The following is a 92,246-nucleotide window of genomic DNA, read 5'->3' as shown; positions in this document are numbered from 1 at the left end:
GGAGAAGCTCTTTTTCTATATCCGCTTTTTCCAATTCCTACACCCACAGAGATTTTACACTATCATAGACGATTGCCTGCTTCGGAGACAGGAGTAAATAAAAAAATTTCAAAAAAATGGATTGACATCTGTTATGGGCAATGGTAACATGCAAATATAATTCCAAGTAAATACATGGGAATAATAATTTACGGTAATCGATGAAAGTCGACCGGATCACCGGAGACACAAACCACACCTGATAAGGGGGGATTGTGTCTTTTTTTAATATAAGAAGGTATAAGTTTTCATCTATACCTGTTCTTATATTTCATCGGTAAACGCGCACGTCCTAGGGACGGCGATAGCCGTTTATCCTTGGTGCTTGTTTGTTAGAACGGGCAGAGATAGATGAACAAAACTACGGAAGAGGAGAGAACCCAAAATTGAAACTGCAAAGCAAAGGGCTGCTGATTGCAATCATGGCCATACTGCTGGCCCTGACCGCCGCATGCTCAAGCGGCCGGTCGGATTCTTCTGTGTCGGCTTCGGGAAAGGGGCCTGCGAATTCCTCCGGGAACAAGCCGGCGGTTGAGCTGCTGAATGTATCCTATGATCCAACCCGGGAGCTGTATGAACAGTTCAACCGGTCTTTCCAGGAGCTTTGGCTGGAGCAAACCGGTCAGACGGTGACCATCAAGCAATCCCATGGGGGCTCCGGAAAGCAGGGGAGATCCGTCATTGACGGCCTTAAAGCCGATGTCGTCACGCTTGCGCTGGCCTACGATATCGAAGAGATTCAGGCTGCGGGATTGATTTCGGAAGGCTGGCAGCAGCGGCTGGAAGCCAACAGCTCGCCTTATACGTCAACTATCGTTTTCCTGGTGCGCAGCGGCAATCCGAAGGACATTAAGGATTGGGACGATTTGATCAAGCCGGGGATTTCCGTCATTACACCGAATCCGAAAACGTCGGGGGGCGCCAGATGGAACTATTTGGCCGCTTGGGGCTATGCCGTCAAAAAATTCAACGGTGAGGAAGACAAGGTGAAAGAGTTTATCGGTGCCCTGTTCAAAAATGTTCCTGTCCTCGACTCCGGAGCGCGCGGCGCAACGACGACCTTCGTGGAGCGGGAAATCGGGGATGTGCTGATCGCCTGGGAGAATGAAGCTTTCCTGGCCATTCATGAACTCGGCAAGGATAAATTCGAAATCGTCATTCCCTCCATCAGTATTTTGGCGGAACCGCCGGTGGCCGTCGTAGACAAGGTGGTGGATCAAAAAGGTACCCGGGAGGTCGCCGAAGCCTATTTGAAATACCTGTATTCCGAAGAGGGGCAAAGAATAGCGGCGGAGAATTACTATCGTCCGCGTTCGGAGGAAGTCGCCAAACAATTTGAGGAGCAGTTTCCGAAGCTGGAGCTGTTAACCGTGGATGAAGATTTTGGCGGGTGGCAGAACGCGCAGCAGGTACATTTTGCGGATAACGGCACTTTCGATCAAATTTATGGTCCTTGACCTTGACGAGGAAAGAGACGCATCCGCCGATCGGTGCGATCGGAACTATATAAAGAGAAGGCTTAAGGGATGGTCTACAGCCATCCAAAGCATATTGGAGTGACTCCGGGTGAGAAGAAAAGAAAATCGTTTGCCGGGCTTCGGTTTATCGATGGGCTTCACTTTGTTTTATTTGGGTATTGTCGTGCTGCTGCCTTTATCGGCGATCTTTCTGCAAACATTCGAAATCAGTTGGGAACGGTTCTGGGAAATCGTGCTCGCCCCCCGCGTGCTCGCTTCCTTTCGGGTCACCTTCGTGACGGCTTTGCTCGCGGCACTGGTTAATGCCGTATTCGGGCTGCTGGTGGCCTGGGTTCTGGTCCGTTACTCCTTCCCGGGCAAAAAGCTGATCGACGGCATGGTGGATTTGCCGTTTGCCCTTCCGACCGCCGTTGCCGGGATCTCGCTAACCGCGATCTATGCGGAGAACGGATGGGGGGGAAGCCTGCTCAAGCATGTCGGAATTCAGGCCGCATTCACTCCGCTTGGCATTACGATTGCGCTAGTTTTTATCGGATTGCCCTTCGTCGTCCGGACGGTTCAGCCGGTGCTGCAGGAGCTGGAGAAGGAAGTGGAGGAAGCTGCCGTATCTCTGGGTGCCTTCCGTTGGAGGACCTTCCGCAGTGTCCTTCTTCCTCCGCTGCTGCCCGCGTTACTGACCGGTTTCGCCCTGGCCTTCGCCCGGGGAATCGGTGAATACGGCTCGGTCGTGTTTATTTCCGGCAATATGCCGATGAAGACGGAGATCGCTCCGCTATTGATCATGACGAAGCTGGAGCAGTACGACTACGCGGGAGCAACGGCTGTAGCGCTGGTCATGCTGGTAATCTCCTTCGTGCTGCTGCTGCTGATCAACTTCATGCAGTGGAGGCTAAGCCGGCGAATGCTTCGGAGTTAAGACATCGGCGTCATTTTAAATTAGTGGGAGGGGGGAGAGAAGTAATGGGGTGACGACAGCTTCAGCCCGGACACCTGCGGCCGCCCGGCCGCAGCATATTACGGAAGCACGCAGCGTACAGTGGCTGCTCATCGGCTTGGCGCTATTCTTTCTTGGGGTCGTGCTGGTGCTTCCCCTGATTTCTGTATTTACACAGGCTCTGAAAAAAGGGATCGAGGCCTATCTGGCCGCCGTGATCGATCCGGATGCGCTGGCGGCCATTCGCCTGACATTGATAACCGCCCTGATCGCCGTGCCTTTAAATACGCTCTTCGGTATCGCGGCTGCCTGGGCGGTGACGAAATACCGCTTTCGCGGCAAGCAAGCGCTGGTTACCCTGATCGATCTGCCGTTTGCCATATCACCGGTCATCTCGGGGCTGATCTTCGTCCTGTTATTCGGCTCCAGGGGGCTCTTCAGTCCTTATCTGGAGGGAATGAATCTGCAAATCATTTATGCTCTGCCGGGAATTGTGCTGGCCACGCTATTCGTTACATTTCCGTTCGTTGCCCGGGAGCTGATTCCTCTGATGCAGGCCCAGGGTACGCTCGAGGAAGAGGCGGCGATGACGCTGGGAGCCAGAGGCTGGCAAATTTTCAAACGGGTAACCTTGCCGAATATCAAATGGGGGCTGCTGTATGGAATGATTCTGTGCAACGCTCGCGCCATGGGGGAGTTCGGCGCCGTTTCCGTCGTATCCGGGCATATCCGTGGACAGACCAATACGCTGCCGCTTCATGTAGAAATATTGTACAACGAATACCAATTTTCCGCTTCATTCGCCGCCGCTTCTCTGCTTATGCTGCTGGCGCTGCTTACTTTGGCCGCCAAAAGCTGGGTGGAATGGAAGCACGGCCGCGAGCGGGAAGCACAGGGAAAGGAGGATAGCGTACATGCAGATTGAAGTCGAGGGGCTTAGAAAGCATTACGGCGATTTCGCGGCCTGCACGGAGGTAAGCTTCCGCATCGGCCAAGGCAATCTGATCGGATTGTTGGGGCCGAGCGGAGGAGGCAAGACGACGATTTTGCGTCTGCTCGCTGGCCTGGAGGTGCCCGATGCGGGGGAGATCCGTTTCGACGGCCGGCGGATTAACGAGGTCCCCCCGCAGAAGCGCGGGATCGGATTCGTTTTTCAAAATTATGCGTTGTTCAGGCATATGACCGTTTACGATAATATCGCCTTCGGCCTGAGCATTCGGAAGGCTGGAAAGGCCGATATTCGCCGCCGGGTAGAACAATTGCTGGCGTTAACCGGCCTGCAGGGGCTGGAGCGCCGTTATCCGCACGAGCTGTCCGGCGGACAGCGGCAGCGGGTCGCCTTCGCCCGAGCCCTGGCACCCGAGCCCCGGCTGCTGCTGCTGGATGAGCCATTCGCCGCCATTGACGCCAAGGTGCGCAAGGAGCTTCGCTCGTGGCTGAAGGAAATGATAAGCCGGGTCGGGGTGACGACGATTTTCGTCACCCACGATCAGGACGAAGCGGTGGAGGTGGCCGACGAAATCATTATTATCCATCAAGGAAGGCTGGAGCAGATCGGCACACCGATGGAGATTTACAACCGTCCGGCAAGCCCGTTCGTAGCGAAGTTTATCGGGGAATCCAGCCTGATCGGAAATCCGTCGGCCTTCCGAAGCTTCGCCGGCATAGCGGAGGGGGCGCAGGCGATCGTTCGCCCCGAATTTATCGAAGTCGGAAGCGAACGGGAGCTGTCTACCCCATCAGCCGCTGAACCGGGTGTCGTCAAGCAGTTATTTTTCCGCGGCAGCAGCTGGCTCGTGGAAGTAGAGGCGGGGGGCCAGACGCTGTTCGCCTACCGTTCCCTGGAATCCGCTCCTCTAACCGCGGGACAGGAGGTGCTGGTGCTGATACACCGGCTGTATCTGTATGCCGGCGGGCAGATGCAGACGATTGAGAACCAGGGCAAATACGATCCGATGCCTGTGCATATTTAGGAATCCGCGAGGTGATGGTGACGGGAAACTTCGTATATCTGGAACGGACACTGCCATAAGGGGGGATAGCAATTTCCTTAAAAGCTGGAGGACTACTTACCATGCACGATGCAACGCCTGCCGGGAAAGATGCGCGATGGGAAACCCTCTATAATGCTAACGTTGAGAGGATGTAAGGTGAACTGACAAATCACGCGCAAAAGTACATGTCTTTGAGACCACTTTAGTTAAAATGAGCCAAAGACATGCGAAAGTGCAGTTAAATTCGGCCATTTCGCTGATTTTCGGATTTTTCCGGCGATTGACCTACAGTTTTGCTCGTATTCTGCTATATTTGGCAGATACTACCAAATTGACATGCACTTTTGCTTGTCTTTGGGCGATGCTTTCCGGTTGGGACGGCACCAGAATGATGGATTCAAGGGGGGGACGCAATGAGAAGCTATCCAATGTTCGCTGACCTTCGGGGAAAGCAATGCGTCGTTGTCGGCGGCGGGCGGGTCGCAGAGCGGAAAGTCGCTTCACTGCTGGCTAGCGGCGCCCGCGTCAGGGTGATCAGCCCCTCGTGTACGGAGCGGCTGCGCGAGCTGGGGGCTCATGGGGAGATCGAGCTTACAGCAAGAAGCTTCGAGCCCGCGGATATTAATGACGCACTGCTGGTCCTGGCGGCTACGGACGATGCCGCGACGAACTTGCTCGTCAGCCGGTCGGCCGGTCCGCATCAATGGGTCAACGTGGCCGACCGCCCGGACCTCTGCAGCTTTACCGTTCCGGCGGTGGTGGAACGCGGGGCGCTCCGGATAGCCGTCGGAACGGAGGGCCGGTGTCCCGGGTTCGCCAGGAAGATGAGGGAATGGCTGCAGGGCATCATCGGCCCCGAATATGGGGAGCATCTGAATTTTGTGGCCGCATGGAGAACCCGGGCCCGGACCCTGATGCTCTCCCCGGATTCCCGGCGGGAGCTGATGGATCGTCTGCTGGACGACGCTTTGCTCGAGCTGACCCGCAGGGGGGACCTGGCGGCCAGAGATCGGGAGGCTGAGCGGTTCGCCGCCGGACTTCTCGGCAGGAAGGAGGGATGATTTGAAGAAAACAGCGGTGCTGGTCGTTGCCCACGGTTCCCCTGATCCGGGTTGGGTGGAGCTTGTCGATGAGACGGTTCGTCAGGCCGGGCTTCGGCTTCCGGTACATATTGGGTATTTGGGCGGAGTGCCGGAGCGGGGCATTGCCGCACAATTGATTCGTCTGGAACGAATCGGGATGCGTCATGTGCTGGTCGTTCCGTTATTCGTATCGGAGGGAAGCACACACCTGAACGAAATCCGATACAGCCTCGGACTGATTCCTGCTCCTGCTGTGGCCACGGATCTGCAGCGGCTGATCGTAAAGGTCCGCTTGCACTGGTGTCCTCCGCTAGAGGACGATGTCCGGATCATGCGAATCTTGGAGGAGCGGCTGCGGGAGCTGTCATCTGTCCCGGCTGGGGAGGCGCTGCTGACCGTAGGTCACGGCAGCGCGGTTCCGGGCTTTCAGGAGGCGTGGGAAAATTTGCTGCTGCGGGTGACGGAGCGGTTGAGACGGCAATTCGGTTTCAGCGCCGCCGCCTACGCGACATTAAGGCCGGATACGGTGGCCGCGCAGGCGAAAGCTCTGCTGACCTGCGGCCGTTTGCTTGTGCTTCCGCTGTTTTTGAGCGAAGGCTATTTTACAAATCGGGCCATTCCCGACAGATTAGAAGGCATTCATTATTCATATACCGGGAAGGCATATTTGCCGCACCCGCTAATAGCTGACTGGATTAGGCAAACGGTGGAGCAGGCTATGGAAACGCTATGGGGCGGGGCCGCTGTGAAAGCTCATTAAGGTGAGAATCACGACTATACTGCTAAAATGACAAATTCCCCTCGTCGGCTCCATGACTATACAAGATGAGGAAGGAAGCAAGGAACGGCAGTATAGGGAAGGTTGGGAGCGGCGAAGGGAAGCCGGCTGAATTCATATGAGACGGAGAGTGAAATAACCGTGACGGAAAAGCGGAATTGGAAGTGGGCAGACGATCCGAATTTAAACAAGATGGAGCTTACCAAGCTGGAGAAGGACGGTCTGGATGTTATCGAAACGATAATCGACAAGTACTCGAAGGAGGGCTGGCAATCGATCGAGCCGTCGGATCTGGACCGGTTCAAATGGGCGGGTATCTACCAGCAGCGGCCCAAGGACGGCCACTTCATGATGCGGGTTCGCATTCCGGGAGGAGTGCTGTCGCATGAGCAGGCGGATGCCTTGGCGGGCATTGCCGAGGACTACGGACGGGATTTGATCGATGTGACGACCCGCCAGGCTATTCAGTATCACTGGCTGACTGTAGAGAGCCTCCCGGACATCTTCGAACGGCTGGCTTCTGTCGGGTTGTCCTCTTTCGAAGCTTGCGGGGATTGTCCCCGGACCATTGTAGGCAATCCGCTGGCAGGGATCGATCCGCATGAGGTATTGGATACGAGGCCGATTGTGGCCGAGTTGGAGAAGTTTTTTCTGGGCAATCGGGATTTCTCCAACCTGCCGCGCAAATATAAAATGTCCATCTCGGCCAACGTGTACAACACGGGCCATGCGCAAATCAATGACCTGGCTTTTACCCCGGCCCGCAAGACGATTAACGGCAAGGAAGAGATCGGTTTTCACGTGTGGGTCGGAGGCGGATTGTCGACCAAGCCGCATATGGCCCGGCAGCTCGACGTCTTCTGCCTCCCGGAGGATGTTGTTCGGGTAGCCGCCGGAGTCACTACCATCTTCCGTGACTTCGGCTACCGGCATAAGCGGACTCACGCCCGCCTGAAGTATCTCGTCGCCGATTGGGGGCCGGAGAAGTTCTGCGAGGAATTGGTACGGGTCACCGGCGAGCTGCAGAGCCGTGGGGAGGATTTAATCCGGGGCTGGAATGCCGGATATTTCTACGGGATTCATGAGCAGAAGCAGAAGGGGCTGTATTACGCCGGACTGTCCGTTCCCGTCGGAAGAATGAATGCGGCGGAGATGCGTGAGCTGGCCCGTCTGGCTCGCGAATACGGGGACGGGACCATCGGAACGTGCAATTCGCAGAACGTCCTGATCCGCCAGATTCCGGCCGACAAGGTGGAAGCCTTCAAGGAGGAGTCTCTCATTGTCAACCGTTTCCGGTTAACGCCCAATACGTTCGTCGGCTATGCGGTCTCTTGCACAGGGATCGAGTACTGCAATCTCGCCGTCGTCGAGACGAAGGAAAGAATGAGAGCGCTCGCTGAGTATTTGGACGAAACGGTGGAATTGGATACGCCGCTCCGCATCCATATGGTCGGCTGCCCTAATTCCTGCGGGCAGCATCAGATTGCCGATATCGGACTGCAAGGGGCGCTGGTGAGAACACCGGATGGCATGGTGGACGCCTTTGATGTCCATGTTGGCGGTACGTTGGAAGGGGAAGCGCGGTTTAACCGCAAGCTCAAGATCAGGGTGGATGTGAACCGGTTGGGCCCTTTCCTGGCACAGTTGATAGGCGCCTATAAGGAAGAACGGCTCGAAGGGGAGACCTATTGGCAGTATGTGGAGCGAGTCGGGATCGAGACGATTCAGAGCCAGGCCGACAGTATTTTGACACCTGCTTGACGGAGCTTCGGAAAGTTTCTTGGACGATTACGATTCGTTGGAAAACTGCATCATCATATTTACGATACCTAAAAAGGAGGCATGGCTGATGCCGGAACAGCACACCGAGCCCTATTTGTATAAACTGGAAGCCATCTTGTCCCGGGAAAGGTTAATGACCGTCGTCGTCGTCTCATCCTCGGACGAGAAGGCTTTCACCTATGCGGAAAATCAACTGCTGCGGCACACGGTCGAACCGCCGGAAATCCGGTCGCTCGGAATTGTCGAGAAGAAGCCTCTCGGCCGAGACGGGGTCGGCTACTCGATTGAAACGCTGCAGTTCGATTAATCAAACTACCAGAGACATGGGGCGCTTGCTGCTTAAATCCACTCGGGAGCCTGAGGCGGCTAAGCGGTGCAAAGTGAAGAAGCCATGGGAAAGGAGCCGGAGCATGAAGGCCGGGAAAGTATACTTTATCGGAGCGGGACCGGGGGATCCCGGCTTGATTCCGTTAAAAGGGATCAAAGCGTTGGAGGAAGCCCAGGTGGTCGTCTATGACCGGTTGGCGTCCCCCCAATTGTTGGCCTATGTGAAGCAGGGCGCCCGCTTCGTGTTTTGCGGCAAGGAAGCGGGAAAGCATTCGATGGCACAAGAGGAAATTAACGAAATCCTCGTCCGTGAAGCTCTGCGCGGGAAAAAGGTAGCCAGGTTGAAGGGCGGGGATCCGAGCATCTACGGCCGGGTGGGAGAAGAGGCGGAGGCTTGCGCCAGACATGGGATTCCGTTCGAAATTGTCCCCGGCGTCACTTCCGGCATCGCAGCGGCTTCTTATGCCGGTATTCCGCTCACCCACCGCGAATGGAGCTCGAATACGGCCTTCGTCACCGGGCATCGCTGCGCGGGCAATGAGGGGAAGGAGACGAATTGGCAGGCAGCCTCCGGCTTCGACACCCTCGTGGTCTATATGGGGGTGAAGAATTTGCCGTATATTCGGCAGCGGCTGATTGAATGCGGCAAGCCCCCGGCCACCCCGGCAGCGCTGGTCCGGTGGGGAACGACCGGCGATCAGCGTACGCTCGCCGGCACCCTTGATAATATCGCCTCCAAGGCGCAGGAGGCGAACTTCGAGGCGCCGGCGATCCTGATCATCGGTGAGGTGGTCCGGCTTAGGGAAACTCTTGGCTGGTACGAACAAAAGCCGTTATTCGGCCGCAAAGTGCTGTTGTTTCAATCCGAACCTGCTACTCGGGGGGACGGCCGGCTTCTCGAGCAATGGGGCGCCGAGACGGCGGAGGTTCCGGTCCTTCCGGAACCCGCATTGGAAGCGGAACGAGTACTCCAGGCTGCGGAGTCCAGCGATTGGATCGTGTTTGCGGATGTATGGGAGGTGCAGTTTTTCTTCCAAGCCTTGCATGCGGCGGGAAGGGATATCCGCAACATAAATACCCGTATGGCGGCACTCAACGAAGGAGCGGCGGCGGAGCTCGCCCGAAGAGCGATAACGGTTGAATATGACTTTTCTGCGGATTACGCAGCCGGATCGGGAGTGCGGCCCGGGGTGCTTGGGAGCCGGATCGGCCTGCAGGAAGGAGCCCGCATGCTGCTGTTATCGCCCGATTACACCGGAATTAACGCCCCCTATTCGGAAGATGGGGTTTGCTGGCTATTGGCCGGCATGTCCCGGCAGAAGATTCGGGCTACCGCTTATCTGGCGGAGCTGTTCCGGGAGCGCGGCTTCGATACGCTCTGGATTGGCGATGTCCGTGCTATGTACGCTCTTCAGGAATTGGCAAACCGAGAGCCGGAGCTGGCTTCCAGGCTGCTGTGCATTCCCGAATTCATATGTGTAGGCGAGGGAACGGCGGCCGTAGCCGGAGCTTATGGCTGGAAGGTGACCCGGACTATTCGTGAAGGGGAATCGTTTGTCATAGATGCCGTGGAATGGCTGAATGAGAGCCGCATGGAAGGAAGCGCACTGCATCAGGAATTCGCCGGTTAAGGCGGAACGACGCGAGGAGGGAAACTTATGCCCGGTAACCAGTGGTTGTACGAAACACTGACAGAGGAACAGTATCGCGGTATCAATTCAGAACTGGAAAAATTAGATTCGCTGGAGGTCATCAAATGGGCTTACGGCCATTATGCCGACGAGCTCGTCTATGCCTGCAGCTTCGGTGCGGAAGCGATCGTGCTGATTGATCTCATCAGCAAAGTGCGCAAGGATGCCAAGGTGATTTTTATCGATACCCATGTCCATTTCAAGGAGACCTACGAGCTCATCGTCCGTGTTCAGGAGCGGTATCCGGCTTTGCGAATCGAATTCATCGAGCCGGATCTGACGTTGAGCGGGCAGGCGGCCGTCTATGGGGATAAATTGTGGGAGAGCGACCCTAACCTGTGCTGCCGGATGCGTAAAGTGGAGCCGTTGGCACGGGCGCTGAGTGGGCAGGCGGCCTGGATGTCCGGGCTGCGCAGGGAACAATCTCCGACAAGGGCCCATGTTCAATATGTGAATCGGGACGATAAGTTTCGCTCGATCAAAATCTGCCCGTTGATCCACTGGACGTGGGACGATATATGGGAGTACATCCATACTTACGATTTGACCTATAACGAGCTGCATGATCGCGGTTACCCGAGCATCGGATGCGAAACCTGCACGCTTCCGGTGTCCGGAATCGGCAGCTCCAGAGCCGGAAGATGGGCGGGCAGCGGGAAGACCGAATGCGGTCTTCATCAATGACGAACTCTTCAAACGGCCGATTCTGCGATGACTACAATCTTTTGGAATACGAAGGGGATGGAGCCAAATGAGTATCAATACCCCCCATGGCGGGGAACTGATCCACCGGATAGATGCCGACGCGCAATATGTATCACTGACGCAGGAAATAGAGCTGGATAATATCGCTTTATCGGATCTGGAACTAATCGCCATCGGGGCGTACAGCCCGCTGACCGGTTTCATGGGAAGAGAAGATTACTTGTCCGTCGTGCAGAATATGCGGCTGGCCGGCGGCCAAGTCTGGAGCCTGCCGATCACGCTGCCCGTAACGGTGGAGACAGCCCGGCAGCTAAAGCAGGGCGAGCGGGTGAAATTAGTTCAGAACGGGATTGTCTATGGAGTAATGGAGGTAGAGGAAATCTTCGTTCCGGACAAAAGGCTGGAGGCAGAGCAGGTCTACCGGACCTCCGATCAGGCCCATCCGGGGGTCAGAAATTTGTTCTCCCGTCCCGATGTGTATATCGGCGGGCCGGTGACACTGGTTAGAAGGCCGAAGAAGGGTGCCTTCGCCGATTATTATCTTGATCCCTCGGCAACGAGAAGCTTGTTTGAAGAGCGGGGGTGGAAGACGGTCGTCGGTTTTCAGACCCGCAATCCGGTTCACCGGGCGCATGAATATATTCAAAAATCGGCGCTGGAAATCGTAGACGGCCTGTTTCTGAATCCGCTGGTCGGCGAGACGAAGGCAGACGATATTCCTGCGGATGTCCGAATGGAGAGCTATCGGGTGCTGCTGGAAGCCTATTACCCGAAGGATCGCGTGTTTCTGGCTGTATTCCCGGCCGCCATGCGTTACGCGGGGCCGCGGGAGGCTGTTTTTCATGCGCTGGTCCGCAAAAATTACGGCTGCACCCACTTTATCGTCGGCCGTGATCATGCCGGTGTCGGAAATTATTATGGAACCTATGAGGCGCAGCAAATCTTCAGGCGGTTTTCCGGGGAGGAATTGGGAATCACGTTGTTGTTCTTCGAAAACAGCTTCTTCTGTACAAAATGCGGAAATATGGCCTCGACCAAAACTTGCCCGCATCCGTCCGAGGATCGGGTTGCACTGTCCGGAACAAAGGTAAGAGAAATGCTGAGCCGAGGGGAGGCGCCGCCGCCGGAGTTCAGCCGCAAGGAAGTGGTAGAGGTATTGATTCGCGGAATGCGGACGGAAGCTGCCGTCAAGAAGTAGAGAGATGTGAAGAGGTTGCAAGGGCTGACTGATTCTAGAGCTTGACGCAGAAATAGAAAAGGATGGAGGAATGGAGCATGTCGAATTCATCGGCCGCGGAAAATATTGTCTGGCATGCGGCATCTGTTACCAAACCCGATCGGCATCGCTTGAACCGGCACAAAAGCTGCGTGTTATGGTTTACCGGCTTGTCCGGTTCAGGCAAATCTACGCTGGCCAATGCGGTGCAAACCAAGCTGCATGAATTGGAAAAGCGCTCCTACGTGCTGGACGGGGACAACATCCGCCATGGCTTAAGCAAAGGTCTCGGCTTCAGCGCCGAAGACCGCAGGGAGAACATTCGCAGAATTGGCGAAGTCGCCAAACTGTTCGTCGATGCCGGAATCATTACGCTGACGGCCTTCATTTCTCCTTATCGCGAGGACCGGAATCTGGCGCGCGGGCTGCTTGAGCCGGGAGAATTTATCGAGATCTACGTCAAGTGCCCGTTGGAGGAATGTGAACGGCGCGATCCCAAAGGGCTGTATCAAAAAGCAAGAAACGGGGAAATTTCCGAATTTACCGGAATCTCCTCCCCCTACGAGGAGCCTTTGGCACCGGACATCGTCATTGACAGCTCCCGGAAATCGGTGGAAGAATCGGTTGAATTGGTGATTTCCTACTTATATGATTCATCCTTGATTTAGCTAAACGCCACTCCTACATCAAGCTGAAAAAATACAATTCGGACCTGATTATCCCATTGGTCGGCCGGGGCTTCTATATTTTTCCTCGAAGGAATATGCGGCCCATTGTGTCGAATTTGTCTGTAAAACTGCGTCAAGTCTTGGGGTTGTCTCATAAATCGAATTACGATTTTCCAAATCCCGCCTAGAGAGTTAATTTGGGCTGCAAAAAAAAGGACCCGTTCCCACTCCATAGTGGGATTTGAGGTCCTTTTTACTTCATTGTTGGGATGTTCCCGTCTTATGCAAACAATTCCGGGGCAGCACCGTCTATTGCTGCCCGGTCTCCGTCACGTAATCCTCAACGATATCTTCGGCCCGGATCGTTCCGATAAAGAACCAATCCATGTACAGATCACCGAATTTTTCATAAAACCAGTCGCTGCTGTATCGGCTGAAGCTTCCGAACAGGTCATAGAGGTCGCCAACGGTATTGTACCTCTTGTTTCCGGAATCATCGACCCATTCCACGACCTGGTTCAGGTCAACCTCTCTGATTTCATGCATTTGCGTATAGAGAATAGTGCCGTTAATTCTGTAGTAGATTTCTACAAGGTCCTCATATTCATGGCCCTTTAGCAATTGCCAGCCTTCCATCTCGCCGGTAGCCGGTTCGTGGGACAGGGGACGCTTCGCATCCGGATACCACTCCTTATAGGTCTCGAACGGAACTTCGCCTTGGGGTACAGTGCCGATATACGCAGTAGAGGTTGGCCCGTAAAAATGAACGTCCATCTCCATAATTTCGGCCACAGCTCTGATGGGGGCATAGGTCGTCCCATTGTACAGAATGTTGCTCGTTTCTACCGGAATTCCATGAACCTGGATGGCAATATCATTGAATACGGCTTCGATCGTGTCAAATCTCTTGTCCTCCAGCACGACCTCTTCTTCGGAGGCGGCGGCCGCCTGCGCTTCTGCGGCATCAATGACTTCATCCGGTACTTCTCCGGCCGGAAGCATTCCAATATAAGCGGTTCTAGTTTTGTCATAATAGATGACGTCCCAGCCCAGCATCTCGGCCAGATTTCGAACCGGAACATAAGTCGTGCCCTCATACAGCAAGTTGTTGCTGACAGAGGTGACCCCGTTCACCTTGACCTGGATTTGGTTGAATCCAACCTCAATTTTCTCGGGCTCCGCGGCCGAAGCATAGCCGGGCAGGAGCAGCAGGAAAGCCATCATTAGTGCGATCAAACTCTTTCTCATGGGCGGTCTTCTCTCCTTGATAGTAAGTAGTTTACCAGATTATGGCATCTTTTTAGTTCCGAAGCATCAATAAAATGAGACTTAAGGTGCAGAAATTTGTCCGACACATCGATTAAGATTGCAGCTCGCCAAACTTATTTCTGCAAATGAAGGCCGCAGGCTGGCAGATCATGGTACAATAGATAACGCGATATATTAGGATAAGGGAAAAGAGTAGGTCGGAAAGGACCGGATGAATTGTGGGGATAGGAGCTGAATCTATGAGCATTCGTAAAATAGGGGAACCGATCCAAGGCGTACATATTTGGACGGCCGCTTACGGACAAGAGGGCGGGGAAGACCGGATCTATGCCGTTTCCTCAGGGGAGCCCTGCGTATTATTTGTCATCGATCCTCATACGGCGGAATGCTTGGGCCGTTATTTGCTGGAAGGGGCGAAGCATTGCTGGGGCGTCGTAGCGGTCGATTCCGGTGTATATATCGGAGGGGACGGCAATTTGTACCGGTATACGCCGGAGCAAGGGGCGGTCAATCTGGGCAATGCGATTCCAGGGGAGCATTATACATGGCGTCTCGCCGCAGACAGTCAAGGCAGGGTGTACGGCGGATGCTATCCCGGAGGAAAGGTGTACCAATACGATCCGGCGGTAGGCGGCTTCCGGGATTATGGGCAGATCGTCGAAGGAGAGCAGTATACGCGCTGCATGAAGGCGTTGAATGACAAGCTGTATATTGGAGTCGGTACGAAGAAGCCGCATTTGATAGAATTGGATACGCAGACGGGGGTTACGAGGGAGATTACACTTCCGGCCAAGTGGCAGGAGGAACAGCTGGTTTATGATCTCGACATTGCCTATCCGAAGCTATTGATCCGCATCACTCCTTCCAATGTGCTTCTCAGTTATGATCTGGAAACCGGAGAATGGGGCGATGAAGTGGAAGGGGTATCGGGCTTGTCTGTCTCGCCGCCCAGCGAGGAAGGGCTGGTGTACTTTGTTAAAGACGACGTTCTGCACTCCTATGATCCGCAGACGTCGGCATTGGCCCCGACATCCCTGGCCATGCCGCAGCCGGCTTCCGACTATGGATGGCTGGAATGGAAGAGCCCGGAATTCCCGGGGAAGAGCCTGGTCAGCGTCAACCGCGACGGAAGCTACTGGATTTATCATCCGGCTACGGACCGATACATAACGATGCGGCCGGAATTAACCGGACGCCCGATTACCCTGCAATCGTTGACCTGCGGACCGGATGGCCGAATTTGCATCGGAGGATATTTCGCCGGCGGATTTGCAAGCTATGATCCGGCAGCCGATAAGCTGGCGTCGTTCCAAGGAATCGGTCAGATTGAGAACATGCTCGCATTCGACGGCAAGCTGTACATGGGGGTCTATCCGAAGGCGATTCTGTTCTGCTATGATCCTGAAGAGCCCTGGGATTATGGGGTTAATCCGAAGCCTCTGTTCTCGCTGCAGGGGGATGAGCAGGACCGGCCCTTTGCTTTCGCCGCTGCAGGGGAGGAATTGGCGATCGGAACCGTATCCAGTTACGGGAGGCTGGGCGGAGCATTAACCTTATATCGCCCGCAGGAGGACCGCCACGAGGTCTACCGCAATATTATCGATAAGCAAAGCATCATTTCACTGGCTTACCATGATGGAACCATCTTCGCCGGGGGTACCGTATGGGGGGGACTGGGGGTTGTACCGGAGAAATCGGAGGCCGTCCTTCTCATGTGGGATACGGCAACGAGGACGAAGGTCTGGGAAGGCGTACCGGTTCCCGGAGAGAAGGCGATATCCGCTCTGGCGTTCGACAGTGACGGTTTCTTATGGGGATTAACGGCCGGTACTTTGTTCCGGTTTGACCCTGAGCGCAAGGAGGTGCTCGAGACGGTCCCGCTATTTCCTTTCGACTGGAAAGAGGTGCCCCATTACTGGAGGGGGGGCTATCTGCAATATCATTCCGACCACTCCTTGTACGGCACTACTTTGGGAAGGCTGTTCCAATATGAATTGAGCTCAGGCAAACTTAACATTCTGGACGACGAGGCCTTCTTGTTCGCCGGTGATCAGAACGGGAATTTGTATTTCGCACGCAATACGGAGCTTTATCAGTATTTACGGCAGGCTTGAGGCCGCCGGATCATAATTGCGCAAGCTAACGATACGGCCCATTGAAAGGATTCAAGTTCAGTGGGCCGTTGATTTGATTTTAAACTTTCCCTATGGCAAATATGTTAATGATGGGAAAAATAGAATACTCCTTTCATAGGTTGGGTTAGTGTTTTTTCGTCACGGTTTGACTTTGTAAAGCTAGATTCGATAGAATAAAATGTAAATTTTCATAGATTCGGGGAGAATTTATTTTACAAGAGAGAGGCTATCAGGTGATTGGCTTCACGAACTTCTCTCCCGGTGACTGTCAGACACTTTTGCAGTGCTATCGGTGGTAGAAAGTTAGAATAATGAAGCGAACCCATTAAATGAATGAGAGGAAAACATCATGGCTAAGAAAATCAAGTGGATCATCGTATCCCTCTTTGTTCCGATCCTGCTGATTGCCGGTTATTACGGTTACTCTATTATTACCTTCGGCATGCAAATTCAAAAAGGAGCAAAGGAAATGGGGTACTCCGAAGTTAAACAAGACAACGGAGGGAAAGAGCAGGTAGACAAGGAAGTCATCCCGGAATGGGAGGGGAAAGAGAGGGTCAACATTTTGCTGCTTGGAGCAGATGGCAGAGAAGAAGGCGATCATGGGCGGTCGGACACGATTATGGTCCTGTCTATCGATCCGGTTTCCAAGAAAGCTCATTTGTTTTCCATCTTACGGGATACCTATGTAGAAATTCCCGGGCACGGCCATAGCAGAATTAATTCCGCATTTGCCTATGGAGGCCCCGAACTGACTATGAAGGTGGTCGGAAATCTGATGGGACTTCCGATTCATTACTATTTTTATGTTGAACTGGACAGCTTTATAGCCTTGGTCGATGCGATCGGGGGAGTGGATCTTTATGTCGAGAAGGATATGAAATATACCGATACGGCGGATAAGCAGGAGTATCAGATCGATCTAAAAGAGGGAATGCAGCACCTGGACGGAAATAAAGCTCTGCAGTACGTCAGATTCCGTAAGGATGCATTGTCGGATTATGCACGGACCGAGCGCCAGCGCAAGTTTCTGAAGGCCGTTGCGGATAAAATGCAGTCCACCTCGACCTTGGTAAATGTCCCGAACATCTTGAATAAAATCGCCCCTTATATTGAAACCAATATGGATTTAAGCAGTATGATCAAGCTGGCGGTTCTGGGGTATAAAATCAAGGCCAACTCCATGGTGACGGAGCAAATTCCGCCTATGGACCTGCTCAGGGAAGAAACGATTAACGGGGCCGCGGTCCTTACGGTCGATCAGAAACGGCTGAGGGCCTTTATAGAGGGGCTGTTCCAAGCGGATGAAGTGGGCCCGGGCCATACTGAGGAGCCATTGGCTCCAAATCCACGATAGAGGCTGAGCGCTTGCAAGGGGAGCCGTCAACGTTACAGTGCCGTTGGCGCCCGCTTCCAGACTAAAGTGCATCTTTTTCGCGCCGGAAGCGCCGGATGCGGTGAAATAGAAGTAGAAATGCATCTAAGCGAAAGCGGTAAGCTTTCGAAATATAAAGCGTCTCCCGATGATCGGGAGACGCTTATTTTTAGGGAAGCGGTTCTGTACACTGCAAGCCTCGACAGGTCAGTCGCCTACGGTTCGATGCGGTTTTAGGCCTGAGCGGATGATCGCCGTCCGCTTGCCGTGCGGCGGTTCCAGGCCACCGACAGCACCAGGCTGAGCAGCAGTATGACGGCGCCGAAAGAGTACGGGATATCTGTATGCTTATCGAATAATATCCCGGCCAGAGACGGGCCGATAATATTGCCAAGACTCATATAAGCATTGTTCATCCCGGCAACGAAGCCCTGCTCATTGCCGGCCATCTTCGACAGCAGCGTATTGATGGCGGGTCTAAGAATCGACGTAAACGTGAAGAACAGAATCGTAATGAGCAGAACGTACCAGAAGTTGCCTGATAACAGCATAAGCAGCAGGGCGACCGCCGAAATCAGGAAGCTCATATTGATCAGCTTTCTTTCCCCATAACGGGTAATCAGCCGGTCTATGAAAATCGCCTGGATAATGACCCCGACCAAAGCTCCGATCGTAATGAGGATGGAAATATCTTTGGGAGTAAACCCGTACTTGATATCAACATATAGCCCGAAGATCGCCTCAAAGTTGGCCAAGCCGAAGGTCAGGGCGAAGACCAGGATCAGAAGCACCAGGTAGGGCGCTTTAAAAGACATGGCGAATTGCTTGAGGATGTTCTCTCTCTTGGTCTTGGTGCTGCGGGCTTCGAGCTGCTTATCGCGGGATAGCGTTTCGGGAAGCATTATGATGGAAATCAGCATCGCCACTCCGGCAACAGCCGCCGAGACGTAGAACGGTACCCGGACTCCATATTCTGCCAGGAATCCTCCGATGCCGGGACCGATGACAAAGCCGAGAGACATCGCGGCACCCAGCATGCCCAGTCCCTTGCCCCTCTTCTCCTCCGTTGTAATATCCGCTACATATGCCATCATCGGAGGGATCATGGCAGCGGCGCTCAAGCCGCCCAGCAACCTCGACACGTAAAGCATCCACATCTCCGTGCCCATGGCAAAAATAAGCTGGGACAGGGTAAAGGCAGTCAGCCCGCCGACTATCATTATCTTACGGCCGTATTTATCGGACCATTCTCCGGCTATGGGAGAGAACAGAAATTGCGTCAATCCGAAGGCTGCGACCAGGAAGCCCAGCGCTTTACCGCTGGCGCCGAATTCAAGCATGAATTTCGGCAATATAGGAATAACAAGCCCGATCCCAAGCATGGCAATGAACATGTTGATCATCAGAATAATTAATGCGGTTGTATTCTTTTTTGAAGAACTCACGTAAGGTCTCTCCTCTATAATTATCTATCCGTATATTATCTTTCTGTGTATCTTCTATCTTCTATAAATTTAACTTTCAGCAACTTGGGCTCGACGTTCGGATGGCGAAGAACCTGTCTGGCATGGAAAAGGGCGACCCTGGACCAATGAATTGCGGCTAGGCTCTCCGGTTCATAGGAAGAAATTCGACGGGAATAAGGTTCCTGGATGAATTCTCCGTAATCCGATGGGAGGATGATCGGGTGACGATGGTTTCCACAGCTTTCGTTATTGGACATCGATGGACAATAATTCATTATACCAGCATACAGGCCCCCTTTCGATGGAAAAAATCATTATAAATAGATTTAACCAATGCTGATCTTGTCATGATCAGAGCTATATTATAATGGATAGGCGTGCCTTAAAACAACCGAAAAAATGAGGCGGAGCGGGCCGCCTCTTGTCTATCGCTTATACGGGGGTGTCTTTACGTTAGGTTGCTTTGGGGAATGCTTTCCAGTCATCATTCAATCCGAGTCCGCGTAAATCGGCAATCGTTCCGTTCTGCTCGGCTTCGTATAAGCGCCAGATTACGCGCAATCCCTGAAGACTGGAGGTGCCGTCGGTAAGGGGCTGACGGCTGTTATGGATACAGTCCAGAAAATGAATTATTTCGTACTGGGTCAATTTCCCCGTATCTTTCTGCTCGTATAATACTTGGGAGTGTGAGGAGGTATCCAGATTCGCCTTTTCCGGATGGATTTGTGAGTGCAGAATTAGCTTTCTTGTCGCCGAATCGTATTCGAGCATTCCTTCGGTGCAATGGATGTGAATGCTATAGCCAAGCCTGGTGCCTCGTGCCCCCCAGGTGCCAAAGTGATAGCCCAGTGTGCCGCTTTCAAATTCCAGGACGACATTGCTCGTCCCTTCTCCTTCGAGCCAGGGGGTGCCTTTGCGAGTTCCGATATGCGCCCCTCTGATCGGCTGGCCGAGAAACCACAGCAGAAGGTCGATGTAGTGGCACCCGTGGCTGAAAAATTGCCCGCCGCCCAGCCTGACTTTGGAGTGAGCCCAGTGTCCGGGGGAATATCGGGTATACTGTTCTGTCCAAATGGACATTTGGAATACATCGCCGTAGGTTTTATTATCGACGTACTGCTTCATTAGGCCGATCACCGGCCAGAACCGGACCGGATAAGCCGTCATCAGCGTAAGCTTATTTCGCTCGGCGGTCTCGATCAGCGTCAGACATTCCCGCTCGGTATTGCACATTGGTTTCTCCATAAGCACATGCTTGCCCGCCTCCAGACAGGCCATTCCTACCTCATAATGCAGGTCGTGAGGCAGTGCAATCAATACTGCATCTACGAAGGGCAGTATTTCCCGATAATCGGTGACGGCCACCCCGGCTCCGGTAAGGTCTGCTGCGAGACGGACTTTCTCCGGATCGATATCGCAAACCGAGGTGATCGTCATCCGATCGCCGATCATAGCTAGTCCCTGTAAGTGGGAGCCCGTCATTCCCCCGCATCCGATGATGCCCATACGGATATGGCTCATTTTTTTACCTCCATGAGATCCTATTTTTTTCTCTTGCGTTCATTCATATAATAGGCTTAAGTAAGAGGGTTTGGCTTTAGCGGCAAGGACGACTATTTTATCATTTTGTACGGAGGGGCAGGGGAAATGGGATACCCGAAATATGATTTAAGAGAGGAACTGACCGTTCGTCAGCTGGTGACCTTTGTCTACAAGGAATTTCCCGTCCATTTCAGATCGCGTGGGGAGAGTCACGACTTCTGGGAGTTTGTCTATGTGGATAAAGGGAAGGTGGAGATCGAAGTCGGGACCGGCCGGGAAATTTTGCAGCAAGGGGATATGATTTTTTATACCCCCAATGAGTTCCATGTGGGTCATGCCCTTGACGGTACGGCTCCCAATTTGCTTATAGTGTCCTTTGTATGCGATTCCCCGGCCATGCGTTTTTTTGAAGGAAAGACATTCCGGTTGAAGGAAGGGGAGAGACAGCTGTTATCCTGTTTGCTGCAAGAAGGAAGGGAGGCGTTCGATCCTCCGGTCGATTCTCCGCTGATGTCGCTGCCTCGGAGGAACAGGTTCGCTTCTTTTGGCAGCGAGCAGGTTATCCGCAACTATCTGGAGATTTTGCTCATTCAATTGATTCGCACAGGGGAGAGAGGCGGATCAGCTCGTAAACCTTTCAAGACTGTGTTATCGAACGAAAACAAGGCTTTGGCGGAGCAAATCATCGCCTACATGAGGGAACATCTCTCTGAGGAGCTGTCCATTGATAAGCTATGCAGTCAGTTCCAAATCGGCAGAACCCGCTTAATTACGTTATTCAAGGAAGAGACTGGGGGTGGGGCTATGGCTTGTTTCGGCAAGCAGAAGATCGAGCAAGCCAAGAGCTGGATTCGCGAGGAAAAGCTGAATATGACGGAGATCGGCGAACGGCTCGGTTATAGCAGCATACACTCCTTTTCCCGATCATTCAAACAGGCCGTAGGTATGACTCCGACGGAATATGCCCGTTCCGTCCATGCCCGTTCGGTCCGAGGAACGAAGACGGCCAGGCCGGCCGATCAAGCTGCCGTGGAGGGATAGCCTGGCTGCAGCATATAACACGGTTGCCTATTCAGACGGATCGGGAAGCCTCTTGTTGGGGGGAGCATGGCGAATAAGCAGGTGCTGCAGGAAGGATTGATAAATAGGTGGATGCTCCTTAAGGAATTGAACCAGACTGGCGATACGGCAGGAGGTCTGCTGGCCGATATAATGCTCGATCTGTTCGATTTCTAGGCAGGCAACCTCATCGTCTACGCGAAGGATGCGGAAAAACTCTTCCAGGATTTCGTGTTTCCTGACAGTGGACTGACCAATCTTTTTCCCTTTGGCCGTTAAAATAACGTCGCGGTATTTCTCGTAACGGACGAATCCGGATTCGTGAAGGCGCTGAATCATCTTGGTGACCGTAGGCGAAGTGACTTTAAGGCGCGCCGCAATATCGACCGGCCGGGCGTATCCTTTGGTTTCGATCAGCCGATAAATCTGTTCCAAATAATCTTCCATTGCGGGAGTGGGCAAGGATGGTTCACCTCCTTGGACATCATCAACCTATTTGGTAAGAAAAGGGAGCGGCCGCAAAGGCCGACTCCCTATGAATTGCTTATCGTCCAACGGTGACCAAGGATAGCCGCGGCTGATTTATACTGCGGGACTGCTCGCCGCATGGTCGCGGGTCATCCGTCTCTGCTTAAGCTTGCGGAACACTACGCCGTGGGTCGGAGAGAAGAGCAGTGCGATGACGAACAAAACTCCCGCGACGCTGATCATGCATCCGGCAATCGAGGCATCCAGCAGATGTGCGGTGTAATAGCCGGCAATGGAACAGAAGCAGCCGATCAACAGGCTGTATGTGATCATCCGGCCCAGTTTATCCGTCAGCAGATAAGCGGTAGCCGGCGGCACCACCAGCATACCTACGACAAGAATCGCGCCGACGCTTTCGAACGAGGCGACCGTCGTCACGGATACGAGTCCCATGAGTAAATAGTGAAAGAAGGCGACGGGGATACCGACAGCGGCGGCCATGGCCGGATCGAAGGAGCAGAGCTTGAACTGCTTGTAAAAAGCGGTAATCAATATGGCGCTGAGCAGAAGGGCGAGTCCCACACCCCAGACGGCCTTCGGCCCGATGTCGATTCCGGCAATCTCAATGGTATTCCAAGGAACGTAGGCAATTTCCCCATAAAGCACACAATCCAAATCCAAATCAATATTTCTTGTATATAGGCTGACCAGAACGATGCCCACTGCGAAGAGGGCCGTAAACACCACTCCTATGGATGCGTCTGATTGAACGCCGCTCTGATGAAACATTTGTATGAGAAAAACGGTAACCAGCCCGAGTACCGCGGCCCCAAGCAGCATGGCCAGTGAGTCTCTGGTGCCGCTAATGAGGAAGGCGATCACGATGCCTGGAAGCACCGAATGACTGATCGCGTCTCCGATCATGGCCATCTTCCTCAGAACGAGGAAGCACCCGACGAGGCTGCAGGCCCCGGCGACCAGCGCACCGGTGAAAATGATCCAGAATGTACTCATACGGCTCTCTCCTTTCGCTCCAGCTTGAGGGAGGCTTCCTCCCGTCTAACCTTGCTGCGGACCGAATGGCGCAGCAGCCACTTGGAAAGGATGCCCCGGCGGGGGGCAAAGATGACCGAGATGACAAAGAGCAGAGTCGCGGACAGCACGCTGAGCGGGCCGGTCGGCAGGTTATTGCCGCTGGCGCTGATGAATGTACCCACCAGACCGCTCAAGGCTCCGAACAATCCGGACAGCGTCACCATTACGCCAAGCCTCTCGGTCCAGTACCGGGCGGAAACCGCCGGAGTAATCAAGAGCGCGGCCATAAGTACGACTCCAACGGCCTGAATGCCGACGACAACGGCCACCACGATAAGGAACATGATGAGCTGCTCCAGGAAAGTAACGGGGTATCCCATCCCCCGCGCAAAACCGGGATCAAAGCTCAGCAGCTTGAATTCCTTAAACAGCAGGGCGCAGGCACCGACAAGCAGGACGGAAATGATGGCCATAATGACTACATCCGTATGAATCATCGAAGCGGCTTGCCCGAATAGAAATTTATCCAGACCGCTTTGATTGCCGTTGCCGCTATGCTGTATTTGCGTCAGCAGGACGATGCCGAAGCCGAAGAAGACGGTCAGTGTAATCGCCAAAGCCGAATCCTGCTTAATTCTTGTGTTTCGGGTGATATATCCAATGCCGAAGGTAGCAATGATCCCGGCAATTGCAGCTCCCAGAAGGAAGAGCAGGATCGATTTCGAGCCCGTCAGCATAAAGGCAATGCATACCCCGGGAAGTGCGGCGTGGGATAAGGCATCGCCCATCAGCGACTGTTTGCGCAAGTAAGCGAAGCTGCCGATGACTCCGCTGCTTAATCCAAGCGACATGCAGCCGAATAAAATCCATTGTGTATTAGGATCGAGGAAAATTTCCAGCCATCCGAACATCCTTCATCACCTCGCGTTCAAGATCCATGCCGAGCGGTTTTCCTGATCGAGCATGGTCAGTCTGCCTCCGTACGTCTGCTGTAATTTATCGGCTGTAAATACTTGGTCCGCGGGGCCGAAGTCGATTAAATTGACGTTTAAAAGCAGAACCCAATCGAAATATTCCTGGACCGTGGCCAGATCGTGATGGACGACCAGGACGGTCTTGCCCTGCATCTTCAACTCGTTCAGCAGAGTAATAATCGCTTTCTCCGTAGCGGCGTCTACGCCGACAAAAGGCTCATCCATAAAGTACAGCTTGGCATCCTGGGCGAGGGCCCGCGCAAGAAAGATACGCTGCTGCTGTCCGCCGGAAAGCTGGCTGATCTGCCGGTCGGAATAATCCGTCATTCCGACCTTGGCCAGACAATCCATCGCTATTTTCTTCTCTGTTGAGCCGGGACGTTTAAACCAACCCAAATGCCCATACCGTCCCATCATGACGACATCGAGGGCGTTCGTCGGAAAATCCCAGTCGACCGATTCCCGCTGAGGAACATATCCGATCATGCTCCGCTGTTCGGCATAGGGGCGGCCGTAGATGGACACTTCGCCGGATAGGCGGGGTATAAGTCCAAGGGCCGCTTTAATCAGCGTCGATTTTCCGGCACCGTTCGGACCGATAATTCCGATCAGCTTGCCTTCCGGCACTTCGAAAGAGACGTTCCGGAGCACCGGCTTCTTCTGATAGGCGACTGATAAATTGTCTATTTTCAATGGCACCTTATTCATATGTTTTTCATCCCCTTAGATTATTGATAGCTTGCAAGCAGGGCGAATGCAGCCGGATGGCGGAAGCCGCATCCCGGGCATTCCCGCCGTTTGCGGAATCTGCCGCTATTTCAAAGCATTAACGATGGTATCCACGTTATGGCGCACCATTCCGATATAAGTTCCTTCCGGTGTTCCGTCTTTGCCCATCGCGTCGGAGAACAGCTCGCCGCCGATTTTTAGTTCGTGACCTTTTTCCTTGGCGCCTTGAATGACCGCTTTAATTGCTTTATCGGGGACACTGGTTTCGATAAAAACGGCTTTGATTTTATTCTCAATCAAATAATCACGCAGATCGGTCACGTCTTTCGTCCCGGCCTCCGATGCGGTGCTGAGCCCCTGGAGTCCCATCACTTTAATTCCGTAGGCATCGCCGAAATAGCCGAAGGCGTCATGGGCGGTAACGAGAACCCTGCTGGATTCCGGGATCGTGTTGATTTTGTCGGTGACTTCCTTGTGCAGCTGTTCCAACTGCTTCAAATAGGCGTCTGCATTCTTCTGATAATCGGCCGCATGAGCGGAATCGAACTCAATTAGAGCGTCCCGGATCGTTTCGGTCGCTGTCATCCACAGCCTCACATCGAACCAAATATGCGGATCGAATTCTCCCATCTCTTCGTCTCCTGCACGCAGTTGAGAGGTATCGATCTTGCTCGCGACGGCGACGGTCGGCTTCTTCTTCTCCATCCGTTCGAAAATTTCGACCATCTTGCCTTCCAGATGCAAGCCGTTGTAGAACACGATATCCGCCTGATCCAGCTTGGCGATGTCACCCTGGGACGCTTTATACAGGTGAGGGTCGACCCCCGATCCCATCAGGCCTATAACCTCTACATGCTCGCCGCCGATTTCCTTGACCACATCGGTTATCATTCCGATTGTCGCCGTTATCTTAATTTTCCCTTCGCTGCCGCTGAAGGCGTCCTTCGTTCCGCAAGCCGTCAGCATAACGGCCAGAGTCAAGCAGGCCAAGACCGCCATCAGCTTTTTCAGCGAGCCTCTTTTTGTGACTTGCAAGTTTGCTTCTTTGGTTTTCCATCCACTCATGTTCATTCATTCCTCCGAAAAATAGTATTTTTAATAAAAAAGCGACCCTCTTTCCTTAAGCGAAAATAGTTAGGAAGGCAAAATAAAGTTGAACAAGGTAAACTTTTCTTCAATTCTATTCCAGTTAAATTTGTTTTGTCAATCCTTTTTTTGCTTAAGTTCAATTAAATTTGGATTAATTAAAAGTGTTGCGTAGAGACAAGATGTTCTGCTGCATGGAACAAAGGAGCCCGGGGGATTTTTAGTCCATTATGTTATTGGCATAAAAAGCGACCTCTAAAACCGGGTTATTCATCTTCGAGCGGGCTCCGTTTAGAAGCTTTTTTTACCAAATCATTACATGGTTTTAACAGCGCGTTGAAGATTGCCCGTTACAATGGATGAGACAACTCATTATAAGGCGAAGGAAGTGCTCTAGGATGTCTCAAAGAAATTGGTTGGCCGTTCTCGTGTTCATGCTAATGTCTGTCGTATCGATTCCGGCGTACGCCGAACAAAATCCGGTATTTTCAGACATTGAACACTCCCCCTTTAAGGAAGCGATTCTGGATTTGCACCGGGACGGTATCATAAACGGCTTCGAAAATCATTTTTACTATCCCAAGCAGCCTCTGACAAGGGCACAAGCGGCGTCGCTATTGGTCCGAGGCTTTCATCTGACGCCGATCGAACCGATCATTCCAAGCGATCCGACGATGAACAAATCGTTCCGATACTCCGATCCTCTCGGGGTCATCGATGAATCATTCTCGATTCCGTCTGCTTCGGATATCGTAAATCATTGGGGCTTGCAGGATATCGAGGGCTTGATCAAGGTTCGGGCCGCGGAAGTGGAGGGGGGAATTTTCTCACCGGAGCGGTTCGTCACCAAGAAGGAATGGCGGGAGATGCTGGCCAAGATCGTTTTAGGCGTGGATTCCGATGCTAACGGTCCGGAAGAGCTGGTCAAGCTTGGTCTTCTGAGGGAGGAAATCGACCTAGAAGAGCCGATTACACGAGAGGAAGCCGCCGGAAGTTTGCACCATATTTTGCGGCATCCCGATTTCAAGATCATTACCGTCTTTGCCACATCGGACATTCATTCCCATCTGGAGCCGTACAGGCCGGCAGGAGAGGAATATGTGATTGGCGGTCTCGCCAAAATGAGCCGGATCGTTAAGGATACCCGCAAGCGGCAGCCCAATACTTTGCTGGTGGATGCCGGAGACGCTCCGTATAACACCAATATCGGAAATTTGTTCGAGGGAGCTTCGACGATCGAGGTTATGAACGAGATGAAATACGATGCCATGGTGCTCGGAAATCATGATTTCGATTTTCCGATCCAGGTGATGCAGCGCAATGCGGAAAGCGCACAGTTTCCGTTTCTGTCGGCCAACACCTTCTATCGTGAAGCAAAGCCTTCCTTCCTGCATTCTTCTATTATTAAGGAAATAGACGGAGTGAAGATCGGTATTGTCGGCGTCACCGATGACGAGAGCCATTATTACACACATCCTCAAAATGTCGAAGGAATCAGCTTCACCGATCATTTCGAGGCGGCTCAGAAAGAGGTCGACGAATTGCGGGGCCGAACCGATATCATTATTGCCTTGGCCCATCTGCATGGAGACAATCCGCTGCTTCCGGCTCGGGTAAGCGGCATTGACGTGGAAATCGGAGGAGGGCAGGATGTGGTGGACTTCCCCAAGCAAATTGAGGGAACCTGGCTCATCTCTCCGGGAAAGCACGCAGAAGTTCTTAATCAGATCAACATTCAGACGATGGGCGGAAAGATGATCGGTCTGAACTTCGCTCACCTGTTCATGACGGACAATCTTCCGTCAGATCCGAAAGTGAACGAAATCATCGATCGCTACAGCAGCCAATTGGATCAGAAGATGAAGCAGGTCATCGGCACGGCGGAAGTTCCATTGGACGGCGAGAGACAGACAGTAAGACTGAAGGAATCCAATTTCGGGAACGCATTGGCTGACAGTCTGAGAGACTTGACCGGAGCGGATATTGCTCTGCAAAATGGGGGCGGCATCCGGGCAAGCATTCCCGCCGGGGACATCACGCTGGAGCAAATTTACGCCGCGCTTCCTTTCGACAATACGGTTGTCATGGTAGAGGCAAGCGGGCAGACGGTTTGGGATGCGCTCGAGCACAGCCTGGCAAGCTATCCGGCCGCTGCCGGAGGCTTCCTGCAGGTATCCGGGATTCAGTACACGTTCGACGCCTCGAAGGAGCCTGGCGCAAGACTGGTGGAAGTGACGATGGACGGTCAACCATTGGACAAAAACAAAACCTACAAGGTGGTTGCCAATGACTTCCTGACGGGCGGCGGGGACAAATTTACGATGCTGAAGGAAAACACGGTCTTAAAGCAGAAGACCAAGCATTACTTAAGAGATGCATTTACCGAATACGTGCGGAAGAATGGGACGATCTCCCCTCAGTTGGAGGGTAGAATCCGCATTCTGAATTCAGGTGAATAGAGCGGAAAGGAAGGACTGTCCCTCCAAAGGGGAAATGAAGAAGAGGCCATTGACCTCGCTCCGCAAAAAAATGCAGCCGACCCTGTCCAAGGGCGGCTGCATTTTATTATTTCGAATATCTGACTGTCCACAGAAAGTTACAGGCGTACTTCCGTTTGAGTTTCGGCCGATTCGTAGATTGCGGATAAAATCTCAATCATGTCAACGCCGTACTCGGGAGTGATGATCGGCTCGGTTCGTCCGAATACGCAGTCAATGAAATGGCGAATGTTGAGATGATGCGCCTGATCACCGGTCTTGGGAAACCGGGGAGTGATGTCGCACAGCACCTGCTCGATCTCGGTAAACAGCTTCAAATCGTCATTCTGCATGCTGCAGCCGGCGAGCGTTCCTCGAAGCTCGAGAAATTTCGATTCGTGCTCAATGTTGGAGGCCCAGCTAAACTCGATTTGCAGCGTAGCCCCGTTCTGGAACCGGATGAACCCGGAGGCCAAATCCTCGACATCGAAAGTCCCTCCGACCGGCCGGCCGGTTACTTGCTTGAGATTCGGGTCCGATATCGTTGTGCCTGCGAATTTCGTATAGGTAGAGGCGGATACGGACATCGGCTTCGGATTCCCCATTAACCAAATGGCGAGATCGATCATATGAACCCCGAGATCAATTAGAGGGCCTCCGCCGGACAGAGCTTTTGTCGTAAACCAGCCTCCCCGACCGGGGATGCCGCGGCGGCGGATCCAACCTGTCCGTCCGGTATAGATATCACCCATCGCTCCGGAGTCGATATATCTTTTCAGAAATTGCGACGCCTGGGTAAACCGGTTGTTCCGCATCACCATCAGCACTTTGCCGGATTGCCGGGCCGCTTCGGCCATCTTGCGCGCTTCGGCGGGATTGATGGCGTCCGGTTTTTCGCAAAATACATGGATTCCCCGGTTCAATGCGAAGATCGATATTTCCGAATGGAACAGGTTAGGGGTGCTGATTCCAACCGCGTCCAGCTCCTCGCGCTCCAGCATCTCCCGATAATCGGTATAGATGCGCGGAATTCCGAAATCCTTGGCCGCAGCCTCCGCCAGCTCCCGATTCGAATCACACGCGGCTACAAGCTCCACCTCCGGAAGAGACAGCCAACCGGGAGCATGGATATGGCGGAAAATATTGCCGGTTCCGATAACACCAATCTTAAGCCTGCTCATTCGTTAAACGCTCCCCTTATCTTTAATCGGCTCCAGGGATGGAATGTAACGCCCGTACTTCGGCTTGCTGTCGCCCGTCGGTGCGGCCCAGCGTACGCTGTTGGCGATGATGCGGCGCACTCCTTCATTATAGTAGGTCGGATGCGTCTCATGACCCGGACGGAAATAGAAGATGCGTCCCAGCCCTCTCTTGAAGCAGCAGCCGCTGCGGAAGACTTCCCCGCCTTCGAACCAGCTTACCAGGACGAGCTCGTCCGGTTCCGGAATATCGAAATGCTCTCCATACATTTCTTCCTGCTCCAGCTCGATGTATTCGCCGATTCCCTGCACGATAGGGTGTCCGGGAGAGACGACCCAGAGCCGCTCCTTATCCCCGGCTTCGCGCCATTTGAGATCGCAGGAGGTACCCATTAATTTCTTGAATATTTTGGAGAAATGTCCCGAGTGGAGAACGATCAGTCCCATTCCGGCAAGCACCCGCTGATAGACCCGCTCGACGATCTCATCCTGAACTTCCTTATGGGCCATATGCCCCCACCAGACAAGGACGTCGGTCTCGTTCAGCACTTCTTCCGTCAATCCGTGCTCAGGCTCATCCAACGTTGCGGTGCGGACTGCAAATTCCGTGCCCAAGGCTTCCGCCAGGACGGCATGTATTCCTTGCGGATAAATGTTCCGGACCGCCTCATCTTTTAGTTCATGGCGGTATTCATTCCATATGGTGACTCTCACATTGCCGCTCATTTCATTGCCTCCTTATTTATGCATTGCACTAATGGTTTGTTCTTGTCCCCTCTATCATAAGTAAACAGAACGGCCGAGAAAAGGAGCGATCCTGACCATTTTGTATCCAATTGTGCTCACAAGCGATCAAGCATGGTATAATTAATCGATGGAATAGCGATTCTTAAGTTTATCAGCCGTTCGGCTGTTTGACAATGTGGGACAAGCAAACGATTAAACCGACCCGGCGGGGGGAAAACAATGAAGATCAGCCATGAGGAAGTCCATTATCAGAATCCTTTTTTGTGTCTCAAAATTTGGGAAATCGTTCACGACAGCGGCGGAGAAATGACGCCTCAACCGGCCGATACTCCGCCGGATCGCTGGCATTATCATAGAGAAGCGGAATTCCTGCTCATTCTGCAGGGAGAGATGGAGGTGGGGGTTCCCGAAGAGAAATGGACGATTGGAAGCGGGGATGTGCTGCTGATCGGCTCCTCTCAGCCGCATTGGACGCGTCCGCTCGGCAAGCCGCTGAAGTACATTGTGTTCCAGCTTGATCTTGCATCCCATTTTGATCAATCCGTAGTGGTTCACCTGAAATATTTTCAAGAGCAGATCCGGCCGTTAAGCGCGTTAAACTATATCTTTAAAGAAAATCCGGAGGCAAAGAAGAAGGTGGCCGAGGCCATTCTGGGCATTTACGAGGAAATCGGGGGCCAGGCCAAGGGCTATGAAATTGCGATTTCGATGCTGGTCAAGCAGATTATTCTGGTGCTTGTCCGGAGTGACCGCAGCGACAGACTGCAGTACGATCGCGGAGAGCAGCTGCAAATGCTGGCGCCTGTTCTACTTTATATCGATAAGAACCTGAAGGAGAAAGTGACGGTTGCAGAGGCAAGCCGGCGGATGAATTTAAGCTATCATCATTTCTTGCGGACGTTCAAACGGGCAATCGGCATGTCTTTCACAGAGTACGTTAATTTTAAACGGATCCGGAAGGCGGAGCAGCTGTTATTGACCGAGGACCTGACCGTCGAGCAGATTGCGAACGAGGTGGGGATACCGAACCGGGCGCATTTTCATGAGCTGTTCAAACGGCAGCACGGCTGTTCTCCGGCACAGTTCAAGAGAAGAATGCATAAGCAGTTTCCGACCGGCGAGTCCCGGAAGATCTCGGGGCCGGAAGAAGCTGCAGCGGGCACAGATGGCTAAAACCTGTGCACACGGCCTGGCATTACAATACGTATTTTTATATACTAAAATTGATTTATTTTGTAAATTTCTATATATCAGTTGCATGGTTTCAATACTAGTCTTATACTCGTGTTTAAGAGGAACTCTGTCTTGAATTTTCTAAGCGGGATGCGGCCATATAACGATGATTGGGCCTGTCGTCCTTGTATGCCAAGACGACATATTAACGGGATAGGGAGGTTGCCTGTGCTGCGAAAGAGGAAGACCGCCATGAGAAATAAAATTGGCTCTTTATTAATCCTTATAGGTGTCATTTTCATATTCGTTAGTGTATATCAGTATTTCAGCCATAAGATAGGAATGCAAAGAGCGTTGGAGGAGGCGGAAAGCAAGATTTCCTTGGAACAGGAATTCAAGCCCAAGCCGATAGTTCAGCCGGAGGTGGATTCTAAGGAAGCTCTGCAGGCTGCCCAGTTAGCAGCAAGACAGCAATTTGATCCCCAGGATAACGATGTCATCGGTGTTCTGAAGATTCCGAAGATTGAAGCCAAGCTGCCGATTATCGAAGGAACGGATGAGGAAATGCTCGCCAAAGGAGTAGGACACTACCGCACAACGGCATTTCCTATGGATAATGAACAAATCCTGCTGTCGGGACACCGTGATACCGTCTTCCGAAATTTCGGCGAATTGGAGATTGGAGACCGTCTGATCGTTGAAATGCCTTACGGAACATTCGAGTACAGCATTGAGGAAACCGAAATTGTCTCCAGCGATAATACAACGGTTATAGGCCCCAAGGGAGAGGAAGTCTTAACCTTGTCGACCTGTTACCCGTTCAGATATGTTGGGGATGCCCCCGACCGGTTTATAGTTTACGCTTATCCGGTAGAGGATGAATAGAAACCATGTTGTATCAGCAAGGAGTCAGATGGCTTGAGCCTTAATCATGAGGTTTGGGCCATTTTCTTTTATCACCTTCGTTTCTACTTCCAGATCGCGAATTCAACAAAAAATGGTCAGAAATTGTATAGGAGCCTGTGAGATTATAAATATAATATCGTCCAAGCTCGAGGTGGTCTCTTTGCATCACATACATGGCACTTATAACTTTCCGCTTGTCATTCTTTCCGTCTTCATTTCCATTTTTGCATCTTATGCTTCATTAAATATTATAGACAGGGTAGTTTTGAAGCAAGGAAGATCCCGGTTCCTTTGGATTTTATTCGGGTCCTGTGTAGAGGGGTTGGGCATTTGGTCGATGCATTTTGTCGGGATGCTGGCGTTTCATCTGACTTTCGAAGTAACCTATGATCCTTGGCTGCTGGTGCTTTCGATGATCCTTCCCGTCTGTGCGGCTTTTATCGCCATGCAGTTTGTCAGCAGAGAGAATGTCACCCATTTCCAAACGGTATTGGGCGGCTTGTTCATGGGCATTATACCGGGATGTTCGCAATGATCGTTCCTGCGGAAATTCACTACGATCCCTACTTGGTTACCCTGTCTCTGCTCATTGCGGTTACGGTTTCCATAGCGGCGCTCTATTTGATGTATCAATATAAAAAGGGCTCGCGGAAATCACCATATCTCTTAAGAATTGCCGGAAGCTGCATGATTGGCGGCGCCATTACCAGCATGCATTACACGGGGATGGCTGCGGCCAGCTTTACCGTATCTGAAGAGATGCTGCAGCGCTCTATGGAGTATCCGGTTGTAAACAATATTGACCTTGCCGCTTGGATCGGTTTGACCGCGGTATTCATCCTGCTCCTGATCATCTCTCTGCAGTCGATCGAACACAAGATAGAAATGCGATTGGCTACATTGAATGAACGAAGATATCATTACATGTTTGAGCACAATCCGGATATCGTGTGCCTCTTTGATGTGCACGGAAAATTGCTGCAGGCCAACTCCTCAATGGAGAAGCTTACAGGCTACACTGTGGAAGAGGTAAGAGAGAGGACGATTCCCGGCATGCTGGATCTCCGGAATCGTTATAAAGTGATTTCCAAATTCAAGAAAGTATCGGAAGGACGTTCCCAATCGGTCGAAATTACCTTATGGCATAAGAACGGCTCGCTTCTTCATCTGAATACTACGATCGTTCCCATCTTTATGCACGGAGAAATAGTTAACATTTACGCGATTTCCAAGGATGTAACAGCCCATAGAAGAGCTGAGGCTGGATTAAGAAGGGAGAAGGATACCGCCCAGAAATATTTGGATGTCGTTGGCGTTATGCTGTTAGTTCTGCAGGCGGACGGGACGGTTTCCTTGATCAATAGAACGGGGTGCCAAATTCTCGGCTATCCGGCTGAACAAATCATCGGTGTCCATTGGTTTGAGCATTTCGCAGCGGATCCTTCCCGAGATCAATTCAGGCTGTTGCTCCAGAGGCTTATAGATGGAGCCCAAGAGATGGAAGAAAGCTTCGAAAGCACGATCAGGACCAGAACAGGAGAAAGAACGATCCTATGGCATCATACGATTCTTCTGGATGACGATGAGAACAAGCGAATCCTTGTTTCCGGAGCGGATATTACGGAACGTAAGCAAGCCGAGATCGCGCTGCAGAAGAGCGAAGCCAGTTTATCGGAATCCCAACAAATTGCCAAGCTGGGAAGCTGGGAGTGGGATTTGAAGAGAAATGAATGGAACTGGTCCATCGGCATGTACAAGATTATCGGATTGGACAAGGACAAGCTAACGTTGGCCCATATTGTTTCCCTGGTCCATCCGGAAGACCGCTTGCAATTCCAGCAGAAAGTGGAAGAAGCGTTAAAAAATAAAAGCGAATGTACTCTGGAATATAAAATGCTGATGCCGGATCAGACCATTCGCTATCACTACGGGGAAATCCACATGGAGGTGGATGATCGGGGGACTCCCGCCAGAATGTACGGCTTTGTTCAGGATATTACGGAGCGCAAACAGCTGGAAATGAAGCTGCGGGAAGTCACGCAGGCCAAGAGCAGCTTCCTCGCCAGCATGAGTCATGAAATACGGACGCCGCTGAATGCTATTCTGGGGCTGGGCCATCTCATTCAGATGACCGATTTGTCCGACAAGCAGAAGGACTATATTCATAAGATTCAATCGGCCTCGCAATCTCTTCTGGGCATTATTAATAACATTCTGGATTTCTCCAAAATCGAGGCGGGGAAAATAGAACTCGAGTCCATTCCTTTTCAGCTAAGCCGGGTGCTGAAGGAGGTGACCGATGTTATTTCCGTCAGTGCCGCTGAGAAAGGGCTGCATATTTTCTTTAGTTCAGAATGGGATGTACCCGATGAGCTGATCGGCGATCCTTTGCGGCTTGGACAAGTCATCATCAATCTGGCCAATAACGCCATTAAGTTTACGGATAGCGGAGAAATTGTAATTCGAACGAAATTAGTCTCACTAAAGCATGATAGTGTAAAGCTGCAGATTTCTGTCAAGGATACGGGAATCGGTCTCACACCCGAACAAAAATTGGTCATTTTTCAGTCGTTCGCTCAAGCGAATGAAGCGACAACGCGCAAATATGGAGGAACCGGCCTGGGTCTGTCGATTAGCCAACAATTGGTTGAGATGATGAACGGGAGCATCCATGTGGAGAGTCGCATCGGGAAGGGGAGTACGTTCTCATTCACGGCGGAATTCGGGCTTCAGGAACAGCGGGAAAGAGTATTAATTCCCGACAAGCCGTATAAATTAATAGTTATCGATCAAAGCAAAACCTCCCAGGATTGTATTAGGGAATCGCTATGCCCTTATACTTTTGAAGTGACCTGCTTGGATGACGCTTCTTCATTGGATACGGGGCGGATCCCTTTACGGCAGGACGTGAGAACCGGATATGATCTAGTCTTGTTGGACTGGAATACAGACAAAAGTAATTGTTTCGCGGCAGCGAAAGTCCTAGGGAATAGTTCTAAAGTAAGTGGTATCCCTTCCATTACCATGGTAAACTGGTTTCAACGGACTGATATGGATGGAAATAGCAATTTGCCCCGTCCGGATTATATTTTGGAAAAGCCTTTTAACAGGGAGGAATTACTTGCTGCCGTCTGGAAAGCCATAGTGCCAGCTAAACGGGGTGATGTCGGCGAAGTCCAAGCACTTTCTCTTACCGGACTTATGGAAGAAGGGCCGAATCAGACGAGGATTTTGATCGCGGAGGATAATCAAATCAATCGTTTGGTTTACCAGGAGATTTTAGCTCCGTATTTTAATAATGTAGTTTTAGTCGGCAGCGGGAAAGAAGCGGCGGATTTATTTACTCGTTCACCCCGCCTACAATTTGATATCATACTGATGGATCTGCAAATGCCGGAAATGGACGGCTTCGAAGCGGTCCGGCTTATTCGCAGTCAGGATGCGGAAGTTCCGATTATTGCCATCACGGCTCATGCTCTGTTATCGGTTAAGCAGCAATGTTTAGAACAAGGAATGAATGATTTTATTTCCAAGCCGATCGTTCCGTCGCAGCTTATTTCTACCATTATTAAATGGACTAACGGCAGATTGGAAGAAGGTTATATTAAATATGGAGAAACGGCTGTAAGCAGGTATAGTCCTCCGAATATTCCATCCTTGGATTCAGACCTGCTCGATTTGGGCACGCTATCAGGCCGTCTAAACGGGAATCAGGCTAAACTATATGATCTATTGATGACGTTCCTTAAAGAGCATTCCGAATTTATTCCGCAAATCCGTCGATATTTAGCCGAGGAGGACTATGTATCCGCAGGCCGCCTTGCTCATAATTTGAAAGGAGTGGCCGGCAATCTGTCCATGGATTCCCTGGCGCACTCCGTTCATAAGTTGGAGAAAGCTCTTAATCGGCGGGAAGGAAGTAAGATCAGGGTTCAGATAGAAGAGTTGAGACTTCTTATAGATGCGTTAACCAAGAAAATTGAAGCCTGGCTCCAGCAAGTCGATGATGCCATGGAGATGGAGCCCCTGGTCCAGAAACCGGGCAAAGTATATATAACTTCATTATTTAGAGAGCTTGATCTTCTGTTAAGCAAGAACAGCATGGCGGCGTTCGAAGTTTCGGAACGTATATATAAGGTTCTGCGCGGAGATCCCGGGATCGGGAAAGAGGCAAGAAGCCTTGTGCATTCAATAAAACAGTTGGATTATAGCCGGGCAAGACAAATATTGCTGGAAATCGAAGCCGGTTTGCTTTATCAAATACCCGAAGACAGGGTGGGATTTGAAATTGAACGATAAACATACGATACTAATTGTCGATGACTCACCTTCCAATATTTTGCTGCTGCAAGCGATTCTGGGAGAGGAATATGAAGTCTTGTATTCAACAAGAGGGGAAAAAGGATTGGAAATGGCGCAGGAGCTACAACCCGATTTGATCCTTCTGGATGTTATGATGCCGGATATGGATGGGTATGCCGTGTGCAAGCAATTAAAAGAGAACCCTCTGACCGTTGCCATTCCTGTTATTTTCATTACCGTACTGGATCATGAGGAAGATGAAGGAAACGGGCTTCAGGCAGGGGCCATTGACTACATAACCAAGCCATTCAATACAACGAATATTATGATGAAGATTAGGAATCATTTGACGTTTAAGGACTTGATTCGCCACAGAAGGATCAACTGATTGATGCCTACAGAACCAAACCATTCAACGGACGGCAGGTCTTCGAAGTACGGACATATGCCTTAGTTGAACGAGGGTTAATACATAATTTTAAAGCGAATAAGCCGCACATACAAAATTAATTGAAAGACTGCAGTTATTGCTTAAATTTCAACCCGGCTAATATAAAATCGGCCGTATGACGGATCTCAAGGCTCGAATCCTTCTCCAAAGCCTGGCTGGACTCGATAAGGAAGGAGTCATATGCCGGATATACCAGTATGGAAGCAATGAACATCAGGACCAAATCCAACGATTCATAATGAAACACACCATTTTCTCTACCATTAATAAGTATCTTCTTGAGATAAGAGAAATAGGGTGAGATGATTCTGCTAATCACTTGCTTCCGGGGACTATCGGTTGATAGTTCGTGTCTTAAAATCATGTTAAACTGCTTGTCCTGCTTCCGCAAGTTTATAAAAATGTCAACGAAGGAGCGCAGGGCCTCTTCAGGGTCCGCGATATCCTCATGCTTATCAAGTTTATGTCCATTATTCAGATATAAGGATTCAATGACCGTGTAATAGAGATTTTCTTTGGAGCCGAAATAATAGGAAACAAGAGCCAGATTGGCATCAGCCGCCTCACAGATTTGCCGGACGGAAGTCCCGTCGTAGCCATTGTTGGCAAAACAGACTTTGGCTGCTTCCAGAATTCTTTTTTTCGATTCGTCCTGTTTATGATTCATTCCTATCCTCCGCGAAAATTCATTTATCACGATTATAGTAAATTTAGACTAAAACTACAAACCGTAAGGATTAAGGATGTGCCAAAAGGTTTCTTGTTTTCGCATCCGACCCGATTACCGGACCGGCAAAAACGGGCCGACACCTTTCCGTTAAGGAAGGTGTCAGCCCGTTTTTCAGTGTACGGCAGGGGGTGAATTAATATCTGCCTATTCCTTTTGACTTGGAAGGATAGTTAGCGGTGCCGGCGACCTCGTCTCTTTCGGAATAAGTGTAATAATGGCAAGGTACGGGGACACAATGATGGCGGTTAACTACTTCTATCGGATGAATGACCGGGACAACCTGCGGATGATAATAGTCTCTTACTACCCGAGAGGTCGGAGCAATCACCGGTTTTGCTGGAGGACATGGATTATGATGACAATGCATTCTGATCAACTCCTTCTTGACCAAGTATACTAACACTATACGCCGGCAAGGCGAATGGAGACTGTTCATTAGTCTAGATAATTGCTCTTTTTAGGCAAAATGGGGGATAGCCTACAGCTCTTTGGGCCCTTGCGGACATTGGGATGCTGGGAGCCATATGATTGACTGATGCTAATTCCATGGAGCCTTGCGGCGAACCATAATAGAGAACCTGAACGAATATGGTAAACTAAATGAAGAAGGCTTGGTTTGCTAATTCACTCCATGATACGGACGCGAAAGTGGCCGAGCTCCATTGGATGACAAGAGGAGGAAGTTCTTATGAAGCCTAAAGTGTTCATAACCAAACCGATACCGAAGGATGTGCTGGATTATATTTCCCGTCATGCCTCTGTCGATGTATGGGAGTCGGAAGGTCCTGTTCCGGAGCAGGTATTACGGGGAAAACTGCCTGATGCGGAGGGGCTTCTAACCTCCGGATTGCGGGTCGACGGCCGACTGCTGGATCTGGCTCCCCGGTTAAGGGTGGTGAGCAGCATTTCGGTCGGGTACAATCATCTGGACGTAGCGGAGCTGGCCCGGCGGAGGATTATGGCGACGCATACTCCGGGTGTGCTGGATGAAACGGTGGCTGATCTGATCTTTGGGCTTATTCTGGCCGCGGCCCGCCGTATACCGGAATTGGACCATTACGTCCGTGCGGGACGGTGGAAGGCGGGAAGCCAGGAGCATCTGTTCGGAATAGACGTACATCATGGGGTGCTGGGCATCGTTGGAATGGGCCGGATTGGCGAGGCAGTAGCAAGAAGGGCCAAATTCGGCTTCGGAATGGAGATTTTGTATGCGAACCGGACCAGGAAGCCGGAGGCCGAAGCGGAGCTGGGGGCACGGCATTGCGATTTGAACGAACTGTTGGAGCAGGCCGATTATGTGGTGCTGATGGTTCCGCTAACCGAACAGACCAGGCAAATGATCGGGGCCGAGCAGTTTGCGCGGATGAAGCCGACAGCCGTCTTCGTGAACGCTTCCCGCGGGCAAACGGTGGATGAACAGGCGCTGGTGGAAGCGCTGCGGAACGGCACGATTCGCTCGGCCGGATTGGATGTCTTCGCGGAGGAGCCGATTAGCGGCGACCATCCGCTCGCCTCTCTGCCGAATACGGTGCTGGTTCCCCATATCGGCTCGGCAACCGCGAAGACACGGTATGATATGGCCAAGCTTGCTGCCCAAGACTTGGTGGCCGCTCTGCAGGGCAGACGCCCCGCTCATCCGCTTCCCGAGCTTCGCTCCTTGCTGGAGGATAACTTGCCGGGGTGATTGCCGTAATCACCGACGATGTCAATGGATTGCCGCTCAGTCTGTCAGATGGTCAAAATTGATTCTCTTGCCATATGGCTCTTTAATAAGTTTTATTATTTGTCAAATTTGCCTGGACGGGTGTCATTGACACCCCCATCTTCTTATACTACTATTTGTAGTGTGATGTACAGCCGTTGGCCTGCGGCTATATACAGATAAGAAGGTGATTGTGCTGAATGCTGCCGATTTAAGCCTCTGGATCGTTTTCGGAGCAGGCATCCTCTCGTTCGTCTCGCCCTGCTGTCTTCCTTTGTACCCGTCCTATCTGTCTTATATTACGGGAGTGTCGGTTAAAGATCTTCAGGAAGGCAAAGGATTATTGGAGAGACGAGCGATGCTCCACACCGTTTTCTTCATACTGGGATTTTCCATTATTTTCGTTGCCCTTGGATTCTCTTTAAGCTTTATCGGGTCCTTCTTCGCGGAATATCAAAACCTGATCCGCAAGCTGGGCGGTATCTTCATTGCCGTCATGGGGCTGATTATGTTGGGGATATTTACGCCCAAAGCATTGATGAAGGACCGCCGGTTTACTTTCCGGAGCAAGCCGCTCGGGTACTTCGGGTCTGTCCTCGTAGGTGTGACCTATGCAGCCGGCTGGACACCCTGTGTCGGCCCTATCTTGGCCGCTGTTATCACTCTTGGAGTAAGCAATCCGGATCAGGCCTTCTTCTATACGCTAGCCTATACGATCGGATTTGCCATTCCATTCTTCATCATGGCTTTCTTCATTGGCAGGATGAAATGGATCATGCGGCGTTCCGGGTTGATTATGAAAATAGGCGGGGGCCTGATGGTCCTTACAGGGATTTTGCTATACACCGACCAAATGACGAAAATCACCATTTATTTTATCGAACTATATGGGGGCTTTACCGGATTCTAGTCTCGCTATAACTCTTCTCTATAATTACATTAATAGGAAAATGAAAGATGAATTGACAATGTCTTCCTTCTGTAGTATAGTTATGCTTATATAAGGCATTTCGCTCGTTGGAGCGGGATGCCTTCGTTTCTCTATAGGAATGTGGCAACTTGCCGGTTTAAAGGGTGGTGATGACGCCATGCATGTTCTTGTTCTCGGAACATAACACCTATCAGCCGTTCGCAGCTTGGATTTGAGGCTGCAGGAGCAAGTCCAACAGGATTATAATAGAACAGGTGAAGGATGGATATGAAAAATTTTCCTAACAAAAGCAAATCGGAGAAGGAACCTCCTGTCATTGAGGCGAAAGTATGGATATGTACGGGAGGTCAGTGTCCGGGCTGGATGCGGGCGGAGTTTACTTTCGCGGAACAGCCGGAATGCCCGCTGTGTCACTCGGAGATGAGCCTTGGGGTTAAAGTGGTGCCTAAAATATCGTAAACAATATCTCCACGAAAGGGGAACTTCTATGATTCAAGTGAAGGAATTTTTAGATACTCATAATTCATCCGCCGAGAAGAAAACGAACGATTTTCTAGCGACTCTACGTGACGATCAACTGATTGATATTAAATATTCTACCGGGATGAAAACATTCGGCACGACAACGGAGCAAAGAAGCTATATTCTAGTTATTTATAAAGCCGACCCACCTTCCAAATAGTAGAACCGGATCTGTGGCAGGCCTTCCGGGGAACTCTGTCTATCCTGAGTGAAGTCCGAATAGTCGATCAGACAGTCCCTCGCTCGTTTCAGCGCGCCTGAACCGTCCTTGACGGCAGGGCGCTGTTTAATTTTATGCAAAATAAATTGCTGAATAAAGCAGATTTCATTATGCTTGTAGTATTAGATGCGGGAAATTAGGAGAGCTTGCCATGAAAAGACAGATCAGGAGCTTATTTTCGGGTAAAAATATGCTGATATATTTTTTTGTCGTGATTATACCTGTGCTCGCGTCTAGTTATCAATACTATAGCGTAATAACCGGCAAGATAGAGGGCAGACTGTCCGATAAGGTCATGAAAGAAGCGGTTCAGAACAGTCTGTATATAGAAAATTTTATGGTAGAGACCGTGGGCAGGATCGAAACGCTGGCTCTGACCATATCGGCCAAGGATAATCCGGCATGGATTCAAGAGATGCTGTCCAAGATGCATCAACTGGATCCCCGTTTCTCAGGTTTTATCTGGGCATCTGACACCGGTCAGATTCGGCTCAGCTCCATTCCATTCGACGGAAAGCTAAATTTGAGCGACCGCTCTTATTTTACCGAAGCCATCCGTACAGGCCGTTCTCAAATATTCGGAAGCTTATTTCGGACGAATAAACGGAAATTACATTGTATCGGTGGCTACGCCTGTTATCGATTCCGAGGAACAAATTATCGGGGTATTGATCGGAAGCGTCAATCTTCAGGTCATGAGCGAGTATGTTAATCAACTGTCCAACTCGGAAGTCCGGCTTTATGATCATTATGGGAATTTACTGTTTCTGTCCAACTCTTCCGGCAAAATTCGTCATCCGGTTTCTGCGCAATACGAACTGAATAATGTTCCCTGGAAGCTGGAGGTCGTCATTGACCGCTTTCACCCGGATTTCTCCGGCAGGCTTCTTCTGTTTGTCGTCTTTGCGTTTATTCTGGCGAATGGGTGCTTTATGATATTCCAGCTGTGGAGGATGAGGAGAAACCTGCAGAAGGAAAGGGAGCAGAATGAGGCGCAGAAGCTGAAATTGATCGGTACGATTGCAGCCAGTACGGCCCATGAAATTCGAAATCCTTTGACAGGAATTAAAGGCTTTATCAGTCTGCTCAGCGAGAAATACACGGATGAGAAGGATCAATACTTCTTCAGCCTCATTAAAAAGGAAATTGACCGGATCAATTCCATCGTCAGCGAATTGCTGATCATCGGCAAGCCCGCGGAGACGGAGGCGACCCAGGAAGTGAGTCCGCTTGAAGAGATCTTGACGGATATTCTGCCTCTGATAGAATCGGAAGCCCATCTGTATAATGTGAGTCTGCATGTTGATATTCCGGACAGACCTCTTCCCGTCCGCTGCTCCAAGGTCCATATCAAGCAGGTTCTTCTGAACCTTGTCAAGAATGCATTGGAGGCGATGGTTTCCGGAGGAGAGCTGACGATTAGAATACTGGCGGAGAAGCAGCAGCTGACGATTATCGTATCCGATACCGGAATCGGGATGTCCAGGCAGGTCGTTAAGGAAATCTTTACTCCTTTCTTTACATTAAAACCGAATGGCACCGGATTAGGGTTAGTCGTCTGCCAGAATATTATTGAAAGCTGCGGTGGGGTTATCCACATCGAAAGCGAGCCCGGCAAAGGAACGGATGTGTTCATCCGTCTGCCTTTGGTTCAGACGTAGGAATCTGTCCGGCGAAGCATAACAAGTTCCCAATTCCAATTCAAGCCATACTTTGCGTTCGAGCATCCCTACTTCATTATAGGGGGATGCTTTTTATTATTGGACTGCTTTCGTAAATTAGGATAAGAAATTGGGCTTTGCTTGCATTTTTTGCTAAAATAATAACCAGAGTTCTCGAAGTCGGGTGAAAACATGGAACTAAGCAGAAAATAATCCATAAATCACTTTACTTCCTGGCAAACGGAATTGGGAATCAAACCATCGAGTTCAAGATGCATAAGTTGAAGGAGTTTACGATTATGATCCAAAATGAGCGGAGCGATGAATCGATCCAGGTGGTTAAGGTGCTGGCCGTTCATCGGCACAAAATTGTGATCGTCAGACAATTCAGACGGTCTATGAACGAATATACGTATGAGCTTCCCGGAGGACGGCTGGAGAACGGGGAGCACCCCAAAGCGGCTGCGCTTAGAGAAATGCAGGAAGAAACCGGATTGAAATGCAATCGTCTGACCGAATTGGGGACTTTCATCGATTCGGAGCGAAGAGTGGCCGCCGGTCTATATTTCACTAATGATATCATAGCGGAAGGACCCCAGAATCTCGAGCCGGACGAACGAATTGAGGTTCGTCTGGTTGGAATTGAAGAGGCGCTCTCCAATGTCCTTCATCGCAGATGGAGAGACCCGAGACTCGGGGTCGCCCTTATTCTTGCCCGATCCAAAGGATATTTGGACAAGAGAGGATAAGTCTGCCTCCGGTAATAACGGGGCAGTCGGATTCATTTCGTACCGGCACCGGCATATCCCCCTCCCTCTGCCGCAGAAACGGTTACAGTCCAAGTTTCCGATTCGGCTATGACCGTTTCCTTATCGTCCAGAATTTTGACCTGCAGTTCCCATTGGCCTGGCTTATATATATCGGATTGCGGGTGAACAACGATCTGCTGCTCGCTAATCCATTCGGTCGGCTGAGGCTTCCCGTTTATATAAACAACGCTAAGCGGGGCGAAGGCCCGGCCCTTAATCGGGACAGAAGCCTCCTTAGCTGTCAGGGGCAGACTCTGGCCGATCACCAGCGGTTCGGAGGGGAAGGGCCCCAGTATCATTGGATCATATCCTAATGTAAAGCCGGGCTGCACAATGCTGTCCTTCCATCCGGAGTAGCCATGCTGCTCCCCGAAGAGAATATCATATTGCAGCGCTTCATATTCCTTAAGATCTTCGTCGCGTATTCCCATTCTTTCATAGTAATCTTTGGGCGGAATGACCGGGATACGGCCGCCCAAATCAAGCAGGTAATCGGTATAATAGCTTCCTCCGACCTTAGCCAGTTCCAGAATATAGGGGCCCAGGAAAGAAGGGCTGAGGTTAATGGTCTCTTGCTTGTTCGGCAAATAGTTGTTCCATACGATAACGGGTACACGGTACATTTTGTCAAGAAAGTCGGGGTCCTTCTCCTGCAAATACCCTACATCTTTGTAAACCTTGTAGTCATCCCCGAGGAAAGGGAGATGATCTCCGAAGAAAGCGAGTATAGTCGGTTCCTCCGAGGCGCTGAAATATTCCACCAGCTGCTTCAGCATATCATCCGCCCCTTTGGTCCCTTGAGCATAAGTCTCCAGCATCCCTCTGGATTCCTCGGACATTCTGCCCTCCACCCGAATCGTATTTTGCTTGAATTTCCCCGGATAATAATGAAAGTGGTTTTGCATCGTATTGGCGAAAATAAATGCCGGGCCCTCCGTTCTTTCGGTTTCGGAAATAATGACGTTGGCGACCTCTTTGTCCGCGATATAAGGGCCTTCATATACCGGCTTGAGAAATTCCATACTAATATATTGGGAGAAGCCGAAGTATTCATAAACCTTGTCGCTGTTGAAATACCAATGGTGGAAAGGACTGATGGCTTTCGCCGTGTAGCCCTGTCTGGTTAGTATGCTTGCGAGGGAATCGACCGGACGGTTGATATATTGATTATAGGCGATGGAGCCTTGCGGCAGGAAACGCATGGAAAGGCCTGTCAGCACTTCAAATTCGACATTGGCCGTACCGCCTCCGAATTGGGGGGATAACAGCGTGCCGCTCGGATAGTCGTGCTGCAGAGAGTGATAGAACTCCAGAGGGTCCCGGCTGAATTTAACGTCTTTAAGAACGGTCGGATCCCACAGAGATTCGCTCAGGACTACAATGACGTTCGGTGGCCGGGACTCTCCGGCCGGGGTCGGCGGCTGATACTGACTAACGATGGCTTCTACCGTATCCGTATCCATCCTGTCTTGGGAATTTTGGAACAGAAGCTTCACATTCATCAGCGATGCGAGGGCGAATCCGTTCTCCTTGACATTATCCGCCTGGTTATAATCGATCGTTTCGAAGCCTAACGTCTTCTGCAGGGGAGGGAAATCCGTATATAGAAAGGTCAGAAGCAATAAGGAAGAAGAGGCGAGAACCCATCTTTCCTTGCCATATATGCGGACGGGAGAAGGGGGAAGTCTGTATTGTAACCCATAGCTTCCCGCCAGGAAAACAATAAGCGCGGCCAGAATGGGAAAGGTAAATAAATTTGTGATATACGGTATCATATCCCTGGTTTCGCCGGCGAGCAGGAAATCCCAGGGAAGCAGCGGGACATGGAGGATCTTCAGCTTGATCCCGCTAACCCATGAGAAAATAAGAATAACGGGCCCAATGCTCCAATAGGCGGCCCGGGGTCTTCCCGTAAGGGCGGAAATAAGCAGCAGGAAGCCAAGAACGGTCAGCACATTGAAGCCAAAGTGGGCGAAGCTCCGCCATGTCCACTCCAATGCCTGGAGTGCATTTCCACGGCTAAGCACCTCAGAAATCCATACTATCCAAACGGAAGACAGAACAATTACATATCTGGACTTCGCATATCCGGCCACTGGTTTTACCCATCGGTCCATGCTATCGCTCTCCCGGAACAGTTTAAGATTTTGTAAATATATGATTACGCTTACACATTATATCAGGGAATTTCTTGTTGTTAAAGAAGGAATTTTATTACATAAATGATGAAAAATATTCGGTAGTATAGCGGTTCACTAAAAATTGGGACTGATTTTTGTTTTCGTATTAGGTCATTTTATTTTGAAAACTACAAAAATTATTTGTATTTTCTGTTGATTTTGTGGAAAATATTGAGCATTATTATTATGATAACGTTATCATCGAAAATAAGGAGGAGAATCATGAAGTTTCGAGTCATTATTTTTTTGTTGATTTTTTGCTTGGCGGTAGGGATAGGTGGGCAGGTTGGTTATTCTTCACCATCGGATATTCAAGAGACAGCTCAGGACAGAATTACCCAGGAGGAAATAGGCCCGGTACATCGGGTTCAATCTTCCAATTACCGGGATCTGGATTCGGTAAGCGAACAGGGGCCGGTCATTCCCGGCTTGATGCAGGGCCTGATCCCCCAAGGAATTGCTTATTACGAAGCGATGGATTGGCTGCTTGTGTCTTATTATCGTGATAATGGTCAACCGAGTGTGGTAAGTGTTATCGATGGAGCAACCGGACAGTTCATCAAGGCGCTGGACCTGTACAAAGACGAATCCACGCCGTATACGGGTCATGCAGGCGGGTTGACGGTAAGCGAGAAGCATATGTGGGTAACCTCGGAGAAGAGCGCCTACGCGGTTAAGCTGGAAGATCTGATTCAATCCGCAGACGGTGGCCGGCTTGTATTCTCGAGTATTACCCGCACGGAGACGAATGCTTCTTTCGTCACTTATGATTCCGGTATTTTGTGGGTGGGCGAGTTTGCCAGATTTAATTTTAATACAGAGCCGTCGCATCATATGAGAAACCGGGAAAACATCGAGCATTCTGCCTGGGTTGCCGGATACCGGCTTACAGACGAGGATTTGATCGATACTTCTCGGACGGTTGAGAAGACCAATGCGGCCATTCCGGATCTTCTTCTTTCCATTACAGACGAAATTCAAGGGATGGCGTTCGTGGACGGGCATATCCAGCTCAGCCAGTCTTACGGCCGGACGGTAGAGAGCTCGCTGCTGACTTACCGGCTTTCCCTGGATGAATCACCGCATGCCTATACCGACCGTTTTGGCAATGATCCGGTTCCTATCTGGTTTCTGGACGGATTGAATAAGGTTCATACTGTTGTTATGCCCCCGATGTCGGAAGGGATTGTCGAGCATAACGGCCGTTTGTATATTTTGTTTGAATCCGGGGCGGAAACTTATCGGGACAGCTTCTATCCCGTTGACCGCGTTTACGTTGCCGATTCCGGCCGACTGCTAGCGATGACCCCTACGGTTCCCGGAGCATCGGGAGAAGCTTCGCTCTTGATCACCGAAATGGTTGTGGCTTCACCGGGTGAGGGAGAGCCGTACGAATATATAGAGCTCTATAATAACAGTAATCGGGCAATTGATCTGGCAGGTTACAAAATGTATTACTATTACGACCCGGCTCATCCGGAGCTCTGGAATACGAAAGTGACCAAATGGCTGATAATGACGGCGAAAGATGTGGATCCCGGCGTGAAAGAGGAGACGAATACGGTGATTAGACCGCATCAAACCAAGATTGTTTGGCTCAAGAAGCCCGGTCATTACGACAAGACCGTCGCGGATTTCAATGCCGCTTACGGGACGAAGCTGAAAGCTGGCGATTTCGTATATATCAAGCTTGCGCAAGGTCAAGGGCTCTCCAATACGACCCAGAGATTTCTGGCTGTGGTGGCGCCTAGAGGGAATCAAGTTTTTGATCGGATCAGTCATGTAACTTATAATGGCAGCTCGGAGAATCCTTCTTCGGAAAGCTGTGGAAGCGCCGATCGCCCCTGCGATTTTGCCGTCGGCGAAAGCATTATTTATTATTATCCGGAGGAGAGTCCGGCAGGAGTGTTGGGAATGGTGAGGAAGGTTCCGCAATCTCTTCATCAGACCCCGACTCCGGGCAAGCTTCTGCCCGAGCAGATCCGGTCTATCGCCAAGGGAAGATAAATTCAATAAGGTTGCTCCTATTCTTCATAGCTCCACAATGGTTAAGCTCCTCAAGTGCAAGTGAGAGTTAATCCGGACGGCTATTCTTCGAAAGATGTAAGTCCGAGAAAAAAACAAAAAAGAGCGGGCGTTGGAGGGAACTTGCCCCCGGCCTCGCTCTTTTTGTCTTAATTTTAAATTCGGATCCGGATAAACTTGATTGCGGCTGGGATCACTAAGAGAAGAAGATCGTGCGAATGTTGTTAACAGCCAATACTATCAAGACCAGAATGCCAAGAATGGCCACGATATTTTTGAACCATGTATTCTTCAGGTCGCCCATAACTTTCGAATCGTTGGCAACCCTGTACATGGCAACACCGATAATAGGCACGATAATGACGGTGATGGCTTGGGCGAAGATGATCATATTCAGAGGCACCGCCCCAAACAGCAGGGCTACGATTCCTCCTACGGCCATTACGGCAAGAATGCAGATTCTCACGCCGCGTTCGCTTAACTTGCTTCCAAGTCCGAGAGATTCGGCCAGCATAACCCCTCCGATGGTAGCGTTCCCGGTAAGAGAAGAGAAGGAAGCGCCGAACAAGCCGATTATAAACACGACGTTCGCCCAACTGCCGAAGACAGGCTCCAGAGCTTTGCCGATATCGCCGGCGGTATTGACTTGAATGCCCTGGGGCAGAAGAATGGCGGCTGAGCTTATCATAATCATGGAGGAAATCAGTCCAAGAATGATGATCCCCGTAAAGCTCTCTTTCACGCCGTCTCTAAGCCGGTCCTTAGTCAGTCCCTTCTCCTGCACCAAGTAGGATTGGTAGAAGGCACCGACGATACTGAAGGTAGTGGCTACCAGCCCGATGATAAGCAGCAGGGAGCCTTCGGGCACCCTCGGGACTAATCCGCTCAAGATGCCGCCGATACTGGGCTTGACCATGATTAGGGTCAACAGGAAAGAAATAATCATTAGAGCGACCATAACCAGCATCATTTTTTCCAACACTTTGTAGAAATTTTTGGTAAAGAGCAGAGACATGCCAAGCAAAGTCGTAATGATCACCCATACCGGCGTTGAAGTCTGGGTCAGATCGGCAATGGCCAGCCCCGAACCGATGGAATTTCCCGCCTGAAAGGAAGAGGTGACCAGGCAAGCACCGATCCCGATGACGACTGTAACGGCTTTACCCCATTTCTCACGAATAACCGACAATAGGGAACGGTTCGCAGCCATCCCGATTCTGGCGCTCATTTCGGTAAAGGCTAACATAAAACAAACCGATATTACCATGACCCACAGCAGATCGTAGCCATAAATGCTGCCCAGCTTGGAGGTAAGCGTGATGCTCCCAGGCCCGAGGACCAGTGCCGCTGTAATCAGGGAAGGGCCTAATGTGCCCAGCCACCGGGCTAAGGACGAGGAAGATGTTCTGCGATCTGGCAGTTGCGACGGGTTGTTCATTCAGAATACCCCCTTGACTTAATGATGAAGCGCTTACGTAATTGTATTTTAGTGAGCGTATGTTTAAATGACAAGTCTTTAATTTGTCTTTAAATTGAGAGAGGAGGTAAGCTCCTTAAGAATTCGATTTGTGATTTTATCCGAAGCGCCGCCGCAGCCCGCAAATCGGTCATAGGTGAAATTGAAGCGGTCCGAATCGGAAGCATTCCACAACGCTTTCATATGTTCGTCTAAGCTTTCTCCGGTTAACATTTTCATCTTGGCTTCCATTCTTTCCCGTTCAGATCGGTCTAAGGAAGTCATCATTCCGATCTGCTTGACTAACTCGCGGGGACAGCGGGCAATCGCTGCTACGCCTTGACTCTGGAGGTACAGGGCGTTATCCGCTTCCTGCCCCGGCAGGGGGCGATAAACAATAATGGGAAGGCGGGAGGCGAGAGCTTCCGTTAATGTGATTCCTCCGGCTTTGGTCACTATGCATGCGGAAGAGGCCATCAATTCCGCCATTTGTTCAACGAAGCCGTAAATCTCCACATTCGGGTCATTCCCGAAATTTTTTGCGATGGAGTTAAACAGGGCCCGGTTTCTTCCGCATACGACAGCTATACGGGCATCCTTCAGTTCTCTGCGAATGAGGGAAATCACCTCGGATAAATTGCGAAGAATACCGTTGGCGCCGGCCATTACCAGGACCCGGAGGAAAGTGCGGGCAGCTGCCGGATCCCGGTCGGACACGGTTTGTTCCCTGAGATGTACGGATGGAAAGGAGGAACGGATCGGTATGCCGCTTACGGCAACGCGTCCGGGATCGATTCCCTGCTCGAGAATGGATTTCTTCAAGTCGGGGGTGGCTACGAACAACAGGTCATATTCCGAGTATATCCAACGGTTGTGCAGAGCGAAGTCCGTCAAGATCGTAAACGTAGGAATGTTAGCTCCGCTTCTTCCGCGAATGGCAGGCATCGGAAAAGTACAGATGAGAACATCCGGCTTCTCCCGGGAGATCAGCTGCATCAGCTTCTTGGCCCCCCATGCTTTCAACCCTTTGTTCAGCATCCGCTGAGGCTTCATATTTTGGGTACATCTATATATCCAGCCATAGATGTACGGGAAATATTGGGAAGACATCTTGTAGAACTGTTGAACAGCCCGGTCCAAAAATGGATACGACTCCCCATATAAGTCCACGAGCTTCACTGCCTTGAACCCCCTCCGGGATAAAGTCTCCTGAAGAGCCCGTGCCGCCTGGAGATGGCCGTCCCCGTAGCTTGCATACAGAATAAGTGCTTTTAATCCATACATATAAGCATCCGTCCTGCCCTTGAAATGGAAGAGAAGTATTATTGCCGGTTCGCCACATAAGATGATCTTTTACGATTGAGGTATATGTATTTAATGTGTTCTCATATGCGGAAAATCATGTACCGTATCAGGGCAATTGTATGAATTACCAAACATTGTAGAATGAAAGGGCTAATCTAGCATGTTACAATCTAGTAGAAATTCGGCCGAAGCACAATCTAGTGCGCGGGGGAACCAATAGTGGGGGTGAAGCGGCTTTGCAAGCCGTAGGGCGATTACTCTTTGACCCGAACCCGTCAGCTAACTTCGCAGGCCAAACAAAGAGGAGGAAACTGAACACCATGAAGAAACACATTAAGAAAGTTGCTCTTTCCGGAGTTTTGCTCGTGGGGACTATGTTGTCTGCCAATGCAGCATTCGCTGCTCCGCAAACATTTCATTCTGGTGATGCAGTAAACCATATCACCAAGAAGTACGGGATTGACCTTGAATCCTTGTTCAAGAATCATCCCAAGTTCAGCAAATTTATCATTATAGGACAAGACGGATTTAAGTTTGATTTCTCTTGCAATCCTATACCTGACAAAGGAAACGGAAGCAAGCCTGCACCATCCAAGCCGGATAAAGGCGATCAGGGAAGCAAGCCCGCGCCATCCAAGCCGGATAAAGGCGATCAGGGAAGCAAGCCCGCGCCATCCAAGCCGGATCAAGGCAATCAGGGAAGCAAGCCTGCACCATCCAAGCCGGATCAAGGCAATCAGGGAAGCAAGCCTGCACCGACCCAGCCAAACCAAGGCGATCAGGGCAACAAACCTGCCCCGACTCAACCTGACCAAGGTCAATCCGATATTTCTCAATATGCTAAAGAAGTAGCAGAATTGGTGAATCAGGAACGGGCGAAGGCCGGACTGAAGCCTCTGCAGCTGGATTCCGCACTTTCCGCTATGGCGTTGGATAAAGCCAAAGATATGTATCATAACAATTACTTTGACCATAATTCGCCAACCTACGGCTCTCCGTTCGATATGATGGACACTTACGGCATCAAATATTCATATGCCGGAGAGAACATTGCCAAAGGCCAACGCACACCCGAGGAAGTTATGAATGCATGGATGAACAGCCCGGGCCACAAAAAGAACATCATGAGTCCTAATTTCACCAAAATAGGCGTAGCTTATTACCAAGGGGAATGGGTACAAGAATTTATCGGTTAATAAAATAACCAAAACGAAAGAGACCGACGCTTATGCGTCCGGTCTCTTTTTTTTCATCATGAGTCCAGGTCTTTCCAGCCTCCATAAGAGAAGAAGCTGATTCCGGCAGCCCCCGCTTCTTGAGCGACAAGCTTATATTTTTCCCAAAGAGGTTGATCGATCGGGAATTCGTCTGACCGCAGCAGCCCTGCATATAGAGGCACTTTATTTTCGGAACGGGCTATTTGCTCCCGGATGATCTGTCCGAAGCTTTCGGGGGTGAGCCAATAGTTCATGGGGCACACAAAATCCATCAGCCCTTCCTTGATCCACTCCCACCATTTCTGGCCGAACTGCTCATATTCACTGCCGGGATGGAAAGGCTCATTTCTCAGTTCGTTTCCGTAAGGCGAATTGTACCAGATTGCCGCAGACAGCTGCGCTTCCTTGCGTTGAGCCGTGATCTCCCGCCGGATATTTCGAACAACTCCGGTAATCAATGAGGAGCGGAACGCATACCAATCCTCCGCATGATGCTTCAGAATCCAATCCGCCCGCTGCCGGGTCTCTTCCAACTCGTCAGGGATCGAGAGATTAAACTCCCGTGCCAACCTTTCCAGGCAGCGCTCGCAGAAGCAATAATGGTAAGAACGTCTGAGATGCAAATGACGGCCAATTGGAGGATCATTATAATGATTGAGGGCTTGTTCCACAAAGAAGGTAGTTGTCGTCCCGTTCGCCGTCGTCAGCTTCAGAGGCTCCCCGGCACGGGGAATAACCGTCCAATGCCCCGCCTGATTCGTATCGATAGACAAGCGGCTCTCATAATGATAGAAACGGATGAAATCCAGATGAATCCCTGCCAATCCGGGATGCTTGACCAGCATATCTTTGCAGCGGCCGGCAATGAACGAGACAACATCCGGATTCGAGGGATCCAGAACATAGCGGCGGCCTGCCAAAGGCTCGTCCCAATTGGAAATTCCTTCATAATCGACGCAGTACGCCTCCCTGGATTGGAAAGGAAGACTTGCTCTATCTTCAGCCCGAAGCTGGAGGGTACCGATCATCCCGTGTATTTCAATGCCTGCCTTTGAGCACGCCTCCACGACCGAATCCATCTGTTCAGCGAATTCCGCCGCCGGATTCGTCCAATCGTGCAGATGAAGCAGAAGCTTGCCCACCCTATGCCGTGCGCACCACTCCACTAACTTCTCTGTATCCCCTAACGTCCAATTCTTATTTCCGATATACAGCCATGCCGTGTTTTGCCTAACTGTTGTCATTAAACTAACACCTCTCCGTTCTTTTTCCGGCCTCTCAAGCTAATTTGAAAGCCGCCTTGCCTTGCAGGTAAGTCCATTATAGCCCATCCTTCGTCGAGCTCAAGACGGAAAGGGACAAGCTTGGGCAAATAGTAATGAAAGTACTAAAAAAAGTAATCACTGTCCGCTATTCATCGGCCCCCATTACGGGTAAACTTGGAAGCATAGAAAAAAGCATTCCTTTTTTAGGTTTTATGTAGGAGATTTTCTCCAATAGCTACACACTCAGAAAGAAATTTACGGATTTAGGGGGAATTCAATGAAACCGACAACAAGAACGCCGCCAGTCATTCCAGCCTCCCGCAGAGGATATTGGGGTCAATTAGGGGCAGATATCAGGAAGGATTGGGATTTATATGTCGCTTTGATCCCGGGAATTCTGTTTTTGCTTCTGTTTAAGTATACACCCATGTATGGAATCATTATTGCTTTTAAAGATTTTAATATTTTCACAGGATTTGCGGACAGCCCCTGGGTGGGGATGGACAATTTTAAAAGGCTGTTTACCTCGCCTGATTTCGTCAACGTATTCAAAAACACGCTGATAATCTCCTTATATAAAATTGTATTTCTGTTTCCTCTTCCGATCATCGTTGCCATTTTAATGAACGAATTAAAGAACATGATCTTTAAGAGGACAATTCAGACTATTGTCTATTTGCCGCATTTTTTATCCTGGGTTATTGTAAGCGGTTTATTTATCGACCTTCTTTCCACCAACGGCGGCTTAATCAACCGGATGATTGTAGCGCTGGGCGGAGAACCGATAGCATTCTTCCTGGACCACACGATATTTCGCTCCGTGCTGATCACCTCAGCCGGATGGAAGGAACTTGGCTGGAGCACTATTGTTTACTTGGCGGCCTTGAGCGGAATTGACCCGCAATTATATGAAGCGGCCAGAATTGACGGGGCCAACAAGTTTAAGCAAATTTTATATATTACTTTGCCGGGTCTGACGCCGATTATTCTGCTGATGTTTATCCTCCGCCTGGGTAGTATTCTTGAAGCGGGGACTGAGCAAATTCTCGTTATGTACAATCCGAACGTTTACAATGTCGCTGATGTTATAGGTACCTATGTCTACCGGGTGGGGCTGGGTGAGCAAGACTACAGCTTCTCGACGGCCGTTGGCTTGTTCGATTCGGTTATCGGCTTCATTCTGATCATTACAGGCAACTACTTATCCCGTAAATATTTGCAGAGAGGCATATGGTAAGCGATTTTGCGTAACGAGAGGGGAGATCATGACATGGATATGCCAGAAACAGCTTCTGTAAAGAAGAAAAATAGAAACGCCATTAAAGAATCGATAGGAGAAAAAATATTTTATTTCTTCAATTACATTTTTTTCATCCTATTTGGAGTAGTTACTCTGTTTCCGTTCCTGAATCTCATAGCCAAATCATTAAGCAGTGAGGCGGCGGTTATTTCCGGAATGGTCACAATATTCCCGGTGGATCTTCAATTCGGAACCTATAAATATGTACTTCAGGATTCCATGTTTCTTAATTCCTTTAAAGTTTCGGTATTTATTACGGTCGTAGGTACGGCGCTCAGTCTGTTCATGACCGCATTGGCCGCATACCCGCTATCCAAGCCGAGACTCCGTGGACGGAAATATTTCATTCTGATGTACGTGTTTACGATGCTGTTCAGCGGCGGATTGATTCCGACCTACCTGCTGATGCATAATCTGGGGCTGATCAATCAGCTTCCGGTACTGTTCCTGCCCTCGATGATCAGTGTTTTCAACATGCTGATTATCAAGAACTATTTTGAAAGCCTGCCGGAAAGTTTGGAGGAATCGGCCAAGATTGATGGGGCCAGCAATCTGAAGATTTTATATAAAATCACATTGCCCTTATCCATGCCGGTTTTTGCCACAATCGCCTTGTTCTATGCCGTAAGCTTCTGGAATGATTTCTTTGCTTCCATGATTTATATCAACAGCCCGGAGAAAAAGCCGATGCAGCTTTATTTGAAAGAACTGCTCGTATCCGCTAGCGATGCTTTTATATCCGGAGGAAATGTCGTCAATATCGATGCGGCCATGAACATAACTCCACAAGCGATCCAGGCGGCATCCATACTGTTGGCCACGATCCCCATCTTGCTTGTGTACCCGTTTTTGCAGAAATATTTTGTGAAAGGCGTACTGATCGGTTCGGTCAAAGGATGATGGGATTCATTGTTACCGTGCCAAAAAGAAAGCATGGAAAGGCGGTGATCATTTCTCCTAATCGGATAAGAACTGAAGGAATTTCATAATGAAATCTTTGAAAAGAAGAAAGGGAGGTTCATCCATGCAATTTCAATCCAACGTAACTAAAAAGATGCTGTCTTCCGTTTCCATCGCCGCATTAGCCGTGACAGTGGCGGCTTGTGGAGGAGGCGGGAACGATAATAAAGGAGCTGCCCCGACCAATTCTCCGGCCGCTTCCGAAGCCCCGAAGAATGAAGGGGGCGATAAGGCGGAAAAGCCTCAACTGCGCCAATTGCTGCCTTTTGAACGCTTCGATCCGAATAAGGATCCCGTGGCCGCCTACTTGAAGGAGAAGACGGGATATGATGTCAAATACGATCAGCTTCCCGCCGAGAATGCCGATGAGAAGCTGAACCTGCTGATGGCTAACCAAGAGGCGTACGACTTCATGAAGCTCGGTAAGTCCCAATTCGCCAGGCTGGCGGCTTCCGGCGCGCTAGAGCCGCTGGACGACCTGATTGATAAATATGGTACAAATATGAAACAAGTGATTCATGAAGAGACCTGGAACAGCGTCATTGTTGACGGCAAAAAGTACGGAATCCCGGAAGGAACGGCTGGAACACAGGTAGGTACCGAGCTGGTTGTCCGCCAGGACTGGATGGATGAGCTCGGACTGGAAATACCGACGACCACTGATGAATTGTACAATGTGTTGAAGACGATTAAAGAAAAGAAGAACGTCATTCCTTTAACCGGAGGCAAGGATCCGATGGTTGGGGATATCGCTTCGACCTTCGGAATAACGACGGATTGGGTGGAGCGTGACGGCAAGCTGGTGCATGCCGTAGAGCTCCCAGAGATGAAGGAGTATTTGGCCTTCATGAACAAGCTGTATGAGGAAGGCTTGATGGATCCGGAATGGGGAATTAATACTTCGGCTAAGGCCATCGAGAAATTCTCCAGCGGCAAAGCGGCCATGTACCGGTTAGCTTGGTGGGATGCGGGGAATATCAACAATGCCCTGGCCAAGAACTTCCCGGATGCCAAAATCTCCATCATACCTTTCCTTAAGGATAAAGACGGCAAAACACAGGTTGTCGGTTCGGCCGGAGTTACCTACGTCGTTGCCATCCCTAAATGGGCCAAGAACAAAGAAGATGCGATGAAGCTAATCGATATGAAGCTGGAGAAAGATATTCACAAAGGGCTGGCGATCGGCGAAGAGGGAGTTCACCACGAAATGAAGGACGGCAAATATTACCCGATTCATCCCAAATTCGCGGATGAGTGGAACAACGCAAGTTACTTCCTGACGGGAACGGATCAGGACAATTATCCGATTTACTGGCAGGCACGTGTGCGTAAGGATGAAAATGTGCAGAAGTATTTCGAAACCTATCAGGAGAACGCTAAAGAACATATGGTGATTGATCCGTTAACCTACGCACCTCCGATTGAGGCCATCTCCAAAAACACCCAAAAGCTTGCCAAGCTTAGGGAAGACAGCTTCATCAAATTTATTGGCGGAGTAGAGCCTGTCGACAATTACGATAAATTCCTGGCGCAATGGAAATCCCAAGGCGGAGAGGAAATGATTAAAGCCGCCAATGAGTGGTATCAGTCCAATAAATAAAGCGCGAAAGAGGCGGTTTCTAAAGCAGTTTACAAACGACTGCGAAATGGCCTAAACCGAGAAAACAGTAAAATCTATCTGAGAAAAGAGCGGGGCAAGTGGTCAATTTTTTCCACTTACACTCGCTCTTTCTCTTGCATCGTTGTACAGGGAAGCCGTGCGCCTGCTCCAGATGCCCGTTGAGCTGAATGGGGCTGAAAATCGCAAACCGGCTGTCGGGAGAGCTCTATTTTCCGGCTAAATTCGGCTGTTCAACGGCGAGAAAGCCGCCGAAAGAACCGAAATCGCTGCTTAAGAGCATGGACCGGATTTCCTGTTTATGGTACTATCGTGTTGAGAATTTAATAATACATGCCGCCGCGCATGGGATGGAAAAGAGGATGAAGGATGAAATATTCTGTATTCACGGTCATGCTCCCCGAGCTATCGCCCCAGGAAGCAATACATGAGCTTAAGAAGGCAGGCTATGACGGAGTGGAATGGAGAGTAACGGCAATCGACCCGGCCAAGCAGGAGGAGCCCCCGTCTTTCTGGGGAAACAATCGGTGTACCGTCGATACTCAATCGTCCGAAGAAGATATTCTGAGCTTGAAGGCGGAGACAGAGCTTGCAGGCTTGGAAATTCCCGCTCTAGCATGCTATTTGCAATGCGGCGATGTGGAAGGAACGGCACGGGGGATGCAAATAGCTCAATGGTTTGGGGCCTCTGCGATTCGGGTTGGTGTGCCGATGTACAATCGAAGTAAGCGCTATCAGGAGTTGTTGGAGGAAGGCCGTTCTTATCTGGAGGAAGTACAGAAACTGAGCCGCCAATATGGCGTCCAGGGATGGATCGAGATCCATATGAACAATATTGCCTCCAGTGCCAGTCTGGCACACAGGCTGGTAGAAGGCTTCGATCCGGAACATATCGGGGTCATCTATGATCCCGGCAACATGGTCTATGAAGGATACGAGCAGTACCGTATGGGCTTGGAGCTGCTGGGGCCTTATCTGGCTCATGTTCACGTGAAGAATGCTCATTGGGTGCGGACTAACGACCCGAACCGTCATATCTGGCAGGCGGATTCCTGTCCGGTCAGTGAAGGAGTGGCGAATTGGAAACAAATCGTGGACGACTTGAAGACGGTCGGGTACGATCGTTGGCTCAGCTTCGAAGATTTCAGCCGCTCAGGAACAGGTGAAGAGCTGCTGGCTCGTAACCTGCAGTATATGAAATCGTTGGTTTAGAGCCGGGCCAGGGGAAGGTCGTTCAAGGCTTGTCTTGACTTTCAAAGGACCATCCGCTCGTATGGGAAATGTAAGGATAGAATGTATATAATTAAAATTTCCCGGCACCATGCCGTGATAACCATGCTAGAATGAAGGTTGGCTTACTTGCTGTCAATGACTGCTCATGAACAACAGCTGCAAGGAACCCGTATTCGTAAGGGGGTTGAAGAAATGAGCGTTCTTGAGAAGGAAAAGATTAATGTAAGCGGAAACAGTCAGCCGACCGACGAATTGGTTTGGGAAGTCGAAGCGAATGTAGACGAGAACGGTACACCGGGGAGAAGCCGGCTTCTGATCACCAGGAGCCGGCTTGAGGTCGTTTCCGAAGAGGGGGAGCTTGTCAGGGAATATCCCTTGTCGTCTGTTAAAGAAGCCCGGATGCTGTCGGCGGTCGGGGGCGGAACGCTTGTTATAGACACAGAGGACGGGGCTGTTGTTCTTGCCCGTTTTACAGCGGAACTGAACAGACAGATGAGCTTCGCAACGAAAACGATCCAAGCACTCATCCAAGGAGAGGAGCTCCCGGTTCCCACCTCCAAAGACATGCCCAGACTATGTCCTACCTGTCAGGAACGGCTGCCGGAAGGAAGCAATCTGTGCCCGACCTGCTCGGATAAGGGGAAGGTTATTTCCAGGCTGCTCAGTTATGCCAAGCCGTATAAGATGCGGATGATAACTGCGGCGTTAATGATGATGGCCGCTACGCTGATGGAACTGATCCCTCCTTATTTGACGAAAGTCATTGTCGATGACGTTCTCCAGCCGAAGCATATCGGCCACGCTTTGCTGTGGCTGGTTATCGCTCTGGCCGCCACCCGGGTTGTTCTTTCGCTGATGCAGACATTGAGGGGGTATATAGGCGTATGGATCGGCGGCAAGCTGATGGGAGATATCCGCAAGGATACATACCAAGCGTTAATGAGGTTGTCGCTCAGCTTCTTTGATCGCAGACAGACATCGCAATTTATAGGCAGGGTGAACAGCGATTCGGAAGCGATGAGGCAGTTTCTGACCGACGGAATCATTTGGATAGCCGGACAATTGCTGATGCTTATCGCCATTATCGGCATGATGCTTAACCTCAATTGGAAGCTGGCTTTGCTGGCCTTGCTGCCCACGCCTCTGATTGTCATTACTTCGCTCTCCATTTGGCCCCGGATTCGGCATCTCTGGTATCTTCAATGGCGTTCGGTCAACAAAATCAATATGCTCGTAGGCGATGCACTGCAGGGGATCCGCGTCGTCAAAGCGTTCGGCCAGGAGACGACCGAGAGGGAGAGATACGGGAGCGCTAACGAGGAGCTGGTGCATCAGACTATCCGTTCGGAAGGTATTTGGTCCGGTGTATTCCCGTTATTTTCCTTGATTACGACTTCCGGGGCGCTGCTTGTCTGGTACTTCGGCGGCTGGCAGGTCATCCGGGACGAGCTGACATTGGGTACTTTGATGGCTTTTACCGCTTACTTGACCATGTTTTTCGGCCCTCTCCAATGGTTCAGCCAATCGATAAGCTGGACCAGCCGTGCGTTAACCGCAGCGGACCGCGTCTTCGAAATTATGGATACGCCGACGGATGTTCCTACCGCCCGCAATGCGGTATCTATCCCCAGGGTAGAGGGCAGGGTCGAGCTGGAGAATGTTTCCTACGGATACGAGAAGCATCATCCCGTTCTCAAAGACATCAGCTTGCAAATCGCTCCGGGAGAGATGATCGGCTTGGTCGGCCATTCCGGAGCGGGCAAATCGACCTTGATCAACTTGATTTGCCGATTTTACGATCCCGATTCAGGGATTATCAGGATTGACGGTATCGATTTGAAACAAATCGACCAGGAAGCCTTGCGCAAGCAGATCGGTGTCGTGCTTCAGGAAACTTTTCTGTTCGACGGCACGATTGCCGAGAATATTGCCTATGCGAATCCAGAGGTAAGCCCTCTGGAGATTATGCGGGCGGCTAAAATTGCGAATGCCCACGATTTTATCGTCCGCATGCCGGATGGGTATGACACCCGGGTGGGAGAGCGGGGCCATCGTCTATCCGGCGGGGAGAAACAGCGTATTGCCATCGCCCGTGCCATCATTCACGATCCTCGCATTCTTATCCTTGACGAAGCTACCGCTTCGGTCGATACAGAGACCGAGCGCCAGATCCAGGAGGCGATCGCCCGGCTGGTCAAGGGAAGAACGACCTTTGCTATCGCCCATCGCCTGTCGACTTTAAGGAACGCCGACCGGCTCATCGTTCTGGATAAGGGGAAGGTGGCGGAAATCGGAACACATGAGGAGCTGTTGGCTCTTGAGGGAGTGTATTACAAGCTGGTGGAGGCACAGAAGGAAATGTCCAAGATCAGAGGGGTGAAAGGATGAGTAACGGATCGTATGAAATCGTGGTGCTCGACGCCGGATCGCTCTCATTCAGACGTACCGAAGGCGGAATGCTGTCGATGGAAAGCAGAGGTACCCTTTATCCGGAGGTCCTGCTGTACCGGGGTTTCCCGCTGTCACGACAAGACGAATATATTTCCGTGCGCGACAGGGAGGGCCTGGAAATCGGAATCCTTGCCGGATTGACGGAGCTGGATGACATGTCCCGGGCGGAAGTGGAGAAGGAGCTTAAGCTGAGGTATTTGCTCCCGCAGGTTCAGCAGATCGTGAGCATCAAGCAGCATTCCGGGATGTGGGTATGGCAGCTGCAAACGTCGCTCGGTCCGATCAAGCTGACGATGCGCAATCTTCACGAGCATGTGCAGCCGATTGCCCGTAAGCGCCTGCTACTGTCCGATATGGACGGTAACCGGTGCGAGATTCACGATTATACCGCGTTGGATCCTCAGAGCCGCAAGCAGCTTATGCGGGTTTTATAGGTTTGTGGCATTTTTTATCCAAATGGACCAGGATACGCCGGAAGGCGATCATCCTGGTCCATTGTTTGTGTCGCAAATGCGGTGGTGGCAATCGGTATTCCCATACGCCAGGCGGCCAGCTTTACTTTACGGTAAACGGCAGCGAATTCGTTTCAACAATGGCGATGGATTGGGAATCGATCAGCTTGATCCTGATGTCGAGACGGCCGGATTTGCCCAGCATATTGGCCGGTACGACGGCTGTCATCGTTTGACGGTCCACGTACTTCGTTTCAAGCGCACCGCCATTTGCATATACCAGCGCCCCGGGGACGAAATTCTTCCCTTTAAGCTCGATCGTTACCGACGCATCCTTGCTTGTATCGGCATAGGTTTCCGCAGGAAGCACCTGTTCCAGCTCCATCGGCCCGCGCCCAAGGATAAAGTTCGGATCGACGATCTGGTCTTCGAAATCTTTATAGCCGTATCTGGCTCCGAACATAATGTCATACTGCAAATATTCGTAGATGCGCATTTCTTCCGCCCACTGTTCATCCCCCGCCTCGGGAAGCAGCGGTGTTTTTTCATATAGAGAGTACAGGAAGTCGGTATAATAGCTGCCTTCTTTCCCGGCTTTGTTCAGCACATAGGGACCGAGGAAGGACGAACTGATATACAGATCCTCCTTCTCATCAGACAGATAGTTGTCCCAGATCACGAAGGGAACGCTGTAGATTTTCTTGAAAAAGTCGGGATCGTTATCCTGCAAATAATTGCTTTCCCTATAGACTTTATAATCGTCGCCGAGCACAGGCAGATGGTCTCCGTAGAAGACGATGATCGTAGGCTCCCCGGAAGCCTCGAAATGCTCAACGAGCATCTTCAGCATGGCATCCGCTCCCGTTAATCCTTGAGCGTATGTTTCAAGCTTTCCTATGGAATCCTCCGAAAGATTGGCTCCCTTCACCTTAATCGTGTTGCCGCCGAATTTCCATGGTTCGTACGGATAATGATTCTCCATCGTATTGGCAAAAACGAAGGCCGGGCCCGGACTGGATTCAATTTGTTCTATAACATTTTTGGCCACCTCGGTGTCGGCCAGGAACGGACCCTTGTATACCGGGTCAAAAAACTCGCTGCTGATATACTTCGAAAATCCGAAATTGCGGTACACCGTTTTGCTGTTGAAAAACCAATTGTGGAACGGATTGACCGAGGCGGTCGTATAGCCTTGTCTCTTAAGAATACTGGCCAGTGAGTCCACCGGATGATTAACATACTGAATGTAAGGAAGAGATCCTTGCTGCAGGAAACGCATAGTATTGCCCGTCAGCACCTCGAATTCCACATTGGCCGTTCCTCCGCCAAATTGCGGGGATCTCATCCAGCCCCCGGTATACTTCTCCTGGATAGAATGGAAGAAAGGAAGCGGATCTTCACTGAACTCTACATCCTTCATGACCGTCGGATCCCAGAACGATTCGCTCAGCACGACGATAATATTGGGATCGACATCGCTTTGATCGGGTCTCCGGGGAATTTCCGCCACCAGAGATTCGATCTTTTCCTTATTATATCCTTCGGGTTCTTCAATCAAGATGAGATCGACATTTAATACGGTTGTCAGTAAAAGTCCGTTGGTCATATAATTGGAAGTCTGATCCCAAGGGATGGTTGAAATGTTAAACGCCTGCTTGACCGGGATCGGCTTGTCCGAATAAACGGAAGTAAAAAATAAAACCGAAAGCACGGCGAGAACGATTTGGGTTTTCCATCGGAATCTCCCTTTAAAGTGCGGGATATGGTAGAGCATCGCATAGCTGCCTGCCAGGAAAATGACAATTCCCGAGATCATGCTGACACTAAAGAGGCTGTTGACATATTGGAGCACATCCTTCGTCTCGCTGCCGAGAAACACGTCCCATGGCAGGAGGGGGACACCCATTATCTTCAGTTTGATTCCGCTTACGATGGCAATGACGATAAATAAGACGGAGGCCAGCCAATAGGCCCATCTGGTTCTTCCCGTCAATGCTGCCAGGATCAGAAGGGAGAAGAAGACGAAGAGATAATTCAAGACAAGCTCCATAGGATTGGTCGTGAGCCAGGACCAAACCGCTTCGATGCTTCCACGGCTGAAAAACTCGACGAACGCCAGAAGCCATAACGAGAGAATAACTATTGGATATAACGATTTTAACTGCTTGCCCATTCCTATCGATCTCCCAATCTATTTGTTTAGATAAAAAAATGTAAAGATTTTGTAAGCATACAAGTCATTATAACATGAGGTATGTATACCATTTCAATTCACTTATAAAGGAAAGTGTAAAAACAGGATAAAAGAGAGCGAGTAGAATTCTTCCAGTTAATTCTCGTAGGTTTTATGCTAAAATAGAATGGATTTTTGATATAAATCATAACGTATGCAGGAGAATGGCGATTGTCGAATACAGTGTATTTGGTCCTATATAAACACATAGAAAAATTGGAGGAAAAGTCAGAATGAAAAAAGGGACAATTGTATTTATGCTGGTGGCTCTCGTATTAACCGTCGTTCTTGCGGGCTGCGGAAAGAAAGAGGAAGTTCAGCCGACGCCGTCCCCTGGCGGGCAGGAGAAGGAAGCGGCTCCGGTATCGGTTAGTATCGGATTATTGAAGCTGACCAGTTCCGCACCTTTATTTATTGCAGTGGAGAAGGGGTTCTTCAAAGAGGAAAATATCGATGCCTCGTTAAAATGGTTTGATGCGGCACAGCCGATCGCGGTCGCTACGGCTTCCGGAAGCGTAGACATCGGTGCAACGGGAATTACCGCAAGTTTGTATAATATGATTGCGGGCGGTCAGAAGCTGACGATCGTAGCCGATAAAGGTAGAGAAGAGAAAGGCTATTCTTCCTCCGCTCTGTTGGTATCCAGCGATTCTCCTATTGCCGGCATCGCTGATTTGAAAGGCAAGAAAGTAGGTATTACCCAAACCGGTTCTACCTATCATTATATGATCGGCAGAATGCTGGAAAATCATGGCCTTACACTTGAAGACATTGAACTGACTCCGCTTAACAGCATTAAAGGATTAATGGACAGCTTGAAGAGCAAGCAGGTAGATGCCGTGCTGCTGAATGAGCCGAATATTTCCGCCGTACTTAAAGACGGTTATGGGAGAGTAGTTGCCCAGGTCGGAGACGAGATTCCTTACCAAACCTCCGGAATCTTCTACTCTCCGAAGTTTGCCGAGGATAAAGATGCGGCTGTACGTTTTCTGAAGGCTTATGCCAAGGCTACCCGCTACTATTACGATGCGGTATTGGTGCAGCAGGATGGCAAAATCGTGCCGGGCGAAAATTATGATGAAGTAGTCAGCATTATTGCGAAGTATACGGACCAGCCGGAAGAGAACATTAAAGCAGGACTTCCGTATATGGATCCGGACGGCAGACTGCTTGCCGAAGATATTCAGACGCAAATCGATTGGTATGCCAAGGAAAAGCTGATCGAAAAGAAGGTAGATTCCAGTACGATCGTTAATACGGAGATGCTGGAGCAAGCGTTAAAAGAATTAGGGAAGTGACCGCAATGAGAGTCGTGATCGAGAATGTGGAGAAGAAATTTATAGACTCCAAGAAGAAAGAAGTAATCGCACTGCAAAATATTAATTTTGCGATCGAAAAGCAGGAATTTGTTGTCCTCGTCGGCCCCAGCGGCTGCGGGAAATCAACGCTCCTGAACATTGTCGGGGGTCTGCTGTCTCCAAGCTCGGGTTCCGTCTATTTCGAAGGGATAGAGAACAATAAAGAGCCGAGCCTTGGCATAGTATTTCAGGAAATAGCCCTTCTGCCTTGGCGGACGGTGTATGAGAATGTTATATACGGCCTTGAGGAGAGAGGGGTCAGCAAGAAGGAGCAGCAGGAGAAGGGCCGGCATTACATCGATATGGTCGGTTTGACCGGATTCGAGTCCGCCTATCCGAAGCAGCTCTCGGGAGGAATGAAGCAGCGGGCAGGAATCGCCCGGGCGCTTGCCATCGAGCCCGATCTGCTGCTGATGGACGAGCCCTTCTCCGCACTGGATGCCCAGACCCGTACGCTCATGCAGGAGGAGCTGCTGACGATCTGGAACCGGACGAAGCTAAGCACACTGTATGTCACGCATAACATTCAGGAAGCGGTCTATCTTGCAGACCGTGTTGTCGTTCTCTCGAGGCATCCGGGCAGAATTAAAGAAATCATTCATATCGACTTGCCGAAAATGGGCAGGGATCAGGAGCAACACCGGAACCGGTTCGAGCATTATGCCGATCAGATCTGGCAATTGATCCGCCATGATGCCCAGGAAGCGTTGAAGGAGGGGTAGGGAGCGATGAAGCAGGAATCCAGACAATATATTAAAAACCGTGTAGCCTTCCTCGATCAGAAAATCCCTGCATACGCTTCTGCAATCGGTGTAGTAGGCTTGCTTGTTCTGTGGGAGATCATCTGCCAGCTAGGGCTCGTCTCGCCGGTAGCTCTTCCGGCTCCGTCCGCCATCGTCATGGCAGGCTGGGAGCTGTTGACGAGCGGTGATCTTCACAAAAATCTGCTGGCCAGCATGTTTCGAATCGGGACCGGGTATGCGATCGGCTCGATTATCGGAATTACGGTCGGGCTGCTGCTCGGCTTCTCCAAATGGGCGGACGCCATTATTTCGCCGGTCGTCTACTCGATTTATCCGATTCCGAAGATTGCTCTTCTGCCGCTGATCATTCTGTGGTTCGGAATCGGCGAGCTGCCTAAGGTATCGATTATCGCACTGGGCGTATTCTTCCCGGTAGTGATCAATACTTTCTCCGGGGTCAAGAACGTCGACCCTATTCTGATCAAGGCAGCGGTAACCTTCGGCTCCAATCACTTTAACGTCATTCGAAAAGTGATTCTCCCGGGCTCTCTGCCGATGATCTTCGCCGGATTGAAGCTGTCCGCCGGTACCTCTCTGCTGCTGTTGGTGGCTGCGGAGATGATAGCGGCTCAGCAAGGGTTGGGATCGATGATTAACCATTACGGGAATCTGATGTTGACCACCAAACTAATGGTGGGTGTGGTTATTCTTTCTCTGCTAGGAGTTATTTTTAACCGCAGCCTGCAGTGGGTGGAGCGGAAGCTTCTTCCTTGGAAATAATCTCGATCGTATATATTGTGTATAGTATTTTAACCGGTTCGTTCACCGTTTAATCCGTGAACGGCCGGTTTTTTCTTATGTTTTGGAGCAAGCGGGCGCTTGATCTGGCAGCAGCCTACCCTGTTTTTCCCTGAGTTATGGGGGAGCAAGACATGTTACAATGGCATTGGTGATCTATTATGATTTATGAACCTATGATTCCGATACGACAAGATAAGCCGTTCGATGATCCGGCCTATTTATTCGAGCCGAAGGTGGAAGGCCACCGGGTGCTGCTGGTGCATCAGAACGGGATAACGCGGCTATTCACCCGTCACGGGCATGAAATCACACACCGCTATCCCGAGCTTGTGCGGGTTCCGGTGAACGAGGATGTTGTGCTCGACGGGGAAGCGGCCTTTATAGATCCTGCGACAGGGAAGCTGGAGCCGGCTCTGGCTAAGGAAAGAATCCGATTGAATAAGCGGAAGCAGATTTATGACGCCCAGAGACTTGTACCGGCGCGTTTTTTTGTATTTGATATTTTGCAGCGGGGTGGAGAAGACTTGCGTCCTCTGCCTTTGGCCGAAAGAAAAAGGCATTTGGAGGAAGCCATCACGGATAACGATTATTTTTACAAGATGAAGTATGTGGAGGGCTGTGGCAGAGCCTTATTTCAAGCTGCGCTTGAACGTGGTGCGGCTGCAGGGGTAGTCGCCAAGCGTATAGACAGCCCTTATATAGCGGGGTTATCTCCCGAGTGGCGCCAAATACCCTGTTATCGGACAGAAAAGGTATATGTGACCGGATATTGCAAACGGGGCTCCGGCTGGTTGATAGGGGTTCAAGCAGACAACGGGGAAATCAAGCCTGCCGGGCTGGTCGGTTCCGACGTAATCATGCCTGACCGGATCTGGTTTGTTAAAGCCGCCGCCAAACAATACTCGGGCGAAGATCATCATTATGTCTACCTGAAGCCCGGCATAGAAGCGGAGCTAACCTTCCAGGGCTGGACGAAGGAAGGAAAGGTGCGGAAGCCCGTCTGTTTGAATAAACCAGCAGCGCTGCGGCTGCATGCATAATTCTGTATAGGGAAGGCCGGCCGCTAACTGCGGAAGCTCTTTCTCTTGCATAGCTTCTTCCTATCGGCAATAATAGAAGGGGTAGGAGTAAAGAACGAAAGAGTTGAACCCAGTGGAAATCAGTAAAATTGCCCATCGTAAAATATATGAGGAAATTGCCGAGCAAATCAAAAAACAAATTATCGACGGCGGGCTTCCTCCGGGCACCAAGCTTCCCTCGACGCGAGAATTGTCTGAAAGTTATCAGGTCGGAAGATCCACGGTGCGGGAAGCGCTGAGCGCTTTGAAAGCTATGGGATTGGTTGATATCCGGCAGGGGGAAGGAAGCTATGTGCGCAGTCTGGAATCCGAAGATTTATCGATGCCGGATCTGGAGTCGCTCCTGTTGAGCAGGAAGACGGTGCTCGAGCTGCTGGAGGCCCGGCAATCCCTGGAAATCTCCAATGCGGGGTTGGCTGCGTCGAAACGAACGGAAGAGGATTTGCAAGCCTTCGAGTCCATTCTGTCGGCTATGGAGAAGAATATCGGAAATGAAGAGGAAGGCGAGAAGTACGACCTGCAATTTCATATGACGCTCGCCCGGGCAACGCATAATTCGATTATGGTGCGTCTCTTGGAGACCATATCCTCCCAGGTCGAGATGGCGATCCGGGGAACGCGAAGACTGGAGCTGTATTCGAAAACTCCCGCTTCCCGCCGCTTATGGATGGAGCATAAAGATATCTTCGAAGCGGTAAAGAAGAAGGACCCCGGTCTCGCCCAGGAAAAAATGAGAATTCATCTTTACCATGTCGAGCAAGTGCTGATCCGCCACCTGAAGCCTTGATTTTAGGGGACGGATCTTTTTTTCTTTAAAAAAAGACTTTAAAATTTCCAACTTATCTGATAACCTGATAACCAGATAGCTATTTTTCGGTCATATCATTTTAAACAGAAGGAGTCCTGCTGATGAGAGTATCGTTATTTATAACTTGTTTGGCTGATCAGCTCTATCCCCAGGTCGGTGAAAGCGTTGTCCGCTTGCTGAACCGGTACGGCTGTGAAGTGGATTTTCCCGAGGGCCAGACCTGCTGCGGACAGCCGGCCTTTAACAGCGGTTATCAGGAGGAAACGAGGGAAGTGGCCCAATCGATGATCCGGGCTTTTGAGAAGAGCGATTATGTTGTTTCCCCGTCGGGCTCCTGCACGGGAATGATTCATCATTTTTACCCTTATCTGTTTCAGGAAGAGCCTGAATGGCTGGCTAAAGCGGAAGCGCTTGCAAAGAAAACATACGAGTTTTCACAATTTTTGGTCCATGTTCTGGGCGTTACGGATCTGGAGGCGGAATTTCCGGCCAAAGTAACTTATCATCCGTCCTGCCATGCGATGAGATTGCTTGGTGTAAGGAACGAGCCGATTGAACTGCTAAAACATGTTCGAGGCTTGGAATATGCAGATCTCCCCTACAAGGAGGATTGCTGCGGATTCGGCGGTACCTTCGCGGTCAAGATGGCGGACATGTCGGAAGCGATGGTTTGCGAGAAGGCGGCCAATGTCTGCTCAACGCAAGCGGAGGTGCTGGTCGGAACCGATATGGGCTGTTTAATGAATATTGGAGGACGCTTGCAGAAAGAGGGCAAGCCCGTCCGGGTCATGCATTTGGCCGAATTGCTGGAGGAAGGAGTGAAGCGTAAATGAGCGGGCACGGAAATCAAGCGGAGATGATGCAGGAGGAGCCGATTGGCTCCGGTCTTAAGAGAAGAACGGAGGAGGCATTGAATAACCCGTTCTTGCGCAAAGCGGTTGCTTTCACCACCGACAAGCTGCGCAGCGGTCGTCTTCAGGCAATGGAGGATTTCGGCAGCTGGGAGGAGTGGCGGGAACGGGGAAGGGCCATCCGGGAGCATACTATCCGTCATCTGGATTTTTATTTAAACCAGTTTGCGGAAAACGTCGTTAAGGCCGGCGGTCATGTTCACTTCTGCCGGGAAGCCGGAGAGGCGGTTAATACCTTCTTGGATATTGCCAAACGGCATAATACGAAGCTTGTAGCTAAAGGCAAGTCCATGGTGTCTGAGGAAATCCATCTGAACCGGCATCTCAATGAGGAAGGGATCGAGGCCATTGAAACAGACTTGGGCGAGTATATTCTCCAGTTGGCCAAAGAGACGCCTTCTCACTTGATTATTCCGGCCATCCATAAAAACAAGGAACAAATCGCCGATTTATTCACGGAAGATTCCGGGGAACAGATGGCGCCGGAGACGTCCACTCTCGCCGCTTATGCGAGACAAAAGCTGCGGCAATATTTTCTTGAAGCCGGGATTGGTCTCACGGGCTGCAACTTCGGGGTTGCAGAGTCCGGCTCGATTACTCTCGTATCCAACGAGGGCAATGGGCGAATGGTCTCGACGATACCGAAGGTCCATGTCGTCATTATGGGTATGGAACGGCTCGTGCCAACGTTCGAGGATTTGGAGGTCGTGCTTAACCTGCTGGCACGGAGCGCCACCGGACAGAAGCTGACCGTTTACACATCCTTGTTGACGGGGCCGAGAGGCGCGGAGGATCTGGACGGTCCGGAGGAGCTTCACGTTATCGTCCTGGATAACGGGCGGTCGGCGCAGTTAGGAGACCCTATCTTCCAGGAGGTACTCCATTGTATCCGCTGTGCGGCCTGTCTCAATGTATGTCCGGTTTACCGGCATATCGGAGGACACACGTACGGATCGGTATACAGCGGTCCGATTGGCGCGGTGTTAACTCCTCTGCTGAAGCAGGATATGAAGGAGGCGGGGCAGTTAGCCTATGCTTCCAGCCTGTGCGGAGCATGCTATGAAGCTTGTCCGGTCAAAATCCCGCTGCATGACATGCTCGTTCATCTGCGCTATCGCAAGGTTAGGCTTAAGATGACTTCTTTGCCGGAAAGGCTGGCCTTCCGAACGTTTCAAACCGCGTTCGGAAATGTGAAAGTGTACCGGATGGCGACTAAAGCCGCTTATTATTTGCAAAAGCCTTTCGGACAGAACGGCATGATTCGCCGCGGCCCCGGACCGCTGGCCGGATGGACGAAATCCCGGTTCTTTCCAATGAAACCCAGGCTGTCTTTCAGGGATAGATGGCAGACGCTGCAGAACGAGCTGAAGAGCTCGGACAGGAAGAAAGGGCAGGCCGCGGAACAGGATCAAAGCCATAATGGCAAGGGCGAGAGGGGGACATACTAATGACCAGAGCAGGAACGATGACGGGAAGAGACGAGTTTATGCGTCATATTGCAGAACGGCTTGGCCGTTCTGTACCGATGACAGAGGCTCCTCAGCATATTCATAAGGGGGCTCCCGAATTTTATCGGGAGCTGCAGCTTAGTCGCGAAGAAAGGCTGGAGCTCTTCATCCGTAACTGGACAGCCTTAACGGGGAAAGTATGGGTAGTGCCCCAATCAGAAGCTCACAGCGGAATCCGGCAATGTTTGGCCGAGGTGCTGGAGGAGCATAGAGTAGCCAAAGTATCACGCTGGGAGCATCCCCGAATCCAGGAGCTGCAATTGGATGAGTGGCTGAACGAGAAAGGCATCGGGGTAGTGCCCTGGAAGGAGGGCCTTTCCACGGAGACAGCGGATGGCTGGGAGCCGGCCCCGCATGCAGCGGGCCCTAACTGGCTGCAGAGAAGCGAGCTGCTTCGCAGGACGGAGCAGTGCCAGTTGGGCATCGTATGGCCGGAATACGCGGTGGCCAATTCGGGCACACTAGTGCTGCTTTCCCACGGAGGCAGCGGTCGGTCGGTCAGTTTGCTGACGGGTATTCTATTTGCGATATTCCATGCAGATCAACTGGTATCACGGATGGGAGAAGCCTTCGCCGGAATTAAGGAAAAGCACCCCGGCATGCAAGGCCTGCCCTCTTCCATCAATCTGATTACCGGCCCGAGCCGGAGTGCGGATATTGAGAATGACTTGACAATAGGTATTCATGGACCGGGCAAGGTTTGCGCCGTCATCCTGAAGTAGAGCAGTGACAGGGAGTACAAAATTGCTTCGAAGCAACCGTCAATTATTATGCCTCGTACCTCGGAATGAAAAAAGCGAATTGAAGTCCCGCATTGCTGACTATTTTCAACTGAACAAGCGGAACTAAAACTGCTTTACATTGGCCTTGTAATAGAGGAAAATAGAGGCAATAAGCCAAGAAGGAGTGATTCGATGTCAAAAAAGATTCTGATCATCACCGGAGACGCCGCTGAGTCCTTGGAGGTCTATTATCCTTACTACCGACTGTTGGAAGAAGGGTATGAAGCCGTGATTGCTTCCCCTACCAAGAAGGTTCTCCACACCGTCGTTCACGATTTCGTAGGTTGGGACACTTATACCGAGAAGCAAGGATATTTGCTGGAATCGCATGTTTCCTTCGATCAGGTCAATCCGGAGGAATATGACGGGCTCATTATTCCCGGAGGACGGGCGCCGGAGTATATCCGTATGGACAAACATGTTCCGTCCATAGTCGGCCACTTCTTTGCCGCAAACAAGCCGGTAGGAGTGATCTGTCACGCGGCTTTAGTTCTCAATGTGCTTGAAGACAAGCAAATTTTCAGCAATCGGACGATGACGGCATATTCCGCTTGCCGGTATGATGTTGAAAGCTTGGGCGCCACCTATACGACAGAAACCCTTCATGTGGATGATAATATCGTGTCCGGCCATGCTTGGCCTGATTTGCCGGGATTTATGCGGGAATTTCTGAAGCTGGTACGAAAATAATATTTAGTAAAAAGAGGCCGTTCTTATGGGGAGCGGCTTTTTGTGCGTTCGGCAGACTATTCTCTGACGCAGGTAAAGTCCTGATGCACTGAAGTTAAGGATACGATTAGTTGATTCAGCACTTCGTAATTGAGTGGACCCGACTTCTGGAAGAGACAGATAGTCAGTCGGATGTTGAAGGCGTTTTCTTGCGCAGCTCTTGAGGAACATCTTACTATCAAGGAGAGGGGAAATACTGATGCAACATTTGATGAGGCGGCTATTGACGTTAGCTATGGCCGCTGCCCTTATATTGGGGATGGCATCTCCGGATGACAGAGTGAATGCCGATGCGGTGAACGAAAATTTAATATGGAATGGAGGTTTCGAAGCCTATAAAGAAGGCTGGGAGGATTGGGGAGCGACAACCGTTGTTGAAGATGGAGCATCCCACATGAGAGCGCTGCAAATCGGTCTCGGGGATGCGGGCAGTGAAGGCGGAATGGCCTGGTATATTGAAGCCAAACCGAACGATACCTTTAAAATTGGCGGTTGGGGTAAAGCTTCGGCAGGGGAGGTAGGCATACTGGGTATAAAAAGCCTGGGAGATAACGGCCCCATTGCCGGCGGCGCCAAAGAACTTCATTATACGGCGAGCGATTACGAATATAGGGAAATTTCTTTCACGGCGGTTCCCGGAACTACAGCGATTATGGTATACCTGTACAAAAACCCCGGACCCGGATATGTGTTCTTCGATGATATTGCCGCATATCCGACAACACCCGGTGATCCGAACCAACCCCCTCAGGAGGAAGCGGTATATATTCACAATCATGCCTATCTTCCCGAAGATTGGTTTTATCTCCCGCAAACCGATAGGCAAATCAGGGAGTATGTGAATCAGCTCAAACAGTATTATATCGAATACCAATTTGCGAATATCGGATTTTTGCGAGAGGATGGAACCTTGGATCCGAATCAAAGCAAAGAGCTGGGGCACTGGATTAAAGTTTCACGGGAGACGGATCCCGATCAGAAGATTATCGCTTGGATCAATGCGGACACCGTCAGACACGTACATGTCGGAACGGAAGAGCATCCTGCCGGCGAAGAAGATAAACAGGCGATGCACCAGCGGATTATTCAATCCGTAAAGAACGCGGTGGATATTGGATTTCTGTATGACGGAAGGTACTACAAAGTGGATGGGATTCAATTCGATATCGAACCGCTTCGTGCCAAATGGAAGGACGATCCTGAATTATTGACATTATTACAGGGCATTAGGCAGGCTGTGGGTCCGGATGTCCATTTATCCATTGCAGGTCCGGCGTGGGACATAGTATGGTCCAATGACTATATTACACAGCTGGCAAATATTATGGATATGCTGAATCCGATGATCTACGATACGAATGGGCCGGACAGTTGGAAACCGACGGTGACTCAGACGGCGGAAGAATATGAAGAATTGTGGAAGAATACAGCGCTGCGCTACAGTAATGCGATTGCGGCAAGCAGCAACCCGGATTGTCAATTCTCACCGATTATGCCGGCGTACGAGACGAAAGGTTATCTCGAAACGGATCCCGATGCGCCGGAATACGGCGAGTTTGTCATCTATCACGATCCGTCTATCGAGAATATTTATCATGCAGCCAGAGGCCTCAAACAAGCGATCGCCGAAGGAGCCGACGTTTACGGCTCGGGAATTTTCTGGTGGGGCACGTTTATTATGACAGAGCCCGATCCGCGGGATCATCAGGATTATTCTCATGCGCGCGAGTGGTGGCTGACGGAGTGGGTTAATAATTCTACATCTAGCAATCCGCCAACTCCGACTGAAATAAATTCTTGATTAACGGCGGCTTCAAGCAAGGAACCGTTCCATAAGCAGGTTAGTGTATGGCTGTACATTTTATACGGATCATTTGGCATTCCCGCTCATAGAATTAGAGTAGAACCTTCTATGGGAAAGGGGTGTAGGCAGGATGGTCCTATTCATCATGATCATGCTTGTGGCCTTCGTATTCCTCGGTCTGTTATGTGTAGCGCTGGTGAAAGGGTTGCAAAAGGATTCTTATGACAGTGACGTTCGGAATCTATGGGAAGCTAATGATATTCAAAAAGACAAGATAGACTACGAGAAGTAGAAAGTCGGCCATCCAATGACAGCTTCAGCCTGCCGACCGTATGTATGCATGAAGACCGGACTTCCATCCTGCAAGGAGGCCCGGTCTTTCGGTTAAAGAGTTAATGAAGGGTGCGTATCTTCGCTAAGCCGCACTGCCGCTATCTGCCATTATTATAGGGAGCCTCTCTCTTTAATGTAATTTCACCGACAATCGGCAAATGGTCGGATGCCAACGTAGAGAGGACTTCCGGATGGGTCAATTCAACATTTTCCGATACAAAGATATAATCTATTCTTGATCTGGGCTTGTCCGCCGGAAAGGTAAAGGCGTCCCCTTGATCTTCGAAACCGTCTTTAAATAAAGTCTTCATCAATCGAATCTCTTCGCTTACCGGGAGGGCATTAAAGTCTCCGGTAATAATAGTTGTCCGATCATATTGGCTTGTAATCGCCAAGATTTCGTCGATTTGCGCGAGACGCTGTTCCGTCGTCAATCCCAGATGGGTGCTGTAGAACTGAATATGATTGCCCTTAACGTTGATGGTTGCTTCCAGTAAACCACGCTGTTCCTGGCCGAAGCTGCTTAACAGATGATTCTCGGAATGGATGATAGGGTATCTGCTCAGAACCGCCGTTCCATATTGCCTGCGCTTTCCTCCCGGCTCCAGCGGGTCCCTGTCCAGATTCGCGCCATAGATATAATGCATTCCCAGAGACTCGGCAAGTTTCTTGGCTTGATCTTCAAAATTGCTTCTGGCCGAATAATGACGATCCACTTCTTGAAGCCCGATTATATCGGCTCCCGATGCTCTGATTTCATTCGCTATCCGGTCCAAATCAAGCACCTGATCCATCCCGACTCCATGACGGATGTTGTAGGACATTACTTTAATCGTAACTTCCTTTCCCCGGCCTTCACCAGAGAGTGGTGCTGCTGCAGAGGGGGTGCCGTTTTCGGAGGCTCCCGCGGTGGTGACGAGCGAAGCCAGGAACACTAAAATCAGCAGAATAGAGGCCAACTTCTTCATTTTCACATTCCATCATCCTTTCTGTTAAAGCGTTTACATAATTACCGTCTTCTGGTGGATCGTTATCCCATCCCTCCCTAATCCTGTTAATTTCAATCCACTTTAATTATATCATTTGTCTGTTTTTTTAGTAGAGTTAATTTGTTGTCGCAACAGAATTTATAAATCAAGTTTCGTAAAGGGAGTGCACGATTTTAGATCATTCTCAACTTTTGATGATATTCACTTGTCAACGCATAAAAAAATGCACCGAACCGGAAATTCGATGCAAAAATGTAAAGTTTTTTGACAGGCTCAGCTTTTTAGAATATCGTCGATTCGCGTCAATTCCTCCGAACTGAAGTCCAGATTCTGAATGGCGGCGGCATTCTCTTCTATTTGACTGACACGGCTGGCGCCGATTAGGGCCGAGGTCACTTTTCCTTCACGCAGCACCCAGGCCAAAGACATCTGGGCCAGGGATTGCCCGCGTTCAGCGGCCAATTCGGCCAAGAGACGGACTTTAGCGATTTTCTCCTCTGTCACGTCTTTTTCTTTAAGGAACGAGCCTTCCTTAGCCGCACGGGAATCGGCCGGAATTCCTTTCAAATATTTGTTGGTCAGCAGTCCCTGCGCCAACGGGCAGAAGGCGATGCAGCCGGCCCCTCCATCCTGCAGAATATCCTGCAATCCGTCCTCAATCCATCGGTTAAACATAGAGTAGGAGGCTTGATGTATAAGGAGCGGGGTGCCTAACTGCTTCAGAATGCGGATGGCTTCGCGAGCCCGCTCTTCCCGGTAATTCGAAATTCCTATGTACAGTGCCTTCCCTTGGCGGACGATTAAATCCAGGGCGGCCATCGTTTCTTCGAGCGGTGTATCGGGGTCGGGCCTGTGATGATAGTATATATCCACGTAATCGAGCCCCATTCTCTTCAGGCTCTGGTCCAGACTCGCCACCATGTTTTTCTTGGAGCCCCACTCCCCATACGGTCCAGGCCACATATAAAAGCCTGCTTTGGTAGAGATAATCATCTCGTCCCGATAAGCCCGGAGATCGGATTTAAGCACTCTGCCGAAGGTTTCCTCCGCAGATCCCGGCGGCGGCCCGTAATTGTTAGCCAGATCGAAATGGGTAATTCCAAGATCGAAGGCTTTGCGAATCATGGCCCTCGAATTTTCGTAGACATCGGCGCCCCCGAAATTATGCCACAGTCCTAATGAAATAGCCGGGAGTTTTATCCCCGATTGGCCGCAGCGGTTATAAATCATGGTTGAGTAGCGTTGGTTATCAGGCAAATAACTCAACTGGATTACCTCCTTTGTCTGAAGATTTCCTATTGCACGTTGTGTTAGCAGTTAAAAGAAAGAAGCTTTTAAACATGATAGCGTATAACTCAATCATTGAACAGGTGGAAATTTCCGATAGGATAGGGATATATTCAGATTTATTGAAGAACTGATAAGCTATGATATATACAGCGGCAATTAAAAAGAACAGTTGAAAAAATTACCAATATGCGTTACTGTTATGACTATAAAGTCATTATTTGAATATCAAATTCAGAATCTGTTTGGAGGCGCTTATAAATATATGGTGCAAAGGAAAGGTTCGTTGAAAGAACGGCAGCGTCAGGAAAGGGAGCAATACATCTTGCAGGCGGCGGAAGAAATCATGCTGGAGAAGGGTTACCACCATACGAGCATGGATGAAATCGCAGACCGGGTTGGAATTGCCAAGGGGACACTCTATTTGCATTTTACACGTAAAGAGGAACTGGCTTATGCATTGGTAGAGCCGAAGCTCAACATGTTTCTGGAAAGCGTGCAGCAAGCCCGGGCTTATAACGGTACGGCACAGGAGAAGCTGATTTATTTGTTGGAGAAAGAAATGTCAGGCGCATTTTTTCAGTTTATGCTGCGGAGCGATCCGGATTTGGCCTCTGTATTTAAAGCACAACAGCAGCGGATCGATGGATTGATTGCAGAGATATTTGGCGGTATAGGGAAGATTTTGGATGAGGGAAAGGAAGCAGGCCTCTTTGATCGGGAGCTTCCTAACGAGATGATGGCCTTTCAGTTTATAAACATGTTCGATCCGCATCTGTATCTGAAAATGGTGGAACAACAGCAAATGAGCAAAGAAACCTTTATCCGCCATGTTGCCAAAGTCTATCTGCGCGGAATTGAACGTTGATAAAGGAGGTGCTGCCCCGAGCAAATTACCCCTTCGCTTCAGACTGTTGTTCTTTCCATGTTGTAATCGAGTCTTACAAAATAGGAGGAGATACAATGAAACAGGAAGCGCTTAACATTACCGGGTACGCGGATCAGTTCAGTGTAATGCCGGGGGAACAGGTCAAGGTTATGGTCAGTACGACAAGCAAAAGCTATAAGGTGAACGTCGTTCGTCTATGCGGCGGGCTGATGGATGCGGAGAGCGATGATTTGCCCGTGGAGACTGTGCAAGCCGAGTGCAATCGAGTCTATCCGGGGCGCGTACAGGAAATCGAGGCAGGTTCCTATGGCGAATTGCCGGTTCCCTCCGATTGGATGCAGGGCGGAGAATTCACGGTTCAACTATGGGCTTGGCCGACTTTGACGACAGGGGCGGTACATCCGCAGACGCTCTGGTCCGTGTCGGCGACGAACGGCACGGCCGGAGGACGGCTTGTCCTTGAGCAAGATGGTCAACTCGCGCTGATGCTTACAGACTGTGCGGGGCAGTCGGCGGTTGTTCGTACGGAGCGGCCGCTTATGGCGAAATCGTGGTATTTTATCGCTGTACGTTATTCGGCCGAATCAGGAGAAGCGGCACTGTTGATTGATCATCAGGATCAATGGATGCCCGAACGGGATAGGCAGTTTATTAAACGAAAAGCAGCATTGGATTTCTCAAATTTGTTAACGGGTGCAGTCGTGCTGGCCGCTCAATATCAGGAGGGCAGGAGACAGCATTATTATAACGGCAAGCTGGAAAACCCGCGTTTTTTTCGTACTGCTCTGGATGATGAACAGCTCGAACAGCTGTATTCAGCACCGGAACTTTCGGCAAGTATGAGAGCAGAGTGTGCGGCATGCTATGATTTCAGTCAATTTATTTCGTCCAGCCGCCTAATCGACTGTTCGGGCGGACAAAATGACGGCCGGTTATATCAAGCGCCGGCACGAGCGGTGACAAGTCATAATTGGACTGGTGAATATGCGAGCTTTAAAGAAGCTCCAGACCAGTATGCCGCTGTTCATTTTCATGACGACGATTTATGCGATGCGGGCTGGGATGCCGATTTTGTCTGGAAAGTGCCGGACGAACTGCGGAGCGGAGTCTACGCTTTTCGTTTGGAGACGGAAGCCAGCGTCGATTATGTGCCATTGTTTGTACGTCCGGGCAGACAGACTGCCAAAGCAGAGGTCGTCTATTTGGCCCCAACTAATACGTATCTGGCTTATGCGAACGAACGACTGTATGAGCAGGCTCAAGCTTATATGGGAGACGATTATGTGCTTCCGGAGCAGGACCGGTTTCTGTCCGAGCATCCGGAGTTGGGCAAATCGATCTATGACTTGCATAATGACGGCAGTGGTGTACAGTACAGCTCCCGCTTGCGTCCGATTTTGAATATACGGCCTCATTACCGCAATTGGCGTGCAGTAAGGCATTTTTCAGCGGATTTATATATAACCGGTTGGCTGGAAAGGCGGAAGCAGCCTTATGATGTCATTACGGATGAAGATTTGCATCGGGAAGGGCAGGAGCTTCTGGCATCTTATAAAGTGATTATTACGGGCAGCCACCCCGAATATTGGACGCGTCCGATGCTTATTGCGCTAAAGCAATATTTGGCTGCCGGCGGTCGGCTGATGTATTTGGGCGGGAACGGGTTTTATTGGGTAACCAGTCTGGATGCAGACCGTTCTTACTTGCTTGAAGTACGGCGTGGCAATGCCGGTACAAGATCGTCTGATACACCGCCGGGGCAAATCTATCATAGTACAACCGGCGAGCCCGGGGGCTTATGGCGGCATTACGGTTTTGTGCCGCAGAGCATCGTCGGAGTTGGTTTTTCTGCGCTGGGCGGTATTAACGGCTGCGGATACAAGCGGCTTCCGGACAGTCATGATCCGGCGGCGGCGTTTATATTCGAAGGGATCGGGGAGGATGAAATCATCGGCGATTTCGGTCTCGTTATGGGCGGAGCGGTAGGGGATGAAATTGACCGCTTCGACCATGAATTAGGTACGCCCAAACATGCGCTGCGATTGGCGACCTCGACCGGTCTGGACGATTACTATCAAGTAGTCCATGAAGATTTGCTGTTCACAGCGCCGGGGCAAGGGGGGCTTGAAAGCCCGCTCGTGCGTGCCGATATGACCTATTTTGATATTGCCGGCGGCGGTGCGGTTTTCTCCGTTGGTTCCATTAACTGGGCGGGCAGTATAGCCTGGAATAATTACGATAATAATGTGGTCCGAATTAGTGATAACGTATTGCGCCGTTTCTTGTCATAATGGCCGTGGCACTCCTCCTGACAAGGCGTCTTGGTTCCGAAATGTTGGTGTGGGGCTGTTCTGAACAAAAAATTGCTTGTATTGCAGGAAATTTCAGAATATAATATTAGTTAATATTTGGTATGTGTAACTGGCGCACGTGGTGAACCACGAGGAAGCACATATGACGTTATAGCCGTTCGCCTGGGCAAAGTATTTGATCCCTAATCGGGGTCAAATACTTTTTTTTGTTAATGAAGGAGGAGCAGCAAGCTATGGGAATTTGGTTAACCGGGCAAGAGCAGCGGATCGCATCCGAAAGGCAGTTGCTGAACAGGCAGGAAGAGTGAGGGAGCAGCGGGGGATAGAAGTAAAGCTGGCCGTTATTCTGGTGGAAGGGGACCCGGCTTCCCTGGCCTATGCGAAGGCTAAACAGCGGTGGGCTTCCCGGCTTGGTATAGCGTTCGAATGGATACGCCTCCCATCCGGAGTAACGGAACAAGAACTGATGGGAATCATTGATACGTTAAATAGGGACGATGGGGTTCACGGAATTCTGTTAGAGCTCCCTCTCCCACGGCACTTGTCCTCCAAAGCGATAATCGAGGCGATTTCGCCATGGAAGGACGTGGACGGATTGACCTCTTCCAACCGGCTGGCTAATCAAACCGGAGCCCCAGGACTATATCCGGCTACACCGTTATCCTGTGTCCGGCTTCTGGAAGATTACGGCTATGAGCTAAAGGGAAGACATGCTGTCGTGGTGGGGCGCGGGGAGACCGTAGGAATGCCGCTCCTTCATTTGCTGCTGCGGAAGAATGCCACCGTGACCGTGTGCCATTCGTATACTCCCGATCTGTCCGTCCCGCTTCGCCAGGCGGATTTTGTATTTGCCGCTGCGGGGCGTCAAGGATTAATAACGAAGTCTATGGTCCATCCCGATCTGGTCGCGATAGATGCGGGAATTAATGAAACAGACAGCGGGGAGTTGAAGGGGGACGTGGACTCCGGGGCGATTCTTCGCTTGCAGGCGTTATCGCCGGTTCCGGGAGGGGTAGGAACGCTGACAACGGCCATTCTATTTGAAAATGTTATAAAAGCCTTCGAACTGCAGCATGGTAAGAAGCAGCAGAATTTTATAAGAAAGGGGGGAGTATAGAAATGAGCTTGATGGATCAATCCGTTCGCTCCTTCGTCCAAGCGGCTTCATCCCGTACACCGACTCCGGGTGGAGGGAGCGTCGCGGCTCTGGTTGCTGCGCTGGGAGCGGCCATGGGCTCGATGGTTGCCCACTTTAGCCAGGGGCCTAAATTTGCCTCCCATTCGGAAGAAATGGAGCACATGATCATCCGGATGAAAGCGGATATCGATCAATTCGAAAGCCTTCTAGAGGAGGATGTTCACTCGTTCGAAACTTATATGTCCGCCGCCCGAATGTCAGGACAAACCGAGGAGCACAAGCAAGCCAAACAGGCTGCATTGGCCTCCGCCTCGGTACTGGCCACCGAGGTTCCTGTCAGGCTGATGCGAAGATGTCTGGCTTCCATGGAAACAATGGAAGGGATAGCCGGGAACGCGAACCGCAGGGTATTATCCGATCTTGGAATAGCCGTCTATCTTCTGGAGGCGGCTGCCCGCTCCGCATGGATTACAGTTGCCATCAACCTTCCCGGCCTGCAGGAGGAGAAGCTGAAGGAACAATACGGAAGGGAATGTGCACAAATCATCGGCCGGATCGAATCGATCCGGGCCGGCATGTTGTCCACCATCCATTCAAGGATAAACGAATGAGCTTTACATGGGAGAACGCAAATACCTCATATCGGAAGGATTAACGATAGAATCCCTCCTGTTTACCACTATTAGACTGCCTAGCCTAAAAAGCAGTCATCAAAAGTGCTTTGTTAGGCTAGGCGTTAACAACCGGCTGCTCGGAAAGCAGCTTCTCCAGATGTCGGCAGCAAGTATCCAAATCGGTCACTTGAGACCAATATAATTTCAGTTCCTCGCGAATTTGCTTCAGCAGCGGTCCGGATAACCCAAGCTCGGAATGCATCTTAAAGCTGGGAATGATTTCCCGATACAGCTGAAATCGGGAAGGCTCAGCCGCTTCATGCGGTTGTACCATGCGGGCTCCTTGTGCTGCAGGGCTTGGCGAACGTTTCCCCCGGCCGGCCACTGCATCCCGGATGTCGGTGCGGCCCGTGCGTTCAGCCGCCCTCTTCATCGCCGGGATGCTTAAAGTCCGATGGCGTATAACGGTTTGCGCTTCTTGGGAGGTCAGGTAATGTACCAGCGTCTTCGCTGCTTCCTTATTGGCCGATTTGGCAGAAACGGCCAGTCCGATCACCAGGTTGAGCGTCTTGGAAGTTTTCAACTGCGGAAGAGGCGCAATGTCAAAGCGAAACGATGCATTGCGGAATTCGTTCAGGACGAAATAGGTGGTCATCACCATGGATACTTTGCCCTGACGGAACAAATCGTCCGCCTCCAGATCACTCTGTGAGAGAAAGGAAGACAAGCCTTGGTGGCTGATGATATCCCTGCTCATCTGTATGGCCTCCCGCACATCCGGATGGCGGAAGGAAACAGGCCCGGTATCTTCCGGGCGAATCCATTGTCCGCTCTGAAGAAGGAAGATCGGCCAGCGGTTGTCCGATAACGCATGATAATAAAACCCTACCCGATTACTGCGGTTGGTGATCTGGTGAGCCACATCCATAAGCTCATTCCAGGTCCAGCTGCTGTCGGGTTCAGGGAGGTCAAATTCTTCGAAGTGATCTTTGTTATAGCAAAGAATGACCGGAGAGAAGACGAAAGGAACTGCACGCAGCCGTTTGCCGTCTTGAAAAGCGGGAAGAAGGAACGGATACGTATCTTCCGGCGGCTGCAACGGCTCCAGCAGCGCAAAGCTGCCATCTCTCTCATGGAATTCGGAGAAGGATTGATTGTTAAACATAGCCACATCAATCAATCCGGATTGAAGGTAATGCTTCATAAGCTGCAAATCGTCGAAATGGAAGGGGATTGGAATGAGCTCCACCTGGATCCCCGGATGCCGTTCATGAAAATAATCTATCAATGTACTCAATTCCGCCTGTTTATGCATCGATGGGTAATAGCCGAAACGGATAGTAGTATTCGAGGTATAATCCGGGTTAAGCACTTTATTACCGATGCGCGGTATTTTCTGCACATATCCTTCCGTCACGAGAATATCCAATCCTTTCCGGACGGAATGCTTGCTGAGGTTATACTGCTCTGCCAGCTCAAGCTCCGATGGCAGAAACTGACCGTTCTTAAATGCTCCGCTCCGGATGCTGTCCCGGATGCTTGCCATCATCTCTTCCAACTTGGAACGAAGCACCGATTGTTTGGTTTTACGACTCATTTAGCAACCTCCCGAACCGACCTCAAACTGATACAAATCTGGTTGTTTATCTATATTATTCAAAATATCCTCTGCAATTTCTAGTATAGCCCCTTTCAAATCGCTTTTCAATCCAATTATAACGGGAGCGACTTCCGAGTCGTTTCAACTGCAAGGTTGGATTTATCCCGACTTCCAGCTTATTGTGGATAACAAATTTTTCAATATTCAATATTGACAGCGCTTTAATTGACTCGTTATAATTCAACCAGATACGTATCAGAATTATAGTGTTTGTTATTTTTCCTTTTGAGGCCAAATGTGATTGTTATTCATTTTTACGGGGAGGGGTTTATTGTGAGATTCAAAAAGCATGCTTTAATTTTTACGGCCGCAGTAACGCTGACGGTAGCCTGTTCGTCCGGGGGGACAAAGACAGAACCCGGGGATTCCGCCAAGGAACCGGAAGAATCAGACAAGGACCGTCAAATAAAAATTACGGCCATGAAGTTCGGCTACGGGGAATTGCCGCCTAATGACAGCCCGGGCGTGCAAATGATTAACGAGAGGTTTAATGTCGATTACCAGGTTAATCAGGTGCCCGTCGGCAGCTACAGTGAGAAGCTGAGCGCAGTTCTGGCATCCGGAACCATCCCGGATATAGTTGCTTTCGAGGCGCCGGATATATCGAACCGGTATCCTAAATTTGCCCGGCAGAATGCTTTTCTCGCATTGGATGATTATATTGACGACTATCCGTCGCTGGCTCTCGTTCCTGATTTTATATGGGATCAATTCAGAGTGGACGGAAAAATCTACGCGATTCCCAAGTATTATCCGCGATTCGGCTTTTTGCCGATGATCCGCAAGGATTGGCTGGATAATCTGGGGCTGGAGGTTCCGACCAATTATGAAGAATTGAAGCAGGTCGCCATCGCATTCACGAAGGGGGATCCGGATGGCAACGGCAAGAACGATACATACGGCATAGCCCTCGGCCAGAACATTAACCCCAATTATAACCTGGGAGCCTATTGGGATCCCAACGCCTGGTATCATAAAAACGATAAGGGCCAATTCATTCCGGGATGGATCTCCGAAGCGCGCAAAGAAATGATCGAGTGGTTTGCCGATTTGTATGAAGAAAACGCCGTCACTCGCGACTTTGCCAGTCTGGATTGGAATGCAACCAATAAAGAGTTTTATTCCGGCAGAGCGGGCATCTTCATCGGCACTCCCCGCGGAATGATCAATGCGAACGCCGATAGCCTGGTACAGCTGGATCCCAATGCGGAATTCACATTTATGGCTCCGGCCGTCGCTCCGGACGGATCCCAAGGACTCACCTCCAGCAGCGGCTTCGTAGGATTCATGACGATTTCGGCGGAAGCCGGCAAGGACGAGGAGAAGGTTCGGCGCATATTGGAAATGACCGAGCTGGCCAGAACGGTGATTCCGGAAGACCGGATGAATCCGGATAACCCCGATTTCGATTTCTTGATGGGAGGGGAAGGCAAAGCCTATGACATGGTGGACGGGAAGCCTGTAGCGAAGGAAAACGCCTTGAAGGACGGATTGCGTCCTACCTCTTATTTGTTGGATGACGTTCCGTGGCCGGAGAAAGATTCGGATAAGGTTTATAAGTACAGCAATCCAATTCTCGATGCCGTCGTCCAGGATATGCTTAAGGTGCATGGTGAGAGCAAATTTTACGGTTCTCCGCATTATGCCGCACCGTCACCGACTTATCTGGAGAAGGGGAATGAATTGACCCAATTTCTGATCGATGAGCAATCGAAAATGATTGCCGGTCAACGTCCGGTCAGTGACTGGGATAAGATGGTCGACGAGTTTATGAAAAAGGGCGGGGACAAGTGGATTGAGGAAGTGAACGCCGGGATTACCATCCAAGATCCTAAGGAAGCATGGGATTGACCTGCCTGTTGATGGAGGAATGGAATGAGAACGAATGAGTATTCTCTTAATTCAGGGGTTTCTGCACCGCAGAAGCCCCGTATATGGCAACTAATATGGCGCAAGAGATATGGATACCTGCTTATTTTGCCCGGACTGCTTTATTTTCTTGTTTATCGTTACGTTCCTATGCTGGGCTCGGTCATAGCCTTCCAGGATTTTAGCCCGTTCCTCGGATTTACGGAGAGCCCCTGGGTCGGCTTCAAACACTTTGCCAAAATATTTGAGGATGCCGAAGTGGTCCGGGTTCTGTGGAATACGCTCGTGCTTTCGTTTTTGCAGATCGCTTTTGCCTTTCCGGCGCCGATTATCTTGGCACTTATGCTGAATGAAATTCGCAATGGGGCCTACAAAAGAATTGTGCAATCGATTATTTATTTGCCGCATTTTTTATCTTGGGTCATTGTTGTCGGGATTTTTATTATTTTCCTGCGCGGCAGCGGTCTGATCAATACGTTTTTGACTCTCAAGCTTGGCATAGGCCCGATTGATTTTCTGACCGATCCGATTTATTTCCGGCCACTCATTATTATTCAGGTTATCTGGAAAGAAGCGGGCTGGGGAACAATTATTTTTCTTGCCGCCTTATCGGGCATTAATCCGAATTTGTATGAAGCGGCCGTGATGGACGGGGCAAACCGCTGGCGGCAATTATGGCATATTACGCTGCCCGGAATCCGGAGCACGATCGTTATTCTGCTCATCCTGCGTCTCGGCAATGTGCTGGACAGCGGATTTGAACAAATCTTTCTGATGCTCAACTCCTTCAATATGGAGATTGGCAACGTACTGGACACTTACGTTTATTTTAAAGGAATTCATCAATCCGATTACAGCTTTGCAACCGCTGTAGGCTTGTTTAAAGGAGTTATTGGTCTGGTGTTGGTCGTGGCGGCCAACTGGCTGGCCAAACGGTTCGGCGAGGAAGGAATATACTGACCGACTCCCGGCCTTCTTGGTGCAACCTGCACAGCAGCGGTAAATTGTAAATAAAGGAGACGCTACTCATGCTGCATCGTTCCTGGTCAGACCGATTAATAGACGGGATTAACATTGTGCTGCTGGGGATTATCGGTCTGGTGATGCTCCTGCCCTTCTTGTATATTTTTTCCGTCTCGTTCTCGAGTATGAAAGAGTATATTTCAAGCGACTTGCTGCTCTGGCCGAAGGAATGGGTGCTGGATGCCTATCAGTATATTTTTGGCTCCAGCTCGTTTATCCGTTCTTTGGGAGTGACGGTCTTCGTCACGGTGACGGGTACCGCATTTAATCTGCTGTTTACTTCCGCCATGGCTTACGGCCTGACCCGGAGATTGGTCGGACAATCCTTTATCCTGTTTCTGGTTTTGTTTACGATTTTGTTTTCTGCGGGAATGATCCCGTCCTATTTGATTGTCAAGGAGACCGGATTGCTGGACAGCTTGTGGGCATTGATTATCCCGGCGGCGATTGCGCCGTTCAACCTTATTGTGATGCGTCAATTTTTTCTGAACATTCCTGAAGAATTGAACGAGGCGGCCTTCATAGATGGAGCTAACGAGCTGCAAACATTCGCCCGCCTGATTCTGCCATTATCCAAGCCGGCGCTGGCTACGTTTTGTCTGTTCTATGCCGTCGGGCATTGGAATAACTATTTTGCCGGAATTTTATATTTGAACGATCCCACCAAATGGCCGATACAGGTCGTACTCCGCCAAATCGTAGTTTTGAACGATCCCGTAAATTCACTGGGGGCGGTAGAAATGCTGATGGAGAATCCTCCTCCGCCGGAAACGATTCAAATGGCGGCGATATTGGTGGCGACCGTACCTATTTTGATCGTATATCCGTTTTTACAGAAGCATTTCGCCAAAGGAGTTATGATTGGTTCGATCAAGGGGTGAAGGTGAATAGATCATCTCTTATTATCGAAAAGGAGCAATGGAGAGAAGGAGAGAGACCATGACCATAAAATATGCGGCAACAGCTGTGGAAAGACAAATCAAAATAACGGAAGAGGCCGGCCGGATAGAAAATTTGGGGGCCCCGATCCACAATTCAACCTCTCATGCCGCCGTGTTTACGAAGTCTGAAGACGGCCGCGACATTATGTACCTGTCGCTGGATGGATCAGCAGGAGAAGATGCGCGTCTGGGGACGATTGATCTGAATGAGGAGCGGCTAGTACATATTCTCCCGATGCCCGGTGCGATGGGAGGCTTCTCGATGACCAAAGCGGGAGATGAGAGCATTTATGTGGCAACCCATAATCAGGGGAATGTTTATCGCTATACCCCATGGAATCGCAAGCTGGAGGTGCTAGGGAGGCCCACGCCGGAAACGACATTCGGATATGCCTTGACCTCTGTCGGCGAGGATGCAGTGTTCGGCGGCACTTATCCCGGCGCGGTATTCTATCAATACCGCCCGGGGGAAGGCTTCAAGCTGTTCGGCTCCCAGCCTTTCGAGCCGGGTGAGCACTATGTTCGCAGTCTTGCTCATTGGCCGGAAGCGGGGGTAACGTATGTCGGGATCGGCTCTCATCCCCGGTTGAAACGATTTAATCACCGCACGGGTGAAGTTAAGGAGCTGCTTCCGGAGGCGTACTACAACGACGAGTTTGTCTATGATCTTAATATCGAAGGAGGCAAATTATTTGTTCGTCTAAATCCTTCCAACCGGCTGCTTGTTTATGATTTGAGCATGGACGATAGCGGGAAATGCACAGAAAAATTCGAGCGGGAAGTGCCGGGGGTCAACAGTTTGGGAGTATCCCCATTATACGCAGGGGCGGTGTACTATACGTATATCGGAAAGCTGTACCGCTATGAGCTGGACAGCGGCCGGTCGGTTTCGCTGGATGTCGATACAACCATCTTGCCGTTTAAACTAGATTTTGTGGAGCTGGCGGATCAGCAGCAGTTTCCGGGCAAAACATTGGTTGGGGTCGGATCGCGGCTGGGGCGGACGAGATTGTTCAAATACAATCCGCAGAACGGGAATCTGAGAATCTCCGATTTGGAGATTGAAGGGGTTCCGACCAATGTTCAAAGTATAGCAACGGCTTCGGACGGCAGGCTGTATATCGGGGCGTTTCTGGTGGGGGGGACGTCGATCTTTGATCCGGAATCCGATACCTTTACGGAGTATAAAGGGGTGGGACAAACCGAAAATACGGCTGAGCTGGACGGCCGCTTGTATTTTAGCGCGTATCCTCACGCTAAACTGTTCGAGTACGATCCGGCGAAGGAGTGGACTTTGTCCCGTCACACAGATGAACCTAACCCGCGTCTGCTGTTTGATTTATCCGCGGAAGAGCAGGATCGCCCATATGGTTTGGCTGTCGGAAGGGGCAAGCTCTATATCGGAACCATATGCGGATATGGCAAGCGGGGCGGGGCCATTATCAGTTATGATCCTCGGACGGGAGAGCGCTGCGTATATCGGAATCCGCTGCCTGATCTCAGTATTGTCGCCCTGGTATACGCTAATGACAAGTTATATGCGGGAACGAATATTTGGTGCGGACTTGGTATAATGCCTTCTCGTAAGGAGGCGGAATTGCTCGTTTTTGATCCGGAGCGGGGAGAAGCGCGCGGAATTTCGCTGCCCGTCCCAGAGCTTAGAGCCATTACGGCTCTGATCGAAGGACAGGATGGGCAATTGTGGGGGATGGCCGAAGGCTGGCTGTTCGTCTTCGATCCAAGAACAGAAACATATACCCACATGGCCCATTTGTTTCCCGAAATAGATTATCGCGAGTCCATCTGGAGAGATGCGTCTCTGAAGTTCGGAAGAGACGGCAGGCTGTATGGCACGATTCAAGGACGATATTTTTTCGCGTATGATCCGGATCAAAGGAAGCTCGATATTATTGCAGAGGACGGGGCGAGGTTTCTGGCAGACGATCGCCAAGGACGGCTGTATTTCTCGGATGGAAAAACAAGAATAAGACGATATTCTCCACAATAATAACTTAAGGCGCCAGATTAAACTTGCGGCGATCGAATACACCTGTCCGGAATGTGAAGCTGGCTGGGCCAGTAAAAAATATTAATAAAGAAACGGAGGAGAAGCAGTGAAGAAACGAATCATATGGTCTGTCCTTTGTACGTTAATAGCAGCGATGGGATGGGGAGGAGTAGGAGCGACATCGGATACCGCTTATGCGGAATCCGCTCGCTCCGGACATTTCGAAAATTTGGGAACCGCTATCAAAAGGGTTGTCGGCATCGGAGGAACGCCCTTCTACGGAACGGACGGGACCCCCTACATAAGTGCCGCCGTCAATGGTGTTCCTGCGCAGTTGGCCGTGTTGAATGCTTTAACGCTTGATGTGGAGAAGGTGCTGGATATCCCTGACACGACGAGCACCTCTACGGTCCTCACTGCCCAGGATGGAAGCGTGTACATTGGAACAACGGGAACCGGGGAGGTGTACCGGTATGTTCCGGATTCGGAAGGATTGGAGTTCATCGGCAAGCCGATTCAGGGGGAAACCCATATTTATGCCTTGGCGAACGGCCCGGACGGCAAAATTTTCGGCGGGACTTATCCTGGCGGAAAGCTGTTCGAATATGATCCGGCTTCAGGGGAGTTCCGGGATCTGGGCAGCCCGGTTGCCGGCGAAAAATATGTTCGTAAGCTGGTCTACGATGAGGAACGCGGTCTGCTGATCGCCGGGACCGGGACCAACAATCGATTGGTTGAGATCGATCCGGAAACGGGAAGTGTCTCCGAGAACTGGATGCCGGAGGAATTGGCGGTCGAGGAATACCCGAACAGTATAGATTTAATTGGCGACAAGCTGTTTATCCAGTTGAACAAAAGCTCGACGATGCTGGTGATGGATAAATGGAGCAAGCAAATCGAGCAGCGGCTTCAAGGGGTATCCGCACATGTCATCCCGTCCCCAGACGGAAAACAGGCGTATATGTTTGCACCAGGGGATGCGTATCTGCACGTTTATGATTTCTCTACAGGACTAATCGAGCCCGTTGCAAGGTTAGGGCGCTTTAACAGTTGGAAATCGGCGACTATTATCAATACGGGCAGTGCTCAAAACCCCGATTATACGCTATCCGCCTGGATGGGCTATAATGCCGCCCTTACTTATCAATTTTCCTCGGGGACGATCAGGAGTACCACTGTGGATGTTCCCGGCCAGCCTATCGTTATCAATTCGATCGGCAGCGGACCGGACGGTCGCATCCATGTGTCGGGGGTGCAAGGAGGCAATGCCATCTATGATCCCGAATCCGGCATTATGGAGACCTATACGTCGGGGATGAGCCAGGCTGAAGCAATGACGTCCATTGGAGATATGATGTACTTCGGAATTTATCCCCAGGCGAGAATCTCGCAATTCGATACCACTCTTCCCTGGGGAGGGGGCAATCCGCAGGAAATCGCCAAGCTTCCCGCAGATTCGCTTCAGGATCGGCCTTTTGGCATGATCGGTGTGGAGGAGTATGGCAAGCTGTTTCTCGGTACCGTTCCCCAGTACGGTCAATTAGGCGGGGCTTTCGCGATCTATGATCCGAAGGATGGAAACCTGCTGACCTATCGTCATTTGGTCAAGGATCAGAGCATCGTAACTTTAGCTTATAAAGATGGGAAAATCTATGGCGGTACTTCCATCTGGGGGGCTTACGGGGCTCCGGATCCAACCGCACAGGAAGGGAAAATGTTCATCTGGGACATTGCAAGCGGGCAGAAGGAGTTGGAGTTCTCTCCGGTGGCCGGCAAGCAGGCCGTAACCTCTTTGATCGTCGGACCAGACGGGAATATATGGGGATTTAATGAAGGAGTGCTCTTTATCTACGATACCCAGGAGAAGAAGGTTATCCATGAGCAGGAATTATTTCCGGTACGCTATGCCGGCACCGTATGGCGGGATGCCACTCTGCTCGTTGGTAAAGACGGTGATGTCTATGGTACGGCCAGAGGAAAGCTGTTCCGGATCGACGGTGTAACGAAACAAATGACGATGATTGACGAGGCGGGACATTTCGACGGTCTTGCCCAGGATGAATATGGGAACCTGTATATGCGATCCATGATCGAAGGCAAGAAGCATGAGTTGTGGAAGTACACCAGCCCGTCATTGGCGCTGGCTGCCCTCCGGGATAAGGTAGAACGGTTGGAACGGGAAGGGGAGGTGAAGCATCAGCTGAGTGCCCAGATCAGGAACAGACTGCGGCAGGCTGCGCATCACGGCTCTATCGGTAATCAGGCTCAAATGCTCCAGCACGGGGATAAGGCTCTGCAATTGATGCAGAACGATAGCAAATGGATCAATGAACGGGCCCTTCAAGAGCTGGAGGCGGGCGTTCGGACAGTGACAGAGCTCTTCAGCCGTCTGCCCGAATGAGTCCCATGAAACAAGCTGCCGCTCTATATTCGCGGCAGCTTGTTTCTGGAATCCCCGGGCAGAGCCGTTTAAAGGAAAGCCTGTCGTTAAGCCTCTGCACGAGTCTATTAATTTTGGTATAGTACGTTATTACGATTGGTTCGCTCCTCCGGTGGGCCTTCAGAGAGACAGGCCCGCTATTAGTGTTTCCGCGCGGCACTCGCCCCTCCGGAGAAGCTAGCGAAGAAGTTCTTCCACAACTTTCTTCCCCGTATCTTGCAAAGCCTTCTCATGTACCCTGACCTTGTGCGCTTCTTCCTGAATATAGTATTCATATGTCAGTTTACCTGGTACGTTGTCATTGGTTGCCATAGGCATCGTCATCTGTCCATCGTCAAAACGCGCCTTCAGCTTGACGAATTCTTCGCGAATTTTCAGCTGAATCTCCTTCAGCGGCTTCAAGTACAATTCTGAAAAATGAAGCTCGAGGAGAGTGTTCTCATCCTGCTCCAGCATACTTTGGACGAAGTCAAGAATAATATAGTCTTTGATTAGCTGTTGTTGTTCCGGTGTCGGATTCATGGCTAACCCGTTGCCAAGAACTTATAAAAGTCTATAAATCCTTGTTTGCTTCCTGTTTCGCCGTGTCCGCTTTTGCCGGAGCTACTCACGTTTGGTATGACACTCCACAGGCGTAAATTCGGATGCAACGAATCCTACATATTGGCGATGACGAGATATGTGTCAAACCGCTAATTTAGATAGGTTGATTGCCGCGTTCAAGTCGCGGTCGATCACATGTCCGCAAGTGCATTCATAGGTGCGATCAGATAGTTTCAGGTTTGGTTTAATCTGGCCACAACATGAGCACATTTTCGATGAAGGGAACCATTTGGCGGCTTGAACAAATTTCGCGCCGATCT

77 protein-coding genes and 2 riboswitches are annotated in these 92,246 nt (G+C 50.6%); of the genes, 56 read left to right on the top strand and 21 right to left on the bottom strand.

Annotation, left to right across the window (positions count from 1 at the left end):
* The first annotated feature begins 461 nt into the window (after positions 1-461).
* The 12 genes from ACFQ03_RS05530 (at position 462) to cysC (ending at position 12,694) form a co-directional block, all read left to right on the top strand.
* Positions 462-1,496, top strand: a complete 1,035-nt coding sequence (locus tag ACFQ03_RS05530; protein WP_150959790.1) for a sulfate ABC transporter substrate-binding protein — start codon at positions 462-464, stop codon at positions 1,494-1,496.
* A gap of 109 nt (positions 1,497-1,605) precedes the next feature.
* The gene (gene cysT / locus ACFQ03_RS05525; protein WP_144932870.1) at positions 1,606-2,433 is read left to right on the top strand and encodes a sulfate ABC transporter permease subunit CysT; all 828 of its coding nucleotides are present in this window, start codon (positions 1,606-1,608) and stop codon (positions 2,431-2,433) included.
* A gap of 49 nt (positions 2,434-2,482) precedes the next feature.
* Positions 2,483-3,376 (top strand): sulfate ABC transporter permease subunit CysW, encoded by an 894-nt coding sequence (cysW, locus tag ACFQ03_RS05520; RefSeq protein WP_379286638.1) that lies wholly within the window; start codon positions 2,483-2,485, stop codon positions 3,374-3,376.
* Positions 3,366-4,424 carry a sulfate/molybdate ABC transporter ATP-binding protein gene (locus ACFQ03_RS05515; protein WP_144932874.1) on the top strand — a complete coding sequence of 353 codons (1,059 nt, stop codon included), beginning with the start codon at positions 3,366-3,368 and terminating at the stop codon, positions 4,422-4,424. The genes cysW and ACFQ03_RS05515 overlap by 11 nt, the downstream gene beginning before the upstream one ends.
* Before the next feature lie 434 nt (positions 4,425-4,858).
* Entirely contained in the window at positions 4,859-5,506 is a 648-nt protein-coding gene (locus ACFQ03_RS05510) for a precorrin-2 dehydrogenase/sirohydrochlorin ferrochelatase family protein (protein ID WP_379286636.1), read from the top strand.
* 1 nt (position 5,507) lies between these two features.
* Positions 5,508-6,287, top strand: coding sequence for a sirohydrochlorin chelatase (locus tag ACFQ03_RS05505; protein WP_144932878.1), 780 nt, complete (start codon positions 5,508-5,510; stop codon positions 6,285-6,287).
* Between the two features lie 210 nt (positions 6,288-6,497).
* Complete coding sequence (locus ACFQ03_RS05500; protein ID WP_379286644.1) at positions 6,498-8,066, top strand: nitrite/sulfite reductase; 1,569 nt, start codon at positions 6,498-6,500, stop codon at positions 8,064-8,066.
* A gap of 88 nt (positions 8,067-8,154) precedes the next feature.
* On the top strand, positions 8,155-8,394 hold the full coding sequence (locus ACFQ03_RS05495; RefSeq protein WP_150959750.1) for a DUF3906 family protein: 240 nt from the start codon (positions 8,155-8,157) through the stop codon (positions 8,392-8,394).
* Between the two features lie 103 nt (positions 8,395-8,497).
* The gene (gene cobA, locus ACFQ03_RS05490) at positions 8,498-10,045 is read left to right on the top strand and encodes a uroporphyrinogen-III C-methyltransferase (RefSeq protein ID WP_379286633.1); all 1,548 of its coding nucleotides are present in this window, start codon (positions 8,498-8,500) and stop codon (positions 10,043-10,045) included.
* A gap of 27 nt (positions 10,046-10,072) precedes the next feature.
* On the top strand, positions 10,073-10,789 hold the full coding sequence (locus ACFQ03_RS05485; protein ID WP_379286631.1) for a phosphoadenylyl-sulfate reductase: 717 nt from the start codon (positions 10,073-10,075) through the stop codon (positions 10,787-10,789).
* Positions 10,790-10,856: 67 nt separating this feature from the next.
* A complete protein-coding gene (sat, locus tag ACFQ03_RS05480) occupies positions 10,857-12,008 on the top strand; it encodes a sulfate adenylyltransferase (protein ID WP_144932888.1) in 1,152 nt (383 codons plus the stop codon).
* Between the two features lie 77 nt (positions 12,009-12,085).
* Positions 12,086-12,694, top strand: a complete 609-nt coding sequence (cysC, locus tag ACFQ03_RS05475) for an adenylyl-sulfate kinase (protein WP_144932890.1) — start codon at positions 12,086-12,088, stop codon at positions 12,692-12,694.
* 309 nt (positions 12,695-13,003) lie between these two features.
* On the opposite strand, the gene ACFQ03_RS05470 is transcribed toward cysC, so the two are convergent.
* Complete coding sequence (locus ACFQ03_RS05470) at positions 13,004-13,942, bottom strand: stalk domain-containing protein (RefSeq protein WP_144932892.1); 939 nt, start codon at positions 13,940-13,942, stop codon at positions 13,004-13,006.
* Between the two features lie 260 nt (positions 13,943-14,202).
* Here ACFQ03_RS05470 and ACFQ03_RS05465 point away from each other — a divergent pair, with 260 nt between their 5' ends.
* Both ACFQ03_RS05465 and ACFQ03_RS05460 read left to right on the top strand, forming a co-directional pair.
* On the top strand, positions 14,203-16,077 hold the full coding sequence (locus ACFQ03_RS05465; protein ID WP_150959747.1) for a WD40 repeat domain-containing protein: 1,875 nt from the start codon (positions 14,203-14,205) through the stop codon (positions 16,075-16,077).
* A 370-nt stretch (positions 16,078-16,447) separates the two neighbouring features.
* Positions 16,448-17,455, top strand: a complete 1,008-nt coding sequence (locus tag ACFQ03_RS05460) for an LCP family protein (protein ID WP_144932896.1) — start codon at positions 16,448-16,450, stop codon at positions 17,453-17,455.
* 251 nt (positions 17,456-17,706) lie between these two features.
* Here the strand turns inward: ACFQ03_RS05460 and ACFQ03_RS05455 are convergent, their stop codons facing one another.
* Both ACFQ03_RS05455 and ACFQ03_RS05450 read right to left on the bottom strand, forming a co-directional pair.
* Positions 17,707-18,918, bottom strand: coding sequence for an MFS transporter (locus tag ACFQ03_RS05455; RefSeq protein WP_379286628.1), 1,212 nt, complete (start codon positions 18,916-18,918; stop codon positions 17,707-17,709).
* A gap of 474 nt (positions 18,919-19,392) precedes the next feature.
* A complete protein-coding gene (locus tag ACFQ03_RS05450; protein ID WP_379286627.1) occupies positions 19,393-20,460 on the bottom strand; it encodes a Gfo/Idh/MocA family protein in 1,068 nt (355 codons plus the stop codon).
* Between the two features lie 126 nt (positions 20,461-20,586).
* Between ACFQ03_RS05450 and ACFQ03_RS05445 the strand changes: the two genes are divergently transcribed.
* The gene (locus ACFQ03_RS05445; RefSeq protein WP_379286625.1) at positions 20,587-21,522 is read left to right on the top strand and encodes an AraC family transcriptional regulator; all 936 of its coding nucleotides are present in this window, start codon (positions 20,587-20,589) and stop codon (positions 21,520-21,522) included.
* Between the two features lie 27 nt (positions 21,523-21,549).
* Here the strand turns inward: ACFQ03_RS05445 and mntR are convergent, their stop codons facing one another.
* The 5 genes from mntR to ACFQ03_RS05420 all read right to left on the bottom strand — a co-directional run bounded on the left by mntR (position 21,550) and on the right by ACFQ03_RS05420 (position 25,811).
* Positions 21,550-22,002, bottom strand: a complete 453-nt coding sequence (gene mntR / locus ACFQ03_RS05440) for a transcriptional regulator MntR (RefSeq protein WP_150959744.1) — start codon at positions 22,000-22,002, stop codon at positions 21,550-21,552.
* A 120-nt stretch (positions 22,003-22,122) separates the two neighbouring features.
* Positions 22,123-23,022, bottom strand: coding sequence for a metal ABC transporter permease (locus ACFQ03_RS05435; RefSeq protein ID WP_144932904.1), 900 nt, complete (start codon positions 23,020-23,022; stop codon positions 22,123-22,125).
* On the bottom strand, positions 23,019-23,954 hold the full coding sequence (locus tag ACFQ03_RS05430; protein WP_379286623.1) for a metal ABC transporter permease: 936 nt from the start codon (positions 23,952-23,954) through the stop codon (positions 23,019-23,021). The genes ACFQ03_RS05435 and ACFQ03_RS05430 overlap by 4 nt, the downstream gene beginning before the upstream one ends.
* 6 nt (positions 23,955-23,960) lie before the next feature.
* Positions 23,961-24,725 (bottom strand): metal ABC transporter ATP-binding protein, encoded by a 765-nt coding sequence (locus ACFQ03_RS05425; RefSeq protein ID WP_144932909.1) that lies wholly within the window; start codon positions 24,723-24,725, stop codon positions 23,961-23,963.
* A 105-nt stretch (positions 24,726-24,830) separates the two neighbouring features.
* On the bottom strand, positions 24,831-25,811 hold the full coding sequence (locus tag ACFQ03_RS05420) for a metal ABC transporter solute-binding protein, Zn/Mn family (protein ID WP_150959743.1): 981 nt from the start codon (positions 25,809-25,811) through the stop codon (positions 24,831-24,833).
* Positions 25,812-26,230: 419 nt separating this feature from the next.
* Here ACFQ03_RS05420 and ACFQ03_RS05415 point away from each other — a divergent pair, with 419 nt between their 5' ends.
* A complete protein-coding gene (locus tag ACFQ03_RS05415) occupies positions 26,231-28,291 on the top strand; it encodes a 5'-nucleotidase C-terminal domain-containing protein (RefSeq protein ID WP_379286620.1) in 2,061 nt (686 codons plus the stop codon).
* 137 nt (positions 28,292-28,428) lie between these two features.
* On the opposite strand, the gene ACFQ03_RS05410 is transcribed toward ACFQ03_RS05415, so the two are convergent.
* Entirely contained in the window at positions 28,429-29,490 is a 1,062-nt protein-coding gene (locus tag ACFQ03_RS05410) for a Gfo/Idh/MocA family protein (protein ID WP_379286618.1), read from the bottom strand.
* 3 nt (positions 29,491-29,493) lie between these two features.
* Positions 29,494-30,234 (bottom strand): ThuA domain-containing protein, encoded by a 741-nt coding sequence (locus ACFQ03_RS05405; protein ID WP_379286616.1) that lies wholly within the window; start codon positions 30,232-30,234, stop codon positions 29,494-29,496.
* A gap of 240 nt (positions 30,235-30,474) precedes the next feature.
* Between ACFQ03_RS05405 and ACFQ03_RS05400 the strand changes: the two genes are divergently transcribed.
* From ACFQ03_RS05400 to ACFQ03_RS05380, 5 genes are all read left to right on the top strand, one after another.
* A complete protein-coding gene (locus tag ACFQ03_RS05400) occupies positions 30,475-31,428 on the top strand; it encodes a helix-turn-helix domain-containing protein (protein ID WP_379286614.1) in 954 nt (317 codons plus the stop codon).
* 252 nt (positions 31,429-31,680) lie between these two features.
* Complete coding sequence (locus tag ACFQ03_RS05395) at positions 31,681-32,313, top strand: class D sortase (RefSeq protein WP_144932919.1); 633 nt, start codon at positions 31,681-31,683, stop codon at positions 32,311-32,313.
* Positions 32,314-32,494: 181 nt separating this feature from the next.
* The gene (locus tag ACFQ03_RS05390) at positions 32,495-32,869 is read left to right on the top strand and encodes an MHYT domain-containing protein (RefSeq protein WP_379286612.1); all 375 of its coding nucleotides are present in this window, start codon (positions 32,495-32,497) and stop codon (positions 32,867-32,869) included.
* The gene (locus tag ACFQ03_RS05385; protein ID WP_379286610.1) at positions 32,866-36,633 is read left to right on the top strand and encodes a PAS domain S-box protein; all 3,768 of its coding nucleotides are present in this window, start codon (positions 32,866-32,868) and stop codon (positions 36,631-36,633) included. Before ACFQ03_RS05390 ends, ACFQ03_RS05385 begins: the two co-directional genes overlap by 4 nt.
* Positions 36,623-37,024 carry a response regulator gene (locus ACFQ03_RS05380; RefSeq protein ID WP_186328175.1) on the top strand — a complete coding sequence of 134 codons (402 nt, stop codon included), beginning with the start codon at positions 36,623-36,625 and terminating at the stop codon, positions 37,022-37,024. The genes ACFQ03_RS05385 and ACFQ03_RS05380 overlap by 11 nt, the downstream gene beginning before the upstream one ends.
* 136 nt (positions 37,025-37,160) lie before the next feature.
* Here ACFQ03_RS05380 and ACFQ03_RS05375 read toward each other — a convergent pair whose 3' ends face one another.
* Positions 37,161-37,754 carry a TetR family transcriptional regulator gene (locus ACFQ03_RS05375; protein ID WP_144932927.1) on the bottom strand — a complete coding sequence of 198 codons (594 nt, stop codon included), beginning with the start codon at positions 37,752-37,754 and terminating at the stop codon, positions 37,161-37,163.
* Between the two features lie 751 nt (positions 37,755-38,505).
* Here ACFQ03_RS05375 and ACFQ03_RS05370 point away from each other — a divergent pair.
* From ACFQ03_RS05370 to ACFQ03_RS05340, 7 genes are all read left to right on the top strand, one after another.
* Positions 38,506-39,501 (top strand): 2-hydroxyacid dehydrogenase, encoded by a 996-nt coding sequence (locus tag ACFQ03_RS05370; RefSeq protein ID WP_379286608.1) that lies wholly within the window; start codon positions 38,506-38,508, stop codon positions 39,499-39,501.
* Between the two features lie 214 nt (positions 39,502-39,715).
* Positions 39,716-40,429, top strand: coding sequence for a cytochrome c biogenesis CcdA family protein (locus ACFQ03_RS05365; RefSeq protein WP_379286642.1), 714 nt, complete (start codon positions 39,716-39,718; stop codon positions 40,427-40,429).
* 288 nt (positions 40,430-40,717) lie between these two features.
* Positions 40,718-40,909: a cold-inducible protein YdjO-related protein gene (locus ACFQ03_RS05360; protein WP_144932933.1), complete on the top strand. Its 192-nt coding sequence runs from the start codon at positions 40,718-40,720 to the stop codon at positions 40,907-40,909.
* Positions 40,910-40,937: 28 nt separating this feature from the next.
* A complete protein-coding gene (locus tag ACFQ03_RS05355; RefSeq protein ID WP_144932935.1) occupies positions 40,938-41,132 on the top strand; it encodes a sporulation protein Cse60 in 195 nt (64 codons plus the stop codon).
* A 211-nt stretch (positions 41,133-41,343) separates the two neighbouring features.
* Entirely contained in the window at positions 41,344-41,904 is a 561-nt protein-coding gene (locus ACFQ03_RS05350; RefSeq protein WP_379286605.1) for a hypothetical protein, read from the top strand.
* Complete coding sequence (locus tag ACFQ03_RS05345) at positions 41,816-42,853, top strand: ATP-binding protein (protein ID WP_379286603.1); 1,038 nt, start codon at positions 41,816-41,818, stop codon at positions 42,851-42,853. Before ACFQ03_RS05350 ends, ACFQ03_RS05345 begins: the two co-directional genes overlap by 89 nt.
* A 299-nt stretch (positions 42,854-43,152) precedes the next feature.
* Entirely contained in the window at positions 43,153-43,602 is a 450-nt protein-coding gene (locus ACFQ03_RS05340) for an NUDIX hydrolase (protein WP_186328176.1), read from the top strand.
* A gap of 32 nt (positions 43,603-43,634) precedes the next feature.
* Here ACFQ03_RS05340 and ACFQ03_RS05335 read toward each other — a convergent pair whose 3' ends face one another.
* Positions 43,635-45,779 (bottom strand): LTA synthase family protein, encoded by a 2,145-nt coding sequence (locus tag ACFQ03_RS05335; RefSeq protein WP_379286600.1) that lies wholly within the window; start codon positions 45,777-45,779, stop codon positions 43,635-43,637.
* Positions 45,780-46,064: 285 nt separating this feature from the next.
* On the opposite strand from ACFQ03_RS05335, the gene ACFQ03_RS05330 reads away from it, so the two are divergent.
* Positions 46,065-47,849 (top strand): lamin tail domain-containing protein, encoded by a 1,785-nt coding sequence (locus ACFQ03_RS05330; RefSeq protein WP_379286598.1) that lies wholly within the window; start codon positions 46,065-46,067, stop codon positions 47,847-47,849.
* A 214-nt stretch (positions 47,850-48,063) separates the two neighbouring features.
* Here ACFQ03_RS05330 and ACFQ03_RS05325 read toward each other — a convergent pair whose 3' ends face one another.
* A complete protein-coding gene (locus ACFQ03_RS05325) occupies positions 48,064-49,305 on the bottom strand; it encodes an Nramp family divalent metal transporter (protein WP_144932945.1) in 1,242 nt (413 codons plus the stop codon).
* Positions 49,306-49,383: 78 nt separating this feature from the next.
* On the bottom strand, positions 49,384-50,607 hold the full coding sequence (locus tag ACFQ03_RS05320; protein ID WP_379286596.1) for an MGDG synthase family glycosyltransferase: 1,224 nt from the start codon (positions 50,605-50,607) through the stop codon (positions 49,384-49,386).
* 194 nt (positions 50,608-50,801) lie between these two features.
* Positions 50,802-50,937, top strand: a riboswitch (cyclic di-AMP (ydaO/yuaA leader).
* An 11-nt stretch (positions 50,938-50,948) separates the two neighbouring features.
* Here ACFQ03_RS05320 and ACFQ03_RS05315 point away from each other — a divergent pair.
* Positions 50,949-51,824, top strand: a complete 876-nt coding sequence (locus ACFQ03_RS05315) for a CAP domain-containing protein (RefSeq protein ID WP_144932949.1) — start codon at positions 50,949-50,951, stop codon at positions 51,822-51,824.
* A 56-nt stretch (positions 51,825-51,880) separates the two neighbouring features.
* Here the strand turns inward: ACFQ03_RS05315 and ACFQ03_RS05310 are convergent, their stop codons facing one another.
* Positions 51,881-53,089, bottom strand: coding sequence for a hypothetical protein (locus ACFQ03_RS05310; protein WP_144932951.1), 1,209 nt, complete (start codon positions 53,087-53,089; stop codon positions 51,881-51,883).
* 298 nt (positions 53,090-53,387) lie between these two features.
* Here ACFQ03_RS05310 and ACFQ03_RS05305 point away from each other — a divergent pair, with 298 nt between their 5' ends.
* The 6 genes from ACFQ03_RS05305 (at position 53,388) to ACFQ03_RS05280 (ending at position 61,106) form a co-directional block, all read left to right on the top strand.
* A complete protein-coding gene (locus tag ACFQ03_RS05305) occupies positions 53,388-54,347 on the top strand; it encodes an ABC transporter permease (RefSeq protein WP_379286593.1) in 960 nt (319 codons plus the stop codon).
* A gap of 39 nt (positions 54,348-54,386) precedes the next feature.
* A complete protein-coding gene (locus ACFQ03_RS05300; protein WP_144933028.1) occupies positions 54,387-55,310 on the top strand; it encodes a carbohydrate ABC transporter permease in 924 nt (307 codons plus the stop codon).
* A gap of 124 nt (positions 55,311-55,434) precedes the next feature.
* Complete coding sequence (locus tag ACFQ03_RS05295) at positions 55,435-56,970, top strand: extracellular solute-binding protein (protein ID WP_144932955.1); 1,536 nt, start codon at positions 55,435-55,437, stop codon at positions 56,968-56,970.
* A gap of 387 nt (positions 56,971-57,357) precedes the next feature.
* A complete protein-coding gene (locus tag ACFQ03_RS05290; protein WP_144932957.1) occupies positions 57,358-58,200 on the top strand; it encodes a sugar phosphate isomerase/epimerase family protein in 843 nt (280 codons plus the stop codon).
* Positions 58,201-58,413: 213 nt separating this feature from the next.
* Complete coding sequence (locus tag ACFQ03_RS05285) at positions 58,414-60,609, top strand: ABC transporter ATP-binding protein (protein ID WP_379286590.1); 2,196 nt, start codon at positions 58,414-58,416, stop codon at positions 60,607-60,609.
* Positions 60,606-61,106, top strand: coding sequence for a DUF1854 domain-containing protein (locus ACFQ03_RS05280; protein WP_379286588.1), 501 nt, complete (start codon positions 60,606-60,608; stop codon positions 61,104-61,106). Before ACFQ03_RS05285 ends, ACFQ03_RS05280 begins: the two co-directional genes overlap by 4 nt.
* A 121-nt stretch (positions 61,107-61,227) precedes the next feature.
* Here ACFQ03_RS05280 and ACFQ03_RS05275 read toward each other — a convergent pair whose 3' ends face one another.
* Entirely contained in the window at positions 61,228-63,297 is a 2,070-nt protein-coding gene (locus ACFQ03_RS05275) for an LTA synthase family protein (protein WP_144932963.1), read from the bottom strand.
* Positions 63,298-63,590: 293 nt separating this feature from the next.
* Between ACFQ03_RS05275 and ACFQ03_RS05270 the strand changes: the two genes are divergently transcribed.
* The 11 genes from ACFQ03_RS05270 to ACFQ03_RS05220 all read left to right on the top strand — a co-directional run bounded on the left by ACFQ03_RS05270 (position 63,591) and on the right by ACFQ03_RS05220 (position 74,172).
* A complete protein-coding gene (locus tag ACFQ03_RS05270; protein ID WP_144932965.1) occupies positions 63,591-64,655 on the top strand; it encodes an ABC transporter substrate-binding protein in 1,065 nt (354 codons plus the stop codon).
* A 5-nt stretch (positions 64,656-64,660) separates the two neighbouring features.
* Complete coding sequence (locus ACFQ03_RS05265; protein WP_144932967.1) at positions 64,661-65,437, top strand: ABC transporter ATP-binding protein; 777 nt, start codon at positions 64,661-64,663, stop codon at positions 65,435-65,437.
* Between the two features lie 6 nt (positions 65,438-65,443).
* Positions 65,444-66,238: an ABC transporter permease gene (locus tag ACFQ03_RS05260; protein ID WP_144932969.1), complete on the top strand. Its 795-nt coding sequence runs from the start codon at positions 65,444-65,446 to the stop codon at positions 66,236-66,238.
* 179 nt (positions 66,239-66,417) lie between these two features.
* Positions 66,418-67,299 carry an ATP-dependent DNA ligase gene (locus ACFQ03_RS05255; RefSeq protein ID WP_144932971.1) on the top strand — a complete coding sequence of 294 codons (882 nt, stop codon included), beginning with the start codon at positions 66,418-66,420 and terminating at the stop codon, positions 67,297-67,299.
* A gap of 112 nt (positions 67,300-67,411) precedes the next feature.
* Positions 67,412-68,125: a FadR/GntR family transcriptional regulator gene (locus tag ACFQ03_RS05250; protein WP_144932973.1), complete on the top strand. Its 714-nt coding sequence runs from the start codon at positions 67,412-67,414 to the stop codon at positions 68,123-68,125.
* Between the two features lie 122 nt (positions 68,126-68,247).
* Positions 68,248-68,979, top strand: coding sequence for a (Fe-S)-binding protein (locus ACFQ03_RS05245; RefSeq protein ID WP_379286583.1), 732 nt, complete (start codon positions 68,248-68,250; stop codon positions 68,977-68,979).
* Positions 68,976-70,505, top strand: a complete 1,530-nt coding sequence (locus ACFQ03_RS05240; protein ID WP_144932977.1) for a LutB/LldF family L-lactate oxidation iron-sulfur protein — start codon at positions 68,976-68,978, stop codon at positions 70,503-70,505. The genes ACFQ03_RS05245 and ACFQ03_RS05240 overlap by 4 nt, the downstream gene beginning before the upstream one ends.
* Entirely contained in the window at positions 70,505-71,287 is a 783-nt protein-coding gene (locus ACFQ03_RS05235) for a LutC/YkgG family protein (RefSeq protein ID WP_379286580.1), read from the top strand. Before ACFQ03_RS05240 ends, ACFQ03_RS05235 begins: the two co-directional genes overlap by 1 nt.
* A 192-nt stretch (positions 71,288-71,479) precedes the next feature.
* Positions 71,480-72,037 carry a DJ-1/PfpI family protein gene (locus ACFQ03_RS05230; protein WP_379286578.1) on the top strand — a complete coding sequence of 186 codons (558 nt, stop codon included), beginning with the start codon at positions 71,480-71,482 and terminating at the stop codon, positions 72,035-72,037.
* 238 nt (positions 72,038-72,275) lie between these two features.
* Complete coding sequence (locus ACFQ03_RS05225) at positions 72,276-73,877, top strand: glycoside hydrolase family 18 protein (protein ID WP_379286576.1); 1,602 nt, start codon at positions 72,276-72,278, stop codon at positions 73,875-73,877.
* 133 nt (positions 73,878-74,010) lie between these two features.
* A complete protein-coding gene (locus tag ACFQ03_RS05220) occupies positions 74,011-74,172 on the top strand; it encodes a hypothetical protein (protein ID WP_186328178.1) in 162 nt (53 codons plus the stop codon).
* A gap of 139 nt (positions 74,173-74,311) precedes the next feature.
* On the opposite strand, the gene ACFQ03_RS05215 is transcribed toward ACFQ03_RS05220, so the two are convergent.
* Together ACFQ03_RS05215 and mgrA are read right to left on the bottom strand one after the other, a co-directional pair.
* Positions 74,312-75,181 (bottom strand): endonuclease/exonuclease/phosphatase family protein, encoded by an 870-nt coding sequence (locus ACFQ03_RS05215; RefSeq protein WP_144933029.1) that lies wholly within the window; start codon positions 75,179-75,181, stop codon positions 74,312-74,314.
* Positions 75,182-75,475: 294 nt separating this feature from the next.
* On the bottom strand, positions 75,476-76,468 hold the full coding sequence (gene mgrA / locus ACFQ03_RS05210) for an L-glyceraldehyde 3-phosphate reductase (RefSeq protein ID WP_379286574.1): 993 nt from the start codon (positions 76,466-76,468) through the stop codon (positions 75,476-75,478).
* A gap of 286 nt (positions 76,469-76,754) precedes the next feature.
* Between mgrA and ACFQ03_RS05205 the strand changes: the two genes are divergently transcribed.
* The 4 genes from ACFQ03_RS05205 to ACFQ03_RS05190 all read left to right on the top strand — a co-directional run bounded on the left by ACFQ03_RS05205 (position 76,755) and on the right by ACFQ03_RS05190 (position 81,439).
* Complete coding sequence (locus ACFQ03_RS05205) at positions 76,755-77,357, top strand: TetR/AcrR family transcriptional regulator (protein ID WP_144932989.1); 603 nt, start codon at positions 76,755-76,757, stop codon at positions 77,355-77,357.
* Positions 77,358-77,452: 95 nt separating this feature from the next.
* Entirely contained in the window at positions 77,453-79,669 is a 2,217-nt protein-coding gene (locus tag ACFQ03_RS05200) for a N,N-dimethylformamidase beta subunit family domain-containing protein (protein ID WP_144932991.1), read from the top strand.
* A 116-nt stretch (positions 79,670-79,785) separates the two neighbouring features.
* Positions 79,786-79,865: riboswitch (ZMP/ZTP riboswitch) on the top strand.
* A complete protein-coding gene (locus tag ACFQ03_RS05195) occupies positions 79,866-80,807 on the top strand; it encodes a bifunctional 5,10-methylenetetrahydrofolate dehydrogenase/5,10-methenyltetrahydrofolate cyclohydrolase (protein WP_379286571.1) in 942 nt (313 codons plus the stop codon).
* 2 nt (positions 80,808-80,809) lie between these two features.
* Positions 80,810-81,439: a cyclodeaminase/cyclohydrolase family protein gene (locus ACFQ03_RS05190; RefSeq protein ID WP_144932995.1), complete on the top strand. Its 630-nt coding sequence runs from the start codon at positions 80,810-80,812 to the stop codon at positions 81,437-81,439.
* 118 nt (positions 81,440-81,557) lie between these two features.
* On the opposite strand, the gene ACFQ03_RS05185 is transcribed toward ACFQ03_RS05190, so the two are convergent.
* Positions 81,558-83,039: an extracellular solute-binding protein gene (locus ACFQ03_RS05185; RefSeq protein WP_379286569.1), complete on the bottom strand. Its 1,482-nt coding sequence runs from the start codon at positions 83,037-83,039 to the stop codon at positions 81,558-81,560.
* A gap of 336 nt (positions 83,040-83,375) precedes the next feature.
* Between ACFQ03_RS05185 and ACFQ03_RS05180 the strand changes: the two genes are divergently transcribed.
* The 5 genes from ACFQ03_RS05180 to ACFQ03_RS05160 all read left to right on the top strand — a co-directional run bounded on the left by ACFQ03_RS05180 (position 83,376) and on the right by ACFQ03_RS05160 (position 91,344).
* The gene (locus ACFQ03_RS05180) at positions 83,376-84,953 is read left to right on the top strand and encodes an extracellular solute-binding protein (RefSeq protein WP_379286568.1); all 1,578 of its coding nucleotides are present in this window, start codon (positions 83,376-83,378) and stop codon (positions 84,951-84,953) included.
* Positions 84,954-84,977: 24 nt separating this feature from the next.
* Positions 84,978-85,931: an ABC transporter permease gene (locus ACFQ03_RS05175; protein WP_144932999.1), complete on the top strand. Its 954-nt coding sequence runs from the start codon at positions 84,978-84,980 to the stop codon at positions 85,929-85,931.
* Positions 85,932-85,999: 68 nt separating this feature from the next.
* Entirely contained in the window at positions 86,000-86,875 is an 876-nt protein-coding gene (locus tag ACFQ03_RS05170) for a carbohydrate ABC transporter permease (protein WP_379286565.1), read from the top strand.
* 58 nt (positions 86,876-86,933) lie between these two features.
* A complete protein-coding gene (locus ACFQ03_RS05165) occupies positions 86,934-88,943 on the top strand; it encodes a hypothetical protein (protein WP_379286563.1) in 2,010 nt (669 codons plus the stop codon).
* 106 nt (positions 88,944-89,049) lie between these two features.
* A complete protein-coding gene (locus tag ACFQ03_RS05160; RefSeq protein ID WP_379286561.1) occupies positions 89,050-91,344 on the top strand; it encodes an FIMAH domain-containing protein in 2,295 nt (764 codons plus the stop codon).
* A gap of 216 nt (positions 91,345-91,560) precedes the next feature.
* On the opposite strand, the gene ACFQ03_RS05155 is transcribed toward ACFQ03_RS05160, so the two are convergent.
* Both ACFQ03_RS05155 and ACFQ03_RS05150 read right to left on the bottom strand, forming a co-directional pair.
* The gene (locus ACFQ03_RS05155) at positions 91,561-91,905 is read right to left on the bottom strand and encodes a hypothetical protein (RefSeq protein WP_144933007.1); all 345 of its coding nucleotides are present in this window, start codon (positions 91,903-91,905) and stop codon (positions 91,561-91,563) included.
* Positions 91,906-92,067: 162 nt separating this feature from the next.
* On the bottom strand, positions 92,068-92,246 hold a 179-nt coding region (locus ACFQ03_RS05150), incomplete at its 5' end, for a zinc ribbon domain-containing protein (RefSeq protein WP_379286640.1).

It is taken from the genome of Paenibacillus residui (assembly GCF_042677205.1).
Lineage (GTDB): Bacteria > Bacillota > Bacilli > Paenibacillales > NBRC-103111 > Paenibacillus_L > Paenibacillus_L residui.
This window is presented reverse-complemented; position numbering and strand designations above follow the sequence as displayed.

Bases quoted from the DNA above. Each gene is read 5' to 3' on its own strand.
- ACFQ03_RS05530 (WP_150959790.1), top strand. From the start codon at position 462: ATGGCCATACTGCTGGCCCTGACCGCCGCATGCTCAAGCGGCCGGTCG.
- ACFQ03_RS05515 (WP_144932874.1), top strand. From the start codon at position 3,366: ATGCAGATTGAAGTCGAGGGGCTTAGAAAGCATTACGGCGATTTCGCG.
- ACFQ03_RS05510 (WP_379286636.1), top strand. From the start codon at position 4,859: ATGAGAAGCTATCCAATGTTCGCTGACCTTCGGGGAAAGCAATGCGTC.
- ACFQ03_RS05500 (WP_379286644.1), top strand. From the start codon at position 6,498: ATGGAGCTTACCAAGCTGGAGAAGGACGGTCTGGATGTTATCGAAACG.
- ACFQ03_RS05495 (WP_150959750.1), top strand. From the start codon at position 8,155: ATGCCGGAACAGCACACCGAGCCCTATTTGTATAAACTGGAAGCCATC.
- cobA (WP_379286633.1), top strand. From the start codon at position 8,498: ATGAAGGCCGGGAAAGTATACTTTATCGGAGCGGGACCGGGGGATCCC.
- ACFQ03_RS05485 (WP_379286631.1), top strand. From the start codon at position 10,073: ATGCCCGGTAACCAGTGGTTGTACGAAACACTGACAGAGGAACAGTAT.
- sat (WP_144932888.1), top strand. From the start codon at position 10,857: ATGAGTATCAATACCCCCCATGGCGGGGAACTGATCCACCGGATAGAT.
- cysC (WP_144932890.1), top strand. From the start codon at position 12,086: ATGTCGAATTCATCGGCCGCGGAAAATATTGTCTGGCATGCGGCATCT.
- ACFQ03_RS05470 (WP_144932892.1), bottom strand. From the start codon at position 13,942: ATGAGAAAGAGTTTGATCGCACTAATGATGGCTTTCCTGCTGCTCCTG.
- ACFQ03_RS05465 (WP_150959747.1), top strand. From the start codon at position 14,203: ATGAGCATTCGTAAAATAGGGGAACCGATCCAAGGCGTACATATTTGG.
- ACFQ03_RS05460 (WP_144932896.1), top strand. From the start codon at position 16,448: ATGGCTAAGAAAATCAAGTGGATCATCGTATCCCTCTTTGTTCCGATC.
- ACFQ03_RS05450 (WP_379286627.1), bottom strand. From the start codon at position 20,460: ATGAGCCATATCCGTATGGGCATCATCGGATGCGGGGGAATGACGGGC.
- ACFQ03_RS05445 (WP_379286625.1), top strand. From the start codon at position 20,587: ATGGGATACCCGAAATATGATTTAAGAGAGGAACTGACCGTTCGTCAG.
- ACFQ03_RS05435 (WP_144932904.1), bottom strand. From the start codon at position 23,022: ATGAGTACATTCTGGATCATTTTCACCGGTGCGCTGGTCGCCGGGGCC.
- ACFQ03_RS05430 (WP_379286623.1), bottom strand. From the start codon at position 23,954: ATGTTCGGATGGCTGGAAATTTTCCTCGATCCTAATACACAATGGATT.
- ACFQ03_RS05425 (WP_144932909.1), bottom strand. From the start codon at position 24,725: ATGAATAAGGTGCCATTGAAAATAGACAATTTATCAGTCGCCTATCAG.
- ACFQ03_RS05420 (WP_150959743.1), bottom strand. From the start codon at position 25,811: ATGAGTGGATGGAAAACCAAAGAAGCAAACTTGCAAGTCACAAAAAGA.
- ACFQ03_RS05415 (WP_379286620.1), top strand. From the start codon at position 26,231: ATGTCTCAAAGAAATTGGTTGGCCGTTCTCGTGTTCATGCTAATGTCT.
- ACFQ03_RS05410 (WP_379286618.1), bottom strand. From the start codon at position 29,490: ATGAGCAGGCTTAAGATTGGTGTTATCGGAACCGGCAATATTTTCCGC.
- ACFQ03_RS05405 (WP_379286616.1), bottom strand. From the start codon at position 30,234: ATGAGCGGCAATGTGAGAGTCACCATATGGAATGAATACCGCCATGAA.
- ACFQ03_RS05400 (WP_379286614.1), top strand. From the start codon at position 30,475: ATGAAGATCAGCCATGAGGAAGTCCATTATCAGAATCCTTTTTTGTGT.
- ACFQ03_RS05395 (WP_144932919.1), top strand. From the start codon at position 31,681: ATGAGAAATAAAATTGGCTCTTTATTAATCCTTATAGGTGTCATTTTC.
- ACFQ03_RS05385 (WP_379286610.1), top strand. From the start codon at position 32,866: ATGATCGTTCCTGCGGAAATTCACTACGATCCCTACTTGGTTACCCTG.
- ACFQ03_RS05375 (WP_144932927.1), bottom strand. From the start codon at position 37,754: ATGAATCATAAACAGGACGAATCGAAAAAAAGAATTCTGGAAGCAGCC.
- ACFQ03_RS05370 (WP_379286608.1), top strand. From the start codon at position 38,506: ATGAAGCCTAAAGTGTTCATAACCAAACCGATACCGAAGGATGTGCTG.
- ACFQ03_RS05360 (WP_144932933.1), top strand. From the start codon at position 40,718: ATGAAAAATTTTCCTAACAAAAGCAAATCGGAGAAGGAACCTCCTGTC.
- ACFQ03_RS05355 (WP_144932935.1), top strand. From the start codon at position 40,938: ATGATTCAAGTGAAGGAATTTTTAGATACTCATAATTCATCCGCCGAG.
- ACFQ03_RS05350 (WP_379286605.1), top strand. From the start codon at position 41,344: ATGAAAAGACAGATCAGGAGCTTATTTTCGGGTAAAAATATGCTGATA.
- ACFQ03_RS05340 (WP_186328176.1), top strand. From the start codon at position 43,153: ATGATCCAAAATGAGCGGAGCGATGAATCGATCCAGGTGGTTAAGGTG.
- ACFQ03_RS05335 (WP_379286600.1), bottom strand. From the start codon at position 45,779: ATGGACCGATGGGTAAAACCAGTGGCCGGATATGCGAAGTCCAGATAT.
- ACFQ03_RS05330 (WP_379286598.1), top strand. From the start codon at position 46,065: ATGAAGTTTCGAGTCATTATTTTTTTGTTGATTTTTTGCTTGGCGGTA.
- ACFQ03_RS05325 (WP_144932945.1), bottom strand. From the start codon at position 49,305: ATGAACAACCCGTCGCAACTGCCAGATCGCAGAACATCTTCCTCGTCC.
- ACFQ03_RS05320 (WP_379286596.1), bottom strand. From the start codon at position 50,607: ATGTATGGATTAAAAGCACTTATTCTGTATGCAAGCTACGGGGACGGC.
- ACFQ03_RS05315 (WP_144932949.1), top strand. From the start codon at position 50,949: ATGAAGAAACACATTAAGAAAGTTGCTCTTTCCGGAGTTTTGCTCGTG.
- ACFQ03_RS05310 (WP_144932951.1), bottom strand. From the start codon at position 53,089: ATGACAACAGTTAGGCAAAACACGGCATGGCTGTATATCGGAAATAAG.
- ACFQ03_RS05305 (WP_379286593.1), top strand. From the start codon at position 53,388: ATGAAACCGACAACAAGAACGCCGCCAGTCATTCCAGCCTCCCGCAGA.
- ACFQ03_RS05300 (WP_144933028.1), top strand. From the start codon at position 54,387: ATGCCAGAAACAGCTTCTGTAAAGAAGAAAAATAGAAACGCCATTAAA.
- ACFQ03_RS05295 (WP_144932955.1), top strand. From the start codon at position 55,435: ATGCAATTTCAATCCAACGTAACTAAAAAGATGCTGTCTTCCGTTTCC.
- ACFQ03_RS05290 (WP_144932957.1), top strand. From the start codon at position 57,358: ATGAAATATTCTGTATTCACGGTCATGCTCCCCGAGCTATCGCCCCAG.
- ACFQ03_RS05285 (WP_379286590.1), top strand. From the start codon at position 58,414: ATGAGCGTTCTTGAGAAGGAAAAGATTAATGTAAGCGGAAACAGTCAG.
- ACFQ03_RS05280 (WP_379286588.1), top strand. From the start codon at position 60,606: ATGAGTAACGGATCGTATGAAATCGTGGTGCTCGACGCCGGATCGCTC.
- ACFQ03_RS05275 (WP_144932963.1), bottom strand. From the start codon at position 63,297: ATGGGCAAGCAGTTAAAATCGTTATATCCAATAGTTATTCTCTCGTTA.
- ACFQ03_RS05270 (WP_144932965.1), top strand. From the start codon at position 63,591: ATGAAAAAAGGGACAATTGTATTTATGCTGGTGGCTCTCGTATTAACC.
- ACFQ03_RS05265 (WP_144932967.1), top strand. From the start codon at position 64,661: ATGAGAGTCGTGATCGAGAATGTGGAGAAGAAATTTATAGACTCCAAG.
- ACFQ03_RS05260 (WP_144932969.1), top strand. From the start codon at position 65,444: ATGAAGCAGGAATCCAGACAATATATTAAAAACCGTGTAGCCTTCCTC.
- ACFQ03_RS05255 (WP_144932971.1), top strand. From the start codon at position 66,418: ATGATTTATGAACCTATGATTCCGATACGACAAGATAAGCCGTTCGAT.
- ACFQ03_RS05245 (WP_379286583.1), top strand. From the start codon at position 68,248: ATGAGAGTATCGTTATTTATAACTTGTTTGGCTGATCAGCTCTATCCC.
- ACFQ03_RS05240 (WP_144932977.1), top strand. From the start codon at position 68,976: ATGAGCGGGCACGGAAATCAAGCGGAGATGATGCAGGAGGAGCCGATT.
- ACFQ03_RS05235 (WP_379286580.1), top strand. From the start codon at position 70,505: ATGACCAGAGCAGGAACGATGACGGGAAGAGACGAGTTTATGCGTCAT.
- ACFQ03_RS05230 (WP_379286578.1), top strand. From the start codon at position 71,480: ATGTCAAAAAAGATTCTGATCATCACCGGAGACGCCGCTGAGTCCTTG.
- ACFQ03_RS05225 (WP_379286576.1), top strand. From the start codon at position 72,276: ATGCAACATTTGATGAGGCGGCTATTGACGTTAGCTATGGCCGCTGCC.
- ACFQ03_RS05220 (WP_186328178.1), top strand. From the start codon at position 74,011: ATGGTCCTATTCATCATGATCATGCTTGTGGCCTTCGTATTCCTCGGT.
- ACFQ03_RS05215 (WP_144933029.1), bottom strand. From the start codon at position 75,181: ATGAAGAAGTTGGCCTCTATTCTGCTGATTTTAGTGTTCCTGGCTTCG.
- ACFQ03_RS05205 (WP_144932989.1), top strand. From the start codon at position 76,755: ATGGTGCAAAGGAAAGGTTCGTTGAAAGAACGGCAGCGTCAGGAAAGG.
- ACFQ03_RS05200 (WP_144932991.1), top strand. From the start codon at position 77,453: ATGAAACAGGAAGCGCTTAACATTACCGGGTACGCGGATCAGTTCAGT.
- ACFQ03_RS05190 (WP_144932995.1), top strand. From the start codon at position 80,810: ATGAGCTTGATGGATCAATCCGTTCGCTCCTTCGTCCAAGCGGCTTCA.
- ACFQ03_RS05185 (WP_379286569.1), bottom strand. From the start codon at position 83,039: ATGAGTCGTAAAACCAAACAATCGGTGCTTCGTTCCAAGTTGGAAGAG.
- ACFQ03_RS05175 (WP_144932999.1), top strand. From the start codon at position 84,978: ATGAGAACGAATGAGTATTCTCTTAATTCAGGGGTTTCTGCACCGCAG.
- ACFQ03_RS05170 (WP_379286565.1), top strand. From the start codon at position 86,000: ATGCTGCATCGTTCCTGGTCAGACCGATTAATAGACGGGATTAACATT.
- ACFQ03_RS05165 (WP_379286563.1), top strand. From the start codon at position 86,934: ATGACCATAAAATATGCGGCAACAGCTGTGGAAAGACAAATCAAAATA.
- ACFQ03_RS05155 (WP_144933007.1), bottom strand. From the start codon at position 91,905: ATGAATCCGACACCGGAACAACAACAGCTAATCAAAGACTATATTATT.